We start from the raw sequence: 111,358 nt of genomic DNA on the forward strand, positions 1-111,358 counted from the left end.
GGTGCCGTCCGCGACGACCTTCGACATCAGCGCGCTGTACTCGGTGGCGATGTCGTCGCCCACGAACTCCTTCATGTTCGTGAAGCCCATGACCTTGTTGTAGAAGCCGACCCACTCGTTCATGCGGCCGAGTTCGACGTTGCCGACGCAGTGGTCGACGGCCTGGAAGGTGCGATGGGCCGGCGGCTCGACGATCGGGTCGGCGGCGGCGTAGCCGGGGAGGTAGGGGCCGTCGTAGCCGGAGCGGTCGACCAGGGTGTGGCGGGTCTCGCCGTAGGTGGCGATCGCGGCGAGGACGACCGTGCCGTGCTCGTCCTTCAACTCGTACGGCTCGGTGACCGCGCGGGCGCCGTGCTCGACGGCGTAGGCGAAGGCCGCGCGGGCGTCCGGGACCTCGATGGCGAGGTCGACGACTCCGTCGCCGTGCTCGGCGACGTGCCGGGCGAGGAACTCGCCCCAGGGGGTGCTCGGCCTGATCACCGACGTGAACACGAACCGGGCGGAGCCGTTCTCCAGCACGTAGGCGGCGGTCTCGCGGCTGCCGTTCTCCGGTCCGCAGTACGCGACCAGCCGCATGCCGAAGGCGGTGGAGTAGTAGTGCGCCGCCTGCTTGGCGTTGCCCACGGCGAAGACGACCGCGTCCATTCCCTTGACCGGGAAGGGGTCGGCCTGCCGGGCGGTCACGTCGGGAGCGTGGTGTGTGGTCTGCGTCATAGCGGAAGGGTGACCCCGCTCTGCAAGGTGCGCAATAGTTTCCGAGTTCACTGGGCATTCTGTTCAGTCGTACGGCCGTTTGCACGGCCTGTCTGTACAGGATGACCACCCCACGGGAGGGGCTGTGGCGATCGATCGTCTCGACGGCCGGATCATCGTGCTGCTCGCACGGGAACCGCGCATCGGAGTGCTGGAGATGTCCCGGCGGCTGGGGGTGGCACGGGGGACGGTGCAGGCGCGGCTGGACCGGCTCCAGTCCCAGGGCGTCGTACGCGGCTTCGGCCCCCAGGTGGACCCGGCCGCGCTCGGCTACCCGGTGACCGCCTTCGCCACCCTCCAGATCCGCCAGGGCCAGGGAGCGGACGTCCGGGCACATCTGGCGACCGTGCCGGAGGTGCTGGAACTCCTGACCACCACCGGCAGCGGGGACATGCTGTGCCGGCTGGTGGCCCGGTCCAACGCGGACCTCCAGCGGGTGATCGACCGGGTCGTCGGCTACGAGGGCATCGTCCGCGCCTCCACGACCATCGTCATGGAGAACCCGGTCCCGCTGCGGATCATCCCGCTGGTGGAGCAGGCCGCGGGGATCGACGAGGAGACCTGACCGGTCCGGGCGCGGGTGAGACGGCCCGCCCGCCGGAACCCGTCCGACCGGTGTGGCCGCCGTCGCCTGGGGCGGGTCTAGCAGCTCGGGACCGGCCCCTTTCCCTTCTCCAGCGTCACCAGGGAGTCCACCGCGCTCTTCAGCGTGGTGACCGGGACCAGGCGCAGCCCCTTCGGCAGTTCCGCCTTGGCATCGGCGCACTCGGCCTTCGGCACCAGGAAGACGGTCGCGCCGTCCCGGCTCGCAGCCCGCGTCTTCAGGGACACGCCACCGACCGCGCCGACCTTGCCGGAGGCGTCGATCGTGCCCGTACCGGCGATGGTGCGGCCGCCCGTGAGGTCGCCTCCGCTGCCGTCGCCGTCCAGCTTGTCGATGATCCCCAGCGTGAACAGCAGCCCCGCGCTGGGCCCGCCCACGTCAGCGAGGCTCAGCTTGACCTTGACCTTGCCGGCGCTGAGGTGCAGGTACTTCAGCGCCGCCTCGGTCGCCGCGTCCTGGGACTGCCGCATCTGCTCGGAGTTGTGCTTCTCGATCTCCTCGACGTTGCCGCCGGTCGGATAGACCGAGTCGCGGGGCATGACCGCCCGGTCGGTGCGGAACCAGCTGTCGAACACGTCCCCGAGACTCACCTGTGCGTCCGGGCCGGTCGCCTCGATGGTCGTCATCCGCAGCTGCCCGCCGGTCGGGCGGGTCGGCGCGCCCGAGACCGTGATCACCTGCGTGCCCTGGTTCTTGCCGAGCACGTTCGCCGTCATCCCCGGCTGCGCCACCGCGAACGGCAGCGGCGCGAACGCCGCCGTGGCGATCAGGGCCACGACGGGCAGGGCACAGACGGCGACGGCCTTGGGGCGCGTGAGACGAGAGAGCACGGAATCAATCTAACGCGCGCCCCGGGCGCCCCCTGTGGCGCGTACACGTCCCCCACATCCGGCGCACGGGTTCCCCGCCGTCGCCGTACGGGTTCCCGCCGTCGCCGTACGCGTCAGCGCAGCGCCTCCGCGACCTCGCGGGCCGCGTCCACCACGCGCGGGCCCACCCGCTCCGGCACGGAGTCGGCGAGCATCACCACGCCCACGCTGCCCTCGACGCCCGTCACTCCGACGAGAGGCGCCGCGGCCCCGCTCGCCCCCGCCTCCAGCTCGCCGTGGGTCAGGGTGTACCCGGGGTCGGCGGAGGGTGACCGGCGGGCGGCGAGGATGGCCTTGCCGGCCGCGCCCCGGTCCAGCGGATGACGGAAGCCGGCCCGGTAGGCCACGTGGTAGTCGGTCCACGTGGGCTCGACGACCGCGACAGCCAGTGCCTCCGTGCCGTCCACGAGCGTCAGGTGTGCGGTCGCCCCGATGTCCTCGGCCAGCGACCTCAGCGCGGGCAGCGCGGCCTCCCGTACCAGCGGATGCACCTGGCGGCCGAGGCGCAGCACCCCCAGGCCGACCCTGGCCCGGCCGCCCAGGTCGCGCCGGACGAGCGCGTGCTGTTCCAGCGTGGCGAGCAACCGGTACACCACGGTCCGGTTCACGCCCAGTCTGTGGGAGAGCTCGGTGACCGTCAGCCCGTGGTCCGTGTCGGCCAGCAGTTTGAGGACACGCAGTCCCCGGTCGAGCGTCTGGGATGTCTCCGCGGTCACGACGCCCACTCCTTCGGCGTGAGATCGGCGCCCCCTGAACGGCGGATACGTCACCGAGTCCCGTCGGCGACGCGCTTCAGAGGCCGTCGGTCGGCAGGACGACCCGGCGGCGTCCGGGCCCATGTCGCGTCACGGCTGCGCTCCGCGGCTGCGCTGCCACGGGGCGTGTACGTAACCGGACAGTAGCGAAGCCGGTTCGCTGAGCGGAAGCCTCGGTCCACAATCCGGTCAACCCCCGCTCCCCCCTGCCACCATTCGTCCGCATACGCCCACGCCACCGAGCATGGGCCCGGGACCGGAGGCCCGAAGGGCCGGGGCTGGAGCCCGGGGCTCGGAGCCCGGGGGCCTGAAGGGCCGGGACCGGAGGCCGGAGGCCCAGAGGCCAGGGCCCGGAGGCCCAGAGGCCGGGGCCCGGAGGCCCAGAGGCCGGAGCCCGGAGGCCGGGGCCCGGAGGCCGGGGCCCGGAGGCCCAGAGGCCGGAGCCCGGAGGCCGGGGCCCGGAGGCCCAGAGGCCGGAGCCCGGAGGCCGGGGCCCGGAGGCCGGGGCCCGGAGGCCAGGGGCCGGAGCCCGGAGGCCGGGGCTCGGGGCCCGGAGGCCGGGGCTCGGGGCCCGGAGGCCGGGGCTCGGGGCGGAGCCCCGGGGCGGTGCCTCTGGGCCGACCGAGACGGGCGGGCGGGTGGGTGGGAAAGAAAACCCCGCCAACCCAGTGGAACGTCACCGCATGCGCGTAGCCCACTCCTGCATCTTCTCGATCCGCTGCCGCAGCTGCCCCGCCGTGGCCTCCGCGCTCGGCGGCCCCCCGCACACCCGCCGCAGCTCGGTGTGGATCACTCCGTGCGGCTTGCCGCTCTGATGGACGTACGCGCTCACCATGGTGTTGAGCTTCTTGCGCAGCTCCATCATCTCCTTGTGGCTGACCACAGGGCGCCGCTCGGCGGGCAGCTCCAGCAGGTCCGCCTCGGAGTCCGGCTTCTTGCGGCTGTGCGCGATCTGCCGCGCCTGCCGCTTCTGGAGCAGCATCTGCACCTGGTCGGGCTCGAGCAGCCCGGGAATCCCGAGGTAGTCCTGCTCCTCCTCGCTGCCCGGGTGGGCCTGCATGCCGAACTCGGCACCGTCGAACAGCACCCGGTCGAAGACGGCCTCGGACTCCAGCGCCTCGAAGGAGAACTGCTCCTGCTCGCCGGTGTCCTCGTCCTGCTCCTTGTTCGCCTCGTCCATCTCCTTCTCGGACTCGGCGTACGGATCCTCCTCGCCCTGCTTCTGCGGCTTGTCGAGGGCGTGGTCCCGTTCCTTCTCCATCTCGTTGGCGAAGGTCAGCAGGTCGGGCACGGTCGGCAGGAACACGGACGCGGTCTCGCCACGCCGCCGGGACCGCACGAAACGCCCGACGGCCTGCGCGAAGAAGAGCGGGGTCGAGATGGTGGTGGCGTACACGCCCACCGCGAGGCGGGGCACGTCGACGCCCTCGGAGACCATCCGCACCGCGACCATCCAGCGGTCGTTGCTGCCGCTGAAATCGTCGATCCTGTTGGACGCCCCGGTGTCGTCGGACAGCACGAGCGTCGCCTTGGTGCCGGTGATCTCGCGGATGAGCTTGGCGTAGGCGCGGGCGGAGTCCTGGTCGGAGGCGATGACGAGGGCGCCGGCGTCCGGGATGGCCTTGCGGACCTCGGTGAGCCGCTGGTCGGCGGCGCGCAGCACGCTGGGCATCCACTCGCCGCGCGGGTCGAGCGCGGTGCGCCAGGCCTGGCTGACCGCGTCCTTGGTCATCGGCTCGCCGAGCCGGGCGGAGATCTCGTCACCGGCCTTCGTGCGCCAGCGCATGTTGCCGCTGTAGGAGAGGAAGATGACGGGCCGGACGACGTGGTCGGCGAGGGCGTTGCCGTAGCCGTAGGTGTAGTCGGCGGAGGAGCGCCGGATGCCGTCCTGCCCCTCCTCGTACGTCACGAAGGGGATCGGGTTGGTGTCGGACCGGAAGGGCGTACCCGTGAGCGCGAGCCGCCGCGTGGCCGGCTCGAACGCCTCCAGGCACGCCTCGCCCCAGGACTTTGAGTCACCGGCGTGGTGGATCTCGTCGAGGATCACGAGCGTCTTGCGCTGCTCCACGCGATTGCGGTGCAGCATCGGGCGCACACCGACACCGGCGTAGGTGACGGCGACGCCGTCGTACTCGCGGCCGAGCGGGCCGGCGCTGTACTCCGGGTCGAGCTTGATCCCGATCCGGGCCGCGGCCTCCGCCCACTGCTTCTTCAGGTGTTCGGTCGGTGCGACCACGGTCACCTGCTGCACGACGTGGTGGTGCAACAGCCAGGACGCGAGGGTCAGCGCGAAGGTCGTCTTGCCTGCGCCGGGCGTGGCGACGGCGAGGAAGTCACGCGGCTGCTCCTGGATGTACTTCTCCATCGCCCCCTGCTGCCAGGCACGCAGTCTGCTGGCGGTACCCCAGGGCGCACGGCCCGGGAACGCGGGGGAGAGGCTGTGGGAGGAGGAAGTGGCGGTGGTAGTCACGGTCTCCGTGGTCTTGTGGTCGAGTCGAAGGGGCCGCGCGCCGGGGGTTCCTCCCGGTCTTTCGGCGCGGGGGGAGCGTCGCTCAGCAGCGGTGACGGGCGACAGGCGGGCGGCTCGGCACGTATGACAACCGGGCCACCCTACCGGCGCCGGGCCCCCGTCGACGCTCGAACGAGCCCGGGTCGGCCACGGTTGGGACCCACGTCACAGCTCCCGCAACCGCCCCGCGATCACCGCCACATCGCTCAGTTCCCCGGAGGCCACCGCGATGACCAGGCCGTATGCGGCGTCCTGGTCGACGTCGGCGAGATCGACACCGTTGACGGCGAGGAACGTGGCCGCGGCCAGCCAGGCGGTGCGCTTGTTGCCGTCGACGAGGGGGTGGTTCGCGGCGAGGGCGTGGAGCAGGGCGGCGGCCTGTTCGTGCAGGTCGTCGTAGGCCGCCGTGCCGAACATCCGGGCGCGCGGCCGGTGCACGGCGGAGGCGAGCAGTCCGGCCTCCCGCGCCTCCGGCGCACGCCCCCCGAACGCCACCTCGGCGATGGCGGTGACTTCCGTGACGGTGAGATGGCGGGTCATTCGCCGAGCCTCCTCAGCAGGTCGGCGTGGCGCCGCGCGAGACGCTCGGCCTGCGCGCGGACGGGGGCTCCCTCCTGCTCCAGGTACCTGCGTACGGCCTCCCGCGCCAGCTCCTCGGCACCGCGTCCGGAGGCGTCCGCGAGGTCGTCCAGCGCCCGGCGGGTCGCGGGGGCGAGGGGAAGGGCCAGGTCGACGGTGGTGTCACGCATGCGAGGAGGCTAGGGCCTTTCTTCCGGATCAGGCCGGCTCCGGTCTGCGGCGCCTTCTGGCCGACCCGAGCGGGGTCTGGTGCGTGCAGCTGCAAGGCGGAGGAGGGAGTCGACGCGGCGCGATGGGGGTCCCTCCCTGCTCGAGCGAAGCCGAGAGCTTGGGGGAGAGTGACGACAACGCCGCAGATGTGCGTGCCAGACCCCGCGACCCCGGCAAGATCCGGAAGAGAGGCCCTAGGGGGTGCCCCTGCGGCACTGCGACCCATTTGGCCTGCCGGCCGCCGCTCGCCACCCCCGCCCCGCCCCCGTCGGTACGGACTTCCCGCCCCACCCCCGTCGGGTGACGGCTCACCGCTCCCGCAGCCGCGTCGTCACCCACACCCCCACCAGCGCCACCCCCGCCATCGGCAGGAACACGGCCGTGAAGGCTGCGGGACGGCTCGCGTCGGCCGCGGTGACGGCCGCCGTGCCGCCACCGCCCAGGGCGGCGAAGGCGGCGCCGGTCGCGGCGAGGAGGACGACGTTGGAGAGGGCGTCGGAGATCTGGAGCGCGGCGGAGTTGGTGCCGGCCTCCGCCGGGGCGGAGAGGTGGAGCAGGAGCACGCTGGTGGAGGAGATCACCAGGCCCATGCCGAAGCAGCCGACACCCCAGGCGACGGCGACGGTCCACACCGGAACGGAGTGCACCAGCACGCTCGGCGCGGCGGCGATCGCGGCCGCGACCAGCACCATCCCCACGCTCATCAGCCGCTCCCGGTACGGCTCCACGCGCGGCCGGGACTGCACCCACGACCCCAGCGCCCAGGAGCTTCCCCCGGCGGCCAGCGAGAACCCGGCCAGGGTCGGCGACAGGCCCCGCTGGGTGACCAGCATCAGCGGCACGAAGGACTCGGCGGCGACGAAGCATCCGGCGGCCACCCCGCGCAGCAGCACCACGGAGGGCAGCCCGCGGGCGGCACGGTAGGTGCCGCGCGGGAGGAGTCCGAGGACGGCGGGCACGAGGAGGGCGACGCCGGCGAGACCGGGGAGCAGGGAGAGCCACCGCAGGTCCTGGGCGGCGTACTGGAGCAGGCCGGCGCCGAGCGAGACGGCGAGGGCGAGCCGGATGCGGCGCCGGTCCGTGCCGGCGGAGCCCCTGGTGCCGTCCCCGGGGGCTGGCCCGGGGTCCGCCACTGGGTCCGCCACTGGGCCGGCCGTCCGCCGCCGGATCTGCGGCAGCGCGAGCGCGAGCGGGAGGACGACCAGGACCGGCACGCCGAGGAAGACCCACCGCCAGCCGAGGTGCTCCGTCACGGCACCGGCGGCCAGGGGCCCGACGACGGTCGGGAGGACCCAGCCGGCGGCGAAGGCCGCGATGATCGCCGGCCGCAGCCGTTCGGGATAGGCGCGCCCCAGGACGACGTACAGCGCGACGATCACCAGCCCGCCGCCGAATCCCGACAGGGCCCGCCCCACGATGAACACCCACATCGCCTGGGCGGTCCCCGACACCACGAGCCCCGCCCCGAACGCGCCGATCCCCGTGGTCACCGCCCCGAGCGGCCCCTTGCGGTCCGACCACTGCCCGGCGAGCACCATGCCGAACAGGCTCGTCGTGAAGAACCCCGAGAAGGCGAACGCGTACAGCGCCACGCCGTCCAGTTCCCGCGCCGCGACCGGCATCGCGGTCGCGACGGCGGTGGCCTCGAAGGCGATGAGCAGGACGACGGAGACCATCCCCACGCTGAGCGCCCGGTACGGCCGGCTCAGCACCCCGCCCTCGCCCGGCCCGGCGGCTGTGTCCACAACATCGGTGTCACGGGGTTCGAGGACGGTCATGCCCGTCAGCGTAAGGCGCACAACGGGGTTTGACTCCTGTCTCGAGACCGATGATCACTACGACTTCGGTCGTACGCCCGCCGGGTTTCATGAACGCCGTATGGCAGTCCCGTTGCGGCATCGGGTTTCGCCTTGAGCCCGCCGCACGGCCGCCCGTACGTTCATTCCACGTACCCGGCCGTGTGCCCGAGTGGCTCAGGGACTCGCCTGCGCCGCATCCATCAGCGAGCTCCGCTCGCGGGGAGTTACGCGGGTTCCATTCCCGCCACGGCCGTGGAGAAGCAGTTGATCACGGCCGTGTGCCCGAGTGGCTCAGGGACTCGCCTGCAAAGCGAGTTACGCGGGTTCGATTCCCGCCACGGCCTCAAGTGCCTCGACGAGGCGGAACGGAAGGGCGGCACCCCGCGGGTGCCGCCCTTCCGTCCGTCCCGGCCGTCCGGCGCGAACGCACCGGGTGACGCACGGGCGTTAAGGTCGCCCGCATGGGTGGGGAGACCGAGGCGCGGGGCGCCGCCGAAGCCGGCTGCCGTACGTGCCTGAGATGTGACAACTCGCTGCGGACACGGCGGATACCGCGCTTGTTCTGCTCGCGCCGGCATGCGGCGGAGTCGGTGACCACGATGCTGGTCTTCGGCGTGGTGGCCGTGCGGGTCGCCCTGCACGTCGCACACGGACTGCGCTGGATTGGCGTTCTGGGCTGAGCCCCCGGCCCCCTCGTCCCGCGACGTGCCTCAGAGCGCTCCGCCCGCCTCGTCCTGGAAGAGCCGCGTCCAGTAGTGCCAGTGGGTGTCCGGGGACAGGCCCGTGGGGTCGAGGGAGGTCAGGGTGTGGAGCATGGCGGCGGCGAGCTGGTCGTAGGCGGCGGTCGTGAGTTCGTTGGCCAGGTGCTCGTCGATGGTGCGCTCGTGGTGGAGGAGCCAGAGCGTGAAGGCCAGGGTCGAGACGTCGCTGTTGAGGGGATGGAGCGTCCCCTCGGTCTCGCTGAAGGTGAGGACCGCGCCCGTCCTGCCGTCGACCACCAGGCTGTTGTCCTCGACCAGGTGCCCCAGGCGGATCAAGTGGTCGGAGTGGGCCGGGAGTTCGACGCGGAGGTGGCTGTCCGCGCACTCGCCGGTGACGTACTCGGTGAGCGTGGGCAGCGGGACGTCGGCGTCGGCGTGGAAGAGGACCGCCTCCTCCGGCAGGCCGGTGTCCCGCAGGAAGCGGCGGGTCGGCTCGTGGGTGAGCGTGGCCGGGAAGTCGACCTCTTCGAAGCGGGCCACGCGGCCCTGGCCGAACTCCTGGTCCAGGAGCCGGGCCGGGACGTCCAGCGCGAGGCCGCCGGACGCGCTGCCGGGACCCGCGACGAGGGACAGCGGGCGGATGAGGGCGGCGGCCTTCCAGTAGGCCGGGACCCTGCCGTCCGTGCCCTCCTCGAAGAGCGTGAGGAGGCGGCGGGAGGCCTCGGTGGCGGTCCTGGGGCCGTACTGGCCGGCGAGGGAGGCGAACCGGCCGCGCAGGCCCGTCAGTTCCTCCGTGACGGCGGCGAAGTTCAGCAGGGTGGTCAGGGAGGGGGCGAAGGCGCGCGGCGCGGCGGGGGCGCAGAGGTACGTCGTGGTGATCTCGCCCGTGACGCCGTCCAGCAGGATCGACTCGCGGGCCATGCCGGCCGGGTTGAGCAGTTCGCCGATCACCAGGCGGTCCCGCAGCTCCTCCGCCAGGTGGAGCGGTCCGTCCGTGGCGTCGGCCAGTCTGCGCAGCCCGTGGGTGCGCAGGGGCGAGAAGGTCAGCAGGCCCGTGTCCGCGGGCAGTCCGGGGCCGGTGAGCAGCCCGCGCGTCGGCGCGTGCGTGACGTACTGGCCCAGTTCGGCCTCGGTCAGTGTGATCGCCGGAATCCCGGCGTCGGTGATGCTCATCGCTCCCCCGCGATCTTCTTCAGTTCTTCGGGTCTTCGGGTTTATCGTTCCGCGGTCCCGGGCAGGGTGTGCCTGACCGCTCTCCGGACTCCCGGCGAATGCGGCGCTCCCCCACTGACGGCAACACTACGCCGCCCCACTGACAACGCCCCACGAGGAAAGACGCCGGAAGGCCCGTGCGCGTTGCCCCGCCGCACGAAGTGACACCACGTGAAGACCGTCACGTGAGCCCCGCCACGTGAACCCCCTCACGTGAAGTAGATGCCCCCCAGCACCACCGCCAGCGCCGCCACGGCGAACAGCAGGATCCAGAAGAACAGCTTGCCCACGCTGGGCGGCGGCTCGTAGCGGGGTTCGTCGGTCACTGGGGGGTCACCACTGCGGCTTGGGGGCGGATGGGGAGGCGGTTGACCGGGCGGCCGGTGGCCGCGCGGACCGCGGAGGCGATGGCGGCCGGGGAGGTCACCACCGGCACCGCGCTCGCGGACTTGGCGCCGAACGGGGCGACGACGTCCCGCTCCTCGACCAGCTTCACGATCCGGATGTCCGGCGCGTCCAGCGCGGTCGGCAGGGCGTACCCGGTGAGGTCGGGGTGGCGGACCAGGCCGCGCGGCGTGCGGAGGTTCTCCGTGAGCGCGATGCCCACGCCCTGGGTGACGCCCGCCTCGATACGGGCCGCGAGCTGCGCCGGGTTGAGGACCCGGCCGACGTCCTGGGCGACCGCCAGCTCGACCACCCGGACCGCGCCCAGCTCCACGTCGACGTCCACCACCGCGCGGATCGCGCAGAAGGCGAGGCCGACGAACGCGTCACCCTGGCCGGCGGCGTCGAGCGGCTCGGTCGGATGCGGGCGGCACTGGGCCGTGGCCCACAGCTCCTTGCCCTCCATCGTCTCCGCGACGGTCGTCGAGAGGACGCCGTCGTACGACGTGATCTTGCCGTCGGTGATCTGGAGCAGTTCGGTGGACATGCCGAACTTGTGTGCCAGGGGCTGGAGAAGCTGGGTGCGGACCATCTTGGCCGCCCGTTCCACCGCGCCGCCGGAGACCCAGGTGTGGCGCCCCCGGCAGCCCGCGCCGGCCGGCGGCTGGTCGGTGTCGACCGGTGCCACGTGCACCTCGTCGATGCCGAGCGTCTCCTGGACGATCTGACGGGCGAGGGTCGTGAAGCCCTGGCCGGTCTCCACCGCCGCGCACAGCACCGTCGCGATGCCGTCGTGGACCCTGACCGTCGCCGTGGACACCTCGTCCGCGCCCTCGGCTCCGAGCATGTGCACCATGCCCAGGCCGTAGCCGACGCCGCGGCGCACCGCGCCCGGCTCGCCGGCGCCCTCGGGGCCGCCGGGCAGCAGCCAGTCGTCCTCGGGGGTGTCCTTGGGCAGCGCCGGGAGCGGGAAGTCCCGGACCGCCTGGAGGAGTTCGGCGACGGGGGCCGGGCAGGTGACCGTCTGGCCGATCGGCAGGACGTCGCCGGTGGCGAGCGCGTTGCGCAGCCGCACCTCGGCTGGGTCCAGGCCCAGCTTCTTCGCCAGCTTGTCCATCTGCGCCTCGTACGCGGCGCACACCTGCATCGCGCCCTCGCCGCGGACATGGCCGGAGGTCGGGTTGTTGGTGCGGACGGCCCAGCCCTCGATGAAGGCGTTCGGGACGACGTACGGGCCGCACGCGAAGGAGACGGCGGCGGCGAGCGCGTCGGCGGAGGTGTCGGCGTAGGCGCCGCCGTCGAGGAGGATCTGCGCCTCGACCTTCACCAGCCTGCCCTCGGCGTCGGCGTGGTGGCGGTAGCGCAGCAGGGTCGGGTGGCGGTGCGCGTGGCCGAGGAAGGACTCCTCGCGGGTCGCCGTCAGCTTCACCGGGCAGCCGGTCTTCAGCGCGAGCAGGCCGAGCGGGAGCTGGAAGCCCTGGTCCTCGCGGTCGGCGGTGGCGCCGGGCACCCCGGTGACGACGATCTTGACGAGTTCGGGCGACAGGCCGTAGCAGGCGGCGGCCGTGTTGCGGTCGGCGTGCGGGTCGGTGGAGGCCAGGTACAGCTCCACGCCGCCGTCGGGGCGCGGCACCGCGAGGCCGGCCTCGGCGCCGATGGGGGCCGGGTCCTGGCGGCCGATGCGGTACTGGCCCTCGACGACGACCTCGCCGACCGCGTCCGGGTCGCCGTGGTGCAGCGGGATGTGCCGGATCAGGTTGCCGTCGGGGTGCAGCGGCTCGGCCTCGAAGGACAGTTCGGGGTCGGTGACCGGTTCGAGCACCTCGTACTCGACGATGACGGCGGCCGCGGCCATCCGCGCGGTGTCCGGGTGGTCGGCGGCGACGGCGGCGATGGGCTCGCCGTGGTGGCGTACGACCTCGGAGGCGAACACCGGCCGGTCGGGGGTGCCCCGGCCGTGGCGGGGCGTGCCGGGCACGTCCTCGTGGGTGATCACGGCCCGGACGCCGGGCATCTCGCGCGCGTGGGTGGTGTCGATGGAGACGATGCGCGCGTGTGCGTGCGGGGAGCGCAGGACGGCCGCCCACAGCAGGCCCTCGGCCCACAGGTCGGCCGCGTACGGGAAGGTTCCCTCGGTCTTGGCGCGGGCGTCGGCGTGCGGCAGGGAGGCGCCGAGGCCGTGCGGCAACGCCTCCTCGTCGGGCGCTGCTTCCGCCGCGAGGGGCGCGGTGGTCGCGGTGGCGGCTTCGTTGCTCACGCCTGGCCTCCGTCCTGGCCGTAATGCTGGTCGTGCGGCCCCGGCGTGCCGTAGGTGCCGGGGCTGTCGAACACGCTCGGTGTGTCGAACGCCGAGGGATTGACGCCTCCGGCGCCGGGGCCCGCCTGGTGCGGGATGCGTGCCTCGTCGCCGTCCGCCTCGGCGTCGGCGGCGTGGTGCGCCTCGCGTTCGGCGACGACCTCCTGGACCGCGTCCAGGACGCCCCGGTAGCCGGAGCAGCGGCACAGGTTGCCGCACAGGGCCTGCCGGGTCTCCAGCTCGGTGGGCGCGGGGTTGCCTTCCAGCAGGTCGTGCAGGGTCATCGCCATGCCGGGCACGCAGAAACCGCACTGCACGGCACCGCACCGGGCCAGGGCCCGCTGCACGTCGGAGGGCTGCCCGTCGACGGCCAGGCCCTCGACCGTACGGACCTCGCTGCCGGCCGACGTGACCGCCGGGACCAGACAGGAGGCGACGAGGCGTCCGTCCACCTGCACGTTGCACGCCCCGCACTCGCCCTGCGAGCAGCCGTCCTTGGCGCCGGCGAGCCCGAGCCGCTCCCGCAGGACGTACAGCAGGGACTCGCCGATCCAGGCGTCGGTGACGGGGCGGTCGGCGCCGTTGACGCGCAGGACGTAGGAGGCGAGGGGGTGGTCGTCGTGCGGGGAGACCGGGGCGGGGTCCTGGGCGGCGTCGTCCGGGCCGGCCTGGTCCGCCGGGTCCGCCGGGGCTCCGGCGTCGGACGCGTCCGCGTCGTCGTTCGCGTCCGCTTCGGAGTCCGCGTCCGGGCCCGTGTCCGCCTCCGCGGCGGCCGCCTGGTCGTCCGGTGCGCCGGGGGTCCCGGGAGCGTCCGGGACGGCGTCGGCGTCGGGTGCCGGCGTGTGGACCGTGCCGAACGGGGCCGCCATGTCGGCCACTTCGTCCGGGCCGGGCGCTCCGGGGACGCCGAACAGGCCTGTGCCGCCGTGCGGGTCACCGGCGACCGGCACGTCGGCCGTGGCGGGCGCCTCCGCGGCCTGCGGCGCGGGCTCGGTCTCGATGGTCGCACCGTGGGCCGCGAGGCCGTCAGCGGGGCTTCCAGGGGTCTGCGCGGGGGCGTCGCCGTGCCCCGTGGCGTCCTCGGCCGTGACCGCGTGACCGGCTGCCGGGTCCTCGGCCCCGTCGTCCGCGTAACCCGAGTACCCGTGGGCGTGTTGGGACGGGGGGACCTGGTCCGCCGGGCTCTGGGCGTACGTCTCCTGAGGCGCGAACCCTTCCGGCGCGAATCCCTCGTGCGCGAACCCCTCGGCGTGTTCGAAGCGCTCGGCGTGCTCGGCGTGCTGGACGTGCTCGGCCTGTGGCGGCGCCGCCTCCGGCTGCCCCCAGGGCTGTCCGGCGCCCTCGGTCGCCCAGGGCGCGGCCGCGCCGCCGGGGAGGGTGGCCGGCGGGGTGCCGCCCCACTGCTCGACCAGCGCGGACGTGGTGAACTCCCCCGACTCGTCGGGAAGATCACCGCCGGCCACGGGGATGGACCAGTGCCCGGTGACGTCGTGCCCGGGCGCGGGCGGGGCGGGCGGCGTCGCCGGTGCGGCGGGCTCCTCGTAGGTCCAGTGCTGGGTGGCGCCGGGGTGGTACGTGAAGCGGTCATCGGGAACCTGCTCCCGGGGCACGGCGTTCGGGTCGGGCCACTGCCGGCCGTCGGCGGGCCGCCCCCAGGCGTCGGCGTGGGCCGGCTCGCCCGCCCCGGGGTGCGCCGTTATCGGCGGCGGCACATAGCCGTGACCGGGCGCGGCCAGCGGGCTGTCGCCGGCCAGGAGGGCCTCGATGCCGCCCTCCGGAAGCTTGACGAAGGCGGTGGCGCCGTCGTCGTAGTCGCCTTGGGGCAGCGGGTCCCAGCGGCTGCCGCCGCTCGGGGGTGCGCCTTCTCGGTGCTGGTCGTCGGTCACGACAGCGCCCTCCCCAGTGCTCGTCGGGCCAGCGCGGCGACGGTGCGCCGCAGGTGCAGTACGGCGGGCGGAAGCGGGACGAAGGAGCCGTCCGGCTCCGGGGCCGGGTCGGGGATGCAGGCCGCTGCGACGTACTCACCGAAGGCCTGCAGGGCCTCCGGGACGAGCGCGCGGTCGTTGTCCCAGTCGATGAGCTGCGCGACCCACTGCTCGGCCTCCAGGGGCCTGAGCGGCATCGGCGCTATGGCGCCGACGGCACACCGCACTCCGCGCCGGGCGGGGTCGAGGACCAGCGCCACGGAGGCCACCGCGCGACCGGGGCCGGTGCGGCCGGTCGCCTTCAGGAAGACCTGGGGAGCGTGCAGCAGCGGTACGCGCACGTAGCCGATGAGTTCGCCGCCGCGCAGCATCTCCACGCCGGCCAGCAGGTGCGACACCGGGATCTCCCGGCCGGCTCCGTCCGGGCCCGCGATGATCAGGGTCGCCTCCAGCGCGGCCAGCACCGGCAGCGCGTCCCCGGTGGGGGCGGCCGAGGCGATGTTGCCGCCCAGGGTGCCGGCGTTGCGGATGTGCGGCGGGCCCGCGGCGCGCGCGGCGGCGGCGAGCGCCGGGATCAGGGCCGCGAAGTCGGGGCGGCCCATGCGCGCGTGGGTGAGACCGGCGCCGAGCAGCGCGTGGCCGTCCTGGTACTGCCAGCCGCGGATCTCGCTGATCCGGCCGAGGCCGACCAGCGCGGCGGGCCTGAGCTGGCCGGAGTTGACGGCGGCCATGAGGTCGGTGCCGCCGGCCACGGGGACGGCGGTGGGCATGGCGGTCAGGGCTGCCACGGCCTCGTCCAGTGTCGTGGGCAGCGTGACGGCCTGCGCCGCCTGTGGTGCGTGCGTGGTCAAACCGGCTGCCCCTTCCCGCTGCCCCACCTGGTCCCACCTGTGTGGCCGTACGGTACGTGCTCACAGGGCGGACGTGGCAACTCTGGCACATCTTCGCAAGGCTCGAACGCGGGGGTCCGCGGTGTGGGATTCACCCGTCCCATCAGGGAGATGGCCCGTTTTCCCCCGGCATCGACCGGGCGGCCCGATTGACACTCTTCGGTGACCCCTGGGGCATTTGCCGTTACCTGTTCGGGGGCGGCCCCTCGATCGGGCGGCCGGGCACGCCGGGGCGCCGCTGCCAGGGCCGGGGCCCGGCGGGCGGCCGGTAGGCCACGCCGAGGGCGTCAAGTCGCCGGTAGTGGACGGCCATCCGGCGCTCGAAGTCCGCGAAGTCCCGCTCCGGCGGGGCGGGCAGCCGGCTCCAGGCCACCTCGGCGAACGCGGCGAGCCGGGGAAAGGCCTGGTAGTCCACGCGCGCGGCGTCCTCCAGCACCTCGGTCCACACGTTGGCCTGGGCGCCCAGCACGTGCCGGGCCTGCGCCCCGGTCAGCCCGGGCGGCACGGGTTCGAACCGGTAGACGTCCTCCAGTGTGCGCACGAAGCCGATCGGCACCGGCTCGTCCGCGCCGGGCGCCTGCCGGTGGTCCAGGTAGACGTGCTGCTCCGGGCACATCACGACGTCGTGCCCGGCCCGCGCGGCCGCGGCGCCGCCCTCGTGGCCGCGCCAGGAGGAGACCGCGGCCCCCTCGGGGAGGCCGCCCTCCAGGATCTCGTCCCAGCCGATGAGCCTGCGCCCGCGCGCGGCGAGCCACCGGCCGAAGTGCCCGGTGAACCAGGACCGCAGCCCCTCCTCGCCGGCGAGGCCGAGTTCCGTGATCCGCGCCCGCGCGGCGGCCGACCGGCGCCACTGGTCCACGGGGCATTCGTCGCCCCCGACATGGACGAATTCCGAGGGGAAGAGTTCCAGCACCTCCTCCAGGACGCCCTCGTAGAAGCGCAGGGTGGCGTCGGTGGGGGCCAGCACGTTCGGGGAGATCCCCCAGTCGTCCCAGACGGTGAGGGCGGCGGTGTCGACGACGTCGGTGTTGCCGAGTTCCGGATACGCGGCGATGGCCGCCTGCGAGTGGCCGGGTACGTCGATTTCGGGGACGACGGTGATATGCCGCTCGGCGGCGTAGGCGACGATCTCCCGGATGTCGTCCTGTGTGTAGAAGCCTCCGTGCGGCTTCTCCTCCCACAGCGGTGAGGCGCGGTGCCCGAATTTCGTCCGCGGCCGCCAGGAGGCGATCCCGGTCAGTCCCGGGTACCGCTCGATCTCGATCCGCCAGCCCTGATCATCCGTCAAGTGGAAGTGAAAGAAGTTGAGTTTGTGCGCGGCCATCAGATCCAGATAGCGCAGGACGCCTTCCTTGGGCATGAAGTGCCGGGCGACGTCGAGCATCAGACCGCGCCAGCGAAAACGCGGGGCGTCCTCGACGGTGATCGCCGGCAGCTCCCGGTCCCGGTCCGGGCGCAGCGGCGCGCGGCGGAACGCGTCGGGGCCGAGCAGCTGGCGGAAGGTCTGCGCGCCCCAGAAGACGCCGGCGGCGCTGCCGCCCTGGATGCGCGACGGACCGTCGCCGACGACGAGGCGGTAGCCCTCGGCCGGAAGACCGGATTCGACGCTCAGCACGATGCGGTCGTCACGGTCACCGGTCTCCGGAAAGGACAGCCCGGTCGCCGCGCCGACGGTGGCACGCAGCCAGCGCGCGACGCCCTCGGTACCCGGCCGTGCCTCCAGAGCCGTGTCCCGGCCGACGCGCGTGCGTCCCGCGGTGTTCCACCGGCAGCGCGCCGGAGCCGGAATCACCTCCACCATGGCGAGTCCTTTACCGATCGGGGGCGAACGGGATCGGCAAGACCGCCGGAGGGGCGTCCGGGAGGGCATCCGAAGGGGCGTCCGGGAGATCGTCCGGAAGGTCATCACGGACGGGTAAAGGGGCCGTCGGAATCATGACCAGCAGGGTGCCCCGGAGGGCGAATCGGAATCAAGAAGCGGGAAAAACAAAGGCCCCCCGGGACGCGCCTTGGGCGTGTCGGGGGGACCTCGGATCTCCGGGCGGGCCAGGGGCCCGGGAGCCCCTTTACTTCTTCTTGTCGCCGCCCTTGTCGTCGCCGCCGCTGCTCATGGACTCGTAGATCTCCTTGCACATGGGGCACACGGGGTACTTCTTCGGGTCACGGCCCGGCACCCACACCTTGCCGCACAGCGCCACGACGGGCGTGCCGTCGAGGGCACTCGCCATGATCTTGTCCTTCTGGACATAGTGGGCGAAGCGCTCGTGGTCGCCGTCGCCGTGGGACACCTGCGGCGTCGGCTCTACGAGGGTTCCCGTACCAGTCCCGCGCTCGGGCTCAAGAGTGCTCATATCAGCAAGAGTACTGAAGCTCATCCGCATCAGTTGAGCGACGGGTCGTCCGGATACGTGGCCACCATCGCCAGTTCGCTGCGCTGGCGGCGCAGCACCTCGCGCCACAGTCGCTGGGGTGCCGGAGAGGAGACGTCGCCGGGTTCGGACTCGACGACGTACCAGGCGCCCTCGACCAGTTCGGCCTCCAGCTGACCCGGGCCCCAGCCGGCGTATCCGGCGAAGATCCGCAGGGAGCCGAGGGCCGAGGCGAGCAGCTCGGGCGGTGCCTCCAGGTCGACCAGGCCGATGGCGCCGTGCACCCGGCGCCAGCCCAGCGGGGCGCTGTCGCCGTCCGCGTCACCGGGGATGACCGCGACACCGAGGGCCGAGTCCAGCGAGACGGGGCCGCCCTGGAAGACGACGCCGGGCTCGCCCGCGAGGGCGGCCCAGCCCTCCAGGATGTCGCCCACGTCCACCGGGGTGGGCCGGTTGAGGACGACGCCCAGCGAGCCCTCCTCGTCGTGGTCGAGGAGGAGCACCACCGCACGGTCGAAGTTCGGGTCCGCCAGGGCGGGGGTCGCCACGAGCAGCCGCCCTGTGAGCGAGGACACCTCGGTCATGCCAGACATGATCCCGCATCTTGCCTCCGCGTGGGGAGCCAATCGGGGTCCGGGAGTGAACGCGGCGCGGATCGAAGGGGTGGCCCGCGGGGCACTGTCATGGAGAGGGCGCGGGGCTGTCGCGGGCGGGCGCCGGGGTGCGCCCCCGGTGTCCACGCGCCACGCCGCCGTCGCGGTGACCCCTTGTGCCCGGAAGGGAACCGTTCGTGTTGTGACAGAGCCATGACGCGGCTGGGCGGCACTCGGGCTTACTGGAGGGGGGCCATCGGCGATTACCCTGTCTCTCCGGCCCCTGCTCCAAGTGATCGGCCGACCCCTGCCCGACTCATCGGAACGCGAGATTCATGACCGTCAACGGCTCTGACGACGTACTGCTTGTCCATGGCGGAACCCCGCTGGAGGGCGAGATCCGTGTCCGCGGCGCGAAGAACCTCGTGCCGAAGGCCATGGTCGCCGCCCTGCTGGGCAGCGAGCCGAGCCGCCTGCGCAACGTCCCGGACATCCGTGACGTGCGCGTCGTGCGCGGTCTGCTGCAGCTGCACGGCGTGACGGTCCGTCCGGGTGAGGAGCCCGGCGAACTGGTGCTCGACCCGTCGCACGTCGAGAGCGCGAACGTCGCTGACATCGATGCCCACGCCGGTTCCAGCCGCATCCCGATCCTGTTCTGCGGCCCGCTGCTGCACCGTCTGGGTCACGCGTTCATCCCGGGCCTGGGCGGCTGCGACATCGGCGGCCGGCCCATCGACTTCCACTTCGAGGTGCTGCGGCAGTTCGGCGCGACCATCGAGAAGCGGGCCGACGGGCAGTACCTGGAGGCGCCGCAGCGCCTGCGCGGCACGAAGATCCGGCTGCCCTACCCGTCCGTCGGCGCGACCGAGCAGGTGCTGCTGACGGCCGTCCTCGCCGAGGGCGTCACGGAGCTGTCCAACGCGGCCGTCGAGCCGGAGATCGAGGACCTCATCTGCGTACTGCAGAAGATGGGCGCGATCATCGCGATGGACACCGACCGCACGATCCGCATCACCGGTGTGGACAAGCTCGGCGGCTACAACCACCAGGCGCTCTCGGACCGCCTGGAGGCCGCGTCCTGGGCGTCGGCGGCGCTGGCGACCGGCGGCAACATCTACGTCCGCGGCGCCCAGCAGCGCTCGATGATGACGTTCCTGAACACCTACCGCAAGGTGGGCGGTGCCTTCGAGATCGACGACGAGGGCATCCGCTTCTGGCACCCGGGCGGCCAGCTGAAGTCCATCGCGCTGGAGACGGACGTGCACCCCGGCTTCCAGACCGACTGGCAGCAGCCGCTGGTGGTGGCCCTCACGCAGGCCACGGGCCTGTCCATCGTCCACGAGACGGTGTACGAGTCGCGGCTCGGCTTCACCTCCGCGCTGAACCAGATGGGCGCGCACATCCAGCTCTACCGCGAGTGCCTGGGCGGCTCGGACTGCCGCTTCGGCCAGCGCAACTTCCTGCACTCGGCGGTCGTCTCCGGCCCGACCAAGCTGCAGGGCGCCGACCTGGTCATCCCCGACCTGCGCGGCGGCTTCTCGTACCTCATCGCGGCCCTGGCCGCCGAGGGCACCTCCCGGGTCCACGGCATCGACCTGATCAACCGCGGCTACGAGAACTTCATGGAGAAGCTCGTGGAGCTGGGCGCGAAGGTCGAGCTGCCCGGCAAGGCGCTCGGCTGACCGGCACGAACACGAAGAGGGCGGCCCCGGTGAAAGGGGCCGCCCTCTTGGCGTTCTCCGCTCAGCCGCGCGCCGAAGGGGCGCGGGGAGCCGCGCGAACGGCCACGACCGGCCCGCGGCCGCCCACGGCCGCCCACGACGAGCCCCGCCTGCCACGATCACCCGTGACGCCCACGACCGGCCGCGCTCGCCCGTGAACGCCCACGACCGGCCGCGATCGCCTGAGACGCGGCGGAGACGACGAATGGGCGGTCCTCCCGGTGAAGGGAGGACCGCCCATTGGCGTCGTCAGCTCAGGCGCACCTCGAAGAGGCGCGGGGAACTGCGCGAGCGGCCGCGACCGGCCCGCAGTCCCCCACGGCGCCCAGTCGCCCGGCGCCCGAAGCGGAGCGCTTACTTGCCCTTGGCGGCTTCCTTGAGCTTCGAGCCCGCGGAGACCTTCACGCTGAAGCCGGCCGGGATGTTGATGGGCTCACCGGTCTGCGGGTTGCGCGCGGTACGAGCGGCACGGTGGGTGCGCTCGAAGGTCAGGAAGCCGGGGATGGTGACCTTCTCGTCGCCCTTGGAGACGATGTCGCCGACGACCTCGGCGAACGCGGCCAGAACGGCGTCGGCGTCCTTGCGGGTCACCTCGGCGCGGTCGGCCAGCGCGGCCACCAGCTCACTGCGGTTCATGTTGTTACTCCCGTGTTCTTCTTGCCATTGAGGCGTGAGGTGAGATCGATGCCGATGCGCTCGCGCCTAGGGACGCATCCTGCCCCTACCTGCGGCGGGAAAGCCAATCCGGCACCCGTAGGAGTCGTGAGAACACCCTAGGGAGTCACACGAAGAGCGCCCGCTCGGCCGTCACCCTAGAGGGCGCCCGGTGGTGGGGGGTTCCGCGACGCGCCGGTGCGAAGGGCGCTGCCGTATCGATCCTCACGACCACGACACAGTACAGGGCGGCGTAAACGGCCCGTCCGGCGCTCGCCGACGGGCCGTTCGGCCGGAGCGGGCCTACTCGGCCGACACGGTCGCGCCGGCGGCCCGCGCTGCGTCGCGCACCGCGCCGGCCACCGCGCCCGCGACCCGGTCGTTGAACACGCTCGGGATGATGTAGTTCGGGTTCAGCTCGTCCTCGCTCACCACGCCGGCCAGGGCCTGCGCGGCGGCGAGCATCATCTCGGTGTTGACCGTGCGGGAGTGGGCGTCGAGCAGGCCGCGGAAGACACCCGGGAAGACCAGCACGTTGTTGATCTGGTTGGGGAAGTCCGAGCGGCCGGTGGCCACAACTGCCGCCGTCCGGCGGGCGATTGCCGGGTCGACCTCGGGGTCGGGGTTCGCGAGCGCGAACACGATCGCGTCGTCCGCCATGGCGGCCACGTCGGCGCCGTCGAGGACGTTCGGGGCGGAGACGCCGATGAAGACGTCGGCGCCGCACACGGCCTCCTTCAGGGTGCCGGTCAGGCCCTCGGGGTTGGTGTTGTCGGCGATCCAGCGCAGCGGGGAGTCGGCCGGGGCGTCCACCAGGTCGCCGCGCCCGGAGTGCACGACGCCCTGGATGTCGGCGACGACGGCGTTCTTCACGCCGGCCGCGAGCAGCAGCTTGAGGATGGCCGTGCCGGCGGCGCCGGCGCCGGACATGACGACGCGGATGTTCTCGATCGCCTTGCCGGTGACGCGCAGCGCGTTGGTGAGGGCGGCGAGGACGACGATCGCGGTGCCGTGCTGGTCGTCGTGGAAGACGGGGATGTCGAGGGCCTCGCGCAGGCGGGCCTCGATCTCGAAGCAGCGGGGCGCGGAGATGTCCTCGAGGTTGATGCCGGCGAACCCGGGGGCGATCGCCTTGACGATCTCGACGATCGCGTCGGTGTCCTGGGTGTCCAGGCAGATCGGCCAGGCGTCGATGCCGGCGAAGCGCTTGAACAGGGCGGCCTTGCCCTCCATGACGGGCAGCGCGGCCATGGGACCGATGTTGCCGAGGCCGAGCACGGCGGAGCCGTCCGTCACGACCGCAACGGAGTTGCGCTTGATCGTGAGGCGGCGGGCGTCCTCGGGGTTCTCGGCGATCGCCATGCACACGCGGGCCACACCCGGCGTGTAGATCATGGACAGGTCGTCACGGTTGCGGATGGGGTGCTTGGACTGCATCTCGATCTTGCCGCCGAGGTGCATCAGGAACGTGCGGTCCGAGACCTTGCCGAGGGTGACGCCGTCGATGCCGCGCAGCTCCTGCACGATCTCGTCGGCGTGCGCGGTGGAGGTCGCCGCGATGGTGACGTCGATGCGGAGCTTCTCGTGGCCGGATGCGGTCACGTCGAGGCCGGTCACCGAGCCTCCGGAGGACTCCACAGCGGTGGTGAGCTGCGAGACGGCGGTTCCGCTCGCGGGCACCTCCAGCCGGATAGTCATCGAGTAGGAGACGCTGGGCGCCGTTGCCATGGCCGACTTCCTCTGCTTTCACCGTGTCGCGTGTTGTGCCGTCCGATCGTCGCACCTACCCCCGAGTACGTGGTAGTCGCCTCGACTTAAGGACGTTTTGTTCACGTCTGCCGCGTCCACGCGGGCAGACGAAGAGGCCCACGTCACACGGTGACGTGGGCCTCTCGCACGTTCATGACACCGACCCGCCATGCTCGCCTCGCGGCAAGTGGTCCCTCGTAGGGACAAAGGTTGGGCCCGGGGGCTTGGATCGAGCCGGTGCCACAGCAAGGCTAACAAACGGATGCCGACCCTCATTCCCGATGTGTGGAGTTCGGGGGAACCGCCGTGTGGCGCCCGGGTGAATCAGTCCCTGAGCAGGTCCGGCACCCCGGCCGCGTCCGGCTCGTCACGCTCGCCGGACACCACGGTCAGCTGCTGGGTGGCCCGGGTCAGCGCGACGTAGAGCACCCGCAGACCGGCCGGGGACTCGTCGGCGATCTCCGCCGGGGACACGACCACCGTCGCGTCGTACTCCAGGCCCTTGGCCTCCAGGCTGCCGAGGGCCACCACCCGGTCGCCGAGTCCGGCCAGCCAGCGCCGGGCCTCCTCACGCCGGTTCATGGCGACGACGACGCCGACGGTGCCGTCGACCTGGTCGAGCAGCTGCTCGGCCGCCGCGCGGACGGTCCGCTCCAGGGAGTCCTCCACGACCCGGAACCGGGGTTCGACGCCGGTGGAGCGTACGGCGGAGGGCGACTCGGAGCCGGGCATGGCGAGGGCCAGGACCTTGGCGGCCAGCTCGGCGATCTCCGCGGGGTTGCGGTAGTTCACGGTGAGCTGGAAGCGGCGCCGGGGGCGGGTGCCGAGGGCCTCGTCGCGGGCCTCGGCGGCCTCGTCCGGGTCGGACCAGGAGGACTGGGCGGGGTCGCCGACGACCGTCCAGGTGGCGTGCCGGCCGCGGCGGCCGACCATGCGCCACTGCATGGGGGTGAGGTCCTGTGCCTCGTCCACGATGACGTGGGCGTACTCGGTGCGCTCCTGCGCGAGCCGCTCGGCCCGCTCCCACTGGGACTCCTCGCGGGTCGGCATCAGCTCCTCCAGGCCGGTGAGGTGGGCCAGCGGGTCGAGTTCGCGCTTCCTGCGGGGAGGACGGGCCGGGGCGCCGAGGATCGCCTGGAGTTCGTCCAGCATGGCGATGTCGTGCACGGAGTGGCCGTCCCGCTTCAGCGAGCGGGCGACCTTGCGGACCTCGCCGGGGTTGAGGACGCGGCGGGCCCAGCGGCCCAGGCGCCGGTCGTCGGCCATGGCCGCGAGGACGCCCTTCGGGGTCAGCTCGGGCCACCAGGCGTCGAGGAAGCCGATGAAGGAGTCCTCGGTGGTGATGTCCTCGTCGAAGGAGGAGCGCAGCTCGGCGGCCAGCTCCGGGTCGCTGTGCCGCCCGGCCGCGCCGGACTTGGCCCACAGGGCGTCCAGCAGCAGCTTGCGGGCGCGCGGGCGCAGCAGGTTGACGGGCGCGGTGCCGCCCAGGGCGGTGTGGCGGACACGTTCCAGCTCGGCGGCCTCCAGTTCGAGGCGGCGGCCGAAGGCGACGACGCGGAGCCGGGTGGGCGGGCCGGCGGGGGTCCCGGGGGTGATGTCGTCCTCGTCGTCGTCCAGGGTGAGCTGCCCGGCGGGGGCGCCGCCGCCCCGGCCCAGCTCCAGGGCGCCGCGCGCCGCCTTCCGCAGCACCTTCAGCATCCGGTGCGAGCCCTTGGCGCGGGCCACGGCCGGGGAGTCGTACAGCGTGGCCTCGACACCGTCGACGAGGGAGCCGATCGCGCGGATGGCGACCTGGCCCTCCTCGCCGAGGGAGGGCAGCACACCCTCGGTGTAGGCCACCAGCAGCGGGGTCGGCGAGACGATCAGGATGCCGCCCGCGTAGCGTCTGCGGTCCTGGTAGAGCAGGTAGGCGGCGCGGTGCAGGGCGACGGCGGTCTTGCCGGTGCCGGGGCCGCCCTCGACGTAGGTGACGGAGGCGGCGGGGGCGCGGATGACCAGGTCCTGCTCGGCCTGGATGGAGGAGACGATGTCCCGCATGGTGTGGCTGCGGGCCTGACCGAGCGCGGCCATCAGGGCGCCGTCGCCGATGACGGGCAGCTCCTGGCCGTCGAGGGTGGCCTTCAGCTCGGGGCGCATCAGGTCGTCCTCGACGCCGAGGACCTGGCGGCCCTTGGAGCGGATGACGCGGCGCCGTACGACCCGGCCGGGGTCGACCGGGGTGGAGCGGTAGAACGGCGCGGCGGCCGGCGCCCGCCAGTCGATGACCAGCGGGGAGTAGTCCTCGTCGAGGACGCCGATCCGGCCGATGTGCAGGGTCTCGGCGATGTCGGCGGTGCTGTCGGGCCGGACCGCGCCCTCGGCGGGCTCGATCGCCGTGTACGCGCCGTCGGGGCCCTTCTTGCCGTCCTTGCCGGCGAGCAGGTCGATGCGGCCGAAGAGGAAGTCCTCGAACTCGTTGTTGAGCCGGTTCAGATGGACACCGGCCCGGAAGACCTGGGCGTCGCGCTCGGCCAGCGCGCCCGGTGTGCCCACCTGGCCGCGTTTGGCCGCGTCGTTCATCAGGAACTCGGCCTCGTGGATCTTCTCCTCTAGACGCCGGTACACCCGGTCCAGGTGTTCCTGCTCGACGCTGATCTCTCGGTCACGTACGGAGTCGTGTGCACCGTGTACCGAGCCGAGCGCGGACTGCTGAACCTGAGCGGCCACCGGGCCCCCTTCTGACGTGCTGGGCAGCCGTCAACCGTACGCGAAGGGGACCCGGCAAAGCTACGTCGGCTACGCGTCCACCTGGACGAGCTTCTTCCCTTCGAAGGTCATCACCTCGAAGTGGTCGATCTCGTTCGGCTTCAGAGCGGTGCCGCCGCCGATGTACAGCGGGTTCTTGGCCTCCTGGGTCGGGGCGTCCGGGAGCCCGTAGCCCCACTTCCCGACGGACCAGGAACCGAGCGTCTGGCGTTCGCCGTTCTTGGCGACCGCGACCAGGGAGCACTTGAGCGGTCCCTTGACGCCCTTGAGCTGGAGGACCGTGTCGGTCCCCCAGTTCTTCTCGCCCATGGCGACGGTGGCGGAGACGCCGGTGGCGTTGTCCGTGCCCGAGACCTTGTCGGGCAGCTTGGCGAAGGTGTCCTTGGCCCCGGCCGCCAGCGGCGTGGCCGTCTGTCCCGAGTCCCCGCCGCTACCGGCCGCCATGACGCCGACCGGGCCGGCGATGATCAGCGCGGCCGCGGCCGCGATCATGTAGAAGCTCTTGCGCCGCTTCTGCGCCCGGCGCTCGGAGACGTCGTCGACCAGTCGCTCCACCAGCCGCGGGCTGGGCCGCGCCGACAGCGACTCGCCGAGCGCGGGGGTGCTGCCGCTTTCCGGGAGGTCGGCGAGGGCGGCCAGCATGGGCTCCATCCCCGCCAGCTCGTCCAGTTGCTGGGCGCACCACTCGCAGCCCGCGAGGTGGGCCTCGAAGGCGGTCGCCTCGGCGTCGTCCAGGATCCCGAGCGCGTAGGCGCCGACGGTCTCGTGTTCGTTGGGCGCTGGAGATCCCTGCATGCGGCCAGACATACCCGTACCACCCGTGCCGAACCCTTGCATTCCCCCGTATCCGCTCATCACGCCGTCACCCCCCGCTCCTCCAGTGCCAGCTTCATCGAACGCAGGGCGTAGAACACCCGGGAGCGGACCGTGCCGCTGGGTATGCCCAGGGTCTGGGCCGCCTCGTTGACGGTACGCCCCTTGAAATAGGTCTCGACGAGGACCTCCCGGTGGGCCGGGGTCAGGTCGTCGAGCGCGTCCGACAGCGTCATCAGCCACAGCGCCTTGTCGATCTCGTCCTCCGCGGGGATGACCTCCAGCGGCGACGGATCGACCTCCTGCGGCCGGGCCTGCCGGCTGCGGTGGCCGTCGATGACGATGCGACGCGCGACCGTCACCAGCCAGGGGCGTACCGAACCGGTCGCCCGATTGAGCTGACCGGCGTTCTTCCAGGCACGGATGAGGGTTTCCTGTACGACGTCCTCGGCGCGCTGCCGGTCTCCGGCCACCAGCCTGAGGACATACGCGAGCAGCGGTCCGGCGTGCTCGCGGTACAGAGCACGCATCAGCTCCTCATCAGGTTCCGAGGGCTGTGAAGACATGCGATGTCGGGCCCTCGATCCACGTTCATTGGCCACGGCCGCATCCTTGCGCACGCCCACCTCCGGTGTCCGGGGGTTCCCCCAGTCGGTCGCTCGCCCACCCGTACGGAACAGGGACGTGTGTTGTTCAAACCTGTGGAGCATTTTTCTTGGGGGTGGTGTGACGAGCGGGACATGCGCACACATTCTCCGCGCCCGATCTTTACATTTCCGACACATCGTCAGGGGCGGTCCGGCGCAACGGACATGACCACGGGAAACCCCTGGCGGGCCACGGTGTTACCTAAATCACTGCACGCCGGCGGGGTCCGGCGGCCCTCAGGCGCGCGCGAGCGCGGCCCGCCGGCGGTGCCGGGCCACCCGCTCCCGGTTCCCGCAGACCTCGCTGGAGCACCAGCGCCGCCTGCGCCCCCGGGACGTGTCGAGGTACACGATGGGGCAGTTGTCCCCTTCGCACTGGCGCACGGCGGCGCGCGCCACGGGGTCGGTGAGCAGCTCCACGGCATCGCGCGCGACGACGGCCAGCAGCGCGGCGCACGCGGGCGCCCCGGCCAACTCCCGTACCAGCGTGCCGTCCTCCCCGCGTACCGCGCGCGGGACCGGGGGCGCGGTGCCCGCGATCTCGTTGACCCGGCCGAGCGCGGGACCGTACGACGCCGGGTCCGCGACGGCGGGGCCGCGCACCAACCGGTCGACGTGTCCGCGCAGTTCCCGGAACCGGACCGGCCAGGAGGCGTCCGCGTGGTCGAGCGGGGTACGGGCGGGCACGAGACCGGCGCCGGTGATCCAGGCGCACAACGGGCCCACGGTGCCGAGCTGTTCGGCCGGGTGCGCGGTCGCGAGCAGATCCAGGCAGATCCGCCCGGCGTCGAACCGCGGCTCGTACGGGGCCGTGGCCGTACCCAGTGCCATGTGTCCGTCACCGCCTAGGGTCACCGAGCGTGGGTTCCGCTTCCCCTCCCACAGTGCCCGTCCGCACCCGGCACCGGAACCCCTCGTACCGCCGTTCCCCGCGGCGCGGCACCGAAGCGGGGCACCGGAGCGGGGCACCGGAAGGCCGGAGCGCCCGGAAACCGGCACCGGGAACCCGGAGCACTCCGGGGCGGCCGCCCGTGCGCCGCGGCTCACCCGTCGGCGTACTTCGCGTCCGCCCTCGGGTCCAGCGCCAGCCGGTATCCCCGCTTCACCACCGTCTGGATCAGCTTCGGCGCCCCCAGTGCCGTACGCAGCCGGGCCATCGCCGTCTCCACCGCGTGCTCGTCGCGCCCGGCGCCCGGCAACGCCCGCAGCAGCTCGGCGCGGGAGACGACCCAGCCCGGCCGCCGCGACAGCGCGCGCAACAGCGCCATCCCGGCCGGCGGCACCGGCTTCAGCTCGCCGTCGACCAGGACCGCGTGGCCCCGGATCTCGACCCTGCGCCCGGCGACCGGCAACGCCCGGGCGCGCCCCGGCAGTTCCCGGCACAGCAGCTGCACCAGCGGCCCGAGACGGAACCGCTCGGGATGGACGGTGTCCACGCCGTGCGCCTGGAGGGGCAGCGCGGTGACGGGGCCGACGCACGCGGGCAGCACGTCGTGGCCGAGCGCGGTGAGCAGGTCGTCGAGGAGCCCCCGTTCCCCGGCGCGGGAGAGCAGGGAGGCCGCGGCGGGGGCGCTGGTGAAGGTGAGCGCGTCCAGGCCACGCGAGACGGCCGCGTCCAGCAGCCGGTCCAGGGGCCCGGTGTCCTCGGGCGGCAGCCACCGGTACACCGGCACCGGTACGACCTCCGCGCCCCCGGCGCGCAGCGACTCGACGAACCCCGGCAGCGGTTCCCCGTGCAGCTGGACGGCGACCCGGCGGCCGTCGACTCCCTCCTCCAGCAACCGGTCCAGCACCTCGGCCATGGACTCGCCGGACGGCGACCACTCCTCGGTCAGGCCGGCCGCCCGGACGGCCCCCTTGACCTTGGGGCCGCGCGCCAGCAGTTCGGTGTCGCGCAGCCGCCCGAGCAGCCGTTCGCCGAGCCCCCAGCCCTCGGCGGCCTCGATCCAGCCCCGGAACCCGATGGCGGTGGTCGCCACGACCACGTCCGGCGCCCGGCCGATGAGTTCCTCGGTGGCGGCGAGCAGTTCGCTGTCGTCGGAGAGCGGCACGATGCGCAGCGCGGGCGCGTGCAGGACGACGGCGCCCCGCCGCTGGAGCAGCGCGATCAGCTCGTCGGCGCGGCGCGCGGCGGTGACCCCGACCGTGAACCCGGCGAGGGGTCCGTGGTCCGGGGGTCCGGGGTGCTGCTGTTCGTCGTCCATGACTCTCCTGCCTGGCCCGCGTGCCGGACCGAGCCTGTCAACGGCGCGTGACGGGCTCGGTTCGGTGTGATGTCGCCGTTGTTACGTCACACTTCCAGGCGGGCCGGCCGTGCCCTCTCCCCGGCCGCGGTGACCGTGGCCGGGCGGCGAAGGTATACGGCCCAGGTCACCGCGGAGCAGGCGGCGTAGAAGGCGAGGAAGGCGGCGAAGGCGCCGGTGCCGGAGCCGTACGCCAGGAAGGACTGCCGGAAGGCGAGGTTGATGCCTGTGCCGCCGAGCGCGCCGACGGCTCCGACGATCCCCATGGCCGCACCGGACAGGCGTCGGCCGCAGGCGACCGCGTCCTCCCCCACGAGGCCCTTCGCGACCGCCTTGGCCTGGAAGATCCCCGGGATCATCTTGTACGTCGACCCGTTGCCGAGCCCGCTCAGCACGAACAGCGCGACGAAGACGGGCACGAACAGCGGCAGGGACTGCCGCATCCCGGCGGCGATCAGCACGGCGGTGGCGGCGGCCATGCCGGCGTAGTTCCACAGGGTGACGCGGGCGCCGCCGTACCGGTCGGCGAGTCGGCCGCCGACGGGCCGGACGAGGGAGCCGAGCAGCGGGCCGGTGAAGGTGAGGCAGGCGGCCTGGAGCGGGGTGCGCCCGAACTGGTTCGTCAGCACCTGGCCGAAGGCGAAGCTGTAGCCGATGAAGGATCCGAACGTCCCCGTGTAGAGGAAGGCCATGATCCAGGTGTGGGCGTCCCGGGCGGCGTCCTTCGCCGCACCGGTGTCGTTGCGCACGGTGGCGAGGTTGTCCATGAACCGCGCCGCGAGGGCGGCCGCCACGACGATCAGCGGGATGTAGATCGCGAGCAGCACGCGGGGTCCGCCGCCCGCCCCGATGACCGCGAGGGCGGCGAGCTGGATCACGGGCACGCCGATGTTCCCGCCGCCGGCGTTGAGTCCGAGCGCCCAGCCCTTCTCGCGCAGCGGGAAGAAGGCGTTGATGTTGGTCATGGAGGAGGCGAAGTTGCCCCCGCCGATGCCGGCCAGCAGCCCCACGAGGAGGAACGTGGAGAAGGACGTCCCCGGCCTCGTCACCGCGAGGGCGGCGACGGCCGGCACCAGCAGCAGGGCGGCCGAGACGACCGTCCAGTTCCGGCCGCCGAAGACGGCGACGGCGAAGGTGTAGGGCACCCGGGCCACGGCGCCGACCAGCGTCACCATCGAGGTCAGCAGGAACTTGTCGGCGGGGGTGAGGCCGTACTCGGGCCCCATGAACAGCACGAGCACGGACCACAGCGTCCAGACCGAGAACCCGATGTGCTCACAGAGCACCGAGAGCCACAGGTTGCGCGCGGCGACCTTCGCTCCGCCGCCCTCCCAGAACCCCTCGTCCTCGGGGTCCCAGTGTTCGATCCAGCGTCCGCCGTGCCGACGGGCCGGTACTGCCATGACGCCTCCACGGTGCTCCGGGTCCCCGGTCTGCCGACGGGACCGGTCACGAAGGTAGGAAGGCCGGGTTTCCGCACTGTGGCGACGGGTGACCAGGAGGCAACGGTGCTCTCACCGAGGGCGCGGTCAGGCGGTGAGGCCACCCCGGCGGGCCCTGGCGGGACCGGCGGGCCACAGCCGCGGTCGCCGCTTGGCGGCGAGGTCCTCCACCCAGCCGAACAGCACGACGCAGCCGCAGACCAGGACCCAGACGATCGCCAGCTCGGGCCAGGAGCTGTCCAGCAGCCAGGAGAAGTGCTCGGACAGCACGTCGAACCGCCACAGGTCGTCCCACAGCGTGGCGGCGGCCAGGATGCACAGGTTGTGCCAGAGGTAGATCGTCACCGCTCGCGAGTTGAGCAGCGTGACCGCCCGCCGCAAGGGCCGCAGCCGGCGCGGCCACTCGCTCCAGGACGGGCTGATGTGCAGGAGCAGCAGGACGGCGCCGAAGGACCACAGGCACTGCGCGAACGGCATGTCGTTGAGGTCGTGGTCCTGCCTGAAGCCGTGGGTCAGCGCGTACCAGAGCCCCACCGCCGCGACGACCGGTGCGACCGAGGGGACGACGTAGCTCGGCACGCGCTTCAGGACGCCTTCCCGGTGCGCCATACCGAGGACCCAGCACGCGCCGAAGACGCTGAAGTCGCTTACGGCGTCGGGCAGTCGCTCCCCCGGCAGGTGCAGGAAGTGGAACTCCAGGGCCGCGCACAGCGCGACCGGCGACAGCACGGTCGCCCACGGCAGCGCCCGCAACGCCCTGAGCAGGAAGGGCGAGAGCAGGACGAACCAGAGGTAGGCGCGGATGTACCAGAGCGGGACGGCCATCTCCGACCCCCAGTCCGCGCCGAGGATCCCGTGGATGCCGGGCAGGCCCTCGGCGTACGGCGGATCGCTCAGCGGCAGGATCCAGTACCCGAGATGCAGCCACCACCACACGGGGTGTCCGTCGTCGTCCGGGCTCCAGCCCTGGAGCACCATGCCGGTCACACCGAGGGCGCCGAGCAGCCAGAGCGGGGGCAGCAGCCGCCGCATCCGGCCGCGGACCACCTGCGGTGCGGGGCGCTTGAGCGAGCGGGCCATCAGGCTGCCGGCCAGCGCGAACATCACGCCCATGGACGGGAACACGACGGTCAGCCAGGGCCAGCCCATCAGGTGGTAGAAGACGACGCGGAAGAGGGCGACCGCGCGCAGCAGGTCGAAGTACCGGTCGCGCGCGGGCGCGGGCCGCGGTGCCCCGGGCTCCGCGGGACCGGTGGGCTCGTCCGTGCCGGGCGGCAGGGTGGGGACGGTCACGTGCTGGGTTTCCTGGGTCGTCGTCGGGAGGGACGCCGGTACGACGTCCGGGGACGCCAGTGCGACGTCCGGGGACGCCAGTGCGACGTCGGAGAACGCCGGTACGACGTCGGAGGACGCCGGTGCGACGTCGGAGGGTGGCGTGGTCATCGGGCGGTGCTTCCGCCCATCACCGGGGTGCCCTCGCCGGGAGCCGTCGGCGGAGCCGCCACCCCGCCGCTGCGCCGGAGCTTCTGCCAGCGCAGGCGGCCGCCGGTGAGCGCCGTGATCCAGGACTGGAGCAGCACGACGTACATGAGCTGGCGGTAGAGGATCTGCTGCAGGGGCAGCGAGATGAGATGGGTCATGCGTTCCCTGTCCAGGCGGAAGGCGTACGCCGCGCAGACCGCCTGGAGGGCGAGCACGCCCAGCCAGGCCACGATCGTCTTCTGCGTGGGGCCGAACACGACGCCGTAGAGCAGGAACACGTCGATCAGGGGGGCCAGCAGCGGGGCGAGAACCATGAACAGGGAGACCAGCGGCAGGCCCACCCGGCCGAAGCGGCCCGAGGGGCCCCGCTCCAGCACGGCGTGGCGGTGCTTCCAGATCGCCTGCATGGTGCCGTACGACCAGCGGTAGCGCTGGGACCACAGCTGCTGGACCGACTCGGGTGCCTCGGTCCAGGCGCGGGCCTTCTCGGCGTACACCACGCGCCAGCCGTCGCGGTGCAGCGCCATGGTGATGTCGGTGTCCTCGGCGAGGGTGTCGTCGCTCATCCCGCCGACCCGCTCCAGGGCGGAGCGCCGGAACGCCCCGACGGCGCCGGGGATCGTCGGCATGCAGCGCATGAGGTCGTACATGCGGCGGTCGAGGTTGAAGCCCATCACGTACTCGATGTGCTGCCAGGCGCCGATCAGCGTGTCCCGGTTGCCGACCTTCGCGTTGCCCGCCACCGCGCCGACCCGGGGGTCGCCGAAGGGCTGGACGAGTTCGCGGACCGTGGACGGCTCGAAGACGGTGTCGCCGTCCATCATCACGATCAGGTCGTGCCGGGCGTTCGCCATACCGCGGTTGAGGGCCGCCGGTTTGCCCGCGTTGAGCTGGCGCACCACGCGGACGTTGGGCAGGCCCATCCCCTCCACGATGCGGGCGGTGCCGTCCGAGGAGCCGTCGTCGATGACGAGGACCTCGACGGGGTGCTCACTGGCCATCAGTGAACGCACCGTGTTCTCGATGCACTTGGCCTCGTTGTAGGCCGGGACGAGCACGGAGACCGGTTCGGTCACCGGCGGGCCCCAGCTGAAGCTCTTGCGGCGCACCCGGCGGGCGTGCGCGCCGGAGAGCAGGAGCATCAGGACGAAGCGGGAGATGACGAGAACGCCGATCACCGCGAGGCAGACGACCAGGACACCGGTGATGCCGTCGGAGGCGGAGACCAGGAAGATCCAGGCCTTGCCCTTCCACAGGTCGGGGCCGGTCACCTCGGTGCTCGCGCTGGGCGCGCCCAGGGCCTCGGTCAGGTTGTCGAAGGTGTAGCCCTGCCGCTGGAGCTTCGGCAGGAACGTGTCGAGGGCCCGCACGGTCTGGTGGCGGTCGCCGCCGGAGTCGTGCATCAGGACGATCGCGCCCTTGCCGCCGTGCGGGGTGGCCCGGCGGACGATCTCGTCGACGCCCGGCTTCTTCCAGTCCTCGCTGTCGATGTTGTCGACGACCGTGATGTAGCCGCGGGTGCCGATGTACTCGGTCACCGGCCAGGACTTGTCGTCCATGGCATTGGCGAAGGAGGAGTACGGCGGCCGGAACAGGGAGGTGCGGATGCCGGCGGCGCCGGTGATGGCGAGCTGGTTGGTGGACAGCTCCCAGTCGATGCGCCGGTGGCTCTGGTAGGAGAGGTCGGGGTGGTTGAAGGTGTGCAGGCCGACCTCGTGGCCCTCGTCCACCATGCGCTTGACCAGCTCCGGGTATTGGGAGGTCATCGTGCCGGTGACGAAGAAGACGGCGTGCGCGTGATGCTTCTTCAGCACGTCGAGCACCTTCGGGGTCCAGACCGGGTCCGGGCCGTCGTCGAAGGTGAGGACGAGGCGGTGGTCCGGGACGCGAAGGCTGGTGGTCCGGCCGTCGCGGGTGTCGATGACCGGGCCGCCGTCCAGGATCTTCTCCGGCACCTGGTCCGTGGCCGCCTCGGGCTGGATGCGGTGGTCGGCGAGGATCTCGCTGTGGACGTAGCCGCGCAGCATCAGCATCGCGACGAGCGCGACGAGGACGAGCAGCGGCAGCAGCAGGCGCATGGGCAGACGCCTGCGCGGGGAACCGGCGCGGGCTCCGGTTACGGAGCCGCGCCGGTTGGTGCGGGAGACCATCAGAGGGTGTGCTCCGGGGACGATGCGGTGAGGGCGGTGGCCGGGGACTGCGCGGCGGCGACGACGGGCTGTGCGGCCGGTGCCTGTCCGGTCAGGGACAGGGTGCCGCCGCCGTGACCGGGACCGTGGTGGCGCCGGCCACCTCCGGTGGTGGGGGTGCCGCCGGCCGGGGCCGGGGTGGTGGGAGCGGCGGTGGGACCGGCCGGGACAGCCGGGGTCGTCGCGGTGGGGCCGGCCGGGGTCGAGGGGGTGGCACCGGAGGACGCACCGCCGTCGGCCGCGCCGGAGGCGGGCGCGGTGACCTTCGGCTCCGGACCGGCCGAACCGCCGGGCCGGGCGGTGGCGGAGCCCGAGCCGGTACCGGGCGTCCCGGTGCCGGCACCGGGCGAGGGGGTCGTACCGCCGCTCCCGGTCGAGCCGGAGCCCGGGGCCGCGCCGCCGGTCGGCCGGGTGGAGTCCTCCGGCGTCGGCGAGGTGTCCACCTGGCCGGCCTGCTTGTTCTTGTGCTGCGGCACCGGCAGCCACGGCGCGTCCGAGTCGCCGGACATCAGCGTGGCGACGATGACGACCGCGTAGACGGCACAGGCCACGGCGACCACCATGCCGAGGCGCCGGAAGGTACGGCTGCGGCGGCCGGACTCGTCGACGAAGACCGGCCCGTCGGAGCCGTCCCGCGCGGCGCCGCGCGGCTGCCCGGCGGCCGGGCTCAACTGGACGTCGGCCAGCTGCACGGCGTCGAGCTGGACCGTCACCTCGTGCGGATCATGAGCGTGGTCACCGCCTCCGGCGGCCTCACCCCGGGAACCGCGCGGAACGCCGCCACCAGGCCCGCGGGCACCGGACGCGACAGGACCCCCGGCAACGGCCACCGTCGGCCGCGCGACGGACGCGGACGGCAGCACGGCGGTCTGCTGACCCTCGACCACGGACGCCGGAGGCAGCACGGCCGTCTGCTCCGCCGCGGCGGCGGGCGCAGGGGGCTGACCGGCAGACACGGGAGGCAGCACGGCGGTCTGCTGACCCTCGACCGCGGGCACCGGGGACTGACCGGCGTCGGTGGGCGCGGGCGTCCCCTGCTGGGTCTGCGCCTCGGGCGCGGGGGGCAGCACTGTCGTCTCCTCGGCCTCGGCGGCGGGACTCGGGCCATCGTCGGTGGGCATCGGCGGCCGCACGGCGGGCTGGTCGGGTGCGGCTGCGGGTTGGTCGGGCGCGGCGGCGGGCTGCTCGGATGCGGCGGCGGGCTGCTGAGGGTCGGTCACGGCCGCCGAGTGCTCCTGGCCCCCGGCCGCGGCCGTCCGGTGGACATCGGCGGCCCTGCGGAACTCGGCCGCCCGGCGCGCCTTGCGCGCCTGCGGGAGCGGGGCGACCTCGTCGGCCTCTCGGCCGGCCTCGGGACCGGGCCGGGGCGCGGACTTGGCCGCGACCTCGGTGGCCTCAGTGGCCTCAGTGGCCTCGGTGCCGGGTGTCGCCCCGAGCGTCACCACGGCCTCGGGCATCGGCTCGGCCCCGGGCACGGGCGTGGGCACGGGCTCGCGCATCGGTTCGGGTGGGGCGGCATGTCCGCCCCGGGGTATCGCGGTGCCCGGATGGGCTTCGGGACGTATGCCGGTCTCCGGGAACGCTCCGTCCCGCCGCGCCGAGTCCTCGGCGGTGTCCGGAATCGTTCCGATCTCCGGGAAGGTCTGGGTGAGGCCTCCGGCCTGCGGTTGGTCCCGGGCCGCGGACGCGACTTCGGGCCACTCCGGTTGGGCGTCTTCTCGCCACTTTTTCACGTGCGCACATCCCCCTACAGGGCAGTTCGGGGTGCGCCTCGACCCTGAGCACCCGTCGGCCGGACCAGGTCCCCACCTGGCCCGAGCGCCCCCTACCACACCGCGCTCAGGCCAAGAATGTAGCGCACGTGGAGATTGTGTCGTCCCCGTGCCTCACTCGTGGACGGTCATCGCCTCCAGATCGATGGCCGGAATCCATCTGCCGGGCGCTCGCCGCAACCACCCCTCGGCCAGGGCGATTCCGGTCACCGCGCTCCGGAGCGCGGTCAGCCCGGGGTGAACCAGCCCCTTGCGCCAGACCAGCGAGACGGGCGAGAGCGGGACGGGGTCGACGAGGGGACGCAGCACCGTGCGGGGCATCGCCGGAAAGTCCACCACGGCCAGCACCGGGTTCCGGGTCTTGGCCATGATCCGCTCGAACTCCTCGTCCCCGACCGGCAGCGGGAGGGGCGGAGCGATCCGTATGCCTCGTCCCTCGAAGAGCTGGAGGGCCAGATCGGTCCACTCCCGGGTGCGCGGGTTCCCCGCACCGGCGTACACCTCCTCGCCGGCCAGCGCGGCGAGCGGCACCTCGGGCAGGGCGGCCAGCCGATGGTCGTCGGGCAGGACGACGGCCATCGGCTCGTAGCGCACGGGCTGCTGTTCGAGGCCGGAGCGCAGGGCCGGATCGAGGCCCGCGAAGCGGCCGAAGGAGGCGTCCAACCGGCCGGCGAGGAGTTCGGCGGCGGCACCGGTGAGACCGCTCTCGTAGCGGGCCATCAGCTCGCAGTCGGGGGCGAGTTCACGGGCCCGGTGCAGGACGCGGCGGCCGGTGGCCAGGCCGGCGGAGTTGAGGTCGACCAGCAGGGGCCGGGGCCGGTCGAAGGCGGCGAGCAGTTCGTCGTGGGCGGCGAGGACGCGCCGGGCGAGCGGCAGCAGGCGTTCGCCGTCCGCGGTCAGGGTCACCTGTCGGGTGGTCCGTACGAACAGTTCGGCGCCCAACTCCCGCTCCAGTCGGCGTACATCACGACTGAGCGCCTGCTGGGCGACGTACAGGCGGGCAGCGGCCCGGGTGAAGTGCAGCTCCTCGGCGACGGCGACGAAGGCGCGCAGGAGGCGGGGGTCCATCGGGGTGCGGGCGGACATGGCGGCGAATCTACAACGCGGGTGCGTGAATCGGCGCGGAGCAGGTGTTGGACGCGATGATCCGCTTCGGGCGAGCGTGGACCCATGCCTCAACAGCCCACACGGGACGGCCTGATACGGGAACGAGTCTCCCGACAGGCCGCGTACCGCCGCCTGTTCGCCCTGCCCGGCACCCTGGCGTTCACCGCCGGCAACCTCGTCGCACGCCTGCCCATGGGCATGTTCGGGGTGAGCGCGGTCGTGATGATCGCCGGGTCCCGGGGCTCGTACGCCCTCGCCGGCGCCGTCACCGCCACCGGGCTCGCGGCGACCGGGGTGGCCGGCCCCTGGATCGCGCGGCTCGTGGACCGGTACGGGCAGGCGCGGGTGGCCGTACCGGCCACGCTCACGGCCGTGCTCGGCAGCCTCGCGCTGCTGCTGTGCGTCCGCTGGGGCGCCCCGGACTGGACCCTGTTCGCCGCGTACGCCGCCACCGCGGCCACGCCCAACATCGGCGGCCTGTCCCGCGCCCGCTGGGCCCATCTGCTGCGCGACGACCCCGGCGCCCTGCACACCGCGAACTCCTTCGAGCAGGCCGCCGACGAACTGTGCTTCATGCTCGGCCCGGTGCTGGCGTCCTTCCTGACCGGCACCTTCTTCCCGGAGGCGGGCACACTGACCGGGGCCGGGCTGCTCATGGCGGGCATGCTGCTCTTCACCGCCCAGCGGGCCACCGAGCCCCCGCCCCGGGCCCGCTCGAAGGCCCCGTCACCCCTGCGCGGTCCCGGCATCCCGCCCCTGCTGGCCTGCTTCGTGGCCACCGGCGCGATCTTCGGCTCCATGGAGGTCATCACGATCGCGTACGCCGACGCGCGGGGACACCGCGCGGCCGCGGGCGCGGTCCTCGCCCTCCAGGCGGCCGGCTCGTGCGCGGCGGGCCTGCTGTACGGGGCGCTGAAGCCGTCCGGTCCGGCGGTACGACGCCTCGCACGGTGCCTGCCGGCGATGGCCGCGCTGATGACGCTGCCCTGGCTGGCGGCCACCACCACCGGTTCCCTCACCGCCCTGGCGGGCGCGCTGCTGGTGGCGGGCATGGCCACCGCGCCGACCATGGTGACGGCCATGACCCTGGTCCAGGACCGCACCCCGGCCGACCGCCTCAACGAAGGGATGAGCCTGGTGGTGACGGCCCTGCTCACCGGCATCGCCTGCGGCTCGGCCGCCGGCGGCTGGACGGCGGAGCACCTCCCCCCCGCGTCCGCCTTCGCGGTCCCGGTGGTGGCGGCGGTCACCGCCGCGCTGATCCACCTGGGCACGCGCCCCGGCGTGGCGGCCGCCGGTTTCCGCGGCCGTCCATGACAAAGGCCGTCATCCACGGCAGAGGCCGCCGTGCATGACAAAGGCCCCGCCGCTCGTAAGCGACGGGGCCTTTGCCCACATGGGGTACGGAGGACTCGGGAGTCCTCCGATCGTGGAGATGGCGGGAATCGAACCCGCGTCCAACGGTGCGGAATCAGGGCTTCTCCGTGTGCAGTTCGCTGCGCTTTTCTCAGCCCCGGAGATCACGCGAACAAGTCTCCGACGGGCTCAGTCACTGTTAGATTTCCCTCTTCACCCCGTGACCGGGATCAAGGTTTAGTCCCCTAGCTGATGCCAGGATCCGGGTCGGGAACAGCCCCGGGCTGACACTTCGCAAAGTCGCTACTTAGGCAGCGAGGGCGAAGGAATCGCGCTTGGTGTTGGCGATTATTGTTTGCGACATATGGTTTACGAGATCATTGCCGCTTCCTCGACACGCTTCCCCTGCTTCGACATCCGCTGTCGAAACCGATCATCCCCATGTTGATTTTTCAAGTGCCCCCGCGAGGGAGGCGCGCACCCGCTATGGAGTGCAGTGCCATCGTACGTGACCAACGCACGACAGTGCCAGCCTATTCCCGGCGGGGCTGCTAGCCGCCCCGCTGCTTGCGCTTCGCCGCCGCGATCGCGCGGTCCGACTCCCGGCGGTCCTGCTTCTCCCGCAGGGTCTGCCGCTTGTCGTACTCCTTCTTGCCGCGCGCGAGGGCGATCTCGGCCTTCGCCCGGCCGTCCTTGAAGTAGATCGCGAGGGGCACGATCGTGTGCCCCGTCTCCTGGGACTTGGACTCCAGCTTGTCGATCTCCTCGCGGTGCAGGAGCAGCTTGCGCTTGCGGCGCACGGAGTGGTTGGTCCAGGTGCCCTGGCTGTACTCCGGGATGTGGGCGTTGTGCAGCCACGCCTCGTTCCCGTCGATCTGGACGAAGCCGTCCGTCAGCGACGCGCGCCCCTGGCGCAGCGACTTCACCTCGGTGCCGGAGAGCACGAGCCCGGCCTCGAAGGTGTCGATGATCGCGTAGTCGTGCCGCGCCTTCTTGTTCTGCGCGACGATCTTGCGCTTGCCGTCCTTGGCCGCCTTCGCGGCCCCTCCGCCCTGCTTGGGCTGGGACTCCTTCGGTACGTACATTCCCTTGCTCATAGTGCCGCCTATTTTCTCACCACACAGGGGGTGCGAGGGAAGCGTTTTAAGGGGGGGCCCGGCAGAGGGCTACGGCTGGTCGCCGAGCCCGGCGAGAACGGTCTCGGCCCGCGCCAGCGCCCCGGCGCCCGCCTCCAGGTCCGGAGTGATGCCCCGGCGGTCGACCACATGGCCGGAGGGGGTGCGGTAGTGGCCCACGGTCAGCTCGGCCACCGAGCCGTCGGGCAGCGCGGTCGGCATCTGGACGGAGCCCTTGCCGAAGGTGCGGGAGCCGATCACGACCGCGCGGCCGCGGTCCTGGAGGGCGCCGGTGAGCATCTCGGCCGCGCTCATGGTGCCGCCGTCGACCAGGGCGACCAGGGGCCGGTCGGTGTCGCCGCCGCGGGCGGCGTGCAGGGCGCGCTGGGCGCCGTCGACGTCGTAGGTGGCGACCAGGCCGCCGTCGAGGAAGGCGGAGGCGGCGCCGACCGCCTCGGTGACCAGGCCGCCGGAGTTCCCGCGCAGGTCGAGCACGATCCCGGCGGCCGCCGGGGCCTCTCGCACGGCGGTCCGCACGGCGTCGCCGGAGCCCTTGGTGAAGGCGTCGACGCGGATGACGACGACGGAGCCGCCGGCGAGTCCGCGGGCCGCGACGGAGTCGGTGGACAGGCGCGCCCGGCGCAGGGTCAGCGTCCACGCGCGCGTGCCGCGCTGCAGGCCGAGCGTGACCGTCGTACCGGCGGGCGCGTCGTCGGCGTCGCCGCGGAGTAAGGAGACGACCTCGGTGACCGGCCGTCCGTCGACCTTGCCGCCGTCGACGCTGCGCAGCCGGTCGCCCCTGCGGATCCCCGCGTCGGCGGCCGGCGATCCGGTCCGCACCCGGGTCACCTCGATACGGCCGTCCCGCTCGCGCCGCGCCCACAGGCCCACACCGGTGTACTCGCCGTCCAGGGCCTCCTGGAACTCCTGGTACTCGCCCTCGGAGTAGACGGCGCCCCAGCGGTCCCCGCTGCGGCTGACGGCCCGTTCAGCGGCCTCCATGGGGGACTTGCCGTCGGCCATGGCCTCGGCGGCGGCCCTGCGCACGTCCTCGTGGTGGGCGGCCGTACCCGCCGCCCCGACGGTGTTCCCGCGGCCGGACCGGCCGTTCTGCCCGCTCGGCCCGCCCTCCGGGAAGGAGCCGGTGGCGGCGCCGGCGACCAGGACGCCGGCGAAGACCAATGTCAGGGCGGCCCCGCGGCACTTGCGGCGGGGCTGACAGAACAGGGCACGGCCTGACATGGCGGTGAGTCTAGGACAACGCGAAGGGCCGCACGGGCGGATGCCCGTACGGCCCTCTTGGTATGCGTCACACCTTCAGGTACTTGCGCAACGCGAAGAACGCCGCCAGGGAAGGCATCAGCACGCTCGTGGCGAGGATCAGCGGCAGCTTGGTGAACACCGCGTCCCAGCCGACGAAGTTGATGAGCGTGAGCTTCGTGGACAGGCCCATGCCGTGGTCGATGGTGAAGTACCGGCCGACCACCAGGAACACACAGGCGAGGCCGCCGCCGATGAGGCCGGCCACCGCGGCCTCCATGATGAACGGCGCCTGGATGTAGAAGCCGGAGGCGCCGACCAGGCGCATGATCCCGGTCTCGCGCCGGCGGCTGAACGCCGAGACGCGCACGGTGTTGACGATCAGCAGCAGCGCGACGATCAGCATCATCGCCATCACGCCGAGCGCCGCCCGGTTCATCAGGTTCAGCAGCTGGAAGAGGTTGTCCAGGATGCCCTTCTGGTCCTGCACCGACTGCACGCCGTCACGCCCGTTGAAAGCGGTCGCGATGACCTGGTACTTCTGCGGGTCCTTGAGCTTGATGCGGTACGACTCCTGCATCTGGTCCGGCGTGAGGGAGCTGGCCAGCGGGGACTTGCCGAACTGCTCCTTGTAGTGCTTGTACGCCTGGTCCTGGGACTCGTAGGTGACCCTCTCGACGAGCGAGGTCATCTTGTCCAGGTCGGCGCGGATCTGCTTCTTCTGGTCCTCGGTGACCGCGCCCTTGGCGCAGTTCACGTCCGACTGTGCGTCACTCTTGTTGCACAGGAAGATCGAGACGTTGACCTTGTCGTACCAGTAGCCCTTCATGGTGCTCACCTGGTCGCTCATCAGCAGCGAACCGCCGAAGAGGGCCAGGGAGAGGGCGACGGAGACGATGACAGCGAAGGTCATCGTGAGGTTGCGGCGGAGACCGACACCGATCTCCGACAGAACGAACTGGGCGCGCATGGCGTCTGGTTATGCCTTTCCGTCGTGGAACGTCAGTGCTGGTAGCCGTAGACGCCGCGGGCCTGGTCGCGGACGAGGCGGCCCTTCTCCAGCTCGATGACGCGCTTGCGCATCTGGTCCACGATGTTCTGGTCGTGCGTCGCCATGATGACGGTGGTGCCCGTCCGGTTGATCCGGTCGAGCAGCTTCATGATGCCGACGGAGGTCTGCGGGTCGAGGTTGCCGGTGGGCTCGTCGGCGATGAGCAGCTTGGGCCGGTTGACGAAGGCGCGCGCGATGGCCACGCGCTGCTGCTCACCACCGGACAGCTCGCCCGGCCTGCGGTCCTCCTTGCCGCCGAGCCCGACGAGGTCGAGCACCTGCGGCACGGACTTGCGGATCTCGCCGCGGGACTTGCCGATGACCTCCTGGGCGAAGGCCACGTTCTCCGCGACCGTCTTGTTGGGCAGGAGGCGGAAGTCCTGGAACACCGTCCCCAGCTGGCGGCGCATCTGCGGCACCTTCCAGTTGGAGAGGCGCGCGAGGTCCTTGCCGAGGACGTGCACCTGACCGTGGCTGCACCGCTCCTCACGGAGGACGAGCCGCAGGAAGGTGGACTTTCCGGAGCCCGAGGACCCCACGAGGAACACGAACTCGCCCTTCTCCACCTCCAGGGAGACATCCCTCAGGGCTGGACGGGTCTGCTTGGGGTAGACCTTGGAGACATTGTCGAATCGGATCACGGATGCACCACGGGTCGCCGGGGGTAGATGAGCGTGACCATACGCGAACGAGGTGTACGCGCGCAGGGTCCGGTTGCGGTTGGACGACACTTGTGCGTTTTTGTACGGGGCCGGATTCCGGCTTACCCGGGTGGCCGCGCTTCTTCCGGGGGAACCTGGCAAAGTGGAGGGGGAACGTTCTCGTTCCCGGATGCGTTGTGTCTGTGATGGCCGGAGCAAGGAGGGCGACCGCATGACGTACGACCGGTTGGTGTGCGCGAACTGCGCGGCGCCCGTGAGCGAGGGCCGGTGCCCGGTGTGCCGTGCCAACCGCGAGCGTCTGCAGCAGGAGAGCTTCTTCGCGGGGCTGAACCCGGTGGCGCTGATCGCCCTGCTGGCGGTGCTGGTCGCCGCGGTGGTGCTGCTGGCGCACCAGACCGTCTAGGAAGCCCGCAGAACACGCCGGAAGGGCCCGGAGCGCGATGCTCCGGGCCCTTCCGTCTGTACCTGGCCGCGTCCCGCACCTCGTGTGCGGAACGCGGTCGTACGGCTACGCTCAGGCGGCCGCGCCGCCCCGGCCGCCCGCCAAGCGCGGCAGGATGCGGAAGCCGATGCCGCCGGCGATCATCGTGGCGGCGCCGACGAACAGGAACGTGGTCTCGCCGGCACCGGTCTCGGCGAGCTGCTTGCCGCCACCCTGGGCCGTGGCGTCCGAACCCGTGTCGGTGAGGGCCGAAGAGCCCTCTTCCTGGGAGACGTTGTTGTTGCCGCCGCCGTTGGGCGTGGTGTGGTTGCCGGTGCTGCCACCGGTGCCGTGGCCGCCACCGTTGGAACCGCCGGCGTTGCCGCCACCCGTGGTGTCGCCACCCGTGGTGGAGCCACCGCCGGTGGTGTCACCACCCGTGGTGTCACCACCCGTGGTGTCGCCGCCCGTCGTGGTGTCGCCGCCGGTGGTGTCACCACCCGTGGTCGTGTCACCACCCGTGGTCGTGTCGCCGCCGGTGGTGTCACCGCCGGTGGTCGTGTCGCCGCCCGTGGTGTCGCCACCCGTGGTCGTGTCACCACCGTTGTCACCGCCGATGACGCCGCCGATCACGCCGCCGATCGTGGCGTCGCCACCGGTGGTCGTGTCACCGCCCGTCGTGGTGCCGCCCGTGGCGTCGCCACCGGTGGTGTCACCACCCGTGGTGCCGCCGTCCGTGCCCTCGGGCGGGCAGTCGACGCCGGTTCCGATGGTGCAGGACGGGTCGGGCTCGTTGCCGTCGGCGGAGGCCACTCCCGCCACCATCAGCGAGGCACCGGCCGCGATCACGGCGCCGGCTGCTATCCGCGCGACGCGGACGCGCGTCTTCTTGGTCATATGGTTGCTACCCCCAGTAGCTGATCGTCAATGAGGCGGCGTGCGGGGCTTGCCGTGATCGACGGGGGTGGCCGCGACGAGATACGCGTCCGTTCCCCCGGTTCACATGCGCCCCAGAGATACGCATGCCACGCTTCACCCTTCCCATTTTTCAAAGCAACGTCAAGGCCGTTGCACGCGCGATGTCCGATGGGATGACGTTTGCGGGGAATTGGAACCTGTGAGTGTGATGTAAAACCCAGACATACAACAACTGCCGCCCCATGGACGGCAGTTGTCATATCGACAAAATTACTTCTCCTGCTGCTTGCGCCAGCGAATTCCGGCCTCGAGGAAACCGTCGATCTCACCGTCGAGCACGGCCTGCGGGTTGCCGACCTCGAACTCGGTGCGCAGGTCCTTGACCATCTGGTACGGGTGCAGGACGTACGAACGCATCTGGTTGCCCCACGAGCTGCCGCCGTCGCCCTTGAGGGCGTCCATCCTGGCCCGCTCCTCCTGGCGCTGGCGCTCCAGCAGCTTGGCCTGCAGAACGTTCATGGCCGTGGCCTTGTTCTGGATCTGGGAGCGCTCGTTCTGGCAGGAGACCACGATGCCGGTGGGGAGGTGGGTCAGACGGACCGCGGAGTCCGTCGTGTTCACGCCCTGGCCGCCGGGACCCGAGGAACGGTAGACGTCGATGCGCAGGTCCGACTCGTCGATCTCGACGTGGTCGGTCTGCTCCACGACCGGGAGCACCTCGACACCCGCGAAGGACGTCTGACGGCGGCCCTGGTTGTCGAAGGGCGAGATGCGCACCAGGCGGTGCGTGCCCTGCTCGACCGAGAGCGTCCCGTACGCGTACGGGATCTGGACGGCGAAGGTGGTCGACTTGATGCCGGCCTCTTCCGCGTACGACGTCTCGTAGACCTCGGTCTTGTAGCCGTGGCGCTCGGCCCAGCGCAGGTACATGCGCTGCAGCTGCTCGGCGAAGTCGGCGGCGTCGACGCCACCGGCCTCGGCGCGGATGTTGACGAGGGCCTCACGGGAGTCGTACTCGCCGGAGAGCAGCGTGCGGACCTCCATCTCGGCCAGCGCCTTCTTCACGGCGGTCAGCTCGGACTCGGCCTCGGCACGGGTGTCCGGGTCGTCCTCCTCCTCGGCCATCTCGAAGAGCACGGAGAGATCGTCGATCCGCCCCCGCAGCGTCTCCGCCTTCCGGACCTCGGCCTGGAGGTGGGAGAGCTTGCTGGTGATCTTCTGCGCCTCGTCCGGGTTGTCCCACAGGGACGGCGCGGCCGCCTGCTCCTCGAGCACGGCGACATCTGCCCTCAGCTTGTCGAGGTCCAGGACGGCCTCGATCGACTCCATGGTCGAGGAGAGGGACTTCAGCTCTTCGGATACATCGACGACTGCCACGCCTCCAGCGTAACGGCTCCGCCGGGCGCCCAGGTCCTGCGGCAAGGGGTGCGCGCTCGGCTCCCCCGCGCCGCGGGCCCCCTCCACCGGGGCGCCGCCGCTCCCGGACCCCCGCCGCCGGGCGGGTGAGCGGGCAGCGGGGAGGAGGGCAGCGGTCAGGGGGCCGACGTGCTGTGGGACGGCCGGGGCGGCGGGTCGTCGTCCGAGGCGGCCCACGCCCCGATGCCGACTGCGGCCACCAGCAGCGCCCCTGCCACGCCGAACGTGATTCTGCGGCGCCGGGCGGCCGCACGGTGCCGGGCGGAGCCGGGACGGGGCGCTCCCGCGGGACGCGGGACGCGGGCCGTGCCCAGGGCACCGCCCGCCAGCTCGTCCGGCGCCGGCACCCGCATCGACGTATGGGTGTCACGGTTGGAGTCCGGCTTGGACCCCTGCACGAGGGACACCGCGCCGCGCCGCCGCGGCAGCTCCGCGGCGGGCGCCGGGTCCTGTTCCGGCGCGTGCGCCTCCTCGGGGGCCTCCGCGTCCGGCTCGTCCACGTCCAGCGGCGGAATGCCCGCCAGCGTCGGCAGCTGCTCCCGCAGCCGCGCCGCGAGCTCGGAGGCCCGCAGCCGGGAGGCCGGGGCCTTCGCCAGGCACTGCACGAGCAGCTGCCACAGCTCCTCGGGGATGCCGGGCAGCGGTACGACGGTCTCGGTGACGTGCCGCCGCAGCACCGCTCCGGGGTGGCCGCCGCCGAAGGGCGTGAAGCCGGCGAGCAGTTCGTACAGGACCGTGGCCAGGGCGTAGATGTCCACGGCGGCCCGCGGGGGCAGCCCCTCGACGATCTCGGGGGCGAGATAGTCGGGCGTACCGATGATCTTCGTGACGCGGGTGCGCTTCGGCGCGTCGATCAGCTTGGCGACGCCGAAGTCGGTGAGCAGCGCGGGATGGGCGCCGCCGGGGCCGAGCGGGCCCCGCATGTCCAGCAGGACGTTCTCGGGCTTGACGTCCCGGTGCACCACTCCGGCCGCGTGCGCGGCGGCGAGCGCGTCGGCGATGTCGACGACGATCGCCACGGCCGCCTCGGGCGCGAGCCGCCGCTCGCGATCCAGCCGGGTGCGCAGGTCGGTGCCCCGGACGAGGTCCATGACCAGCGCGAGATCGTTGCCGTCGACCACCAGGTCGCGCACGGTGACGATGTGCGGGTGTTCCAGACCCAGCAGCGCGGTGCGCTCCTGGACGAAGCGCCCGACGAGCTCCTGGTCGGACGCGAGGTCCTCCCGCAGGATCTTGATCGCGACGGGGCCGTCCGGCCCCTCGCCCAGCCACACCGTGCCGGCGCTGCCCCGCCCCAGGATCTGGTTCGCGGTGTACCGGCTGCCGATATTCCGTGCCAAGACTGCTCCTACAGACGCGTGTTGCCGATGCTGCGTCGCTGCCGGGGCGCACACATCGGCGGCTGTCGCCGAGGGCCCCCGGACCCCGGCCGACGACCGACCAGGACTCCCAGCCGACAAAACTACGCGCCCTGTGAGGCAACCTTCACCGCAGAGCGGCAAATCACTCGCCGGATGTCGACAAGTCGCCGACCCAGCGGTCAGTTCGAGCCGTCGGAGGAGTTGCTCAGGCCCTTGACCCAGTCACTCAACTGACCGGCCCAGTCGCTCAGTTGGCTCCAGTAACCCTCACCCTTGCCGACCCAGGTGTGCAGCGGGGTCAGGTCCCAGATGAGCCAGCTCGCGACGACCAGGATGACGATCGTGAACAGGCAGCCCTTCAGGCAGCCGAGCCCGGGGATCTTCATCGGATTGGCGCTGCGCTGCCTCGGCTCCCGGGGCTCGCGCGCGGGCCGCTGCGGCTGCTGGGGCGGCGCGTACTGCTGGGGCTGCTGCGGCGGGGCGTACTGCTGGGGCTGCTGGGACTGGCGCTGCTGGCGGCCGTACCCGGCGGGCGGCCGCTGCTGGGGCTGCTGCGGGCGGGCCTGCGGAGCCGGCTGCGCCTGCCGCTGCGGGCGGGCGACCTGCCGCTGGGGGCGGTGGCGCAGCGGGTCCTCGCCCGGGTCGAGGTACTGGACCTGCGTCTGGTCGTTGCGGTCGCGGGCGGCGCGCAGCTGGGTCTGCCACGGGTGCGGCTGCTCGGGCTGCTGGCCCTGCTGGCCCTGCTGCCCCTGCCATCCCTGCGGCGCCGGCGGCACCGGCGGCATGACGGCGGTCGGGTCCGCGGCGCCGGCGCCGGTGTTCGGCAGCATCGCGGTCGGGTCCGCCGCGCCGGCGGGTCCGGAGGTGTGCGGCAGGAAGCTGGTCACCGCGTTCGGGTCGTGGGCGCCGTACGCCCCCTGCGGCCCGTTCACGGGCAGTACCTGCGTGGGGTCGGCGGCGCCGGGGACGCCCGGGACGGCGGCCGGGGCCGGGTCGGGGGCGAGCAGGGCGCCGACGCCCTCGGCGGCCGCGATCTGGGCGGCGTTCGCGTGCACGCCGACGCCCTCGGCGACCACGCGCAGGGCGCGCGCGAGGTTCTCCGCGCTGGGCCGCTCCCCGGGGTTCTTGCGCAGGCAGCGCTCTATGACCGTCCACAGCGGGTCGGGGACGGTGGAGGGGCGGCGCGGTTCGGCGCTCAGGTGCTGGTGCAGCACCTCGAGGGCGGTGGCGCCGGCGAACGGCGGGCGGCCGGTGACCAGTTCGTACAGCAGGATGCCGGCGCCGTAGATGTCGACGGCGGAGGTCTGCGGGCGGCCCTCGGCGGACTCGGGCGCGACGTAGGCGGGGGTGCCCACGAACTCCTGGGTGCGGGTCAGGCCCGGGGAGTCGGCGAGGCGGGCGATGCCGAAGTCGGTCAGCAGCGGGTGCATCCGGCCGTCGTACTGCGTGAGCAGCACGTTGGCGGGCTTCAGGTCGCGGTGGACGACGCCGTCGGCGTGGCTCGCGGCGAGCGCGTCGGCGACCTGGGCGGTGAGCAGGGCCGCGGCGACCGGGGTGAAGGGGCCGTTCTCGCGCAGGTAGCGGTGCAGGTCGGGGCCCTCGACGAGGTCCATGACCAGCGCCAGTAGATCGCCCTCGACGACCAGGTCGCGGACCCGGACGATGTTGGGGTGGGTGAGCCGCAGCAGGACGGAGCGCTCGCGCAGGAAGCGCATCACGATGTCCGGGTCGCTCGCCAGCTCCTCCTTGAGGACCTTGATCGCGACCGTCTCGCCGGGCTGGCCGGCCACGGCCGCCTCGGCTCCCGCCGTCTCGCGCTGGCGGGCACGCCAGACGGTGCCCGTGGCGCCGCGTCCGAGCGGCTCCTCGAGCAGGTACTTGCTGCCGACTGGCCGCACACGTGCTCCCTGCTGCTTCGTGGCTGCTTGCTTGGCTGCTCGCTCGCCTGTCTCCGGGTGTTCCGATCCACTGTAGTGCCGCCCCCCACGGCAGTACGTAGACGTTCCCGTCCATGTTCGAAGGAAAGACGCTCGCCTCGGTCGCCTGGTTGCCGGTTCCCGGACGTGACCGATCTCAACTGATCACCGTCGCGGCACTGGTCAGGCACTTTTGGGGGCAGAGCCGACCAATCAAGATCACTTGGTGCCCGGCCGGGGGCGGACTGTCGGTGACAGGTGCGAGGATGCGTCCAGTACTGGCCGACGTGCTCGGGGTGGGGTGGGGCAAGTCCGCGCCCGCGCAGAAGGGACCGCTGACGGCGATGCAGATCCGGCTGACCGTCGTAGATCCGCTGGGACCTTCCCCGCAGCGAGGCCGCGCCGCGAGCCGTGACGTGCTGGTCACCGCGCCCGTGGGCACGGACCTGGCCGCGGTGGCGTCGGCGCTGGCCGCGGCGGTCACCGGGGAGGGCGGCGCGGGCCGGGATTCCGGTGGCGCGCCGGTGGTCCTGTACGCGGGCACGGAGCGGCTGGACGCCAGGCGCCGCACCCTGGGCGAGCCCCCGCTGGTCGACGGCGCGGTGCTGTCGCTGGGCGCCCCGGCGGCCCTCGAACCGCATCCCGAGCTGGACGACGCCCCGACCCAGCTGCACGTGATCGCCGGCCCGGACGCCGGCGGGGTCCACCTGCTGCACGGCGGCCGCATCACCGTCGGCCGCTCCGCCGACGCCGACGTACCCCTGGACGACCTCGACGTCTCCCGCCTCCACTGCGCCGTCACCGTCGCCCCCGACGGCCACGTCACCGTCACCGACCTCGGCTCCACCAACGGCACGACCCTCGACGGCACCCGCGTCACCGACCGGCCCCTGCGCTTCCCGCCGGGCGCCCTGCTGAGGATCGGCGAATCCGCCCTGCGTGTGACGCCGTCCGGGGGACCCGCGGCCCGGGTGCGGACGGTGCCGGACGGAGAGGGGTACGTGCGCGTGCCTCTCGGCGTCGAGGGTGCCGGGGACGCGGGCGTCCCGGGGACGGCCGCAGGACCCGGCGGCGACAGTGCGCCGGGCGCGGCGAACCCGGCCGCGTACGCGCGCGCGGGCCGCGTGGACTCCGCCCCGGACACGGCGTACGGCGCGCGCGCCGGCTCCGCTCCTGCGGCGGCCTCCGGCTCCCTCGACGGGCCGACCCACCACGCGTACGGCACCGGCGCCTGGGGCCCCGCGGACGCGGGGGCCCACGAACACCGGCGCGGGGAGCGGCCGGCGGTACCCGGCCAGGCCGGGGCACCGGGGATCGAGAGCCACGGCCCGGGCGCGGGCTCGCCCGGCCGGGCCGCCGGCACCGGGGCGGGCACGGCTTCCGCCGACCGGACCACGAGCGGCTACGGCGCCGGTGAGCCGGGGGGCGGCCCCTGGGCGGCCGGGGACCGCGGTCCGGCCGCGGCCGCCGGAGCGCGGCTCTACGACAGGCGCGGTCAGGGCTCCGCCGGCAGGAGCGCGGACGCGGGGCACCCCGCGCCCGGCACGCCCGGCACGCCCGACGACGGCGCGTGGCCGCGTGCCGCGGCGGCCTCCGGTACCGGCACCGGGCACGCGGACGCGGGCCTCCCCCACGCGCCCCACGCGCCCCGCACGCCCGACGACGAGGCCTGGGGCCGCGGAACTCCCGGCCCGGCCGGCCAGGTCACCGGCAGAAACCCCACGGACGCGGACCTCTACGGGACCGGCACGTCCGGCGCTGCGGCGCGGCCGTACCGGGTGCCCGGCTCCGACTCCGGTTCCGCTTCCGCTTCCGCTTCCGGCGGGTACCCGGAGGCCGGCCGCCCCGGATCCCGTGGCCTCGACGGCGGGGCGTGGTCCGCCCACGACACCCACGCGGGGCGCCAGGGCGTAGGCGGCGATGGCGGGACGGCCGAGGGCGGACACCCCGGTACGACGACTCACGACGCGCTGCCGGACGAGGGCACGCGCGCGGGCGGCCGCAAGGGCACGCCCGTCCGGGGCACCGACGTTCCCCCGGGCGCCCGGCGCCGGGGCGGCCTCGGGGCATGGGCGCGCAGGCTGGCCGGCGGGCGCGCCGGGCAGCCCCCGGCCGGCCCGGACGCGTACGCCGAGACCGCCAAAACGCCCGGTACCCCGGCGCCCGGGGTGCCGCAGCGGCCCGACACCTGGCCGGATCCCGCCGCACTGCTGCTGACGGCACTGGGGCCGGGCCCCCGGCTGTGGGAGCGCGGTCAGGGCCACCCGGAGGCGCTGACCGTACGGCTCGGCACCGCCGACCGGACCGCGCCGGACGGCTCCGGACCGTTGCCCGCGGTGCCGGTGACCGCCGCGCTGCGCGAGGCCGGGGCACTGGGCCTGGCCGGTCCGCGCCCCCGGCTGTCGGGGCTGGCCCGCGCGGTGCTGGCCCAGCTCGCCGCGCTGCACTCCCCCGACCTGCTGGAGATCGTGCTGATCAGCGCGGACCGTTCCCGCCCGGTCGAGGAGCGCACGGCCGAGTGGTCCTGGCTGGGCTGGCTCCCGCACGTCCGTCCCGGACGTGGCCAGGACTGCCGCCTGCTGCTGGCCTACGACCGCGAACAGGCGGCGGCACGCGTGGAGGAGCTCCTGCGCCGGGTGGAGGACCACGCGGCGGCGGGCCTCGGCGCGGCCCGGCCGTCCCCGGCGCGGACGGCCCCGGTCTCCCGTTCCCCTTACGCGTCCCCTTCTTCTTCGCCTGCCTCGGGTTCCTCTTCGCCGGCCTCGGGTTCTTCCCGCTCCGCCGAGTCCTTCCCCGGTCCCGTGACCGCCGCGCACCGCCCGTCCTGGGTCAGGGAGGGTGCCGAGCCGAGCGGCATCGGCGGTTTCCCGGGGCCGTACACCGTCGTCGTCCTGGACGGCGACCCGGGCGGGGCCGGGCTGCGGGAAGCCCTCGCGCGGCTGGCCGTGGCGGGGCCCCGGGCCGGTGTCCACGTCGTGTGCCTCGCCGAGACCACGGCCACCCTGCCCACTCCGGCCCCCTCCGCCGCTTCCCCCGCCGCCTCCGGCGCCTCCCCGGCGCCCCCGTCGGCGTCCGCTTCCCCCGACCCGTCGGTGACGGAGGCGTACGAGGCGGCCTGCGCGGTCACGCCGACCTTCCGGCACTGCGGTGCCGTGGCGCTGCTCGGCGGGGACGTCGCGAGCGTGCTGCACCTGATGCGGGTGGCGCCGACCGGTCCCGTCGGCACGGGCACGCTCGCCGCCGTGGACGCCGTCTCCGCCGCCTGGGCGGAGCGGTTCGCGCGGGCACTGGCACCGCTGCGCCCGGACGGTCCCGGCGAGCGGCACGCGCGCGCGACCGTGCCTCTGCCCCTGTCGGCGCGGCTGCTGGAGGAACTGGGGCTGGCCCGGGCCACCCCGGCGTCGCTGATGGCCCGCTGGGCGGACGCGGCCGACGACACGGAGTCGCTGGGCGGCCGGGCCCGGACGGTGCTCGGTGCCGGGGCGCGTGGCCCGCTCACCGCCGACCTGGTGGCCGACGGCCCGCACCTGCTGATCGAGGGACCGGCCGGCAGCGGCCGTACCGAACTGCTGCGGGCCCTGGTCGCCTCGCTGGCCGCCGCCGAACGGCCCGACCGGCTGAGCATCGTGCTGATCGACGGCCGGGACGGCGTCGGCACGGGCGCGGGGCGCGGCGAGGGGCTGCGCGTCTGCACGGACATCCCCCATGTGACGACGCATCTCATCGCCAACGACCCGGTCCGCATGCGGGAGTTCGCGCAGTCCCTGAGCGCCGAGCTGAAGCGGCGGACCGAGCTGGTGGGCCTCACGGACTTCGCCCAGTGGCACGCCGGACGCGAGGTGTCGGGCCGTATCGTCGCGCAGCGCTCCCCGGGCGGACGCCCGGCCGTGCCGGGGTCGGCGTCCGGGGGCGGGAACGGCGACATAGACGCGCCGCCGAGCTCCACGCTGCGGCTGCGGCCGCGTGCCGCCGCCCGGCAGCACACCGAGGCGGCGCCGCCGCTGCCCCGGCTCGTGGTGGTCGTGGACGACCTGGACGCGCTGGTCTCGCCCGCGCTGGGCTCGACGGGCCGGCCCGCCGCCGGTTCGGTGATGCGCGCGCTGGAGGCGGTGGCCCGGGAGGGCGAGCGGCTCGGTGTGCACCTGGTGGCGGCGGCCGGGACGGGCGGTCGTACGGCGGAGACGGAACCGGCCCGGCAGGCCACCTTGCGGGTGACGCTCGACGCGCCGTCCCCGGGTCCGGAGGAACCGGCGCCGGGGCGGGGCGTGCTGACGCACCCGGACGGGCGGACCGTGGGCTTCCAGGGCGGCCGGGTGACGGGCCGTATCCCGCGCACCGCGACCCAGCGGCCCACCGTGCTCGCGCTGGAGTGGGAGCGGACGGGCGACCCGCCGGCCCGCCGGCCGGTGCGGGAGCTGGGCAACGGCCCCACCGACCTGGCGCTGCTGGCGAGCGCGGTGCAGCGGGCGGCCCGGGAGGTGTCGGCGGCGGAGGTGCCCTCTCTGCTCTGATCGACTCCCCGCTCCCCCGGCCGCTCCGGTTTTCTCCGGCATCGGCACGCATACACCCCCGATCACGAGCCGGTCACGATGACCCCCGGGACGGGGCAGGCACTCTTGCCGCCCTCGCGGGGCCCGGCGTACACCGGAGCGCACGGGACAGTGTTCTGACGTTCAACGGAGAACGAAGAACGGGGAAGTGATGCGCCGCAAGAGCAGCACCATCCGGACAGACAGGGCCGTCGCCACACTCGCCGCTCTGCTGGCGGGAGCCCTCGCGCTCACCGCCTGCTCGGGCGGTGACGACAAGAAGGACAACGGGGAGAAGGACGGCGGGACCGGCGGCTCCTCCGTCTCCCTGCCGAAGCTGGACGGCGCCCGCCTGGAGGTCGCCGCCGTCTGGACGGGTACCGAGCAGAAGAACTTCAAGCAGGTCCTCGCGGAGTTCGAGAGGCGCACCGGCGCGAAGGTGACGTTCGTGCCCGCGCAGGACCCGATCATCAACTTCCTCGGCTCGAAGGTCGCGGGCGGCCAGCCGCCGGACGTGGCGCTGCTGCCGCAGCCGGGCGCGATCCGGCAGGCCGTGGAGAAGAACTGGGCCAAGCCGCTCGGCGCCGAGGCGGTCAAGGAGCTGGGGAAGAACTACTCCCAGGGCTGGCAGGACATCGGCAAGGTCGACGGCAAGAGTTACGGCGTCTACTACAAGGCCGCCAACAAGTCGCTGATCTGGTACAACGCCAAGGTCTTCGAGAACGCGGGCGCCAAGGAGCCGAAGTCCTGGCCGGAGCTGTTGAGCACCGCGCAGGCGGTGTACGACTCCGGGGTCACCCCGTTCTCGGTGGGCGGTGCCGACGGCTGGACGCTGACGGACTGGTTCGAGAACGTCTATCTGTCCCAGGCCGGCCCGGACAAGTACGACCAGCTCGCGCAGCACAAGCTCAAGTGGACCGATCCGTCGGTGAAGCAGGCCCTGACCACGCTGGCCCGGATCTGGGGCAAGAAGGACTACGTGGCGGGCGGCGCGGACGGCGCCCTGCAGACCGAGTTCCCGAACTCCGTGACGCAGACCTTCACCGGTGGCGACCAGCCGAAGGCGGCCATGGTCTACGAGGGCGACTTCGCACAGGTCAACATCGGTGACACCAAGGCGAAGGTGGGCACGGACGCGAAGGTGTTCCCGTTCCCGGCGGTGGGTGCGAACGCGCCCGTCGTCTCCGGCGGTGACGCGGCGGTGATCCTGAAGGACTCCAAGGCGGCGCAGGCGCTGGTCACCTTCCTCGCCTCCCCGGACGCGGCGACCGTCCAGGCGAAACTGGGCGGCTATCTCTCGCCGAACAAGAACGTGCCGGTGTCGGCGTATCCGAACGAGGTGCAGCGGACGATCGCCAAGGCCCTGGTCGCGTCCGGCGACGACTTCCGCTTCGACATGTCCGACCAGGCCCCGCAGGCCTTCGGCGGCACCCCGGGCAAGGGCGAGTGGAAGGACCTCCAGGACTTCCTGAAGAACCCGAAGGACGTGGCGGGCGCCCAGGAGAAGCTGGAGAAGGACGCGGCGGCCGCGTACGGAAGCGGGAGCTGATCCGGCCATGGCGTCGGCAGCGGCGGCAGGGCCCGCACCGGGCCCCGCCGCACCCCGCAAGCGCCGCGGCGGCGTGACCGGCACCCGCAGGACGGTGGCAGCGCTGTTCCTGCTGCCGGCCCTGATCCTGCTCGGCGCGCTCGTGGTCTACCCGATCGGGTACTCACTGGTCCGCAGCTTCACCGACTCCTCCGGCGACGGATTCGCCGGGGTCGACAACTACAAGGCCCTGTTCACCGACGACGGCATCCGCACCGCCCTGAAGAACAACGTCATCTGGGTGGTGTTCGCGCCCACGGTCTCCACCGCGCTCGGCCTGGTGTTCGCGGTGCTGACCGAACGGGTGCGCTGGGGAACGGCGTTCAAGCTGGTCGTCTTCATGCCGATGGCGATCTCGATGCTGGCGGCCGGGATCATCTTCCGGCTGGTGTACGACCAGGACCCGGACAAGGGGGTCGCCAACGCGGTGTGGGTGGGCGTGCACGACACGTTCGCGCAGGCGTCGGCGTTCCCGAAGGCGCACCCGGGCCGCGAGTCGCCGCTGGGCCCCGCTCAGGGCGGCTTCCTCACCAAGGACCCCGTCCGCGCCGGGCGTCCCGTCACCCTGCCGCTGGTCGGCGTGGCCCCCGACCGGATGCCCGACAGCGCGAGGAAGGCGGTGGCCGCCCGGCCCGAGCCGGGGAAGGTCACCGGCACGGCCTGGCAGGACTTCACCCGCGGCAAGGGCGTCGGCAGGCTCGGCATGCCCGACGCGTCCGAGCTGGGCTACGCCGGTATGCGGATCGAGGCGGTGAAGGACGGCGAGGTGGTGGCCTCCACGAAGGCCGCCGACGACGGCACCTTCACGCTGCCCGCCGCCGCCGACGGTGCCTGGCTGCGCCTGCCGGCGAGCAACTTCACGGAGCCGTACAACGGCGTCGACTGGCTCGGCCCGGCGCTGGTCACCCCGGCCGTCATCGGGTCGTACGTCTGGATGTGGGCGGGCTTCGCGATGGTGCTGATCGCGGCGGGGCTCGCGAGTGTGCCGCGGGAACTGCTGGAGGCCGCACGGGTGGACGGGGCCACCGAGTGGCAGGTGTTCCGCAAGGTCACCGTCCCGCTGCTGGCGCCGGTGCTCGCGGTCGTCACCGTCACACTGATGATCAACGTGCTGAAGGTGTTCGACCTCGTCTACATCATCGCCCCCGGCTCCTCCCAGGACGACGCGAACGTGCTGGCGCTGGAGCTGTACCGCAAGGGCTTCGCGGAGGGCCGACCGGGCGTCGCGAGCGCCATCGCGGTGCTCCTGCTGCTGCTGGTGATCCCGGTGATGCTGTTCAACATGCGCAGGCTCAGGCGGGAGGTGCGGCGATGACAGCACGCGCGCCTCACGACGGCTGGGGGTCCGGGGGTCGCCCCCCGGGAGAACGCAGCAACATGCGCAGGCTCAGGCGGGAGGTGCGGCGATGACAGCACGCGCGCCTCACGACGGCTGGGGGTACGGGGGTCGCCCCCCGGGAGAACGCAGCAACATGCGCAGGCTCAGGCGGGAGGTGCGGCGATGACGGCGACCGTCGAGGGCATCGGCAAGGAGGCGTCCGCCGGTGCGGCGGCGCGGGTCCGGCCGTCGCTCGGTTCGAAGATCGTGGGGAGCCTCGGCGGCGGACTGGTCCGCTTCTTCCTCGTCCTGGTCGGCCTGTTCTGGCTGGTGCCGACCGTCGGCCTGCTCCTGTCCTCCCTGCGCACACCCGAGGACATGAGCGCGAGCGGCTGGTGGACGGTGTTGAGCAAGCCGTCCCAGCTGACCCTCGGCAGCTATCAGAAGCTGCTGGAGAACGGCGACATCACCCACTCCCTGCTGAACACCGTGCTGATCACGGTCCCGGCGACCGTGCTGGTCGTGGTGATCGGCTCGCTGGCCGGCTACGCGTTCGCGTGGATGGAGTTCCCCGGCCGGGACTGGTGGTTCCTCGGCGTGGTCAGCCTGCTCGTGGTGCCGGTGCAGGTGGCGCTCATCCCGATCGCCGAACTGTTCGGCAAGGTCGGCCTCTTCGGGTCGATCCTCGGGGTGATCCTGTTCCACGTCGGCTTCGGCCTGCCGTTCGCGGTGTTCCTGCTGCGGAACTTCTTCGCGGAGATCCCCCGCGAGCTGCTGGAGGCGGCCCGCCTCGACGGCGCGGGTGAACTTCGCCTGTTCGCAAGGGTGGTGATGCCGCTCGGCGGGCCCGCGATCGCGAGCCTCGGCATCTTCCAGTTCCTGTGGGTGTGGAACGACCTGCTGGTCGCGCTGGTGTTCACCAAGTCCGGTTCGCAGCCGATCACAGTGGCCCTGCAGACGCAGGTACGGCAGTTCGGCAACAACATCGACGTACTCGCGCCCGGCGCGTTCCTCTCGATGGCCGTCCCGCTGGCCGTGTTCTTCGCGTTCCAGCGGCAGTTCGTGTCCGGGGTGATGGCGGGCGCGGTCAAGTAGCCGCACACCTGCGGGATTTCACGGGGGCGGGTCTTCGCGGCCCGCCCCTCCCCGTTCACCGGGCGTCCCCCACATGACGTAGGAACCGTAACCAAGTCACTCCATCGGCCGTTGCCGGGCATAACGCCCGCGCCGACCGACCCATGGAAGCCCCTTGCCCAGGTTCAGTGTCATCGTCCCCGCGTACAAGGTCCAGGCGTATCTGTCCGAGTGCCTGGACTCGGTGCTCGCGCAGTCGTACCCCGATCTCGAACTGATCGCGGTGGACGACTGCTCCCCGGACGCGTGCGGGGAGCTGATCGACGAGTACGCGGCCCGCGACGCACGCGTGAAAGCCGTGCACCTCACCGAGAACCAGGGACTCGGCCGCGCCCGCAACGCGGGGATCGCCCGCGCGACGGGCGACTACCTGGTCTTCCTGGACAGCGACGACACCCTCACCCCGGACGCGCTGCGCGCCGTGGCCGACCGGATCAAGGAGACCGACGACCCGGACGTCCTGGTCTACGACTACGCGCGCACCTACTGGGACGGCAGGGAGGTCCGCAACCAGGTCACCGACCCGCTGACCGAGCGGGGCCCGGCACCGTTCCGGCTGGAGGACCGGCCGGGGCTGCTGCGGGTGCTGATGGTGGCCTGGAACAAGGCCTACCGGCGGGAGTTCGTCCAGAGTCACGGTTTCGCGTTCCCGCCGGGCTACTACGAGGACACTCCCTGGACCTTCCCGGTGCTGATGTCGGCGGGGTCGATCGCCACGCTGGACCGGGTGTGCGTGCACTACCGGCAGCGCCGGCAGGGCAACATCCTGTCCACCACCAGCCGCAAGCACTTCGACATCTTCGAGCAGTACGACCGGGTGTTCGCCTACGTCGGGGCGCGGCCCGAACTCGCCCGCTGGCGGCCGGAGCTGTTCCGTCGCATGGTCGACCACTACGTCACGGTCTACACCCGCCGGGACCGGCTGCCGCGCGGGAGCCGTGCGGAGTTCCTGCGCGGGGCCCGCGCCCACTACCGCCGGCACGGGGTCCCCGGCGGCGCCCTGCCGCCGCGCTCGCGGCTGCGGCACGCCCTGGTCCGCCACGGCATGCACCGCACCTTCCGCGCCCTGCGCCTGGCCGCGGCCGTCCGCCGGCGCGCCCTGAAGTCGGCGGTGCGGCTGGCCCGCGCGCTCAGGACCGCCGCGCTCCGGCTGCACTACCGCGTCCAGCTGCGCCTGCCGCTGCGCGCCGACCGCGCGGTGTTCGGCGTCCACGGGGACCGGGGGCACGGCGGCGACCCGGGCGCGCTGGAGGAGGCGTTCCGCGCGCACGCCCCGCACATCCGCACCGCCTGGACCGTCCGCCCCGGGCACGAGGACGCCGTCCCGCCCGGCCCGCGCCGGCTGCGTCCGGGCACCGCCGCCTACTGGACGGCGCTGGCCCGCTCCAAGTACCTGGTGCACGACGGGGAGTTCGACCGGGGGATGCGCAAGCGCCGGGGCCAGGTCTTCGTCCAGACCCGGACCGGCACCCCGCTCAGGCGCGTGGGCCTGGACCTCCAGGAGCGTCCGGCGGCGGCCCGGGACACCGACTTCGGGGAACTGCTGCGGGGCGTCGACCAGTGGGACTACGTGCTGTCCGGCAACCGGCACTCCACGCTGACCTGGGAACGGGTCTGCCCCGGCCGCTACACCACGCTGGAGTACGGCCGTCCGCGCAACGACCGTTTCCAGCGGGCGACTTCCGCGGACGTGACCCGGCTGCGCGAGTCGCTGGGCGTCCCGTCGGGCTCGGTGGCGGTCCTGTACGCGCCCACCCACCGCGACCACCGGCGCACCCAGCACCCGGTCCTGGACCTGGAGCGCGTCCTGCGCCGGCTCGGCCCGCGCTTCGTGGTCCTGGCCCGCTCCCACCCCACGCGGGGCGGCCCCCTCGGCTCGGGCGCCCGGATCATCGACGTCTCCGGCCACCCGGACGTGGAGTCCCTCTGCCTGGCCTCGGACGTCCTGCTCACCGACTACTCGTCACTCATGTTCGACTACGCCGCCCTGGACCGGCCGGTCGTGGTGCACACCGAGGACTGGGAGGCCTGTCAGGCGGCCCGGGGGACCTACTTCGACCTGCGCGCCTTCCCGCCGGGCGCGGTCGCGCGCACCGAGGACGAGCTGATCGACATCTTCGCCACCGGCCACTGGCGCGGCTCCCGCTCCGCCCAGCTGCGGGCCTCGTTCCGGGAGCGGTTCTGCCCGTGGGACGACGGACGCGCCGCCGAACGCGTCGTACGGCATGTGCTGCTGGGCCGGGCGGAGGGGCTGCCGGAGGTCATCCCGCTCGCCGGGCGGCAGCCGGTGCCGTCGGCGGCCGCGGCCTCGGGGCGCTCCCCGCTCACGACCGTGCCGCAACCTTCCGGTCCCGTCCCCGTCACCGAGGGCCGCTGAACACCGTTGAACCCACCGGGAGTTCCCATGCCCCTCAGCTCGACGCGGCCCACTCCGACCCGGCCCTCCACCTGGCGTCCCGCCGGACGGCCCGGCCGCGTCCGCAAGACGACAGAAAGAACAGAATGCCCCGCTTCAGCATCATCGTCCCCTCCCACGGGGTCACCGGCCGGCTGTCCCAGGCGCTGGACTCGGTCCTCGCCCAGTCCTTCGGCGACCTGGAGCTGATCCCGGTCTGCGACGCCCCCGACGACGGGGGTCCCCCCTGTTCGAGCACGGCCGGGAACCCGGGGCAGGCCGCCGAGGTGGCCGCCGGATACGCCGGGCGGGACTGCAGGGTGAACCCGGTGACCTCGCCGCCGTCCGCCGGGCTGGGCGGAGCGCGCAACGCCGGGCTGCGGGCGGCGACCGGCGCGTACGTGCTGTTCCTCGACGGCGACGACCTGCTGCTGCCCGGCGCGCTCGCGGCGCTGGACGCCCGGCTGACGGAGACCGCGGGCGTGGACGTGCTCTACACCGAGCACGAGCGGACCCCCTGGTGGGAGGGCGAGCCGGGCAATCCGGCGGCCCCGCTGCTGGCGAAGGCGCCGAAGGGGGCCTTCGCCCCCGGTGACGCCCCGGAGCTGACCGGCGTCCAGCTCCCGGCGTGGAGCGCGGTCTACCGCCGCACCTTCCTCACCGAGCACGAACTCACCTTCCCCGACAGCCACTTCACCGACCTGGGCTGGGGCGGCCTGACCACGGTCGCCGCCGGGCGGCTCGCGGTGCTGCGCCGGCCCGTCGTACGGCACCGGCTGCGCCGCCAGGGCAGCAGGCTGAACCTGCCCGGACCGCACCAGCACGCCCTGCTGGACCAGGTCGAGCTGGTGCTGACCCGGGCGGCCGAGCGCGGGCTGTCCGCCGCGCGCACCCGCGCGCTGTTCGAGCAGCTGTGCGCGCACATGCTGCGGACGGCGTCCCGGCCGGAGCGGCTGGCCTCCGGGCACCGGGCGTTCTTCCGCCGTGCCGGCCGCCTGTACCGCAGGCACCGCCCCGCCGGCTACACACCGCCGCCCGGCAGCCTGGGCGTCCAGCACCGGCTGCTGGCGGCGGGCGCGTACACGGCCTTCCGCGCGCTGCGCGGCACCAACCAGGCCGCGGCCGGCACGCTGGAGCGCCTCCCGCGCCCGCGCATGCTGCGCACCCGGCTGCGCTACGCCCGCGACCTGCGCCGCCCGCTCGACCCCCACCTCGCGGTGTACTGCGCCTACTGGGGCCGCGGCTACGCCTGCAACCCGGCCGCGATCCACGCCAAGGCCCGTGAACTCGCCCCGCACATCCGCTCGGTGTTCCTGGTGGAGGCCGGCCAGGAACACACGATGCCGGCGGACGTCGAGTACGCGGTGATCGGCACGCGCCGCGCCTGGGAGGTGCTGGCCCGCGCCAAGTACCTCGTGAACAACGCCAACTTCGCGGAGGGCGTCGTCAAGCGTCCCGGCAGCGTGCACGTGCAGACCCAGCACGGCACGCCGCTGAAGACGATGGGTGTGGACCAGTCGACGTACCCCGTGGTGGCCGCGCGGTCCGGGAGCTTCACCAAGCTGCTGGGCCGGGTGGACCGCTGGGACTTCAACCTCTCCTCCAACCGGCACTCCACCCAGATGTGGGAGCGCGCCTTCCCCGGCTCGTACGAGCATCTGGAGTACGGCTATCCCCGCAACGACGTCTACTGCACGGCGACCGCCGACGACGTCGCCCGTGTCCGGCGGGAGCTGGGCGTCCCCGAGGGCAAGACCGCCGTCCTGTACGCCCCCACGCACCGCGACCACCACACCGGCTTCGAACCCGGCCTGGACCTGGAGGCGTTCTGCGCGGCGGCAGGCGACGACATGGTCGTGCTGCTGCGCGCCCACTACTTCTACGACCAGGGCCTGCCGGCCGGATCGGGCCGCGCCGACCGGGGCAGCCCGGTCAGCCGGGTCAGCCGGGTCATCGACGTGTCCTCGCACCGTTCCTCGGAGGACGTGTGCCTGGCGGCGGACGCGCTGGTCACCGACTACTCCTCCATCATGTTCGACTACGCCAACCTCGACCGGCCGATCGTCGTGTACGCCGACGACTGGGAGGTCTACCGGGAGACGCGGGGCGTCTACTTCGACCTGATGGCCGAGCCGCCCGGACCGGTCGCCCGCACCCCCGAGGAGCTGGCCGCCGTCTTCCGGGACGGCGCCCACACGGGTCCCGGGTCCACCGCTCTGCGGGCCTCGTTCCGCGAGCGCTTCTGCCAGTTCGACGACGGGCGGGCCGCCGAACGCGTCGTACGGCGGGTGCTGCTCGGCGAGCCGGCCGAGGCGATCGAGCCGGTCGTCCCGCTCGCGGAGCGCGTCCCCGCCCCCGCCGCCGCGACCCTCGTGAGGAGCTGATCCGCCGTGCCCCGCTTCAGTGTCATCGTCCCCTGCTTCAAGGTGCAGGGCTTCCTGCGCGAGTGCCTGGACTCGGTGCTGTCGCAGTCCTTCGGCGACCTGGAACTGATCGCCGTGGACGACCGCTCTCCGGACGGCTGCGGCGCGATCCTCGACGAGTACGCCGAGCGCGACCCGCGCGTGACGGTGCTGCACCTGCCGGAGAACGTGGGCCTCGGCCGCGCCCGCAACGCCGGGATGCCGCACGCCACCGGCGACTACCTGTTCTTCCTGGACAGCGACGACACGCTCACCCCGGGCGCGCTGCTCGCGATGGCCGACCGGCTGGCGGAGTCCGCCGACCCGGACGTGCTGGTCTTCGACTACGCCCGCACCTACTGGTGGGGCGGCACCCGGCGCAACGTCCTCGCGCATGTGCTCGCCGAGGCCGCGGACGGCACCTTCACGGCCGCCGAACGGCCGGAGATCCTGGACCTGCTGATGGTGGTGTGGAACAAGGTCTACCGGCGCGACTTCGTCGAGGAGCACGGCTTCGCGTTCCCGCCCGGGTACTACGAGGACACCCCCTGGACCTTCCCGGTCATGCTCAGCGCGGGCCGGATCGCGACCCTGGACCGGATCTGCCTGAACTACCGGCAGCGCCGGCAGGGCAACATCCTGTCCACCACCAGCCGCAAGCACTTCGACGTCCACGACCAGTACGAGCGGGTCTTCGCCTTCGTCGCGGAGCGCGAGGAGCTGCACGGCTGGCGGCCCTACCTGCACCGCAAGATGGGCGAGCACTGCCTGGACATCCTGGCCAAGCCTGACCGGCTGCCGCCCGCGGACCAGGGGGAGTTCTTCCGGCGTACGACGGAGATGTTCCGCAGGCACCGGCCCGAGGGCGCCCGCGTGGACGGTGAGGTCGCGCTGCTGGAGGGCGGCTATCCGGCCTACCGGCTGAAGCGGCAGGCGGCGCGGGCCGGCCGGGAGACGGCGCGGCGGGCGGGGCAGGCGCGGGGGGCCGTTGCCGCGCGGGTCCGGCGCGGCTGGGCCGGGCTGCACGCGCGCCGCCCGCTCGATCCGGAGCTGGTGGTGTACTCGGCGTCCTCGCACCGGGGCCTGCTCGGCGACCCGGCGGCCGTCTACCGCAAGGCCGCGGAGATCGCCCCTCACCTGCGCGGGGTGTGGGTGGTCCAAGACGAGCAGACGGCGGCGGAACTGCCGTCCGGGACCGAGTCCGTGGTCGTCGGCTCACGGCGCTTCCTGGAGGTCACCGCGCGGGCGAGGTTCTTCGTCAACGACGTCAACTGGCCCGGCTCGCTGGCCAAGCGGCCCGGCAGTGTGCACATCCACACCCACCAGGGGACCCCGCTGAAGTACATGGGCGCCGACCTGCTGGACAAGCCCGGCGCCCGGCTCGGCTTCGACGTGCCGCAGATGCTGCGCCGGGCCGACCGCTGGGACCACAGCCTGGTCGCCAACCGCCACTCGGAGCTGGTCTGGGAGCGGGCCTACCCCTGCCACTTCACCTCGGTACGCACCGGCAGCCCGCGCAACGACGTGCTGGTCCGGGCGGCCGGCACGGACGGCGGGCACGGCGACGGCGGCGAGTTCCGGCGTCGGCACGGCATCCCCGAGGACCACACGGTGGTGCTGTACGCGCCGACCCGCCGGGACTACCGGCGCGGCGGGCACGTGGACCGGCTCGACGTGGCCGGGTTCGCGGCCGGCCTCGGCGCGGGCCACACCCTCGTGGTCCGGCTGCATCCGACGCTCGCGAACGGTCCCGCGCGCGGGGCGGGCCTGGCCGAGCTGGCCCGGCGCGGGATCGTGGTGGACGCGACGGACGAGCCGCACGTGGAGAAGGTGCTGCTCGCCGCCGACGTCCTCGTCACCGACTACTCGTCCCTGATGTTCGACTACGCCAACCTGGACCGGCCGATCGTGGTGCACGCGGACGACTGGGCCGCGTACACCGCGAGCCGGGGCACCTATTTCGACGTCACCGCCGAGGCGCCCGGCCATGTCTCGCGCTCGGACGGTGAACTGGCCCGGCTGTTCGCGTCCGGCTCGTGGCGGGACGCGGACTCGGCCAGGCTGCGGGCGGCCTTCCGGGCGCGGTTCTGCGAGTTCGACGACGGTCTGGCCGCCGAGCGGGTCGTACGGACGCTGCTGCTGGGCGAGCCGATGACGGAGCCCGCGTCCATGCGGATTCCCGGTCCGTCCGTGGGCGGTGACGTGCTGACGCCGGCCAAGCGGTGATCCGCCGGTGACGAAGGTGCGGTGAGCGGCCGGTCGCGAGGCGCGGTGCGCCGGCCGACCGCGTCGGGGCGGTGATCCGCCGGCCCCGAGGAGGTGGGGCCGCGCGGGTCACCGGCCGCGTCGGGGACTGGTCGACGACCCGTCGGGGACTACTCGATGACGAGGTCGACCTCGATGTTGCCGCGGGTGGCGTTGGAGTAGGGGCAGACCTGGTGGGCGGTCTCGACCAGCTTGCGGCCGGTCTCCTGGTCCACCGTGCCGGGCAGCTCGACGCGCAGCGTCACCTTCAGGCCGAAGCCCTCGCCCTGCTTGCCTATGCCGACCTCGGCGGTCACGGCGGCGTCGCTGACGTCCACCTGCGCCTGGCGGCCGACGAGGCCGAGGGCGCTGCCGAAACAGGCGGCGTAACCGGCGGCGAAGAGCTGCTCGGGGTTGGTGCCCTCGCCGTTGCCGCCGAGCTCCTTCGGCATGGCCAGCGGGAGGTCGATCTTGCCGTCGGAGGAGACGGCACGGCCCTCACGGCCGTGGGTGGCGGTGGCGACGGCGGTGTAGAGCGCGTCCATGGAAACCATCCCTCTCGGAGTTCGTATGGCGTTCCGGCGGCTCCGGTGCGGCGCCGCCCTCACGACCACGAGTAGAGCACACAATTAAGTTGTGCACAACTAAATGGCTCGCACGAGCTACCCTGGAGCCATGACCGCCTCGCCGAAACGGCCGACCACGACACCGACGGACGGCAGCCCCGCCGACGCGGACTGGCTCCGTCTGGACCGCCAGATCTGCTTCTCCCTGCACGCCGCGTCCCGCGCCTTCAACAGCGTCTACCGCGTGGTGCTCAAGGACCTCGGGCTCACCTACCCGCAGTACCTGGTCATGCTGGTGCTGTGGGAGCAGGGCGACGTGCCGGTCAAGACGCTCGGCGAGCATCTGCGCCTCGACTCCGGCACGCTCTCCCCGCTGGTCAAGCGGCTGGAGGCGGCCGGCCTGGTGCGCCGGGAGCGCAGCACGCGGGACGAGCGGTCGGTGTGGGTGCGGCTCACCGGGGAGGGCGCGGCGCTGCGCGAGCGGGCGCTGGAGGTGCCGCGCCGCATCGCGTCGGCGACCGGGTTCGACCTGGAGGAGGCGCTCGAACTGCGCGAACGCCTCGACCGGCTCACCGGCGCGCTGGACGCGGCGGCACTGGAGGAGACCCCGGGCTGCCGCTGACGGCGGGCCCGCGGACGTAGAGGCGTACGGCCATGTCGCCGCTGACCGACTCCCGCACGGGCACGAACCGCTCCGCGAGGAGGGCGAGTTTGGCCCGCTCGACGGCGGCGCCGGGACGGCGGCGCCCGGTGAGCATGCTCCGGTCCGCCACGACCCACACGCGGTCGAGCCGCGCCATGCGGTCCCGCAGGGTCCCGGCGTCGGTCTCGCGGCCGTACAGGGTCCCCGACTCGGGCCCCGGCACCGCCAGCGCCACGTCCCGCGCCCCCCGGAACGTCCCGGGATAGGTGAGGGCCACGTTCCGCTCCGCCGCGGGCAGGAACAGCACCGGCTCCCCGGGCGCCGCCTGGCGCGCGGCGGCGCGGGAGACGGCGGCCAGGTCGTCGGGGCGGTGGCCGGGCACCCGGTCCGCGCTCAGAAGGGGGAGCTGGTGGACGACGGCGAGCGTGATCAGGGCGGCGCCGGCGACCGGCACGACAGGGAACGGCGACAGCGGGGCGCACAGGCGCCGCAGGGTCCGCGCCACCCGGTCCGCCCCCGCCGCCACCAGCAGCGGCGCCCCCGACAGGGCGTACAGCACGTACCGGTCGACGTAGAGCGGCGACATCTGCGAGGCCAGCATCAGCGCGGCAGGCGGCAGCACGGCCAGCGGCAGGCAGACCCCGGCGCAGGTCACCTCGCCGCGCCGCCCCGCCAAGCCCAGCAGCCCCACCACGGCGAGCGCGAGACACGCCCAGTACACGCCGTCCGTCGGCCCCAGGAAGGTGCGCAGCAGCCCCCGCGCCGTCTCGGCCGTCGGCGGGCGCAGCCACGCCAGCTGGGCCGACTGGGCGTGGGAGATCAGGACCATCGGGAGCAGTGTGAGGACGACGGCGCCCGCCGCGCGGCCCCAGGCCCGCCACAGCCCGGCCCCGGCCCGCGCCAGCGCCAGCGAGGCCGCGTGGGCGAGCAGCAGCAGGACCGCGAACTCGTGCAGCCAGCAGGTGAGGGAGAGGACGGCGCCGTACGCCCACCAGGCGCGGCCCACCCTCACGGACCCCACGGACCCGACGGCTCCCGCAGTTCCCACGGCTCCCACTGCCCGCACGAACAGCAGGGTCGCCGCCGTCGCGCCGGCCGCGACCAGGGCGTAGGAGCGGCCCTCCTGGGCGTAGTGGCCGGCCATCGGCGAGACCGCGTACAGCAGCCCGGCCCACAGTCCGACGCGCGGGCGGACCAGCCGGGTGCCCAGCTCGGCGACCAGGCCCGCGGTCACCGCGGCCGCGCACAGCGAGGGGAGCCTGAGGACGACCTCGCCCGGGTGCAGGGGCACGACCGCGTGCATGAGGAGGTAGTACAGGCCGTGCACGGCGTCCACGTCGTGCAGCAGCCGCCAGATCTGCGGCACCGAGCGGCGGGCGACCTGGAAGGTGACGGCCTCGTCGCGCCACATCCCGCCGCGGTCGAGCCCCCAGAACCCGAACCCGAGCATCACCAGCACGGGCACGCACACGGCCACGGCCCGCCGGACCCGCCACGGCAGCCGCCCCGGCAGCTGTCCCGACGGCCGTCCCCGCATCTGCCCGGGCAGTGCCGCGGCCGCCGTTGCGGCCGCCCGACGCGACCGCGCATTCACAAGAGGCCCGATGTTCACCATGGCCCGATCTTTTGCGATTAGCCAATCTTTTCCGCTCATTGACGGCGTATCAGCAGGGATACACCATCCGCGCGGATTAGGCTGCCATGCGATGAACCGTCTCCGTGAATCCCCCGGCCCGGTCCTCGCCCTCACCGCCGCCTGGCTCGCCACCCGCGCCCTCATGCTGTGGGTGCTCGTCCACTCGGGCACGCGCCTGCTCGGCGGGGGTTCGGTGACGCGCGAGGTGTGGCGGCTGTACTTCCGCTGGTACGGCGCCCTGTCGCACGGCACGTTCCCGGTGCACGACACCACCTGGCAGTACCCGCCCGGCGCGGGCGCGGTGCTGCTGGCGCCGGGGCTGCTGCCCGGGCTCACGTACTTCCAGGCGTTCGTGGTGCTGACGCTGGCCGCCGACGCGCTGATCGTGGCGGCGCTGGTCCGCGCGGGGACGCGGCCGGGCCGGAGCCTGTGCGGCGCCGCCCTGTGGACGGGCGGCCTGCCGCTGCTGCTGCACGTGCCGCTCGCGCGCTACGACGTCCAGGTCACCGCGCTCGCCGTCCTCTCCCTGCTGACGGCACGGCGCTCCCCGCGCGCGTGCGGTGTGCTGGGGGCGCTGGGCGCCGTGGTGAAGGTGTGGCCGGCACTGGTGCTGCTGGGCACACCGCCCGGCCGGGTGACGCGGACGGCGTGGACGTGGGCCGTGGCCGCCGCGGGAGCCTCGGTCGCCCTCCTGGCGGTCTCGTTCGACAACCCCTTCGGCTTCCTGCGGGAGCAGGGCGGCCGGGGCGTGCAACTGGAGTCGCTCGGCGGCACGGCCCTCAACCTGGCGCGGCACGCCGGGTGGTCCGGCCGGACCCGCTACCAGTACGGCGCGGTCGAACTGGTGGGCCCGTACACGCACGTCGTCGCCACCGTCTCCCTGGCGCTCACGGCGGCCGCGTTCGGGCTGCTGGTGCTGTGGAGGGTGCGGGCCCGGCACTGGAGCCCGGCCACGCCGTACGACGCCGCGCTCACCGCGGTGCTGCTGTTCACCGTCACCAGCCGGGTCATCAGCCCCCAGTACATGGTCTGGCTGCTCGGTCTCGCCGCCGTGTGCCTGACCTCGCGGCACACCGGCCAGCGTCCGGTGGCCTTGCTGGTCCTGGCGGCGAGCGCGCTGAGCAGCGTGGTCTACCCGCTGTCGTACGGCGAGGTCGTCGCCGGGACCTGGACCGGCTGCCTGCTGATCCTGGCCCGCAACGTGCTGCTGACGGCGGCGGCCGTGCTCTCCTTCGTCCGGCTGTGGCGCTCCACGCGGTCGCCGGCCGCGAAGGCCCCGACCGTGACCAGGCCCCGGGCTGATTCCGATCGGCTTCCGGATCACGCGCTGAGCGTCTCCTGACGCGGTACGCCCGACCCTCCTACGTTCCCGGCCCGTGGACGCCATGCACCCAGCCCCAGCAGACCCGCCCGCCCTGCCGGACCCCTCGGCCCCCGCGGGCCCCCCGGACCCACACCCGGACCCGCACTCGGATCCGGACCCACGCCCGGACCCGCCCCCGGCGTCCCGCGCTGCCGTGGTCGTCATCGGATACAACGACGCCGCCCACGTGGCGGACGCCGTACGCTCGGCCCTCGCCCAGGGGCCGGCCGTCGGCGAGGTCGTCGCCGTGGACGACTGCTCGACGGACGGCAGCGGCGCGCTGCTGGACCGCCTGGCCGCCGGCGAACCCCGGCTGCGGGTGGTGCGCCGGAGCGCCAACAGCGGCGGCTGCGGCACCCCGCGCAACACCGGGATCGACGCGGTGACGATGCCGTACGTGATGTTCCTGGACAGCGACGACGTGCTGCCGCCCGGCGCGGCACGGGCGTTGCTGGAAGCGGCCACGGAAGCGCGGGCCGAGGTCGCGGGCGGCCTGTGCGTGCGCCGGGAGCTGCCCTCGGGGCGCGAACAGCCGTGGCAGGCGCCCCTCTACACGACGCACACCGTCCTCGCGCGCCCGTCCCAGCGCCCCCGGCTGGTCCACGACACGCTGTGCGTCAACAAGCTGTACCGGACCTCGTTCCTGCGCGAGCACGGCATCCGTTTCCCCGAAGGGCGCTTCCTCTACGAGGACTTCGTCTTCACCGCGCGCGTGCTGGCCGCGGAGCCGCGCATCGCGCTCGTCCCCGACCGCGTGTACGTCTGGCACGTGCGCCGGTCCGCCGAGCGGCTGTCGCTCTCCCTGGACCGGGACGGCGTGGAGAACTGGAAGGCGCGCACGGCGGCGTGCGCGGCGGCGTACGGCCTTCTGCTGGACGCCGGGCAGAAGGAGCTGGCGCGGGCCGCGCGGGCGAAGTTCCTCGACCACGAGATGCGGATGTACGCGCGCGAGCTGGGGTTGCGCGACCCGGGCTACCAGCGCGCGTGGTGGGCGCACACCCGCGAGTACCTCGCGCGCTACGACGCGGCCGACTGGGAGACGAACCCGACGGCACCGGGCCGGCTGCTCGGCCGGGTCGTCCTGGCGTCCCCCGAGCCGTGCGACCTGCCCCGTCTGCGGGAACTCGCGGCCCGCCCGGCCCGGCTGCTCCCGCCCTACGCCCACGCCCCGGACGGCACGCCCGTCTGGTCCCCGGACCTCCCCCGGATCACCCTCACGCCCTTCCTGACCCGCCCCGTCGCCGTCCTCCCCCTCGCGCTGGACGCGGAACTGCGCCCGCGCGCCCGCGGCACCCGCCTGCGGCTGCGCCTGCACGAGCTGTACGGGCGGGTGGCCGGGGCGGGCCCGCGGGAGGTGGAGGTGGAGTGGCGACGGAGGGAGGACGGGCGCACGGCACCGCGGACGCGGGCGGGCTTCGCGCGGCCGGACGCGGACCTCTGGACGGCCGAGGTGCCCGTCGGTCTCGCCGCGTTCGGCGCCGGCACCTGGGACCTGCGTCTGACGGTGCGCTTCGCGGACGGCGCGGAGCGCAGCGTCACCGCGCACGCGCGCGCGGGCGCCGGCCGGCTGCGCCGGTACGCCGTACCGAACGCCCGGCACGGCGTCCTGCTCGTCCAGCCGTACGCCACCCACTCGGGCGCGCTCGCACTGCGCGTGGCCGTCGGAGCACGAGGAGTCATGGCAGTCGCCCGCGGCCGGCTCCGCCGCCTGCTTCACTGAGAGCCGGCGGGTCCGAAGAGCCATGGGCCGGCCGACGACCGACTGACGAGGGGACGGCCGCACATGACCTGGCTGATCACCGGCGGCGCCGGATACATCGGGGCGCACGTCGTACGCGCGATGGCCGAGGCGGGCGAGCGGACCGTGGTCTACGACGACCTGTCCACGGGCCTCGCCGCGCGGGTACCGCAGGAGGTCCCCCTGGTGGTGGGCTCCACCCTGGACGGCGAGAAGCTGGCGCGGACGCTCGCCGGGCACGAGGTGACCGGGGTCGTGCACCTCGCGGCGAAGAAGCAGGTGGGCGAGTCCGTGGACCTGCCACTGCACTACTACCGGGAGAACGTGGAGGGTCTGCGCGTCCTGCTGGAGGCGGTGACGGCCGCCGGCGTGCCGTCCTTCGTCTTCTCGTCCTCCGCCGCGGTCTACGGCATGCCCGACGTGGACCTGGTCACGGAGGAGACCCCGTGCGTGCCGCTCTCCCCCTACGGCGAGACCAAGCTGGCCGGCGAGTGGCTGGTCCGCGCGACGGGCCGGGCGACCGGCCTCGCGACGGCCTCCCTGCGCTACTTCAACGTCGCGGGCGCGGCCACCCCCGCGCTGGCCGACACGGGCGTCTTCAACCTCGTCCCCATGGTCTTCGAGAAGCTCACCGAGGGCGCCGCCCCGCGCGTCTTCGGCGACGACTACCCCACCGCCGACGGCACGTGCGTCCGTGACTACATCCACGTCGTCGACCTCGCCGAGGCCCATGTCACCGTCGCCCGCGCGCTGCGCTCCGCCCCCGGCAGCTCCCTGACCCTCAACATCGGCCGCGGGGAGGGCGTTTCGGTCCGCGAGATGATCGACCACATCAACGCCGTCACCGGCTACGACCGGCCGCCCACCACCACCCCGCGCCGCCCCGGCGACCCGGCCCGCGTCGTGGCCTCCGCCGACCGCATCGCCGCGGAACTCGGCTGGCACGCCAAGTACGACGTCCAGGACATGATCACGTCAGCCTGGGAGGGCTGGGTACGACTGCACCCGGAGGCGGCGCGGGTCTGAGCAGGTCTCCGCCGACTGGGGGGCGCACCGTGGCGCAGGTCCACTTCCAACCGCGGGCCCGTCGCGGCCGGGCGCGCAGTTCCCCGCGCCCCTTGAGGGAGTTGCGGGCGCGTCGGCTGCGATGGCGGAGTTGGCGCTGGGAAGCGCCGTTGTTCGGGGCGGTCGTAGGCTGCGCGGGTGACTGGTCTGCTGTTCGTCGAGCGTGCCGTGGGTGCGGTGGTCGGGTCCGCTGTGGGCGACGCATTGGGCGCGCCGTTCGAGTTCGGGCCCGAGGGCGCCTTCTCGGCGCACTTCCCGTGCGTCGGTCAGGGCGGTGAGATGTGCGGGGGCGGCGGCTGGGAGCCCGGCGAGGCAACCGACGACACACAGATGGCCGTACTGACCGCCGAGTCGCTGCTGGAGCGCGGTGCGATGGACCCGGCGGACCTGTTCGGCCGCTTCCAGCGGTGGGCGGCGGCCGAGCCCAAGGACATCGGCCTCCAGACGGAGGCCGTACTGACCAGTGGTGACCCCTGGGACGCGGCCGCCGCGCTGCACTTCCAGACCAGTCAGCGGGCGGCCGGCAACGGGGCGTTGATGCGGGCGGCCCCCTCGGCCGTGCACTTCGCCCGGCACGGCCGCGAGGCCACCATGGACGCTGCCCGCCGCCTGTCCGCCCTCACCCACGGGGACCGGGCGGCCTGGGAGGGCACCGCAGTCCTCCACGAACTGGTCCGGCTCGCCCTCGCCGGAAAGGACCCGCTCACGGCCGTACCCGACACCCTCACGGCACTCCACCCCGGCCACCGGGACCGCTACGCGACCGTTCTCTCCCCCGACTGGCATCCCGACCTGGCCACGGAGTTCAACGGCGCCGTCTGGCCCTGCCTCGGCTCGGCCGTCTGGGCCCTGCGCACCACCACGTCCTACGAGGAGGCGGTCCGCGCGGCCGTCGACCTGGGCGGCGACACGGACACCGTGGCGGCGGTCACCGGGGCGCTGGCGGGGGCCGTGTACGGGATCGGGGGTGTGCCGCCGCGCTGGATCGAGGCCGTACACGTGCCGCTGCCGGGGTTCGGGGGGCGGGTGCTGCGGGCGGGGGAACTGGCCGGGCTCGCCCGGCGGCTGGCCGCGTAGGGGCTGCCCGGTCCCATGCGGCGCCACGTGCCGGTCCGGGCCCGGTCAGGCCCGCGCGGAGGCGTCCGGCCCCGCCCCCACGGTTTCCCGCACGATTTCCCCATTCCTCTCCGCGCGCCTCACAGCGCCTTGAGTGCTCCCGCCGCGGCACGGGCGAGTTGTTCCAGGTAGCCCTTGGGGAGTTTCGGGGAGCGGATGACGACCGAGCGCCAGTAGAGGGGGCCGGAGATCAGGTCGAGGGCGAGGTCGGTGTCGACGCCGGGCCGTACCTCGCCTCGCCGCTGCGCCGCGGCGACGATTCCGCTGGCGACGCTGTCCTGGCCGTCCCGGACGGCCTTCTGGAGGGCCTCCGCGATCTCCGGATTGCGGGCCGCCTCGGCCTGGAGGTCCGGGATGATCTGGGAGGCGACGGGGTGGCGCAGGGCGCGGGAGGTGACCTCGTAGAGGAGGCGCAGGTCGCTCTCCAGAGAGCCCGTGTCGGGGACCGGGAAGCCCAGCACCGCCATCGCGGAGACCACGTCCAGCACCAGGTGCAGCTTCGACCGCCACCGCCGGTACACCGCCGTCTTGCCGACGCCCGCACGCCGCGCGATCCCCTCGATGGACATCCTCGCGTACCCGACGGCCGCCAGCTCCTCGAAGACGGCCGCGCGGATGGCCTCGGTCACGTCCTCCCGGAGCACGGCGGCTCCGGCGGGAGCCCGGCGGCGCGCAGGCGCCGCTGGTTCGTCGGCGTTGGTCGTCATGCCGACCAGCATAGGGCGTTACGACGAAACGGTTGCGTTCCGACGTGCGATGGGCCTACTCTCACGTTGCGACGATACGGTCCCGTCCCGACGTAAGAGAACGTAAAGAGAAGCGTGAGCGAACGCCGGGCGACAGGACCCGCCACGGACAGCGGCCGGCGCGGCTCCGGCGGCCGCCGGCCGTACGCACACCCCCCTCCCCCCGAGCGAAAGCAGCGGATGTGAGCCAGGTCCTCCACACACCGCCCCCGACCCAGGTCCCCGCCGACGGCGACCTCGCGGCACTGGCCGCCCGGCACGGCCTGACGGTCAGCGGGGCCCGCCCCTCCCTGCCGGAGTACGTCCGTCAGCTGTGGCAGCGGCGTCACTTCATCACCGCCTTCTCCACCGCCAAGCTCACCGCCCAGTACAGCCAGGCGAAGCTCGGCCAGGTCTGGCAGGTCATGACCCCGCTGCTGAACGCGGCGGTCTACTACTTCATCTTCGGTGTGCTGCTCGGCACCAAGCGCGGCGTCCCGGACTACATCCCGTTCCTGGTTACGGGCGTGTTCATCTGGACGTTCACGCAGAGCTCGATCATGGCGGGCACCCGGGCCATCTCCGGCAACCTCGGCCTGGTCCGCGCCCTGCACTTCCCGCGCGCCGCCCTGCCGATCTCCTTCTGCCTCCAGCAGCTCCAGCAGCTGCTGTTCTCCATGGCCGCGCTGATCGTGATCCTGCTCTGCTTCGGCGTGCCGGTCTCGATCTCCTGGCTGCTCGCGATCCCGACACTGGTCCTGCAGTTCACGTTCAACGCGGGCGTGTCGATGATCATGGCCCGGATGGGCGCCAAGACCCCGGACATCGCCCAGCTGATGCCGTTCGTGCTGCGCACCTGGATGTACGTGTCCGGCGTGATGTGGAGCGTCGCCAAGCTCACCAAGCAGGACCACCTGCCGCACTTCGTCACGGTCGCCCTGGAGACCAACCCCGCCGCGGTCTACATCGACCTCATGCGGTTCTCGCTGATCGACAGCTTCCACGCCCACCAGCTGCCCCCGCACGTCTGGGTGGCGGCGATCGGCTGGTCCCTGCTCGCCGGAGTCGGCGGCTTCATCTACTTCTGGAAGGCTGAGGAGACGTACGGCCGTGGCTGAGCAGACCTTTACGAACACCGAGACCGACGCGATGATCCCCACCGTCGTCGCCGACAACGTGGACATCGTCTACCGGGTCAACGGCACCGGCGCGGGCCGCGGCTCCGCCACCGCCGCCCTGAACCGCATCATGCGCCGCAAGCAGACCGAGAAGGTGTCCGGCGTGCGCCGGGTGCACGCGGTGAAGAAGGTGTCGTTCGTCGCCTACCGCGGCGAGGCCATCGGCCTGATCGGCACCAACGGCTCCGGCAAGTCGACCCTGCTCAAGGCGGTCGCCGGCCTGCTCCCAGTGGAGAACGGCCACATCTTCACCGACGGCCAGCCCTCGCTGCTCGGCGTCAACGCGGCGATGATGAACGACCTCACCGGCGAGCGCAACGTCCACCTCGGCGGCCTCGCCATGGGCATGTCCCGCGAGCAGGTCAAGGAGCGCTACCAGGAGATCGTCGACTTCTCCGGGATCAACGAGAAGGGTGACTTCATCACCCTGCCGATGCGCACCTACTCCTCCGGCATGGCCGCGCGTCTGCGGTTCTCCATCGCCGCCGCCAAGGACCACGACGTCCTGCTCATCGACGAGGCCCTGGCCACCGGCGACCGCTCCTTCCAGAAGCGCTCCGAGGCACGGATCCGCGAACTCCGCCGGCACGCGGGCACGGTGTTCCTGGTCAGCCACAACAACAAGTCGATCCGCGACACCTGCGAACGGGTGCTGTGGCTGGAGCGCGGCGAGCTGCGCATGGACGGACCGACCGAGGACGTCATGAAGGAGTACGAGGCCTTCACCGGCGACAAGAGCGACAAGCCGGCGAAGAAGCCGGCGCCCGCGAAGACGGCGCCGTAACCCGCTCTCGGATTCCTTCCCGAGCCGGCCTCGCGTCTCAGGCGTGGTTATCCCTTTCATCCGTCTAGTGACAGTATGTTAAGAAAGGTGCCCCCTGAGACGTCGAGCCGAAGGAGACCCCCGCGATGCCCCACCTCAGCGTGATCGTCTACGGGCCGAACACCCAGGGGCATCTCAACGAACTGCTCGACGCGCTGGAAACGCGCCCGCTCCCGGACACCGAGGTGATCGTCGCCGCGGTCGGCGAGTGGGCGCGGGAGACGGCGGAGGGCCACGCCCCCGAGACGGTCGTGGTGTCCCTGCCCGAGGGCACCGGTGACGCGGCGGCGCGGGCGGCGGGCGCCGCACGGGCGTCCGGCCGCTGGCTGCACTTCGTCCGCACCAAGGACACCCTGCCCGCGGGGGCGCCCCGCCTGATCGCCGAGCGGACCGCCGAACTGGGCGACACCGCCGACGTACTCCTCCTGGACCACGTCACCACCACCTGGCAGACGACGTCCGCCCCCTCCCGCGACGGCCGCCTCCTCGCCGCCGCCGGCCGCACCGACCTCGCCCTCGCCGACACGGCCGACCTCCTGCGCCTCACCCCGCTGCTCGGCACCCGCGTCCTGCGCGCCTCGTTCTGGCGGACGCACGAGGAACTCCTCACCACCGACGACGAGCCGTACGCCGCCCAGGCGGCCCTGCTGCGCGCCGACCGCGTCGCCTGCCTCAACCAGGTGGCGTACGACCACCGCAGGCTGCGCCCCCAGAGCCTGCCGTCCCCCGCCGGCAGCGACCGGCTGGCGCTGGTCGACCGCCACGAGTGCCTGCTGGAGCTCGCCGGGGACCGCCGCGCCGTCCACAAGGTGCTGTACGACCTGATGGTCCGCGACCTGGTGCGCACCTTCGCCCGCGAGGACATGCCCGACGCGGTGGCCCGCGAGTTCTTCCGCCGCGCCTCCCTGGCCGCCGTCCGCCGGCGCCCCGAGGGCCACCGGCGCCCGTCCGGACTCGAAGGCGTACGGCACGGGCTCCTCGAAGAGGGCGCCTACACCAGGTACCGCGCCTTCCAGGCCGTCAACCGCACCCGCCGCGCGGCCCGCAAGGCCGTACGCACACGTAAACGCAAGGTCGGCGCGAAGCTGCGCGACCACCACTACCGCAGGGCGCTCGACCGCCCGGTCGACCCCGGCCTCGCGGTGTTCGCGGCCTACTGGGACCGCGGGGTCGCCTGCAACCCGGCCGCGATCGCCGCGAAGCTCGCCGAACTCGCCCCGCACATCCGTCAGGTGTGGGTGGTGAACAAGGCGAACGCCGCCCTGCTGCCCCCCGGTACCGACCACGTGATCCCCGGCACCCGCCGCTACTGGGAGACGCTGGCCGCCGCCAAGTACCTGACGAACAACGTCAACTTCCCCAACGCGGTGGTCAAGCGCCCCGACGCGATCCACCTCCAGACCCACCACGGCACCCCGCTCAAGCGCATGGGCCTCGACCAGATGGCCCATCCGGCCGCCGCCAGGGGCACGGACTTCGCCGCCCTGCTGACCCGCGTCGACAAGTGGGACTACAGCGTCAGCGCCAACAGCCACTCCACCCGCATGTGGGAGCGCGCCTACCCGGCCCGCTTCACCTCCCTCGACCACGGCTATCCGCGCAACGACGTCTTCTACACCGCCACCGCCGCGGACGTGCGCGCTGCCCGCGAGCGCCTCGGCATCGCCCCCGGCAGGACGGCCGTGCTCTACGCCCCCACCCACCGCGACTACGAGGCCGGCTTCACCCCCCGCATCGACCTCGCCGCCCTGGCCGACCGCCTCGGCGAGGACACCGTCCTGCTGGTCCGCGCCCACTACTTCTACGGCGGCACCGCCTCCCCGCTGACCGGCCTGCGCCGCTCCGGCCGGATCATCGACGTCTCCTCCTACGACCCCGTCGAGGAGCTGTGCCTGGCCGCCGACGCGCTGGTCACGGACTACTCGTCGATCATGTTCGACTACGCCAACCTCGACCGCCCGATCGTGATCCACGCCGACGACTGGGAGACGTACCGCACCACCCGGGGCGTCTACTTCGACCTGATGGCCGAGGCGCCGGGCCGGGTCGCCCGCACCCAGGAGGAACTCACCGAGATCCTCACCTCCGGCGCCTGGCGCGACGAGAGCGCCGCGAAGGCACGGGCCGCCTTCCGCCGCCGGTTCTGCGAGTACGACGACGGGCACGCCGCCGAACGGGTCGTACGGCGGGTGTTCCTCGGCGAGTCCGAGAAGGCGCTGCCCCCGATCCTCCCGCTGGACGCGCGCACCCCCGCCCCGACCCCCGAGGAGGCCGGCGCATGACGACCCCCGACGTCACGGTCACGGTCATCGTCTACAACGACGCGGCCCGGCTGCCCCGCGCGGTCGCCTCCCTGCGCGCCCAGACCCACGAGAACATCGAGATCGTCATCAGCGACGACCACTCCACCGACGACACCCCGGCGGTGGCCCGGGAGCTGGCGGCCCAGGACCACCGCATCCGCTACCTGCGGCTGCCGGAGAACAGCGGCGGCTGCAGCGCGCCGCGCAACCGGGCCATCGACATCGCCCGGGCGCCGTACCTGATGTTCCTGGACAGCGACGACGAACTCCCGCCGCGCGCGGTGGAGTCGCTGCTGGCCGCGCACCGCGAGCGCGAGGTCGACTTCACCATGGGCGCGGTGCGCCGGGTCCGCGTGGACAACGGGCGCCGCTCCACCTGGATGCCGCATCTGGTCGCCGAACGCCGCACCCTGGACGGCATCGGGGCGGACCCGCGGCTGCTGTTCGAGCACCTGTCGACGAGCAAGATGTACGCCCGCGCGTTCCTGGACCGCCACCGGCTCCGCTTCCCCGAGGGCATCCACTACGAGGACCAGCTCTTCTCGGCGCAGTCCTACTGCCTGGCGGAGGCGTTCACGATCATTCCGGACACGGTGTACGTCTGGTACATCGAGCCGTTCGCCGCCGCCGCGTCGGCCTCCATCTCCAACCAGCGGCACAAGGTCTCCAACGTCCGCGACCGCGTCCACGTACAGCGCCTGATCGACGAGTTCATGGCAGGCAGCGGGCACGAGGGGCTGCGCGAGGACAAGGACTACAAGTTCCTCAAGCACGACTTCCGGATGTACGCGGGCGACCTGCCGTACCGGGACGAGAACTGGCTCGGAGCCTTCGCGGAGATCATGAACCCCTACCTGGAGACGCTGGCGGACGGCGCGTACGCCAGGCTTCCGCGTCCGGAACGGGTGGTCCTCCAGCTCCTGCGCGACGGCCGCCTCACCGACGCGCAGCTCGCGGCGCGGGGCCTTGGGCACGGGGTGGCGCCGCGGCGGATCAGCGCCGACGGCACCGGAGCGGCGTACTGGGGCGACACCGTCCCCTCCTCGGAGCGGGCGCGCCGCGAACTGGACGTGTCCGACCTGGAGCTGGACACCCGGCCGTTCCCCCTCGCGCACTTCCGGCACGAGATCACGGAGCTCGGCCGCGGGCCCGGTGCCGCCGTGAGCCTCGCGGTCCGCACCTACGACCCCGGTCTGCGGCTGCCGGTCGGCCCCCAGCGCGCGGCGCTCCTGCTGACCCCGGGGCGGCGCCGGATGACCGTGCCGTTCCGGCTGGACCCGGTCCGTCCCGGCGTCTTCGAGGGCCGCGTCCAGCTGGACCTGTCGACCGCCCGGCTCTCCCTCCAGGGCTTCGCCGGCGTCCGGCACCCCCTGCTGCGCCTGGAACAGCAGGGCCTCGCCCACTCCGGCCTCCTGCTGGCCCCCGTCGACTTCCCCGTCACCACGACCCGCGTCGAGTACCGCTCCGGCGCCCTCCCCCACGACGTCGTCATCGAGCCGGAGGGCCGCAACCCCGGCCGCCTGCAGATCCGCTGGCGTCCGGTGGGGGTGACGGCCCGGCTGATCCGCCCGATGGTGCGGAAGGTGGCACTGCCGAAGGTGCGGAGCACCGCGCGGCTGGTGGGGAGCTTGCTGAAGTAGGCAGCGGGCGTCGTAACGCCGTCAGGGCCGCGGAGCCCCAGGGGTGTTGTGGGTCTCCGTCGGCCGCGCGGGTCAGCGTCTGACCTCGTACAGCACCTGGTCGCCCGGGCCCGCGGCCACCCGGCGCAGCCAGGGGTCGGTGGACGCGCCCTTGGTCACGACCCACCGCACCCCGTACTCCCGGACCATGGCCCACCGTCCGTCCGCCGACGTGCCCGCCGCGAAGTACCGTGCCACCGCCGCGTCCCGCCTGCCCTGGTCCGGCAGGAACACGTCGGGATAGCCAGGGGCCACGGTGTACGGCCCGTAGGCGGGGATCTGCCGGGACGGCAGCGTACGGGCCATCACCACGTCCCCGTACCCCACCCAGGGCGTGATCCACTGGTAACCGACCCACGGCGGGCGGTACTTGACCGCGACCGCGGGCGGCAGCGCGTCCCTGCCGAGGGCGTACCCGAGCGTCCCCGCCTGCGTCCACGCCCCCACGGCCAGCGCGGCGCCCAGTACGCACGCCCACCCCGTCCGCACCGCCCGGCCGCCCGCCGACACGGTCTCCAGCGCGGCCGCGAGCTGGGCCGGGATCAGCACGGCCGGCAGGGCCCGGCCCCAGGAGTAGTGGCCCGTCACGCCCCCCGCGGCGAACACCAGCACGCCGAGGAGGAAGAAGAGGACCAGGGGGTCCCGGCGGTCGCGGCGCAGGCGCAGGGCGAGCGCCACGACGCCCAGCAGGACCAGCCCGAAGCGGCCGGCGAGGTGCTCGTACAGCGGCCGGTGGATCGCCTCGAGACCGGAGCCGGCGGAGAAGAGCGCGAAGAAGTCGTAGTACGGCCAGAGCGCCAGCAGCACCACGCCGAGAAGCAGCGCGGCGCCGAGGCGGGGCAGCACCGCACGGCCCGGCCGCGCGGAGATCACGACGGCCAGCGCGCCCAGGGAGGCGACGACGCCCGTGAACTGGTGGCACAGCAGGACGACCCCCCACAGCAGGCCCAGTCGCAGCCACACCCCCCAGTCGGCCTCCCCGCGCAGCGCCCGCGCCAGCCACGCCCAGAGGTGGAAGGACAGACCGAGCGCGAACACACTCGGGTACGACACCGTCAGCGCGAGGGAGTTGAGGCCCAGGAAGCCGCTCCAGCTGAACAGGACCGGCCCCCACAGGAAGACCAGGCACAGGATCGCCAGCGCGGGCGCGGCACGGTGGGCGCTGAGCGTGCGGACGTACCGCCAGACGCCGCTGACCAGCAGCGCGAGTCCGGCGAGCGCGCCGATGCGCAGCACGACGAACACCGACAGGCCGGTGACCTTGGCGACGCAGCCGAGCACCAGCATCCACGGCGAGTAGTACGGGCTCGGCGTGTCCACGTCGACCAGCGGATTGCCGGGGTGCAGCAGGTCGTGCCGCAGCCGCTGCACGGTCGCCGCGTGCATGCCCAGATCACCCGCCCAGGGCAGCCGGACGATCACCAGCAGCATCAGGACCAGTACGAGCGCGGCGGCGGCCTGGGGCAGCGCCCGGCCGGCGCTCGCCGCGCTAGGCGGTGCGGCGCGCATCCCGCTGGAACACCCAGGTGCGGTAGACCAGGAAACGGAAGGCGGAGGCCAGCACGATCGACAGCGCCTTCACCGCATTCGTCTCGAACGCGCTGTTCAATTCCAGCACGCGATAACCGATCCAGAACAGGCCGCTTTCCATCACCACGCCGAGCCCGCTGAAGACGAAGAACAGCGCGATCTGCCGGCGGGTGCGTGCGGCCCGGTCCCGATAGGCGAAAAAGCGGAAGCCCAGGTAATTCGTGGCCATGGCGACACAGCTGGCCAGGACCGTAGCGGCCATCGCCTGCCGGCGCAGGCCGTGCAGCAGCAGGTTGAACACCAGGAAATTGACGAGGACACCGCTGCCGCCGACGACCCCGAATTTCACCACTTCCAGCACGACGCGCGTGACGGGCCGGGCCGGGGCCGGCGCGGAAGCGGGCGCGGGCACGCGCGCGGGCGCCGCCGGGCGCGTCTCGGTGAGGTTCACTGTCACAGCGCAGACCATATCCGAATCGGATCGGCGATCAGGAAAAGGCGAATTCACGATTCGCTTTCGCCTGGGGCCCGGCAAGAGAAAAGGCGCCCCGGACCGCGACCGGTCCGGGGCGCCCTCATCGCCGTGGCGCTACGAATGCGTGCGCAGCAGCGTCCGCATCGTGCGCATCGCCACCGACAGGTTGGCGAGGTCGAAGGTCTCCGACCCGCGGATCTCCTCCAGGGTGGCGCGCGCCCGGCCGAGGATCGCGCTGTTCTTCTCCTGCCAGTCCTCGAAGCGCTGCTCGGGCGTCGAGGTGCCGTTGCCGACCGCGAGGACGTCCGCGGTCAGCGCCGCGTGGGCCGCGTACAGGTCCTCGCGGATGGAGGCGCGGGCCATCGACTGCCAGCGGTCCGCGCGGGGCAGCTCGATGATGCGGTCCATCAGCTGGGTGATGCCGAGGCGGTCACCGAGGTCGTAGTAGATCTCGGCGACGTCCAGCGGATCCTTGCCCATGCGGTCGGCCACCGAGACGATGTCGAGCGCCGGGAAGGCGGAGGAGAACCCGGCCACACGCGTGGCGAGCTCGTCCGGGACACCGGCCTCGGACAGCTCGTCGTACACGTGCTGGTACCACTCCAGGTCCACACCGCGCAGCAGCTTCGGCATCTGCTGCCACACCTGCTCGACCCGCTCGGCGAAGAACTCGACCGTCTCGGCGAGCTGGAGCGGCTGCGGCCGGTTGTTGAGCAGCCAGCGCGTGCCGCGCTCCACCAGGCGGCGCGAGTGCAGCCGGATCCGGGTCTGGACGGCCGCGTCGACCTTGTTGTCCAGGTCCTCCACCGCGTCCCACACCGGAGCCGCGGAGAAGATCACACGCGCCGCGGTCTGGGCGCGGACGATCTCCTCCAGCGAGGCACCGGTCTCCTCGCGCAGCCGGTGCAGGTACGTCGTACCGCCCGTGTTGACCGTGTCGTTGACCAGCACGGTCGTGGTGATCTCGCGACGCAGCGGGTGGTTGTCGACGGTCTCGGTGAAACGCTCGCGCAGCGCCGTCGGGAAGTAGGCGTGCAGCAGGCCGCGCAGGTACGGGTCGTCCGGCAGCGAGGTGCCCAGCAGCTCCTCGGCGACCGTGATCTTCGTGTACGCCAGCAGCACGGCCGTCTCCGGGCTGGTCAGGCCCTGGCCCTGGTTCAGACGCTCACGGATCTGGCGGTCGGCCGGCAGGAACTCCAGCGCCCGGTCCAGGTGGCCCTCGCGGACCAGGTGGCGGATGAACCGTTGCTGCGCGTGCAGCATGTCCTTGGACTGGGCGAGGGCGTTGGCGATCGCCACGTTCTGCGCGTAGTTGTTGCGCAGCACCAGCGCGCCGACCTCGTCGGTCATCTCGGCGAGCAGCTTGTTGCGCTGCTTGACGGTCATGTCGCCTTCCGCGACCAGGCCGTTGAGCAGGATCTTGATGTTCACCTCGTGGTCGGAGGTGTCCACACCGGCGCTGTTGTCGATCGCGTCGGTGTTGATCCCGCCGCCGTGCAGCGCGAACTCGATGCGGCCGAGCTGGGTCAGGCCCAGGTTGCCGCCCTCGCCGACGACCTTGACGCGCAGGTCGGCGCCGTCGACGCGGATGGCGTCGTTGGCCTTGTCGCCGACATCGGCGTTGGACTCCGCCGAGGACTTCACGTAGGTGCCGATGCCGCCGTTCCACAGCAGGTCCACCGGGGCCTGCAGGATCGCCTTCATCAGGTCGGCCGGGGTCATCTTGGAGATCTTCTCCTCGATGCCCAGCGCCTCACGGATGTGGTGGTTCAGCGGGATCGCCTTGGCGCTGCGCGGGAAGATCCCGCCGCCCGCCGAGAGCAGCTTGGTGTCGTAGTCGGCCCAGCTGGAGCGGGGCAGCTCGAACAGGCGGCTGCGCTCGGCGTAGGAGGAGGCCGCGTCCGGGTTCGGGTCGATGAAGATGTGCCGGTGGTCGAAGGCGGCGACCAGACGGATGTGCTCGGAGAGCAGCATGCCGTTGCCGAACACGTCACCGGACATGTCACCGATGCCGACGACCGTGAAGTCCTCGGTCTGCGTGTCCACGCCCAGCTCACGGAAGTGCCGCTTCACGGACTCCCAGGCGCCGCGCGCGGTGATGCCCATGCCCTTGTGGTCGTAGCCGGCCGAGCCGCCGGAGGCGAAGGCGTCGCCGAGCCAGAAGTCGTACGACTCCGCGACCCCGTTGGCGATGTCCGAGAACGTCGCCGTGCCCTTGTCGGCCGCGACCACCAGGTAGGTGTCGTCCTCGTCGTGGCGCACCACGTCCCGCGGCGGGACGACCTCGCCGGCCACCATGTTGTCGGTGATGTCGAGCAGCGCCGAGATGAACGTCTTGTAGCTGGCGATGCCCTCGGCCAGCCACGCGTCCCGGTCCACGCCCGGGTCCGGCAGCTGCTTGGCGACGAAGCCGCCCTTGGCGCCGACCGGCACGATGACGGTGTTCTTCACCATCTGCGCCTTGACCAGGCCGAGGATCTCGGTACGGAAGTCCTCACGCCGGTCCGACCAGCGCAGACCGCCGCGCGCGACCTTGCCGAAGCGCAGGTGCACGCCCTCCACCCGCGGCGAGTACACCCAGATCTCGTACGCCGGGCGCGGCGCGGGCAGGTCCGGGATGGCCTGCGGGTCGAACTTCATGGACACGTAGGCGTGCGGACCGCCGCCGTGCGTCTCCTGGAAGAAGTTGGTGCGCAGGGTCGCCTTGATGACGGTCAGGAAGGAGCGCAGGATGCGGTCCTCGTCCAGGCTCGCCACCTGGTCCAGCGCCGCGTCCAGCTCCTCCAGCAGCGCGTCGGTGATCTCCAGACCGGCCTGCTGCCGCTCCGGGGACATCCGCGCCTCGAACAGCGAGACGAGCAGCCGCGTGGTGTGGACGTTGTTGCGGAGGGTGTCCTCCATGTAGTCCTGGCTGAAGGTGGAGCCGGCCTGGCGCAGGTACTTGGCGTAGGCGCGCAGCACCATCGCCTGCCGCCAGGTCAGCCCGGCGCTCAGCACGAGGGAGTTGAAGCCGTCGTTCTCCGCCTTGCCGGTCCAGGTCGCGGCGAACGCCTCCTGGAACCGCTCCCGGCCGTCGTCGCCGAGGTAGTCGCCGTTGCCGCCGACCAGCGACTTGGGCATGCGCAGACCGAAGTCGTAGATCCAGGCGGTCGTCCGGTCCGAGCAGCGCAGCTCGTACGGCCGCTCGTCGATGACCTCGACGCCGAGCCGGTGCAGGACCGGCAGCACGGCGGACAGGGAGACGGCGCCGCCCTTGCGGTAGATCTTGAAGCGGCGCTCGTCGGGGGCCGCACCGACCGGCTCGTACAGGCTGAGGGCGAAGTCGTTGCCCTCCTCGTCGCTGAGCCGCTCCAGGTGGACCAGGTCGGCGACCGCCGCGCGCGGGCTGTGGTCGGCCTTGTAGCCCTCGGGGAAGCCGCCGCCGTAGCGGCGCAGCAGCTCGGCGGCGCGTTCCTCGCCGCACTCGGCGTTCAGCGCCTCGGCGAAGCCGTCGGCCCAGGAGCGGGCGGCCTCGACCAGGCGGGCCTCGATGCGCTCCTTGTCGGTGTCCGACAGCTCCGACAGCTCGGTGCCCGCCGGGACGCGCACGACGAAGTGCAGCCGGGACAGGATCGACTCGGTGTTCCAGGCGGTGAAGTCGACGCTGGTGCCGCCGAGCTCCTCCTTCAGGATGTCGATGATCCGCAGCCGGACACCGGTGGTGTAGCGGTCCCGGGGCAGGTAGACGAGGGCCGAGTAGTAGCGGCCGTACTCGTCCTGGCGCAGGTAGAGCCGCAGCCGGCGGCGCTCCTGGAGGTACAGGACGCTCGTCGCGATGGGCTGGAGCTCGACGGGCGAGGTCTGGAACAGCTCGTCGCGCGGGTACGTCTCCAGGATCTGGAGCAGGTCGCGGCCGTCGTGGCTGTTGGGCGAGAACCCGGCGAGCTCCAGGACCTCCTCGACCTTGCGGCGGATGACCGGGACCCGGCGAACCGATTCGGTGTAGGCGGCGGAGGAGAACAGACCGAGGAAGCGGCGCTCGCCGACGACGTTGCCGTCCGCGTCGAACTTCTTGACGCCGACGTAGTCCAGGTACGACGGCCGGTGCACGGTGGCCCGGCTGTTGGCCTTGGTCAGCACGAGCAGCTTGTGCTCGCGGGCCTTGGCGCGGGCGTCGGCCGGCAGCCGCTCGAAGGACGGGCTGACCGGGTGCTGGTCGTCCAGGGAGTGGTGCGGGTCCGAGCGCAGTATGCCGAGACCGGTGCCGGGCACGGCGGCCAGGCAGTCGTCGCCGCGCAGCTGGTACTCGCGGTAGCCGAGGAAGGTGAAGTGGTCCGTGGACAGCCAGCGCAGCAGCTCGCGGGCCTCCTCGACCTCGGCCTCGGGCAGGTCCGCAGGCCGGGGCTCGCTCAGCAGCCCGTCGGCGATGCGGACCGCCGCGTCCCGCATCTTCTCCCAGTCCTCGACGGCCTCGCGGACGTCGGAGAGCACGCGCAGCAGGTCGGCGGTGATCTGCTTCAGGTCGGCGCGGTCCGTCTCCCGGTCGATCTCGACGTGGATCCAGGACTCGATGTGCGCGTCGTGCGGGAGGTCACCGGTGGGCCGGTGCGGCAGCATCTCGATCAGCTTGCCGGTCAGGTCCCGGCGGACGACGAACTGCGGGTGGATGACGACGTGGATGCCACGCCCCTGCCGGGTCAGCTCGTTCGTGACCGAGTCGACGAGGAACGGCATGTCGTCGGTGACGACCTCCACCAGGGTGTGGCTGGAGGTCCAGCCGTTCTCCTCCACGGTCGGGGTGTGCACCCGGACGTTCGCGGTGCCCTGGGGACGGTTCCCGGCGAGACGGTAGTGCGAGACCGCGGCGCCGAAGACGTCGACCGGGTCGCGGTCGGTGAGGTCTTCCGGTGCGGTGTGCAGGTAGTAGCGCTGGAGGAACGCGAGCACGGAGTCGCTGTCCGGGGTGCCGTCGGTGCCCTCGCTCGTCGTCCCAGTCGGTAGGTGCCCCCCGACCGGGCTGTTCTCAGCTACCCGAGCGGCCCTTTCGAGCAGCTCGGCCTTGGCTTCGTCCAGCTTGGTCTGCATTGTCCTCTGGCTCCTGTCACGCGCCGTTGCGAGACGTAGAAGGAAGTACGGAGTCTTCCCCTCCGGCATGACGCCACGGCCCGGGGTGTCCGGTCGGTTCCGACGCTATGCCGCGAGGTGAGATGAGCGGTGGGATTTCGGCCAATGTCGACGTATCCGCCGGGTGCGACGCCGGATTCGGCACCGCCGAGTCCCGTACCGCCCTCGGCGTCCTGGGGGCTTCGGCGCCCCCGTCCCGCCCGCGAGGACCAGCGACCGCCGCCCGGTCACGGAGGTGCTCCGTACAACCCGGGCGCAGGGCAGGAGCGAAGGCGCTCCCGCGAGATATCGCGCTGATCACGCCACAAGGCTATCGCTCCTCACCCCGGGCACGTCATGAGCCGTATGTGTACAAAACCGGGGGGTGAAGTTTGACGTTCTGCACAGGGGTGAGGCGGGGGCGGGTGGCGTATCCCGAACGCCCGGACGGCGGCCGGACGGCGCTCGGAGGGCGGCCGAGCGGCGCATGTGTGGCGCATATGTGGTGGGTGACCGCTCGGGCGTGCGACCTGGGCGCCGTGGCCGTGCGGCGCCCAGGGGCGCCGGCGCGGCGCCGCGGGATGCCGGTGCTGCGGTCCCGGGAGGGGGCCGTGTGGCGCTTGGCGGGGGTGCCGTGTGGCGCCCGGGGGGTGCCGTGCGTGCGGTCGTCGGCGCGGGGGCGCGTTTCGGTCGCGCCCGCGCACCCGGGGTCGCACCCTGAAAGCGACGGGCCCTCTTGGCAAGCGCGCCCTGCCGGGGCAGGTTGCTCAGGACAGCGCCCGTCCCCCGCGGAGGGGCCGTGCCCGCGCAGGAGGAACGACATGCCCGCGAAGATCCTCATCATCACCGGCGACGCTGCGGAGTCCCTGGAAGTCCTGTACCCCTACCAGCGCCTGCGCGAGGAAGGCTACGACGTCGACATCGCGGCCCCCACCCGCAAGACGCTCCGCTTCGTCGTCCACGACTTCGAGCCCGGATACGACACCTACACCGAGAAACCCGGCTACACCTGGCCCGCCGACCTCGCCTTCTCCGAGGTCGACCCCGGTGAGTACGCGGCCCTCGTCATCCCCGGCGGCCGGGCGCCCGAGTACCTGCGCAACGACCCCGAACTGCGGAAGATCCTCAAGGCCTTCTTCGACGCCGACAAGCCGGTCGCCCAGATCTGCCACGGCCCGCTGCTCACCGCCGCGATCGACGGCCTGCGCGGCCGCCGCGTCACCGCCTACCCGGCCCTGGAACTCGACATGCAGTCGGCCGGAGCGCACTTCGACGACGCGGAGACCGTGGTCGACGGCACCCTGGTCTCGGCCCGGGCGTGGCCGGATCACCCCACCTGGATGCGCGAGTTCCTGAAGGTTCTGCGGGCGAAGGCCCCGACGAGCTGACCCGCACGGCGGTGCACCGGTGCGGCGTGGCCACCCCGCTACGCCGCGCCTCCCCACGCCCCGGCTCTCCGGCCCTTGCGCTCCGGCCCCTGGTCGCTACGCCGCGACTCTCTGCGCCTCGGCGACCGCCTCGGCCAGGGAGTCGACCACCGGCACGCCCACGCCCTCCAGGCTGGCCCGGCTGTGCGACCCGCCGGTGTACAGCACGGCCCGCGCCCCGACATGCAGCGCGGCCACCGCGTCGTCCGCGGCGTCACCGATCACCACGGTCCGCCCGGCCTCGGCCATCCCGCTCAGCGCCTCCAGATGCCGCACCATGTGCTCGGCCTTGCTGCCCCCGGACGGCCCCGTACGCCCGTCGACGCGTACGAACTGGCCCTCGATCCCGAAGCCGCGCACGAGCGGCACCAGCTCCTCGTGCCCGTACATGCTGAGCAGCGACTGGCTGTGCCCGGCCGAGCGCCACTCCGAGAGCAGATCGGTCGCGCCCTCGGTCAGCCCGCACCGCACCCGGTGCTCGACGTAGTGCCGGTGGAAGGCCCCGTCCATCCGCTCCCACTCGGCGTCGGACGGCAGCCGGCCGAGCAGCCGCTCGTAGAACTTCGGCACCGGCACGCAGTACAGCGTCCGGTACTGCTCCAGAGTGATCGGTGTCAGCCCGAGCTCGGCGAAGGCCGCGTTCGTCGCCCCGATGATCGCGTCATTGTCGTGGAACAGGGTTCCGTTCCAGTCCCAGACGATGTGCGCGCTTCCGTGCTTCCCCATGCCGAAAACCGTACCCGCCCCCGCTGACAATCACCTGGGGAAGATCGGATCCAGGCAGGTCAGGCCAGGTGCACCAGGTTGGGGATCTCCTGCGTGGCGTACCACAGCAGCTCGTGGTCGTCGGTCTCGTCCACGAGGAACTGCGCGTCGTCGTCCCCGCCGTCGGCCGCCTCCAGCGCCTGCGCCGCCGCGGCCACGTCCACCTCGGCGTCGTCGGCGTCGACGTGCACCGCGGCCGCCTTCGCGAGCCGGAGCGTGCCCGCCACCGTCACCTCGCCGAGCGTGCGGGGGTCGAGCCCGCGGTCCGGGTCGGCGGTGGCGGCTCCGTCGGGCACGTCGACGGCGATCACGACCCGCCGCCGCGCCGCGCCGGAGTCGGCCGCCAGCAGCCGCAGCGAGGCCAGCGCGGCCCGGCTGAGCGCCTCGTACTCCAGTTCCTCGATGTCGTCGGAGACGTACCACTCGCGCAGCGCGGGCGTGACGCCGTACGCGACGAAGGGGCCGTTGCCCAGCTCACCGGTCTTGGACGCCTCGGCGAGACCGGGAAGGGTCAGAGGGACGTAGACGCGCATGGCTGGACGCTCTTTCCTGGTCGCCGACGGGCCTTCAGGATACGTGCGGCCGTCCCCCTTCGAGTCCCCGCCCACACCCCTCGGGGCGTCCACACCGGGCCTCGCACCTCACCCGGTCCCGCCGCCCGGCCACGGGCCTTCCGCACCCCCGCGTCACCCGGATAAGTGAACGCCCCCGACCTCCGGCCGCCCGCCCCGTCTTCCTTGCCGTGCCGGTTCCGGTCCCCGTACAAGATCCCCATCAGCGAGTTACCGCCCGGTATTCCCCGGGCCAGCCGAACGGGGACCCCCATGAACAAGGTCATGAGCCGCACGCCCCAGCCGCAGCCCCGGCCGCGCCACCGCCCGCCGACCCGCCACGACTCCCGCCGACCCGGCGGCGCGCCGCCCCGGGCGCCCCTGACGAGCAGGACTGCCCCGGCACGCACGCCCCAGAGCGCGCGTACGCCCCTCTCGCCGCCGACGGCGGCCGTACCGGGGCAACGCCCCACCGATCTCTTCGCCGACCGCCTGCTGGCCGTCCTGAGCGGCCAGCGCCCCGTCCACTGGATGCTCCGCCACACCGCGGGCCGCGCCTACGACGACCTCGCCCGCCTCGCCGAACACAGCCCCCTGCGCACCCGCGGCATCCGCCCCGTGGTCCGCGACATCGGCTACTTCGTCCCCCGCACCGGTGCCCTCGAGGTCTTCGCCCGCATCACAGCCGGTGACCGGCTGCGCGCCATGGCCTTCCGCCTCGAACAGGGCCACGACCTCCGCTGGCGCTGCACAGCGGTGGAACTGGCCCCCCGAACCCCCTGAAGCACCCGCACGCGCCGCAGGCGCACAGCCGCACAGCCGCACAGCCGCACCGAAACCGAAGGGCCGGGCTCCCGAAGGAAGCCCGGCCCCGATGACCGGCTGAAGCGCCGCAGGTCACGTCACTTCTTGCGGCGGCGTCCGCCCTTGGCCTGCCGGCGCCGCTCCGCCCGGGTCAGCCCGTCGGCCTCGGAACGGATGGGCTCGTCGTCCTCGAGGTCCCGCTCCACGATGCCGCCCTCACCGTCAACGGTGGGCGCGGAGAAGTGCAGGTCCCGCCGCTGGGGGACGTCCAGCCCCTTGGCCCGGATCTCCGGCCGCGCCCCCGCCTGCGCCGGGACCGTGTCCTGAACACCCTCGGAGACCGGCTCGGCCTCCTCGACCGGGACCTCCTCGACCTGCTGCTCGACCTGGACCTCCAGGTTGAACAGGTAGCCGACGGACTCCTCCTTGATGCCCTCCATCATCGCGGTGAACATGTCGAAGCCCTCGCGCTGGTACTCGACCAGGGGGTCCTTCTGCGCCATCGCGCGCAGGCCGATGCCCTCCTGGAGGTAGTCCATCTCGTAGAGGTGCTCGCGCCACTTGCGGTCGAGGACCGACAGCACGACCCGCCGCTCCAGCTCACGCATGATCTCGGAACCGAGCTGCCCCTCACGGGACTCGTACTGCTCGCGGATGTCGTCCTTGATGGACTCGGAGATGAACTCGTCGGTCAGACCGGCCCGGTCGCCGGTCGCCTCCTCCAGCTCCTCGATGGTGACCCTCACCGGGTAGAGCTGCCGGAAGGCGCCCCACAGCCGGTCCAGGTCCCAGTCCTCGGCGAAGCCGTCGGCGGTCTCGGCGCTGACGTACGCGTCGATCGTGTCGTCCATGAAGTGCTGCACCTGCTCGTGCAGGTCCTCGCCCTCCAGGACCCGGCGACGCTCGCCGTAGATGACCTCGCGCTGACGGTTGAGGACCTCGTCGTACTTCAGGACGTTCTTACGGGTCTCGAAGTTCTGCTGCTCGACCTGCGACTGCGCGGACGCGATCGCGCGCGTGACCATCTTGTTCTCGATCGGCACGTCGTCGGGCACGTTGGCCATGGCCATCACGCGCTCGACCATCGCGGCCTTGAACAGCCGCATCAGGTCGTCGCCCAGCGACAGGTAGAAGCGGGACTCGCCCGGGTCGCCCTGCCGGCCGGAACGGCCGCGCAGCTGGTTGTCGATACGACGGGACTCGTGCCGCTCGGTGCCGAGCACGTAGAGGCCGCCGATCTCCTCGACCTCCTCCTTCTCCGCCTTGACCGCCTGCTGGGCGTTGGCCAGGGCGACGGGGAGCGCCGCGGCCCACTCCTCGATGTGCTCCTCGGGGTCGAGGCCGCGCTGGCGCAGCTCCGCCTCGGCGAGGTCCTCGGGGTTGCCGCCGAGCTTGATGTCGGTACCACGGCCGGCCATGTTGGTCGCGACCGTCACGGCGCCCTTGCGGCCCGCCTGGGCGACGATCGAGGCCTCGCGCTCGTGGTGCTTGGCGTTCAGCACCTCGTGCTGGATGCCGCGCTTGCTGAGCTGCTGCGAGAGGTACTCGGACTTCTCGACGGACGTGGTGCCGACGAGGATCGGCTGGCCCTTCTCGTGCTTCTCGGCGATGTCGTCGACGACCGCCTCGAACTTGGCCACCTCGGTGCGGTAGATCAGGTCCGACTGGTCCTTGCGGATCATCGGCTTGTTGGTCGGGATCGGGACGACGCCGAGCTTGTAGATCTGGTGGAACTCGGCGGCCTCGGTCATCGCCGTACCGGTCATGCCGGAGAGCTTGCCGTAGAGGCGGAAGAAGTTCTGCAGGGTGATCGTGGCAAGGGTCTGGTTCTCGTCCTTGATGTCCACCCCTTCCTTCGCCTCGATCGCCTGGTGCATGCCCTCGTTGTAGCGGCGGCCGGCGAGGATACGGCCGGTGTGCTCGTCGACGATCATGACCTCGCCGTCGATGACGACGTAGTCCTTGTCCTTCTTGAACAGTTCCTTGGCCTTGATGGCGTTGTTCAGGTAGCCCACGAGCGGGGTGTTCACCGACTCGTAGAGGTTGTCGATGCCCAGCCAGTCCTCGACCTTGGAGACACCGGGCTCGTGGATGGCGACCGTGCGCTTCTTCTCGTCGACGTCGTAGTCGCCGGTCTCCTCGAGGCCCTTGAGCGGGTTGCCCGCCTCGCCCTTCTTCAGGCGCGTGACCAGCTTGGCGAAGTCGCCGTACCACTTGGTGGCCTGGTCGGCCGGGCCGGAGATGATCAGCGGCGTACGGGCCTCGTCGACCAGGATGGAGTCGACCTCGTCGACGATGGCGAAGTTGTGGCCGCGCTGGACGAGCTCGTCCTGGGCCCACGCCATGTTGTCGCGCAGGTAGTCGAAGCCGAACTCGTTGTTCGTGCCGTAGGTGATGTCGCACTCGTACTGCTCGCGACGCTGGGCCGGCGTCATGTTGGCCAGGATGCAGCCGACGCTCAGGCCCAGGAACCGGTGGACGCGGCCCATCATCTCGGAGTCGCGCTCGGCCAGGTAGTCGTTGACCGTGATGAGGTGAACGCCGTCGCCGGACAGGGCGTTCAGGTACGCGGGCAGGGTGCCGACGAGGGTCTTGCCCTCACCGGTCTTCATCTCGGCCACGTAGCCGAGGTGGAGGGCCGCGCCGCCCATCAGCTGCACGTCGTAGTGCCGCTGGCCGAGGACGCGCTTGGCGGCCTCGCGGACGGTGGCGAAGGCTTCCGGGAGCAGGTCGTCCAGGCTCTCACCCTCGGCGTACCGCTGCTTGTACTCATCGGTGAGGGCGCGCAGCTCGGCGTCGGAGAGGTCGACGAAGTCCTCTTCGATGGAGTTGACCTGGTCCGCGATGCGGTGCAGCTTGCGCAGGATCTTGCCTTCGCCTGCACGCATGATCTTCGAGAGGACGGACACGGGGGCTGGTCTCCTTGCCGGTCGGGCCTGGGACGGTCGGGTTTCCGTTTGACGTACTGAGCAACGGCCATCGTATGCGAGGACCCGGCCGCGCCGGGAGGCCTGTCGCCCCGAGGACCGCCTCACCCTGGACAACGCGCGTCCCCCGCGGATGGTGCCGCACCGGCGCGAGGAATCGCGCGAAAAGTGATCGCCCGCTCACGGACCGCGGAAAACCGTGGCGGGACACGGGCGGCGCGAGCAGAATCGGCCGATGGACCCCGTCACCCTGACCACCGAACGCCTTCTGCTGCGCACCGTAGGCCCCGACGACACCGAGGCGGTGTACGCGGCCGCGCAGGACCCCGACATGCAGCGCTGGATCTCTTCGTTCCCCTCTCCCTACCTGCGTGAGCACGCCGAGGGTTTCACCGGGCAGATGGTGCCGGAGGGCTGGGCGAACGACTCGATGTACACCTTCGGTCTGTTCCTGCCCGAAGGGGAGCTGACGGGCATGCTGAGCGTGATGATGCGGGCGCTGGGCGTCGGCGAGATCGGCTTCTGGGCCGTCAAGGAGCACCGCGGCCGCGGCTACGTCACCGAGGCCGCGCTGGCCGCGGCCCGCTGGGCCTTCACCGACCTGTCCATAGACCGGCTGGAGTGGCGCGCGGAGGTCGGCAACGTCCCCTCCCGCGCGGTCGCCGAACGCGCCGGCTTCACCGTCGAGGGCACCCTCCGCTCGGCCGTCAACAACAAGGGCGTACGGCGGGACTGCTGGGTGGGCTCCCTGCTCCCCTCGGACCTCGGTCTGCCGTCGACAGCGCCCTATCTGCCCGCGCGGACGTAGGGGGTGTCGTTTGGATCAGCTCGGGTCCGCGGCGTCCGGCACGGCACCTCGCCGCGTTGTCGGATCGGCCGAGTACGTCCAGTGCGCGGCAGATCCTTCGCCTTGCGAGGCACCGCACCGGACGCCGCGGCCTGATCCGACCTGACCCAAACGACACCCCCCAGCCCCCCACCCCCGCGCTCCGGACGGAACCGCAGCTCGTCCCGCGTTGTCAGTGCCGCCGTCTATCGTCCGGACCATGACCACCCTTCCGCGCCCCGCCCTCGACCTCACCGCGGACGACGCCCGCCGTATCGCCCTGCGGGCCCAGGGCTTCCTCGGCGCGCCCGACCGGCGGGCCGGTGTCCGCGGGGTTCTCCGCCACCTCGGCGCGGTCCAGCTGGACACCATCTCGGTGCTCGCCCGCTCCCACGAGCTGATTCCGTACGCGCGCCTGGGCGCGGTCGGCCGCAGGTCCGTGGAGTCCGCCTACTGGCAGGCCCCCTCCGCCGACGAGCCGTCGGCCCGGCCCCACGCCTTCGAGTACTGGTCGCACGCCGCGTGCATCCTCCCGGTCGAGGAGTGGCCGCACTTCGCCTTCCGCCGCCGCGCCTACCGCGACCGCCCGCACTGGAACCACCAGCTGCCCGACGGCGCCTACGACCAGGTCGTCAAGCAGCTGCGCGCGGAAGGCCCGCTGACGGCCACGCAGTTGGGCGGTGCGAAGAGGACCAGCGAATGGTGGGACTGGTCCGGCACCAAGGTCGCCGTGGAACGCGCGCTGATGTACGGGGAGGTGGTGTGCGTCGAGCGCCGCGGCTGGAAGCGGGTGTACGACCTGGCCGAGCGCGCCATCCCCGAGCCTCTGCTGCACGACGAACTGGACGACACCGAGTGCCTGCGCCGCCTGGTCCGGCTGGCCGGAGAGGCCCTGGGGGTGGGCACGCGCGCGGACATCGCCGACTACCACCGCCTCAAGGGCGAGCAGGTGGACGCGGTGATCGCCGACTCGGGTCTGGTGCCCGTCGAGGTCGAGGGCTGGTCCAAGCCGGCCTGGGCGGACCCGGTCGCCCTCGCGACCCCGCCGCGCGGCCGGCACCGCACCACGCTGCTCTCCCCGTTCGACTCGCTGATCTGGGACCGGGCCCGCACGGAACGGATCTTCGGCTTCACCCACCGCCTCGAGGCCTATGTCCCCAAGCCGAAGCGGGTGTACGGCTATTTCGCGATGCCGGTGCTGGCGGGCGGCCACCTGGTCGGCCGCGTCGACCCGGCCCGCGAGGGCCACACCCTGGTCGCCAAGCAGGTCACCCTGGACGGCGCGAAGGCCGTCCCGGCGGTCGCCCAGGCGCTGGTCGAGGCGGCGGCCTGGGTGAACTGCACGGACGTCCGCGTGGAACGCGTGGACGCTCCCGAACTCCGCGAACCCCTCGTCCTGGAGCTCACCCGCGCCGTCGCCCAGGACCTGGGCCGGGCGTCGACCTGATCAGGGCAGCACCCTGATCCGGGCGTCGCCCTGGTCCGGGCGTCAGCGGATTTCGAGGATCTTCTCCCGCATCGCGTAGACCACCGCTTCCATCCTGGAGTGCAGCTGAAGCTTCTCCAGGATGTTGCGGACGTGGTTCTTCACGGTGTTCTCGGAGATGAACAACTCCTTGGCGATGTCCCGGTTGTTCATCCCCGTGGCGACGAGCTTGAGGACCTCCAGTTCACGGTCGGTCAGCCGCGGCGCGGGCACCAGCCGACGCTCGTCGGTGCGCTGGATCATCGACTTGAACTCGGTGAGGAGCTTGGAGGCCATGGACGGGCTGATCTGCGACTGGCCGTCGGCCACCGCGCGGATGGCGGTGGCCACCTCGTCGGTGGAGATCTCCTTCAGCAGATAGCCGGTCGCGCCCGCCTTGATCGCCTCGTAGAGGTCGGCCTCCTCGTCGCTGATCGTCAGCATGATGATCTTCGCGCTGGGGGCGACCTCCTTGATGGAGGTGCAGGCCTCGATACCGCCGCGCTTGGGCATCCGCACATCCATCAGCACGATGTCGGGCAGCAGATCGGCGGCCTTGTCGACCGCCTCGGCGCCGTCGCCCGCCTCGCCGACGACCTGGATGTCCTCCTCGGCCGCGAGCACGATCTCCAGGCCGCGCCGGAAGAGGGCGTGGTCGTCCACGACCAGGACTCTGATCGGCTCGTCGCGTGACGACTCCGCCTCCGCGCCCGTGCCGTTGACACCGTCGTCGGCGTTCGCGTCACGCATCGGTCCGAAGGTGTCCGCCATCGTTCCTCCCCCTGAAGGCTGTGGCCTGTGGTCCTGTGCCATCGCCAACCCAAGGCAGCGGCCTACCGGTTGGGCCGGTCCGGTCATGATTTCATGCCCGGACGGCACCGCGACGACCTGCGGGGCGCGAAGTGGTCGCACATCGGTGCCCCTGGGGGCGCGCACGCGCTCCAGGGGCACCGGCTCCGCTTCGGCCGGGCAGCTCAGCCGCCCAGCATCCCGCCTGCCGCGGGCTGCCGTACCTCAGCGACCATCGGGTCGGTGCTGAGGTGGATGACGCCGTAGTCGTAGGCGTGCCGCCGGTAGACGACGCTCGGTTCCTTGGTCTCGGCATCAACGAACAGGTAGAAGTCGTGGCCGACCAGTTCCATCTCGTAGAGGGCCTGGTCAAGGCTCATGGCGGATGCGACGTGGGTCTTCTCGCGGACGATCAGCGGGCCCTCCCCCTGGACCTCCAGCGAGCCGATCTTCTTGGTCGGCACACCGTCCGGCTCCGTCTCCTGGACGGGAACGCCGTTGGGCCTGAGCGTCGCCACGCCGGGGACGACGTCGGGGACCTCTGCCGCCGGGATCCGCCGTGAGCCACGGCGCACGACGCGCTTGTCGTGCTGCTTGCGCAGCCGGGCGTCCAGCTTCTCCGCGGCCATGTCGAGTGCCGCGTACGGGTCGCCGGCCGCCGCCTCCGCCCGGATCACCGGACCGCGGGAGCGGAGCGTGATCTCCACCCGGTCGCAGCGGCCGGCCTGTCGGGGGTTGGGCTCCTTGGACACCTCGACGTCGAGGCTGATCACCTTGCCATCGAGCTTCTGGATCTTCTCCAGGTTCAGCTTCTCGGCCACGTGCTTGCGGAACCGCTCGGGCACCTCGGTCTTGCGGCCCTTGACGACGATGTCCACGCAGAACTCCGTTCCCGGATAGCCCCGCTCCATCGGCGGAGCATCTCCCTTTCGCACCAGGCCCCGGGGAGACCCGGAACCTCGGACTCGGCGACTTCCACCTCCTCCTCCCCCATGGGCAAGATCCCACCGCGCCGACGGGGTGATTGCGGAAAACCCGCAGCGCAGCATTCGGGTATGGGAGGTGTGGCCTGGGCCTTTCCTCACAACCGAACATATCTCGCCCGGACGGATGTCGTCACCCTCTACTCTCGCGTACCTCCGTTCAGGTGAATTAACGCCCTCGCTACCTGCAACGATGCAAGTTCGCCCTCAGTTCCTGTTTATTTCGAAGGAATCCCGTGGGGCGGCGATCACAGCCGCATGGAGCGCCTCTCCGGCGACTTGCGGCACCGCCTTTCCCGGTGCACCATGCACCCACTTCCTCCTTTCCGATCGTGGCCCTGTCCACTGTTCCCCCCTACCTTCCCGAGTTACGGCTTCATACACGGCGGTTCTTCTCCGATCTCTCTCCGCGTACCGCGAACCGGCCGCGTCCCGCAGGGCCCGCGCCGCCTCCGAGAGACTGGCGCCCGTGGTGATCAGGTCGTCCACGAGCACGATCCGGCCCCGGTCGAGCAGCCGCGCCCCGCCCGCCACCACCTCCAGCGCGCCGGCGAGGTTCTCCAGCCGCTGCCGCGCCCCGAGACCGGCCTGGTCGGCCACGGCCCGCCGCTGCCGCAGCACCGCGACCACCCGGGCCGGCGTCCCCGCACGCCGCAACCGTCCGGCCGCCGCGAGCGCCATCCGCCGTACCGGGTCGTGCCCGCGCGCCCGCACGGCCCACCGCGCGGAGGGCACGGGGACGAGCAGCACAGGCCCTGTCCCGGTCCCGAGCGCCTCGGCCACCGCTTCCCGGCGGCCTCGGTCCTCTGCCGCGAGCCCCGCCCGCACAGCCCCCGCCAGGGCCGTGCCCAGGGCTCCGGTGAGCGCCAGCGCGCCACGCTCCTTGTGCGCGAGGAGGACCGCCCGTACCTCCTTCGCGTACGGCGCCGCCGCGTGCACCACCGGCAGCCCGGACGGCTCCGGCACCGGTCGCACCCGGCGTGGCACGGCACCGCTCAGAGCTGCCCGGCAGCGCGTGCAGAGCACCGTACGACCGGCCCCGCAGCCTCCGCACTCGGCCGGCAGCACCAGGTCGGTGAGGTCCTGCCACCACCCCCGCATGGACACCACTGTGCCCCGCTCCGGGACGACCGGCCACCCCTGTGGACAGCGGCCTGTGGAAGACCGGGGAGAACGCCGTACGGCCGCCACTCACACGAGTGACGGCCGTACGGAATCGCTGTCCTGAGACGGGAATCGCTGTCCTGAGACGCTACTCAGCCCGGATAGACCGGTGCAGTGCCGTCCTTGTCCACCTTCTGCCACTGCGCGCCCGAAGGCAGTTGCACGATCCCGTCGTCGTCCGAGTAGGCCACGAGCGGTACCCGTTCGTCCTCGGAGGCGGCGATCGCCTTCACGCCCGAGAGGGCGGCGGGCGCCAGTCCGTCGAGCGTGGAGCCGTCGACCTGGACGTACCGCATCTGGTGCACACCCCCCTGCTCCCGGCCGACCACGACCAGCCTGCTGTCGCCGGCCCAGGACATCGCGTTGACCAGCTCCATGTCGGGCGCGGCCGGACGCGGACGGACCACCGCGGGCGCGTCACCCGTCCTGTCGTCACGCTCGATACGGCCGATGAGCAGCGACTGCTTGCCGTCCTTCTCCACGACCAGCGCGACCCGCACCCCGTCGGCGGCCACCCGCACGTCCCGGATGCGTCCGGGCAGGTCGGGAAGGGTGACCTCCACCGGCTTGCCGGCGCCCTGCTCCACGACGTACAGCCGTTGATGGCGGGGGTCGCGGTCGGCCACCCACAGGTCGCCACGGGCGTCCCAGCTCGGCTTGGTCAGCCTGTCCTCGGCCGGGTTCAGACCCTGGCTGGTGACGACGGGATCCCCGAACCCGGCCCCCGCGTCCAGCGAGGTCACGTACATCGACTTGCCGTCGAGAGCGACGCCGGCCACCGTGCGCTCGTCGCGGGAGACGGCCACCGACTGCAGCTGCCGGGTCCCCTCACCGAGCGCGCCCGGCACCGCGGCGCTGCCGGTCGCGGCGGATCCGGTCGACCGCCGGACCAGCCGGTGCTTGCCGTCGAGGAAGTACAGGTAGTCGGGACTCTCCGCGGAGGCGCGCCAGGCGACGGACTCGGCGCGCGCCTCCGTCTGCTCGCACAGCCGGCGACCGCCGGGCCCCCGCAGCGCGACCGACTCCAGCGTCGGCGTCAGGTTCCGCAGCGTGAACATCAGCTGGGTGGCCATCTCCTCGCATCTGGCCGGCGCGACCCGGGAGGCCTTGCCGTTCAACGGCACCGTGAGCCGGTTCTCGTCGTCCGGGGTCAGCCCCGACACGCCGTGCTGCAGCGCCGTACCGGTCGGGAAGCTGGACCTGACGACCGGCTCCAGCCAACTGGTGGGCCCCTTCAGCAGCGAGCGCACCATCTGGGTCAGGGGGTCGACCTTGCTGCGCACGAACACCGGGTCGGCGACCGCCACCGACTGCCCGGTCGCGCCGACCCGGGTGTGGGTGGAGAAGTAGTACTTGTCGACGGACGTGTAGTTGCGCTGGAAGTCGGACTTGCCCATGACGACGCCCTCGGGCGGCGCGTCGATGCGCCACTGCCTGCTCTTCGCGTCCTTCGTGAGGTGCACCTTGAAGCGGTAGGAGCCGCTGTCGGGCTCGTACGCCTGCCGCTCGTCCACCGCGGCCACCCGGTTGCCCGCCAGGACGTAGGTGCGGCTGTCGCCCAGTTCCCGGCCGTCCTGCGCGAGATCGGGGGGGCTGCTCGGCCCGTCGGCGAGGACGGTGGTGGAGTCCTCGGGATGCCAGGCGCGCGCGGCATCGGGGGTGAGGTACTTGCGGGCGGTGTCGTACTGCGGATCGTCGCTGGTCAGCGCTTCGAGGAAGCCCTGCAGGATCTCGTCGGAGGAGGCGTCCTCGGCCGGGGGCATGGCGAACACCCGCACCCCGGTGTCCTGCCGTGGCGTGGACTCGACGTTGCGCAGGTCCCCGCTGTCCGGCATCGAGGCGCACCCGGCCAGCAGGACGGCCCCACAGGCGGCGAGCGCCACCGCGCGACCCGGTCTGTGCCGGGCGCCCCCTTCGCGGTCAGCGCCCACGAAATGCCTCCCCTGGCTCGGTCGAGTTCTCCTGGCCGGCCGGTTCCGGACGGCCCGCGTGCGGGTCGGACACCGGGCCCGCCGGCTTGTCGTCGGCGCGGCGGCCGCCACCGGCGGGCCGGGGCACCACGCGCGCGCCGCCGGTGCCGGGCAGGGCTGCCGGGTCCGCGGTGGGGGTGACGGCGTCCCTGCGCGGCGGCAGCACCGGCACGTTCCCGCCTCCCGGCTGCATCGGAACGGTCGCCCGCTTCTCCTCGCCCCCGCGGGGCAGGCCCGCGTCGCCGAGTCCGCGGTTGCGTCGCGAGTCCTTGGGCTCCAGCGGTATCGGTGAGCCGCGCAGCGGCTCGTCCGCGGTCCGCGGCAGCGTCAGCCGGAACTGCGAGCCGCCGCCCGGCTCACCCCAGGCCTGCAGCCAGCCGCCGTGCAGCCGGGCGTCCTCCAGGGCGATCGACAGACCGAGCCCCGTCCCGCCGGTGGTACGCGCGCGTGCCGGGTCGGCCCGCCAGAAGCGGCTGAAGACACGGCCGGCCTCGCCGGGCTTGAGCCCGACGCCGTAGTCGCGCACGGCGATGGCCACCGCGCCCCCGGCGGCGGCGAGTTTGACGACGACGTCCTTGCCGTCGCCGTGCTCCACGGCGTTGACGACGAGGTTGCGCAGGACGCGCTCCACGCGCCGGGCGTCGGCCTCGGCGACGACGGGCTGCTGGTCGCCGATGACACGTATGTGGCTGCCCTTGCGCTCGGCGAGCGGCTCGGCACCGCCGACCACGCGCCGCACGACCTCCCGGAGGTCGATCGGTTCGGCCTCCAGTGCCGCCGCGCCCGCGTCGAAGCGGCTGATCTCCAGCAGGTCCGCGAGCAGCGACTCGAACCGGTCCAGCTGGTCGGCGAGCAGCTCGGCGGAGCGCGCGGTCACCGGATCGAAGTCCTCACGGGCCTCGTGGATGACGTCGGCGGCCATCCGGACGGTCGTCAGCGGGGTGCGCAGCTCGTGCGAGACGTCGGAGACGAACCGCCGCTGCATCCGCGACAGGTCCTCCAGCTGCTGGATCTTCATCTGGAGGTTCTGCGCCATCTTGTTGAAGGCCTCGCCCAGGCGCGCGATGTCGTCCTCGCCGGTGACCTTCATCCGCTCCTGCAGCCGGCCCGCGGACAGCCGCTCGGCGATCCCGGCCGCCATCCGCACCGGCGTGACGACCTGCCGCACCACCAGCCAGGCGATGGCCCCGAGCAGGACGACGACGAAGAGGCCGGCGGTCGCGAGCGTGCCCTTGACCAGGCTGAGCGACTTCTCCTCCTGCGTGAGCGGGAAGAGGTAGTACAGCTCGTAGGGGTGGCCGTTGGGGTCGTTGAGCTGCTTGCCGATGACCAGCGCGGGCTGGGATTCCTTGTCGTTGTTGTAGGCGATCCGGCTGTAGCTCTGCGCGGCGGTCGTACTGTTGTTGACCCGGTCGCGCAGGCCGCCGGGCACGCTGTCGGTCGGGCTGACGTACCCGGAACCGCGCGGGCTGCGCCCGCCGCCGGTGTCGTTGCCGACGGGCAGCGTCACCACGTCGAAGGCGCCCGCGCCACCGCTGGAGAGCGAGTCCACGAGGTCGCTCATCCACTGGATGACGTTCTGCGACTGCTGTCCGTCGGTGGCGGTGCCGTCGCCCGTGGCGGTGCCGGCAGCGGTGCCGTCGCCCGTGGTGGCCTCGTCGGCCTTCTGCCTGGCCACCGCGAACCCGCCGGTGGCCTGGCTCTGCGACGCCCTCACCTTCGCGTCCAGCAGGCCGTTGCGCACCTGCCCGATCACGACGAAGCCCAGCAGCAGCACGACGCCCAGCGACATCAGCAGGGTCGTGGCCACGACCCTGAGCTGGATGTTGCGCCGCCACAGCCGCATGAGGGGCAGCAGCGGGCGACGCACCCAGCGCATGAGCAGGCGGACGACCGGGCTGCCCTGGACCCCGCCCTGCAGCAGGCCACCCGCGAAGAGGCGTCCCCAGCGCGAACCTGCCGCCTCACGGCCGACAGGCCGCCCCGGAAGGTCCCCGGAGCGGCCGGGAGCCGAAGCGGCGCTGTCCTCGGACATGTCAGCTCGGTCCGGCCTTGTAACCGACACCACGGACGGTCACCACGATCTCCGGACGCTCCGGGTCCTTCTCGACCTTGGAGCGCAGCCGCTGGACGTGCACGTTCACCAGGCGAGTGTCGGCGGCGTGACGGTAGCCCCACACCTGCTCGAGGAGCACCTCGCGCGTGAACACCTGCCACGGCTTGCGGGCGAGCGCGACCAGCAGGTCGAACTCCAGCGGGGTCAGCGCGATCGACTGCCCGTCCCGCTTCACCGAGTGCCCGGCGACGTCGATCACCAGGTCGCCGATGGTGAGCTGCTCCGGTGCCGGCTCCTCGGACCTCCTGAGCCGGGCCCGGATCCGCGCCACCAGCTCCTTGGGCTTGAACGGCTTCACGATGTAGTCGTCGGCGCCCGACTCCAGGCCCACGACCACGTCGACGGTGTCGCTCTTGGCCGTGAGCATCACGATCGGCACCCCGGACTCCGCCCTGATCAGGCGGCACACCTCGATCCCGTCCCGGCCGGGCAGCATCAGATCGAGCAGCACCAGGTCGGGCTTGCTCTCACGGAAAGCGGCCAGCGCCTTGTCCCCGTCGGCTACGAAAGACGGCTCAAAACCTTCACCACGCAGCACAATGCCGAGCATCTCGGCCAGTGCGGTGTCGTCGTCGACGACAAGGACTCGTCCCTTCATAAACGACATCATCCCATTCTCATAACGGCGCCAGAGCTGCTGGTGAGCGAGGTCACTGGCCTGTGACGATAGTCGTACGGCGCCGTCACTGTCTGCCCGCGTCCCCCCGGCACCGCCGGACGCCGCCGGACGCCGACGAACACCGACGTCCGACGGGCCGATGTCGCCGCCGGACGCCACGGCCCCTTCGTCCACGGATCACCGTGGAATCAGGGGCCGCCGCCGTCGGTCGGCGCGACATCATCCCATCAGCCCAACGCCTCCCGGCCCGACTTGTCACACAGCTCCGCGAGCGCCTCCACCGTCACAGGGGAGACGACCCCCTCCTCCGTGACGATCGCCGTCACCAGCTCGGGCGGCGTCACGTCGAACGCCGGGTTGTACGCCTGGGTCCCCAGCGGTGCCACCGGGATCCCGCCGCCCGCCCCCGTCACCGGCGCCTGCGGCACCATGACCTCGGTCACCTCGTAGCCGGGGCGCTGCTCGACCTCGATGGACGCGCCGTCCGGCGTCCGCGGGTCCACCGTCGTCACCGGAGCCACCACGATGAACGGCACATGGTGGTACCGCGCGAGCACCGCGAGCGGATAGCTCCCCACCTTGTTCGCCACCGAGCCGTCGGCGGCGATCCGGTCCGCGCCGATGAGCACCGCGTCCACCTCGCCCGCCGCGAACAGCGAACCGGCCGCGTTGTCGGTGAGCAAGGTGTACGTCATACCGCTGCGGGCCGCCTCGTACGCCGTCAGGCGAGCGCCCTGCAGCAGCGGACGCGTCTCGTCCACCCACAGCCGTCGCAGCTGCCCGGCCCGGTGCGCGGCGAGAGCCACCGCGAACGCGGTCCCCTCCCCGCCGGACACCAGCGATCCGCTGTTGCAGTGGGTCAGGATCCGGTGCGCCCCGCCCGGCAGCAGCTCGCCCAGGAGCGCCAGCCCGTGCGCGGCCATCCGCGCGCTGGCCTCGGCGTCCTCCTGGTGCAGCGTGCGTGCCGCGGCCAGCGCGGCCGCGGCCGCCGCCGTGGTGTCGCCGCTCCTGGCGAGGGCGTCGCGGTAGGCGGCCTCGGCCCGGCGTACTCCGACGGAGAGGTTCACCGCGGTCGGCCGGGCGGCTTCGAGCGCCCGCGCGGCCTCGTCCACGTCGAAACCCCGCGCGGCGGCGAGCGCGACGCCGTACGCGCCGGCGATGCCCAGCACCGGCGCCCCGCGTACGGCGAGCGAGCGGATCGCCTCCACCAGCGCCGATGCGTCCGTACACACCAGCTCGACCTCTTCGGCCGGGAGCCTTGTCTGGTCGAGAAGGACCAGGACGGGACCTTCGGGTGGTTCCTCCCATCGCAGAACGGGTATCGCGGTCGGCTTCTTGTCGTCGCCCGTCGGCGGGTGCTGATCAGCCATGCGGTCAGTCTGCCCCGTACACGCCGGACAATTGATGGAGCACAGCGTTTACCGCGGTCGGTCACGCGGTGACCGGCCCATGGCACGATGGCTGCCAACCTGCCGCCGCGAACGCGGAAGGGCACCATGAAGGAGCTTCGATGACTGACACTCCGGGCTGGGCCTCGCCCGGATCCACCCCGTCGTCCGAGGGGCGGGAGCCCGCCGACCGTCCTGACCCCGTCGAGCCCGCCGAGCCCGCCGCACAGCCAGAGAAACAACCGCAGGAGCCGGGCTCGAAGTGGTCCGACGCGCAGCCGCCGGCCGGTCAGTGGTCCGCGCCCACGGCGGGCGCCGACTCCGGCCCGACCCCGCCGCCCGCCGGCCCGGGCTGGGGCGGAAAGGCGCCGGGTGGCCCCACCGCCGGTCCCGGTGGACACGGTGGCGGCTGGGGCGGCCCCGGCGGTCACGGCAACCCCGGTGGGTACGGGGCCTGGGGCGGCGGCTGGGGCGGTCCCCCGCCCGCGGCCAAGCCCGGCGTGATCCCGCTGCGTCCGCTCGGCGTCGGGGAGATCCTCGACGGCGCCGTCTCCACCATGCGCACCTACTGGCGTACGGTGCTCGGCATATCGCTGACGGTCGCGGCCATCACCCAGCTGTGCGTGCTCCTGCTGCGCGGCCTGGTCATGAACGAGGCCCTCGCGCCCGACAGCACGCTCAACGACCCGAGCGCCACCCCGGCCGATGTGTTCCGCGCCGCGGGGGAGGCCATGGTCAGCGGGCTCGTCGTCGTGCTGATCTCCGTGGTCGGCACCATCATCGCGACCGCCCTGCTCACGACCGTGACCAGCCGGGCCGTCCTCGGCAAGCCGGTCAGCGCCGGCGAGGCCTGGCGCGAGTCCCGCTCCCAGATCCCGAAGCTGTTCGGTCTGCTGCTCCTGCTCGGCCTCATCGGGGCGGGTGTCCTCCTCGTAGGCGCGGTGCCCGGCATCATCGCCCTCCTCCTCGGCGGCGGCGAAGCCGTGACCATCCCCCTGTTCGCCGTCGGCGTCCTGGGCGCCATCGCCGTCATGCTGTGGCTGTCGGTGCGCTTCTCCCTGGCCTCGCCGGCGCTGATGCTGGAACGGCAGGGCGTCGTGAAGTCGATGAGGCGCTCCGCCAAGCTGGTGCACGGCTCCTGGTGGCGTGTCCTCGGCATCCAGCTGCTCGCCGGACTCATCGCCAACATCGTTTCCTCGATCGTCGTGATCCCCTTCACGTTCATCGCGGTCGCGGTCAGCGGCGACGGCATGACCGACCTCTTCGGCACCGCGCCCCAGCACGTCAGCTGGGCATTCCTGATCATCAGCGGCATCGGCGCGGTGATCGGCACCATGGTCACGCTCCCGATCACCGCGGGCGTCACGGTGCTCCTCTACATCGACCAGCGCATCCGTCGCGAGGCCCTCGACCTCGAACTGGCCCGCGCCGCCGGTGTGCAGGACTACGGCACCGCCGCCGCCCCCGGCCCGCTCCCGGGGAGCTGATGCGGTGAGCCTGACGGGGGGAATGCTCACGGCGGTGCCGGCTCTGCCCGGCGCCGCCGCCTCGGCCGTACGACTCCTGTCGCGCGTGGCGCACGCGCCCCGGCCGGAACCGGACGGCTCCGGCCAGCCGCCGGTGACCATCCCACGCGAGGCCGCACGTGAGGCCGCGCGCCGCGAGCTGGCCAAGCGGATGTACCACGAGAACGACCCCAGCCTGCTCCAGCGGGCCCTGAACGCGTTCTGGCACTGGCTCGGCCGGGTACTCGGCACGGCCGCCTCGGCGACTCCGGGCGGCACGATCGGCCTCCTCGTCGTGATCCTCTTCGTCATCGCCGTCCTGGCCGCCCTGTGGTGGCGCCTGGGCACTCCGCACCGCCCGGCCACGTCCGCCGCGGCCCTGTTCGAGGACCGCCCGCGCACCGCCGCCGACCACCGCGCGGCTGCCGAGGCACACGCCGCGCAGGGCCACTGGAGCCAGGCGGTCCAAGAACGCATGCGGGCCATCGTCCGCTCCCTGGAGGAGCGGACCCTGCTCGACAACCGGCCCGGCCGCACCGCCGACGAGGCGGCCGCCGAAGCCGGCCGCTCCCTCCCCGTACACGCCGACCGGCTGCGCTCCGCCGCCCGGGAGTTCGACGACGTCACATACGGCGGCCGCGGTGCGAGCGAACAGTCGTACCGGCGCATCGCCGAACTGGACCGCGACCTGGAACGCACGCGCCCGACCCTCGCGAACAGCGCCACCAGCACGGCCCACAACACCGCCCAGGGGGCCGCCGAATGACCGCCGGGGCCACATCGCCGGCCACCTCGACCGCGCCCACCACCCGCCAGGTGTGGACCCGCACCCGAGGGATCGTCCTCGCCGTCGTGCTCCTCCTGGTCACCGCCGTCGCGATCGCCGTCGTCCGCTCCCAGACCCGGCACGGCGAACTCGACCCGCGCTCCGCCGACCCGAACGGCAGCCGCGCGGTCGCCGAACTCCTCGCCGACCGGGGGGTCTCCACGCGCGTGGTCACCTCGCTCGCCGCCGCACGCTCCGCCGCCGGACCGGACACCACCCTCCTCGTCGCCGTACCCGACCTGCTGACCCACCGCCAACAGGACCGGCTGCACTCCGCGACGGCCTCCTCCGGTGGTCGCACGGTCCTCGTGGCCGCCGGCAGCCGGTCCGTGGAGCGACTGGCGCCCGGCGTCGCCGCGGACCCCGCCACCAGCATCGGCTCCACGCTCGCCCCCGACTGCGCCCTGGCAGCGGCCCGGCGGGCCGGCCGCGCAGACACCGGCGGCATCCGGTACACGACCAGCCGACTCGACGCCGACTCCTGCTACCCGAGCGAACGTCTGGCCACCCTGGTCCGCGTCCCGGCATCCTCCGGGAACGGTGACACCGTCGTCCTCGGCGCGCCCGACATCCTCCTCAACGACCGTCTCGACGAGCAGGGCAACGCCTCGCTCGCCCTCCAACTCCTCGGCTCCCGCACCCATCTGGTCTGGTACCTCCCCTCGCTCACCGACACCTCCGTCACCGACACCCGCGACCGCGAGAGCATCCTCGATCTGCTTCCGTCGGGCTGGCTCTGGGCCACCCTGCAGCTGTTCGTCGCCGCGGCCCTCGCCGCCTTCTGGCGGGCACGCCGCTTCGGTCCCCTGGTGCCCGAGAAACTCCCGGTGGCGATCCGCGCCTCCGAAACCGTCGAGGGCCGCGCCCGCCTCTACCGCAAGGCCGATGCCCGCGACCGCGCGGCCGCCGCCCTGCGCTCCACCACCCGCACGAGGCTCGCCCCTCTCGTCGGCGTCCCCGTCGCCCAGGCGCACGCACCCGAAGCGCTGCTCCCCGCCCTGTCCGCCCACCTTCACGGCGACGGACAGGCCCAGCACTCCCTTCTCTTCGGACCGCCGCCCGCCGACGACACGGCTCTCGTCTCACTCACCGACCAACTCGACGCCCTCGAAAGAGAGGTACGCCGTTCATGACGGACCCGACCACTGACAACGCCGGGACCACCGGGAACGCGGACGCTGCCCGCGCCTCCCTGGAAGCCCTGCGCGCCGAGATCGCGAAAGCCGTGGTCGGCCAGGACCCCGCCGTGACCGGCCTCGTCGTCGCTCTCCTCTGCCGCGGACACGTTCTCCTTGAAGGAGTCCCTGGAGTAGCCAAAACGTTGCTCGTACGCGCACTCGCGTCCGCACTCGACCTCGACACCAAGCGCGTCCAGTTCACGCCCGACCTGATGCCGAGCGACATCACCGGCTCGCTCGTCTACGACACCCGCACCGCCGAGTTCTCCTTCCAGCCCGGCCCGGTCTTCACCAACCTCCTCCTCGCGGACGAGATCAACCGCACCCCGCCGAAGACCCAGTCCTCCCTGCTGGAGGCCATGGAGGAACGCCAGGTCACAGTGGACGGCACCCCGCGTCCGCTCCCCGATCCGTTCCTGGTCGCGGCCACCCAGAACCCGGTCGAGTACGAGGGCACCTACCCCCTCCCCGAGGCCCAACTGGACCGGTTCCTGCTCAAGCTGACGATCCCTCTGCCGTCCCGCCAGGACGAGATCGACGTCCTCACCCGGCACGCCTCGGGATTCAACCCGCGCGATCTGCGCGCCGCCGGTGTGCGTCCCGTCGCGGGCCCCGCCGACCTGGAGGCCGCCCGCGCCGCCGTCGCCAAGACGGCCGTCTCCCCCGAGATCACGGGCTACGTCGTGGACATCTGCCGCGCCACCCGCGAATCGCCCTCCCTCACGCTGGGCGTCTCCCCGCGTGGCGCGACAGCGCTCCTCGCCACCTCGCGCGCCTGGGCATGGCTGACGGGCCGTGACTACGTCATCCCCGACGACGTGAAGGCCCTCGCCCTGCCCACGCTGCGCCACCGGGTCCAACTGCGCCCCGAGGCGGAGATGGAGGGCGTGACCGCCGACTCCGTCATCAACGCCATCCTCGCCCACGTCCCGGTCCCCCGCTGATGGCGCTCACCGGACGTGCAGCTCTCCTCGCGGCCCTCGGCTCCATCCCCGTCGGCATCCTGGAACCGAGCTGGACGGGCATCCTCGCGGTCAACGGTCCGCTGGCACTGGCCTGCGCGTGCGACTTCGCGCTCGCGGCGCCCGTACGACGCCTCGTCCTGACCCGTTCCGGCGACACCTCCACGCGTCTCGGTGAGACCGCCGACGTCACGCTCTCCATCACCAACCCGTCCCGCCGCCTCCTGCGCGCACGGCTGCGAGACGCCTGGCCGCCCAGCAGTTGGCAGCCCGGTACCGAGGTGGAGGGCTCCCGACACCGCGTCACCGTCCCACCCGGAGAACGCCGTCGTGTCACGACCCGGCTCCGCCCCACCCGCCGCGGCGACCGCCAGGCCGACCGCGTGACCATCCGGTCCTACGGCCCCCTCGGTCTCTTCTCCCGCCAGGGAACCCACAAGGTGCCCTGGACCGTACGGGTTCTGCCCCCTTTCACCAGCCGCAAGCACCTGCCGTCGAAGCTCGCTCGATTGCGTGAACTCGACGGCCGGACCAGCGTGCTGACACGTGGTGAGGGAACCGAGTTCGACAGCTTGCGCGAGTACGTCCCCGGGGACGACACCCGCTCGATCGACTGGCGGGCCACCGCTCGCCAGACCTCGGTCGCCGTCCGCACCTGGCGCCCCGAACGGGACCGCCACATCCTCCTGGTCCTGGACACCGGCCGCACCTCGGCCGGTCGGGTGGGCGACGTGCCACGCCTCGACGCCGCTCTGGACGCGGCTCTCCTCCTGGCAGCCCTCGCCTCCCGCGCCGGCGACCGCGTGGCTCTGCTGGCCTACGACCGGCGCGCACGCGCCCTGGTCCAGGGGCGTTCCGCCGGCGACGTCCTGCCGTCCCTCGTCGAGGTGATGGCGACGCTGGAGCCGGAACTCGTCGAGACGGACGCCCGTGGTCTCACCGCCGCGGCGCTCCGTACGGCGCCTCAGCGTTCCCTGATCGTCCTGTTCACGACGCTCGACGCGGCGCCGGTGGAGCAGGGCCTGCTGCCCGTGCTCCCGCAGCTCACCCAGCGGCACACGGTTCTTGTCGCCTCCGTGGCCGACCCTCATATCGCGCGTATGGCACAGGCCAGAGGAGACGTCGAGGCGGTGTACGAAGCAGCCGCCGCTGCCCAGGCGCAGAGCGAGCGTCACCGCACGGCGGAACAGCTCCGTCGCCATGGGGTAACCGTGGTGGACGCGACGCCGGACGAGCTGGCGCCGGCACTGGCGGACGCGTATCTGGCCCTGAAAGCGGCAGGCCGGCTCTGAGGCCATGACGCTGCCTGCTCCCTCTTCGGAGGGAATATAAATCCCCCGGAACGCAGAAAACCCCCGCATCTTTCGATGCGGGGGTTTTCTCAAAAATTGTTCGGCGGCGTCCTACTCTCCCACAGGGTCCCCCCTGCAGTACCATCGGCGCTATGAGGCTTAGCTTCCGGGTTCGGAATGTAACCGGGCGTTTCCCTCATGCTATGACCACCGAAACACTATGAAACTGTTGAACTGCCGCACCGCCTTTTACAGCGGGGCTGTTCGTGGTTTCAGAACCAACACAGTGAACGCGAGCAACTGAGGACAAGCCCTCGGCCTATTAGTACCAGTCACCTCCACCCGTTACCGGGCTTCCAGATCTGGCCTATCAACCCAGTCGTCTACTGGGAGCCTTACCCTCTCAAGGAGGTGGGAATACTCATCTCGAAGCAGGCTTCCCGCTTAGATGCTTTCAGCGGTTATCCCTCCCGAACGTAGCCAACCAGCCATGCCCTTGGCAGGACAACTGGCACACCAGAGGTTCGTCCGTCCCGGTCCTCTCGTACTAGGGACAGCCCTTCTCAATATTCCTACGCGCACAGCGGATAGGGACCGAACTGTCTCACGACGTTCTAAACCCAGCTCGCGTACCGCTTTAATGGGCGAACAGCCCAACCCTTGGGACCGACTCCAGCCCCAGGATGCGACGAGCCGACATCGAGGTGCCAAACCATCCCGTCGATATGGACTCTTGGGGAAGATCAGCCTGTTATCCCCGGGGTACCTTTTATCCGTTGAGCGACGGCGCTTCCACAAGCCACCGCCGGATCACTAGTCCCGACTTTCGTCCCTGCTCGACCCGTCGGTCTCACAGTCAAGCTCCCTTGTGCACTTACACTCAACACCTGATTACCAACCAGGCTGAGGGAACCTTTGGGCGCCTCCGTTACTCTTTAGGAGGCAACCGCCCCAGTTAAACTACCCATCAGACACTGTCCCTGATCCGGATCACGGACCTAGGTTAGACATCCAGCACGACCAGACTGGTATTTCAACGACGACTCCACACACACTGGCGTGCATGCTTCAAAGTCTCCCAGCTATCCTACACAAGCCGAACCGAACACCAATATCAAACTGTAGTAAAGGTCCCGGGGTCTTTCCGTCCTGCTGCGCGAAACGAGCATCTTTACTCGTAGTGCAATTTCACCGGGCCTATGGTTGAGACAGTCGAGAAGTCGTTACGCCATTCGTGCAGGTCGGAACTTACCCGACAAGGAATTTCGCTACCTTAGGATGGTTATAGTTACCACCGCCGTTTACTGGCGCTTAAGTTCTCAGCTTCGCACGCCCGAAAGCGCACTAACCGGTCCCCTTAACGTTCCAGCACCGGGCAGGCGTCAGTCCGTATACATCGCCTTACGGCTTCGCACGGACCTGTGTTTTTAGTAAACAGTCGCTTCTCGCTGGTCTCTGCGGCCACCCCCAGCTCATGGAGTAAATCCAATCACCGGTGATGGCCCCCCTTCTCCCGAAGTTACGGGGGCATTTTGCCGAGTTCCTTAACCATAGTTCACCCGAACGCCTCGGTATTCTCTACCTGACTACCTGAGTCGGTTTAGGGTACGGGCCGCCATGAAACTCGCTAGAGGCTTTTCTCGACAGCATAGGATCATCCACTTCGCCACAATCGGCTCGGCATCAGGTCTCAGACTATGTGCTGTCCGGATTTACCTGGACAACGTCCTACACCCTTACCCCGGGACTACCATCGCCCGGGATGGACTACCTTCCTGCGT

Annotated in this window: 80 protein-coding genes, 2 tRNA genes, 2 rRNA genes and 1 other RNA gene (2 of these 85 cut by a window edge); 32 read left to right on the plus strand and 53 right to left on the minus strand. The window is 72.4% G+C overall.

The annotated features are described in order from the left end of the window. Window positions 1-714, minus strand: partial view of a 4-hydroxyphenylpyruvate dioxygenase gene (gene hppD, locus OIB37_RS15030; RefSeq protein WP_330458102.1) — the 5' portion only. The gene continues 435 nt to the left of window position 1, outside the view; the window shows 714 of its 1,149 coding nt (coding positions 1-714); its start codon is at window positions 712-714; its stop codon lies beyond the left edge, outside the window. A gap of 124 nt (window positions 715-838) precedes the next feature. Between hppD and OIB37_RS15035 the strand changes: the two genes are divergently transcribed. Next, on the plus strand, window positions 839-1,318 hold the full coding sequence (locus OIB37_RS15035) for an Lrp/AsnC family transcriptional regulator (RefSeq protein WP_330458103.1): 480 nt from the start codon (window positions 839-841) through the stop codon (window positions 1,316-1,318). Between the two features lie 77 nt (window positions 1,319-1,395). Here OIB37_RS15035 and OIB37_RS15040 read toward each other — a convergent pair whose 3' ends face one another. The 6 genes from OIB37_RS15040 to OIB37_RS15065 all read right to left on the minus strand — a co-directional run bounded on the left by OIB37_RS15040 (window position 1,396) and on the right by OIB37_RS15065 (window position 8,057). After that, window positions 1,396-2,187, minus strand: a complete 792-nt coding sequence (locus OIB37_RS15040; RefSeq protein WP_330458104.1) for a S16 family serine protease — start codon at window positions 2,185-2,187, stop codon at window positions 1,396-1,398. Window positions 2,188-2,300: 113 nt separating this feature from the next. Beyond that, on the minus strand, window positions 2,301-2,942 hold the full coding sequence (locus tag OIB37_RS15045) for an IclR family transcriptional regulator (RefSeq protein WP_330458105.1): 642 nt from the start codon (window positions 2,940-2,942) through the stop codon (window positions 2,301-2,303). Between the two features lie 715 nt (window positions 2,943-3,657). Then, window positions 3,658-5,451, minus strand: a complete 1,794-nt coding sequence (locus OIB37_RS15050) for a DEAD/DEAH box helicase (RefSeq protein ID WP_330458106.1) — start codon at window positions 5,449-5,451, stop codon at window positions 3,658-3,660. A 204-nt stretch (window positions 5,452-5,655) separates the two neighbouring features. Next, complete coding sequence (locus OIB37_RS15055; RefSeq protein WP_330458107.1) at window positions 5,656-6,030, minus strand: type II toxin-antitoxin system death-on-curing family toxin; 375 nt, start codon at window positions 6,028-6,030, stop codon at window positions 5,656-5,658. After that, complete coding sequence (locus OIB37_RS15060) at window positions 6,027-6,239, minus strand: hypothetical protein (RefSeq protein WP_330458108.1); 213 nt, start codon at window positions 6,237-6,239, stop codon at window positions 6,027-6,029. Before OIB37_RS15060 ends, OIB37_RS15055 begins: the two co-directional genes overlap by 4 nt. A 348-nt stretch (window positions 6,240-6,587) precedes the next feature. Then, window positions 6,588-8,057, minus strand: coding sequence for an MFS transporter (locus OIB37_RS15065; RefSeq protein ID WP_330458109.1), 1,470 nt, complete (start codon window positions 8,055-8,057; stop codon window positions 6,588-6,590). Window positions 8,058-8,233: 176 nt separating this feature from the next. Here OIB37_RS15065 and OIB37_RS15070 point away from each other — a divergent pair. From OIB37_RS15070 to OIB37_RS15080, 3 genes are all read left to right on the plus strand, one after another. Then, window positions 8,234-8,331: transfer RNA gene (locus OIB37_RS15070), tRNA-OTHER, on the plus strand. 19 nt (window positions 8,332-8,350) lie between these two features. Next, window positions 8,351-8,422 (plus strand) — tRNA-Cys (locus OIB37_RS15075). 117 nt (window positions 8,423-8,539) lie between these two features. Further along, window positions 8,540-8,758, plus strand: a complete 219-nt coding sequence (locus OIB37_RS15080; RefSeq protein WP_330458110.1) for a hypothetical protein — start codon at window positions 8,540-8,542, stop codon at window positions 8,756-8,758. A gap of 30 nt (window positions 8,759-8,788) precedes the next feature. On the opposite strand, the gene OIB37_RS15085 is transcribed toward OIB37_RS15080, so the two are convergent. From OIB37_RS15085 to OIB37_RS15115, 7 genes are all read right to left on the minus strand, one after another. Then, a complete protein-coding gene (locus tag OIB37_RS15085; RefSeq protein WP_330458111.1) occupies window positions 8,789-9,952 on the minus strand; it encodes an SUKH-4 family immunity protein in 1,164 nt (387 codons plus the stop codon). Window positions 9,953-10,313: 361 nt separating this feature from the next. After that, a complete protein-coding gene (locus OIB37_RS15090; RefSeq protein WP_330458112.1) occupies window positions 10,314-12,632 on the minus strand; it encodes a xanthine dehydrogenase family protein molybdopterin-binding subunit in 2,319 nt (772 codons plus the stop codon). Next, on the minus strand, window positions 12,629-14,557 hold the full coding sequence (locus OIB37_RS15095) for a 2Fe-2S iron-sulfur cluster-binding protein (protein WP_330458113.1): 1,929 nt from the start codon (window positions 14,555-14,557) through the stop codon (window positions 12,629-12,631). Before OIB37_RS15095 ends, OIB37_RS15090 begins: the two co-directional genes overlap by 4 nt. Further along, window positions 14,554-15,447: an FAD binding domain-containing protein gene (locus OIB37_RS15100; protein WP_330458114.1), complete on the minus strand. Its 894-nt coding sequence runs from the start codon at window positions 15,445-15,447 to the stop codon at window positions 14,554-14,556. The genes OIB37_RS15095 and OIB37_RS15100 overlap by 4 nt, the downstream gene beginning before the upstream one ends. Window positions 15,448-15,670: 223 nt before the next feature. After that, complete coding sequence (locus OIB37_RS15105; RefSeq protein ID WP_330458115.1) at window positions 15,671-17,287, minus strand: beta-N-acetylhexosaminidase; 1,617 nt, start codon at window positions 17,285-17,287, stop codon at window positions 15,671-15,673. A gap of 265 nt (window positions 17,288-17,552) precedes the next feature. Beyond that, window positions 17,553-17,837: a DUF3039 domain-containing protein gene (locus OIB37_RS15110; RefSeq protein WP_330458116.1), complete on the minus strand. Its 285-nt coding sequence runs from the start codon at window positions 17,835-17,837 to the stop codon at window positions 17,553-17,555. 29 nt (window positions 17,838-17,866) lie between these two features. Continuing rightward, window positions 17,867-18,439, minus strand: a complete 573-nt coding sequence (locus tag OIB37_RS15115; protein ID WP_330458117.1) for a YqgE/AlgH family protein — start codon at window positions 18,437-18,439, stop codon at window positions 17,867-17,869. Window positions 18,440-18,783: 344 nt separating this feature from the next. Here OIB37_RS15115 and murA point away from each other — a divergent pair, with 344 nt between their 5' ends. After that, window positions 18,784-20,130: a UDP-N-acetylglucosamine 1-carboxyvinyltransferase gene (gene murA, locus OIB37_RS15120; RefSeq protein WP_330458118.1), complete on the plus strand. Its 1,347-nt coding sequence runs from the start codon at window positions 18,784-18,786 to the stop codon at window positions 20,128-20,130. 393 nt (window positions 20,131-20,523) lie between these two features. On the opposite strand, the gene OIB37_RS15125 is transcribed toward murA, so the two are convergent. The 12 genes from OIB37_RS15125 to OIB37_RS15180 all read right to left on the minus strand — a co-directional run bounded on the left by OIB37_RS15125 (window position 20,524) and on the right by OIB37_RS15180 (window position 36,991). After that, complete coding sequence (locus OIB37_RS15125) at window positions 20,524-20,805, minus strand: HU family DNA-binding protein (RefSeq protein ID WP_018549700.1); 282 nt, start codon at window positions 20,803-20,805, stop codon at window positions 20,524-20,526. Window positions 20,806-21,126: 321 nt separating this feature from the next. Then, the gene (locus OIB37_RS15130; protein WP_330458119.1) at window positions 21,127-22,551 is read right to left on the minus strand and encodes an NAD-dependent malic enzyme; all 1,425 of its coding nucleotides are present in this window, start codon (window positions 22,549-22,551) and stop codon (window positions 21,127-21,129) included. A 345-nt stretch (window positions 22,552-22,896) separates the two neighbouring features. Continuing rightward, window positions 22,897-25,278: a HelD family protein gene (locus tag OIB37_RS15135; RefSeq protein ID WP_330458120.1), complete on the minus strand. Its 2,382-nt coding sequence runs from the start codon at window positions 25,276-25,278 to the stop codon at window positions 22,897-22,899. Window positions 25,279-25,347: 69 nt separating this feature from the next. Further along, entirely contained in the window at window positions 25,348-26,112 is a 765-nt protein-coding gene (locus OIB37_RS15140) for an anti-sigma factor family protein (RefSeq protein WP_330458121.1), read from the minus strand. A 59-nt stretch (window positions 26,113-26,171) separates the two neighbouring features. After that, complete coding sequence (locus OIB37_RS15145) at window positions 26,172-26,756, minus strand: sigma-70 family RNA polymerase sigma factor (protein ID WP_037932079.1); 585 nt, start codon at window positions 26,754-26,756, stop codon at window positions 26,172-26,174. A gap of 258 nt (window positions 26,757-27,014) precedes the next feature. Next, a complete protein-coding gene (locus OIB37_RS15150) occupies window positions 27,015-27,608 on the minus strand; it encodes a CGNR zinc finger domain-containing protein (RefSeq protein ID WP_330458122.1) in 594 nt (197 codons plus the stop codon). 212 nt (window positions 27,609-27,820) lie between these two features. Continuing rightward, window positions 27,821-28,981: a uroporphyrinogen-III synthase gene (locus OIB37_RS15155; protein ID WP_330458123.1), complete on the minus strand. Its 1,161-nt coding sequence runs from the start codon at window positions 28,979-28,981 to the stop codon at window positions 27,821-27,823. A gap of 86 nt (window positions 28,982-29,067) precedes the next feature. Beyond that, on the minus strand, window positions 29,068-30,423 hold the full coding sequence (locus OIB37_RS15160) for a nitrate/nitrite transporter (protein ID WP_330458124.1): 1,356 nt from the start codon (window positions 30,421-30,423) through the stop codon (window positions 29,068-29,070). 126 nt (window positions 30,424-30,549) lie between these two features. After that, window positions 30,550-31,905 (minus strand): acyltransferase family protein, encoded by a 1,356-nt coding sequence (locus OIB37_RS15165; protein WP_330458125.1) that lies wholly within the window; start codon window positions 31,903-31,905, stop codon window positions 30,550-30,552. Continuing rightward, entirely contained in the window at window positions 31,902-34,094 is a 2,193-nt protein-coding gene (locus OIB37_RS15170; RefSeq protein ID WP_330458126.1) for a glycosyltransferase, read from the minus strand. Before OIB37_RS15170 ends, OIB37_RS15165 begins: the two co-directional genes overlap by 4 nt. Beyond that, on the minus strand, window positions 34,094-35,866 hold the full coding sequence (locus OIB37_RS15175) for a hypothetical protein (RefSeq protein ID WP_330458127.1): 1,773 nt from the start codon (window positions 35,864-35,866) through the stop codon (window positions 34,094-34,096). Before OIB37_RS15175 ends, OIB37_RS15170 begins: the two co-directional genes overlap by 1 nt. Before the next feature lie 153 nt (window positions 35,867-36,019). After that, the gene (locus tag OIB37_RS15180; protein WP_330458128.1) at window positions 36,020-36,991 is read right to left on the minus strand and encodes a LysR family transcriptional regulator; all 972 of its coding nucleotides are present in this window, start codon (window positions 36,989-36,991) and stop codon (window positions 36,020-36,022) included. Between the two features lie 84 nt (window positions 36,992-37,075). Here OIB37_RS15180 and OIB37_RS15185 point away from each other — a divergent pair, with 84 nt between their 5' ends. Then, a complete protein-coding gene (locus OIB37_RS15185; RefSeq protein ID WP_330458129.1) occupies window positions 37,076-38,329 on the plus strand; it encodes an MFS transporter in 1,254 nt (417 codons plus the stop codon). A gap of 110 nt (window positions 38,330-38,439) precedes the next feature. On the opposite strand, the gene ssrA is transcribed toward OIB37_RS15185, so the two are convergent. From ssrA to ftsE, 5 genes are all read right to left on the minus strand, one after another. Then, window positions 38,440-38,809, minus strand: a transfer-messenger RNA (tmRNA) gene (gene ssrA, locus OIB37_RS15190). 110 nt (window positions 38,810-38,919) lie between these two features. Further along, a complete protein-coding gene (gene smpB / locus OIB37_RS15195) occupies window positions 38,920-39,465 on the minus strand; it encodes an SsrA-binding protein SmpB (protein WP_330458130.1) in 546 nt (181 codons plus the stop codon). A 69-nt stretch (window positions 39,466-39,534) separates the two neighbouring features. Further along, a complete protein-coding gene (locus OIB37_RS15200) occupies window positions 39,535-40,725 on the minus strand; it encodes a S41 family peptidase (RefSeq protein ID WP_330458131.1) in 1,191 nt (396 codons plus the stop codon). 67 nt (window positions 40,726-40,792) lie between these two features. Continuing rightward, window positions 40,793-41,713, minus strand: a complete 921-nt coding sequence (gene ftsX, locus OIB37_RS15205; RefSeq protein ID WP_330458132.1) for a permease-like cell division protein FtsX — start codon at window positions 41,711-41,713, stop codon at window positions 40,793-40,795. Window positions 41,714-41,745: 32 nt separating this feature from the next. Further along, window positions 41,746-42,435: a cell division ATP-binding protein FtsE gene (gene ftsE / locus OIB37_RS15210; RefSeq protein ID WP_020940379.1), complete on the minus strand. Its 690-nt coding sequence runs from the start codon at window positions 42,433-42,435 to the stop codon at window positions 41,746-41,748. A gap of 232 nt (window positions 42,436-42,667) precedes the next feature. Between ftsE and OIB37_RS15215 the strand changes: the two genes are divergently transcribed. After that, window positions 42,668-42,859, plus strand: a complete 192-nt coding sequence (locus tag OIB37_RS15215; protein WP_330458133.1) for a hypothetical protein — start codon at window positions 42,668-42,670, stop codon at window positions 42,857-42,859. A gap of 111 nt (window positions 42,860-42,970) precedes the next feature. Here the strand turns inward: OIB37_RS15215 and OIB37_RS15220 are convergent, their stop codons facing one another. The 4 genes from OIB37_RS15220 to OIB37_RS15235 all read right to left on the minus strand — a co-directional run bounded on the left by OIB37_RS15220 (window position 42,971) and on the right by OIB37_RS15235 (window position 48,470). Then, a complete protein-coding gene (locus OIB37_RS15220; RefSeq protein WP_330458134.1) occupies window positions 42,971-43,774 on the minus strand; it encodes a hypothetical protein in 804 nt (267 codons plus the stop codon). Between the two features lie 291 nt (window positions 43,775-44,065). Continuing rightward, window positions 44,066-45,172, minus strand: a complete 1,107-nt coding sequence (gene prfB, locus OIB37_RS15225) for a peptide chain release factor 2 (protein ID WP_330458135.1) — start codon at window positions 45,170-45,172, stop codon at window positions 44,066-44,068. Between the two features lie 155 nt (window positions 45,173-45,327). Continuing rightward, complete coding sequence (locus OIB37_RS15230) at window positions 45,328-46,551, minus strand: serine/threonine-protein kinase (protein ID WP_330458136.1); 1,224 nt, start codon at window positions 46,549-46,551, stop codon at window positions 45,328-45,330. 200 nt (window positions 46,552-46,751) lie between these two features. After that, window positions 46,752-48,470: a serine/threonine-protein kinase gene (locus OIB37_RS15235; RefSeq protein ID WP_330458137.1), complete on the minus strand. Its 1,719-nt coding sequence runs from the start codon at window positions 48,468-48,470 to the stop codon at window positions 46,752-46,754. 362 nt (window positions 48,471-48,832) lie between these two features. On the opposite strand from OIB37_RS15235, the gene OIB37_RS15240 reads away from it, so the two are divergent. The 7 genes from OIB37_RS15240 to OIB37_RS15270 all read left to right on the plus strand — a co-directional run bounded on the left by OIB37_RS15240 (window position 48,833) and on the right by OIB37_RS15270 (window position 64,080). Continuing rightward, the gene (locus OIB37_RS15240) at window positions 48,833-52,999 is read left to right on the plus strand and encodes an FHA domain-containing protein (protein WP_330461855.1); all 4,167 of its coding nucleotides are present in this window, start codon (window positions 48,833-48,835) and stop codon (window positions 52,997-52,999) included. Window positions 53,000-53,189: 190 nt separating this feature from the next. Then, window positions 53,190-54,566 (plus strand): ABC transporter substrate-binding protein, encoded by a 1,377-nt coding sequence (locus OIB37_RS15245; RefSeq protein WP_330458138.1) that lies wholly within the window; start codon window positions 53,190-53,192, stop codon window positions 54,564-54,566. Between the two features lie 7 nt (window positions 54,567-54,573). Then, window positions 54,574-55,920 (plus strand): carbohydrate ABC transporter permease, encoded by a 1,347-nt coding sequence (locus OIB37_RS15250; protein WP_443058153.1) that lies wholly within the window; start codon window positions 54,574-54,576, stop codon window positions 55,918-55,920. A gap of 186 nt (window positions 55,921-56,106) precedes the next feature. Then, the gene (locus OIB37_RS15255; RefSeq protein WP_330458139.1) at window positions 56,107-57,018 is read left to right on the plus strand and encodes a carbohydrate ABC transporter permease; all 912 of its coding nucleotides are present in this window, start codon (window positions 56,107-56,109) and stop codon (window positions 57,016-57,018) included. Window positions 57,019-57,172: 154 nt separating this feature from the next. Next, window positions 57,173-59,434: a bifunctional glycosyltransferase/CDP-glycerol:glycerophosphate glycerophosphotransferase gene (locus OIB37_RS15260; protein WP_330458140.1), complete on the plus strand. Its 2,262-nt coding sequence runs from the start codon at window positions 57,173-57,175 to the stop codon at window positions 59,432-59,434. A 125-nt stretch (window positions 59,435-59,559) separates the two neighbouring features. Next, a complete protein-coding gene (locus OIB37_RS15265; protein WP_330458141.1) occupies window positions 59,560-61,836 on the plus strand; it encodes a bifunctional glycosyltransferase/CDP-glycerol:glycerophosphate glycerophosphotransferase in 2,277 nt (758 codons plus the stop codon). Window positions 61,837-61,842: 6 nt separating this feature from the next. Next, on the plus strand, window positions 61,843-64,080 hold the full coding sequence (locus OIB37_RS15270; protein ID WP_330458142.1) for a bifunctional glycosyltransferase/CDP-glycerol:glycerophosphate glycerophosphotransferase: 2,238 nt from the start codon (window positions 61,843-61,845) through the stop codon (window positions 64,078-64,080). A gap of 149 nt (window positions 64,081-64,229) precedes the next feature. Here OIB37_RS15270 and OIB37_RS15275 read toward each other — a convergent pair whose 3' ends face one another. Beyond that, entirely contained in the window at window positions 64,230-64,643 is a 414-nt protein-coding gene (locus tag OIB37_RS15275) for an organic hydroperoxide resistance protein (protein ID WP_330458143.1), read from the minus strand. Window positions 64,644-64,773: 130 nt separating this feature from the next. Here OIB37_RS15275 and OIB37_RS15280 point away from each other — a divergent pair, with 130 nt between their 5' ends. After that, on the plus strand, window positions 64,774-65,286 hold the full coding sequence (locus OIB37_RS15280) for a MarR family winged helix-turn-helix transcriptional regulator (RefSeq protein WP_330458144.1): 513 nt from the start codon (window positions 64,774-64,776) through the stop codon (window positions 65,284-65,286). On the opposite strand, the gene OIB37_RS15285 is transcribed toward OIB37_RS15280, so the two are convergent. Continuing rightward, a complete protein-coding gene (locus OIB37_RS15285; RefSeq protein WP_330458145.1) occupies window positions 65,234-66,922 on the minus strand; it encodes a glycosyltransferase family 39 protein in 1,689 nt (562 codons plus the stop codon). The two genes, OIB37_RS15280 and OIB37_RS15285, sit on opposite strands and share 53 nt — an antisense overlap. Before the next feature lie 91 nt (window positions 66,923-67,013). Here OIB37_RS15285 and OIB37_RS15290 point away from each other — a divergent pair, with 91 nt between their 5' ends. From OIB37_RS15290 to OIB37_RS15305, 4 genes are all read left to right on the plus strand, one after another. Next, window positions 67,014-68,285 (plus strand): glycosyltransferase family 87 protein, encoded by a 1,272-nt coding sequence (locus tag OIB37_RS15290; RefSeq protein WP_330458146.1) that lies wholly within the window; start codon window positions 67,014-67,016, stop codon window positions 68,283-68,285. A 175-nt stretch (window positions 68,286-68,460) separates the two neighbouring features. Next, window positions 68,461-70,026 (plus strand): glycosyltransferase family 2 protein, encoded by a 1,566-nt coding sequence (locus OIB37_RS15295; RefSeq protein WP_330458147.1) that lies wholly within the window; start codon window positions 68,461-68,463, stop codon window positions 70,024-70,026. 63 nt (window positions 70,027-70,089) lie between these two features. Continuing rightward, window positions 70,090-71,070, plus strand: coding sequence for a UDP-glucose 4-epimerase GalE (gene galE, locus OIB37_RS15300; protein WP_330458148.1), 981 nt, complete (start codon window positions 70,090-70,092; stop codon window positions 71,068-71,070). Window positions 71,071-71,247: 177 nt separating this feature from the next. After that, window positions 71,248-72,186: an ADP-ribosylglycohydrolase family protein gene (locus OIB37_RS15305; protein ID WP_443058154.1), complete on the plus strand. Its 939-nt coding sequence runs from the start codon at window positions 71,248-71,250 to the stop codon at window positions 72,184-72,186. A 119-nt stretch (window positions 72,187-72,305) separates the two neighbouring features. Here the strand turns inward: OIB37_RS15305 and OIB37_RS15310 are convergent, their stop codons facing one another. Continuing rightward, on the minus strand, window positions 72,306-72,944 hold the full coding sequence (locus tag OIB37_RS15310) for a TetR/AcrR family transcriptional regulator (RefSeq protein ID WP_443058155.1): 639 nt from the start codon (window positions 72,942-72,944) through the stop codon (window positions 72,306-72,308). A 209-nt stretch (window positions 72,945-73,153) separates the two neighbouring features. Between OIB37_RS15310 and OIB37_RS15315 the strand changes: the two genes are divergently transcribed. The 4 genes from OIB37_RS15315 to OIB37_RS15330 all read left to right on the plus strand — a co-directional run bounded on the left by OIB37_RS15315 (window position 73,154) and on the right by OIB37_RS15330 (window position 78,894). Then, a complete protein-coding gene (locus OIB37_RS15315; protein WP_330458150.1) occupies window positions 73,154-74,068 on the plus strand; it encodes an ABC transporter permease in 915 nt (304 codons plus the stop codon). A gap of 31 nt (window positions 74,069-74,099) precedes the next feature. Continuing rightward, window positions 74,100-74,912 carry an ABC transporter ATP-binding protein gene (locus tag OIB37_RS15320; RefSeq protein ID WP_330461858.1) on the plus strand — a complete coding sequence of 271 codons (813 nt, stop codon included), beginning with the start codon at window positions 74,100-74,102 and terminating at the stop codon, window positions 74,910-74,912. A gap of 125 nt (window positions 74,913-75,037) precedes the next feature. Next, entirely contained in the window at window positions 75,038-77,233 is a 2,196-nt protein-coding gene (locus OIB37_RS15325) for a CDP-glycerol glycerophosphotransferase family protein (RefSeq protein ID WP_330458151.1), read from the plus strand. Next, a complete protein-coding gene (locus tag OIB37_RS15330) occupies window positions 77,230-78,894 on the plus strand; it encodes a glycosyltransferase family 2 protein (protein ID WP_330458152.1) in 1,665 nt (554 codons plus the stop codon). Before OIB37_RS15325 ends, OIB37_RS15330 begins: the two co-directional genes overlap by 4 nt. A gap of 72 nt (window positions 78,895-78,966) precedes the next feature. Here the strand turns inward: OIB37_RS15330 and OIB37_RS15335 are convergent, their stop codons facing one another. The 3 genes from OIB37_RS15335 to OIB37_RS15345 all read right to left on the minus strand — a co-directional run bounded on the left by OIB37_RS15335 (window position 78,967) and on the right by OIB37_RS15345 (window position 86,002). After that, window positions 78,967-80,442, minus strand: coding sequence for a hypothetical protein (locus OIB37_RS15335; protein ID WP_330458153.1), 1,476 nt, complete (start codon window positions 80,440-80,442; stop codon window positions 78,967-78,969). Beyond that, window positions 80,423-80,920, minus strand: coding sequence for a GtrA family protein (locus tag OIB37_RS15340; protein ID WP_330458154.1), 498 nt, complete (start codon window positions 80,918-80,920; stop codon window positions 80,423-80,425). Before OIB37_RS15340 ends, OIB37_RS15335 begins: the two co-directional genes overlap by 20 nt. A 132-nt stretch (window positions 80,921-81,052) precedes the next feature. After that, window positions 81,053-86,002 carry an NAD-glutamate dehydrogenase gene (locus OIB37_RS15345; RefSeq protein ID WP_330458155.1) on the minus strand — a complete coding sequence of 1,650 codons (4,950 nt, stop codon included), beginning with the start codon at window positions 86,000-86,002 and terminating at the stop codon, window positions 81,053-81,055. An 839-nt stretch (window positions 86,003-86,841) separates the two neighbouring features. On the opposite strand from OIB37_RS15345, the gene OIB37_RS15350 reads away from it, so the two are divergent. Continuing rightward, window positions 86,842-87,408: a DJ-1/PfpI family protein gene (locus OIB37_RS15350; protein ID WP_330458156.1), complete on the plus strand. Its 567-nt coding sequence runs from the start codon at window positions 86,842-86,844 to the stop codon at window positions 87,406-87,408. A gap of 96 nt (window positions 87,409-87,504) precedes the next feature. On the opposite strand, the gene OIB37_RS15355 is transcribed toward OIB37_RS15350, so the two are convergent. Next, window positions 87,505-88,173, minus strand: coding sequence for an HAD family hydrolase (locus tag OIB37_RS15355; protein ID WP_330458157.1), 669 nt, complete (start codon window positions 88,171-88,173; stop codon window positions 87,505-87,507). 59 nt (window positions 88,174-88,232) lie between these two features. After that, the gene (locus OIB37_RS15360) at window positions 88,233-88,745 is read right to left on the minus strand and encodes a DUF6912 family protein (RefSeq protein WP_330458158.1); all 513 of its coding nucleotides are present in this window, start codon (window positions 88,743-88,745) and stop codon (window positions 88,233-88,235) included. Window positions 88,746-89,036: 291 nt separating this feature from the next. Here OIB37_RS15360 and OIB37_RS15365 point away from each other — a divergent pair, with 291 nt between their 5' ends. Next, entirely contained in the window at window positions 89,037-89,546 is a 510-nt protein-coding gene (locus tag OIB37_RS15365) for an Rv3235 family protein (protein WP_330458159.1), read from the plus strand. 119 nt (window positions 89,547-89,665) lie between these two features. On the opposite strand, the gene secA is transcribed toward OIB37_RS15365, so the two are convergent. After that, complete coding sequence (gene secA, locus OIB37_RS15370; protein WP_330458160.1) at window positions 89,666-92,476, minus strand: preprotein translocase subunit SecA; 2,811 nt, start codon at window positions 92,474-92,476, stop codon at window positions 89,666-89,668. Between the two features lie 253 nt (window positions 92,477-92,729). Here secA and OIB37_RS15375 point away from each other — a divergent pair, with 253 nt between their 5' ends. Further along, window positions 92,730-93,302, plus strand: coding sequence for a GNAT family N-acetyltransferase (locus tag OIB37_RS15375; protein ID WP_330458161.1), 573 nt, complete (start codon window positions 92,730-92,732; stop codon window positions 93,300-93,302). A gap of 238 nt (window positions 93,303-93,540) precedes the next feature. After that, window positions 93,541-94,767: a winged helix-turn-helix domain-containing protein gene (locus OIB37_RS15380; protein WP_330458162.1), complete on the plus strand. Its 1,227-nt coding sequence runs from the start codon at window positions 93,541-93,543 to the stop codon at window positions 94,765-94,767. A gap of 42 nt (window positions 94,768-94,809) precedes the next feature. Here OIB37_RS15380 and OIB37_RS15385 read toward each other — a convergent pair whose 3' ends face one another. The 7 genes from OIB37_RS15385 to mtnA form a co-directional block, all read right to left on the minus strand. Then, window positions 94,810-95,556 (minus strand): response regulator transcription factor, encoded by a 747-nt coding sequence (locus OIB37_RS15385; RefSeq protein WP_330458163.1) that lies wholly within the window; start codon window positions 95,554-95,556, stop codon window positions 94,810-94,812. A 203-nt stretch (window positions 95,557-95,759) separates the two neighbouring features. Continuing rightward, on the minus strand, window positions 95,760-96,452 hold the full coding sequence (gene hpf / locus OIB37_RS15390; RefSeq protein WP_443058273.1) for a ribosome hibernation-promoting factor, HPF/YfiA family: 693 nt from the start codon (window positions 96,450-96,452) through the stop codon (window positions 95,760-95,762). Between the two features lie 312 nt (window positions 96,453-96,764). Further along, a complete protein-coding gene (locus OIB37_RS15395; protein WP_330458165.1) occupies window positions 96,765-97,658 on the minus strand; it encodes a ComF family protein in 894 nt (297 codons plus the stop codon). A 155-nt stretch (window positions 97,659-97,813) separates the two neighbouring features. Beyond that, window positions 97,814-99,652, minus strand: a complete 1,839-nt coding sequence (locus tag OIB37_RS15400) for an LpqB family beta-propeller domain-containing protein (protein ID WP_330458166.1) — start codon at window positions 99,650-99,652, stop codon at window positions 97,814-97,816. Beyond that, a complete protein-coding gene (gene mtrB / locus OIB37_RS15405; protein ID WP_330458167.1) occupies window positions 99,642-101,726 on the minus strand; it encodes an MtrAB system histidine kinase MtrB in 2,085 nt (694 codons plus the stop codon). Before mtrB ends, OIB37_RS15400 begins: the two co-directional genes overlap by 11 nt. Window position 101,727: 1 nt before the next feature. Continuing rightward, window positions 101,728-102,417, minus strand: a complete 690-nt coding sequence (mtrA, locus tag OIB37_RS15410) for a two-component system response regulator MtrA (RefSeq protein ID WP_187279108.1) — start codon at window positions 102,415-102,417, stop codon at window positions 101,728-101,730. A 236-nt stretch (window positions 102,418-102,653) separates the two neighbouring features. Then, window positions 102,654-103,796, minus strand: coding sequence for an S-methyl-5-thioribose-1-phosphate isomerase (mtnA, locus tag OIB37_RS15415; protein ID WP_330458168.1), 1,143 nt, complete (start codon window positions 103,794-103,796; stop codon window positions 102,654-102,656). A gap of 140 nt (window positions 103,797-103,936) precedes the next feature. Between mtnA and OIB37_RS15420 the strand changes: the two genes are divergently transcribed. From OIB37_RS15420 to OIB37_RS15440, 5 genes are read left to right on the plus strand one after another with little or no spacing between them, the layout of a single operon-like run. Next, entirely contained in the window at window positions 103,937-105,301 is a 1,365-nt protein-coding gene (locus OIB37_RS15420; protein WP_330458169.1) for a glycerophosphoryl diester phosphodiesterase membrane domain-containing protein, read from the plus strand. Window positions 105,302-105,305: 4 nt separating this feature from the next. Then, window positions 105,306-106,085, plus strand: coding sequence for a DUF4129 domain-containing protein (locus OIB37_RS15425; protein WP_330458170.1), 780 nt, complete (start codon window positions 105,306-105,308; stop codon window positions 106,083-106,085). After that, complete coding sequence (locus tag OIB37_RS15430; RefSeq protein WP_330458171.1) at window positions 106,082-107,278, plus strand: DUF4350 domain-containing protein; 1,197 nt, start codon at window positions 106,082-106,084, stop codon at window positions 107,276-107,278. The genes OIB37_RS15425 and OIB37_RS15430 overlap by 4 nt, the downstream gene beginning before the upstream one ends. Beyond that, window positions 107,275-108,267 (plus strand): AAA family ATPase, encoded by a 993-nt coding sequence (locus OIB37_RS15435; protein ID WP_330458172.1) that lies wholly within the window; start codon window positions 107,275-107,277, stop codon window positions 108,265-108,267. Before OIB37_RS15430 ends, OIB37_RS15435 begins: the two co-directional genes overlap by 4 nt. After that, window positions 108,267-109,577 carry a DUF58 domain-containing protein gene (locus OIB37_RS15440; protein WP_330458173.1) on the plus strand — a complete coding sequence of 437 codons (1,311 nt, stop codon included), beginning with the start codon at window positions 108,267-108,269 and terminating at the stop codon, window positions 109,575-109,577. Before OIB37_RS15435 ends, OIB37_RS15440 begins: the two co-directional genes overlap by 1 nt. Window positions 109,578-109,675: 98 nt before the next feature. On the opposite strand, the gene rrf is transcribed toward OIB37_RS15440, so the two are convergent. Continuing rightward, window positions 109,676-109,792: ribosomal RNA gene (gene rrf / locus OIB37_RS15445) — 5S ribosomal RNA — on the minus strand. 87 nt (window positions 109,793-109,879) lie between these two features. Then, a 23S ribosomal RNA gene (locus OIB37_RS15450) occupies window positions 109,880-111,358 on the minus strand (it continues 1,645 nt past the right edge of the window).

It is taken from the genome of Streptomyces sp. NBC_00820 (assembly GCF_036347055.1).
GTDB lineage: Bacteria > Actinomycetota > Actinomycetes > Streptomycetales > Streptomycetaceae > Streptomyces.

Bases quoted from the DNA above. Each gene is read 5' to 3' on its own strand.
- OIB37_RS15055 (WP_330458107.1), bottom strand. From the start codon at position 6,030: ATGACCCGCCATCTCACCGTCACGGAAGTCACCGCCATCGCCGAGGTG.
- OIB37_RS15060 (WP_330458108.1), bottom strand. From the start codon at position 6,239: ATGCGTGACACCACCGTCGACCTGGCCCTTCCCCTCGCCCCCGCGACC.
- OIB37_RS15065 (WP_330458109.1), bottom strand. From the start codon at position 8,057: ATGACCGTCCTCGAACCCCGTGACACCGATGTTGTGGACACAGCCGCC.
- OIB37_RS15080 (WP_330458110.1), top strand. From the start codon at position 8,540: ATGGGTGGGGAGACCGAGGCGCGGGGCGCCGCCGAAGCCGGCTGCCGT.
- OIB37_RS15085 (WP_330458111.1), bottom strand. From the start codon at position 9,952: ATGAGCATCACCGACGCCGGGATTCCGGCGATCACACTGACCGAGGCC.
- OIB37_RS15105 (WP_330458115.1), bottom strand. From the start codon at position 17,287: ATGGTGGAGGTGATTCCGGCTCCGGCGCGCTGCCGGTGGAACACCGCG.
- OIB37_RS15110 (WP_330458116.1), bottom strand. From the start codon at position 17,837: ATGAGCACTCTTGAGCCCGAGCGCGGGACTGGTACGGGAACCCTCGTA.
- OIB37_RS15115 (WP_330458117.1), bottom strand. From the start codon at position 18,439: ATGACCGAGGTGTCCTCGCTCACAGGGCGGCTGCTCGTGGCGACCCCC.
- murA (WP_330458118.1), top strand. From the start codon at position 18,784: ATGACCGTCAACGGCTCTGACGACGTACTGCTTGTCCATGGCGGAACC.
- OIB37_RS15125 (WP_018549700.1), bottom strand. From the start codon at position 20,805: ATGAACCGCAGTGAGCTGGTGGCCGCGCTGGCCGACCGCGCCGAGGTG.
- OIB37_RS15130 (WP_330458119.1), bottom strand. From the start codon at position 22,551: ATGGCAACGGCGCCCAGCGTCTCCTACTCGATGACTATCCGGCTGGAG.
- OIB37_RS15140 (WP_330458121.1), bottom strand. From the start codon at position 26,112: ATGCAGGGATCTCCAGCGCCCAACGAACACGAGACCGTCGGCGCCTAC.
- OIB37_RS15150 (WP_330458122.1), bottom strand. From the start codon at position 27,608: ATGGCACTGGGTACGGCCACGGCCCCGTACGAGCCGCGGTTCGACGCC.
- OIB37_RS15155 (WP_330458123.1), bottom strand. From the start codon at position 28,981: ATGGACGACGAACAGCAGCACCCCGGACCCCCGGACCACGGACCCCTC.
- OIB37_RS15160 (WP_330458124.1), bottom strand. From the start codon at position 30,423: ATGGCAGTACCGGCCCGTCGGCACGGCGGACGCTGGATCGAACACTGG.
- OIB37_RS15165 (WP_330458125.1), bottom strand. From the start codon at position 31,905: ATGACCACGCCACCCTCCGACGTCGCACCGGCGTCCTCCGACGTCGTA.
- OIB37_RS15170 (WP_330458126.1), bottom strand. From the start codon at position 34,094: ATGGTCTCCCGCACCAACCGGCGCGGCTCCGTAACCGGAGCCCGCGCC.
- OIB37_RS15180 (WP_330458128.1), bottom strand. From the start codon at position 36,991: ATGTCCGCCCGCACCCCGATGGACCCCCGCCTCCTGCGCGCCTTCGTC.
- OIB37_RS15185 (WP_330458129.1), top strand. From the start codon at position 37,076: ATGCCTCAACAGCCCACACGGGACGGCCTGATACGGGAACGAGTCTCC.
- smpB (WP_330458130.1), bottom strand. From the start codon at position 39,465: ATGAGCAAGGGAATGTACGTACCGAAGGAGTCCCAGCCCAAGCAGGGC.
- OIB37_RS15200 (WP_330458131.1), bottom strand. From the start codon at position 40,725: ATGTCAGGCCGTGCCCTGTTCTGTCAGCCCCGCCGCAAGTGCCGCGGG.
- ftsX (WP_330458132.1), bottom strand. From the start codon at position 41,713: ATGCGCGCCCAGTTCGTTCTGTCGGAGATCGGTGTCGGTCTCCGCCGC.
- OIB37_RS15215 (WP_330458133.1), top strand. From the start codon at position 42,668: ATGACGTACGACCGGTTGGTGTGCGCGAACTGCGCGGCGCCCGTGAGC.
- OIB37_RS15220 (WP_330458134.1), bottom strand. From the start codon at position 43,774: ATGACCAAGAAGACGCGCGTCCGCGTCGCGCGGATAGCAGCCGGCGCC.
- OIB37_RS15240 (WP_330461855.1), top strand. From the start codon at position 48,833: ATGCAGATCCGGCTGACCGTCGTAGATCCGCTGGGACCTTCCCCGCAG.
- OIB37_RS15245 (WP_330458138.1), top strand. From the start codon at position 53,190: ATGCGCCGCAAGAGCAGCACCATCCGGACAGACAGGGCCGTCGCCACA.
- OIB37_RS15250 (WP_443058153.1), top strand. From the start codon at position 54,574: ATGGCGTCGGCAGCGGCGGCAGGGCCCGCACCGGGCCCCGCCGCACCC.
- OIB37_RS15255 (WP_330458139.1), top strand. From the start codon at position 56,107: ATGACGGCGACCGTCGAGGGCATCGGCAAGGAGGCGTCCGCCGGTGCG.
- OIB37_RS15265 (WP_330458141.1), top strand. From the start codon at position 59,560: ATGCCCCGCTTCAGCATCATCGTCCCCTCCCACGGGGTCACCGGCCGG.
- OIB37_RS15275 (WP_330458143.1), bottom strand. From the start codon at position 64,643: ATGGACGCGCTCTACACCGCCGTCGCCACCGCCACCCACGGCCGTGAG.
- OIB37_RS15280 (WP_330458144.1), top strand. From the start codon at position 64,774: ATGACCGCCTCGCCGAAACGGCCGACCACGACACCGACGGACGGCAGC.
- OIB37_RS15285 (WP_330458145.1), bottom strand. From the start codon at position 66,922: ATGGTGAACATCGGGCCTCTTGTGAATGCGCGGTCGCGTCGGGCGGCC.
- OIB37_RS15290 (WP_330458146.1), top strand. From the start codon at position 67,014: ATGAACCGTCTCCGTGAATCCCCCGGCCCGGTCCTCGCCCTCACCGCC.
- galE (WP_330458148.1), top strand. From the start codon at position 70,090: ATGACCTGGCTGATCACCGGCGGCGCCGGATACATCGGGGCGCACGTC.
- OIB37_RS15310 (WP_443058155.1), bottom strand. From the start codon at position 72,944: ATGCTGGTCGGCATGACGACCAACGCCGACGAACCAGCGGCGCCTGCG.
- OIB37_RS15320 (WP_330461858.1), top strand. From the start codon at position 74,100: ATGATCCCCACCGTCGTCGCCGACAACGTGGACATCGTCTACCGGGTC.
- OIB37_RS15325 (WP_330458151.1), top strand. From the start codon at position 75,038: ATGCCCCACCTCAGCGTGATCGTCTACGGGCCGAACACCCAGGGGCAT.
- OIB37_RS15330 (WP_330458152.1), top strand. From the start codon at position 77,230: ATGACGACCCCCGACGTCACGGTCACGGTCATCGTCTACAACGACGCG.
- OIB37_RS15335 (WP_330458153.1), bottom strand. From the start codon at position 80,442: ATGCGCGCCGCACCGCCTAGCGCGGCGAGCGCCGGCCGGGCGCTGCCC.
- OIB37_RS15345 (WP_330458155.1), bottom strand. From the start codon at position 86,002: ATGCAGACCAAGCTGGACGAAGCCAAGGCCGAGCTGCTCGAAAGGGCC.
- OIB37_RS15350 (WP_330458156.1), top strand. From the start codon at position 86,842: ATGCCCGCGAAGATCCTCATCATCACCGGCGACGCTGCGGAGTCCCTG.
- OIB37_RS15355 (WP_330458157.1), bottom strand. From the start codon at position 88,173: ATGGGGAAGCACGGAAGCGCGCACATCGTCTGGGACTGGAACGGAACC.
- OIB37_RS15360 (WP_330458158.1), bottom strand. From the start codon at position 88,745: ATGCGCGTCTACGTCCCTCTGACCCTTCCCGGTCTCGCCGAGGCGTCC.
- OIB37_RS15365 (WP_330458159.1), top strand. From the start codon at position 89,037: ATGAACAAGGTCATGAGCCGCACGCCCCAGCCGCAGCCCCGGCCGCGC.
- OIB37_RS15375 (WP_330458161.1), top strand. From the start codon at position 92,730: ATGGACCCCGTCACCCTGACCACCGAACGCCTTCTGCTGCGCACCGTA.
- OIB37_RS15380 (WP_330458162.1), top strand. From the start codon at position 93,541: ATGACCACCCTTCCGCGCCCCGCCCTCGACCTCACCGCGGACGACGCC.
- OIB37_RS15385 (WP_330458163.1), bottom strand. From the start codon at position 95,556: ATGGCGGACACCTTCGGACCGATGCGTGACGCGAACGCCGACGACGGT.
- OIB37_RS15395 (WP_330458165.1), bottom strand. From the start codon at position 97,658: ATGCGGGGGTGGTGGCAGGACCTCACCGACCTGGTGCTGCCGGCCGAG.
- mtrB (WP_330458167.1), bottom strand. From the start codon at position 101,726: ATGTCCGAGGACAGCGCCGCTTCGGCTCCCGGCCGCTCCGGGGACCTT.
- mtrA (WP_187279108.1), bottom strand. From the start codon at position 102,417: ATGATGTCGTTTATGAAGGGACGAGTCCTTGTCGTCGACGACGACACC.
- mtnA (WP_330458168.1), bottom strand. From the start codon at position 103,796: ATGGCTGATCAGCACCCGCCGACGGGCGACGACAAGAAGCCGACCGCG.
- OIB37_RS15420 (WP_330458169.1), top strand. From the start codon at position 103,937: ATGACTGACACTCCGGGCTGGGCCTCGCCCGGATCCACCCCGTCGTCC.
- OIB37_RS15430 (WP_330458171.1), top strand. From the start codon at position 106,082: ATGACCGCCGGGGCCACATCGCCGGCCACCTCGACCGCGCCCACCACC.
- OIB37_RS15435 (WP_330458172.1), top strand. From the start codon at position 107,275: ATGACGGACCCGACCACTGACAACGCCGGGACCACCGGGAACGCGGAC.
- OIB37_RS15440 (WP_330458173.1), top strand. From the start codon at position 108,267: ATGGCGCTCACCGGACGTGCAGCTCTCCTCGCGGCCCTCGGCTCCATC.